Source organism: Comamonas sp. 14P8.1.4 (assembly GCF_057799285.1).
Window position 1 is genome coordinate 739951 of record NZ_JBYOKN010000001.1, and the last position, 113100, is coordinate 853050.

104 protein-coding genes and 5 tRNA genes (2 of these 109 cut by a window edge) are annotated in these 113100 nt (G+C 60.5%); 55 read left to right on the plus strand and 54 right to left on the minus strand.

Annotated features, from left to right (window positions below):
- From AC27VO_RS03430 to AC27VO_RS03475, 10 genes are all read left to right on the plus strand, one after another.
- A protein-coding gene (locus tag AC27VO_RS03430; protein WP_488665295.1) for a Gfo/Idh/MocA family oxidoreductase crosses the window boundary here: on the plus strand, positions 1-641 show its 3' portion. The gene continues 319 nt to the left of window position 1, outside the view; the window shows 641 of its 960 coding nt (coding positions 320-960); its start codon lies off the left edge, out of view; its stop codon occupies positions 639-641.
- 227 nt (positions 642-868) lie between these two features.
- Positions 869-1471 carry a TetR/AcrR family transcriptional regulator gene (locus AC27VO_RS03435; protein ID WP_488665531.1) on the plus strand — a complete coding sequence of 201 codons (603 nt, stop codon included), beginning with the start codon at positions 869-871 and terminating at the stop codon, positions 1469-1471.
- 99 nt (positions 1472-1570) lie between these two features.
- A complete protein-coding gene (locus tag AC27VO_RS03440; RefSeq protein ID WP_488665296.1) occupies positions 1571-2137 on the plus strand; it encodes a TRAP transporter small permease in 567 nt (188 codons plus the stop codon).
- A 9-nt stretch (positions 2138-2146) separates the two neighbouring features.
- Positions 2147-3427, plus strand: coding sequence for a TRAP transporter large permease subunit (locus AC27VO_RS03445; protein ID WP_488665297.1), 1281 nt, complete (start codon positions 2147-2149; stop codon positions 3425-3427).
- Positions 3428-3509: 82 nt separating this feature from the next.
- Positions 3510-4514 carry a TRAP transporter substrate-binding protein gene (locus tag AC27VO_RS03450; protein ID WP_488665298.1) on the plus strand — a complete coding sequence of 335 codons (1005 nt, stop codon included), beginning with the start codon at positions 3510-3512 and terminating at the stop codon, positions 4512-4514.
- A gap of 20 nt (positions 4515-4534) precedes the next feature.
- Positions 4535-5368, plus strand: coding sequence for a shikimate dehydrogenase family protein (locus AC27VO_RS03455; RefSeq protein ID WP_488665299.1), 834 nt, complete (start codon positions 4535-4537; stop codon positions 5366-5368).
- 53 nt (positions 5369-5421) lie between these two features.
- Positions 5422-6318 (plus strand): 4-hydroxyphenylpyruvate dioxygenase, encoded by an 897-nt coding sequence (locus AC27VO_RS03460; RefSeq protein WP_488665300.1) that lies wholly within the window; start codon positions 5422-5424, stop codon positions 6316-6318.
- Positions 6315-7199: a sugar phosphate isomerase/epimerase family protein gene (locus AC27VO_RS03465; protein WP_488665301.1), complete on the plus strand. Its 885-nt coding sequence runs from the start codon at positions 6315-6317 to the stop codon at positions 7197-7199. Before AC27VO_RS03460 ends, AC27VO_RS03465 begins: the two co-directional genes overlap by 4 nt.
- Positions 7200-7244: 45 nt before the next feature.
- Entirely contained in the window at positions 7245-8267 is a 1023-nt protein-coding gene (locus AC27VO_RS03470; RefSeq protein WP_488665532.1) for an aldo/keto reductase, read from the plus strand.
- 114 nt (positions 8268-8381) lie between these two features.
- On the plus strand, positions 8382-9368 hold the full coding sequence (locus tag AC27VO_RS03475; protein WP_488665302.1) for a Bug family tripartite tricarboxylate transporter substrate binding protein: 987 nt from the start codon (positions 8382-8384) through the stop codon (positions 9366-9368).
- A gap of 65 nt (positions 9369-9433) precedes the next feature.
- Here the strand turns inward: AC27VO_RS03475 and AC27VO_RS03480 are convergent, their stop codons facing one another.
- Positions 9434-10096 carry a Smr/MutS family protein gene (locus AC27VO_RS03480; RefSeq protein WP_488665303.1) on the minus strand — a complete coding sequence of 221 codons (663 nt, stop codon included), beginning with the start codon at positions 10094-10096 and terminating at the stop codon, positions 9434-9436.
- Positions 10093-10770, minus strand: coding sequence for a RadC family protein (gene radC / locus AC27VO_RS03485; RefSeq protein ID WP_488665304.1), 678 nt, complete (start codon positions 10768-10770; stop codon positions 10093-10095). Before radC ends, AC27VO_RS03480 begins: the two co-directional genes overlap by 4 nt.
- Before the next feature lie 90 nt (positions 10771-10860).
- On the opposite strand from radC, the gene AC27VO_RS03490 reads away from it, so the two are divergent.
- Both AC27VO_RS03490 and ispH read left to right on the plus strand, forming a co-directional pair.
- The gene (locus tag AC27VO_RS03490; protein ID WP_488665533.1) at positions 10861-11337 is read left to right on the plus strand and encodes an FKBP-type peptidyl-prolyl cis-trans isomerase; all 477 of its coding nucleotides are present in this window, start codon (positions 10861-10863) and stop codon (positions 11335-11337) included.
- A gap of 1 nt (position 11338) precedes the next feature.
- A complete protein-coding gene (gene ispH / locus AC27VO_RS03495) occupies positions 11339-12331 on the plus strand; it encodes a 4-hydroxy-3-methylbut-2-enyl diphosphate reductase (protein WP_488665534.1) in 993 nt (330 codons plus the stop codon).
- A gap of 134 nt (positions 12332-12465) precedes the next feature.
- Here the strand turns inward: ispH and AC27VO_RS03500 are convergent, their stop codons facing one another.
- Positions 12466-13128: a CBS domain-containing protein gene (locus AC27VO_RS03500; protein ID WP_488665305.1), complete on the minus strand. Its 663-nt coding sequence runs from the start codon at positions 13126-13128 to the stop codon at positions 12466-12468.
- Between the two features lie 170 nt (positions 13129-13298).
- On the opposite strand from AC27VO_RS03500, the gene serS reads away from it, so the two are divergent.
- The 6 genes from serS (at position 13299) to greB (ending at position 15924) form a co-directional block, all read left to right on the plus strand.
- Positions 13299-14615: a serine--tRNA ligase gene (gene serS, locus AC27VO_RS03505; RefSeq protein ID WP_488665306.1), complete on the plus strand. Its 1317-nt coding sequence runs from the start codon at positions 13299-13301 to the stop codon at positions 14613-14615.
- 61 nt (positions 14616-14676) lie between these two features.
- Positions 14677-14767 (plus strand) — tRNA-Ser (locus tag AC27VO_RS03510).
- A 2-nt stretch (positions 14768-14769) separates the two neighbouring features.
- Positions 14770-14846: transfer RNA gene (locus AC27VO_RS03515), tRNA-Arg, on the plus strand.
- Positions 14847-14980: 134 nt separating this feature from the next.
- A tRNA-Arg gene (locus AC27VO_RS03520) sits at positions 14981-15057 on the plus strand.
- 136 nt (positions 15058-15193) lie between these two features.
- A tRNA-Arg gene (locus tag AC27VO_RS03525) sits at positions 15194-15270 on the plus strand.
- Positions 15271-15360: 90 nt separating this feature from the next.
- The gene (gene greB / locus AC27VO_RS03530; RefSeq protein WP_488665307.1) at positions 15361-15924 is read left to right on the plus strand and encodes a transcription elongation factor GreB; all 564 of its coding nucleotides are present in this window, start codon (positions 15361-15363) and stop codon (positions 15922-15924) included.
- A gap of 161 nt (positions 15925-16085) precedes the next feature.
- On the opposite strand, the gene AC27VO_RS03535 is transcribed toward greB, so the two are convergent.
- The 4 genes from AC27VO_RS03535 to AC27VO_RS03550 all read right to left on the minus strand — a co-directional run bounded on the left by AC27VO_RS03535 (position 16086) and on the right by AC27VO_RS03550 (position 20265).
- Positions 16086-18347: a RelA/SpoT family protein gene (locus tag AC27VO_RS03535; protein WP_488665308.1), complete on the minus strand. Its 2262-nt coding sequence runs from the start codon at positions 18345-18347 to the stop codon at positions 16086-16088.
- Positions 18348-18458: 111 nt separating this feature from the next.
- A complete protein-coding gene (gene rpoZ / locus AC27VO_RS03540; RefSeq protein ID WP_219162602.1) occupies positions 18459-18662 on the minus strand; it encodes a DNA-directed RNA polymerase subunit omega in 204 nt (67 codons plus the stop codon).
- A gap of 18 nt (positions 18663-18680) precedes the next feature.
- Complete coding sequence (gene gmk, locus AC27VO_RS03545; RefSeq protein WP_488665309.1) at positions 18681-19301, minus strand: guanylate kinase; 621 nt, start codon at positions 19299-19301, stop codon at positions 18681-18683.
- Between the two features lie 70 nt (positions 19302-19371).
- Positions 19372-20265: a YicC/YloC family endoribonuclease gene (locus AC27VO_RS03550; RefSeq protein ID WP_488665535.1), complete on the minus strand. Its 894-nt coding sequence runs from the start codon at positions 20263-20265 to the stop codon at positions 19372-19374.
- Between the two features lie 90 nt (positions 20266-20355).
- Between AC27VO_RS03550 and AC27VO_RS03555 the strand changes: the two genes are divergently transcribed.
- The 4 genes from AC27VO_RS03555 (at position 20356) to hemW (ending at position 24303) form a co-directional block, all read left to right on the plus strand.
- Positions 20356-21369, plus strand: coding sequence for a serine/threonine protein kinase (locus AC27VO_RS03555; RefSeq protein ID WP_488665310.1), 1014 nt, complete (start codon positions 20356-20358; stop codon positions 21367-21369).
- Complete coding sequence (locus AC27VO_RS03560) at positions 21366-22289, plus strand: PP2C family protein-serine/threonine phosphatase (RefSeq protein ID WP_488665311.1); 924 nt, start codon at positions 21366-21368, stop codon at positions 22287-22289. Before AC27VO_RS03555 ends, AC27VO_RS03560 begins: the two co-directional genes overlap by 4 nt.
- A 155-nt stretch (positions 22290-22444) precedes the next feature.
- A complete protein-coding gene (gene rdgB, locus AC27VO_RS03565; RefSeq protein WP_488665312.1) occupies positions 22445-23047 on the plus strand; it encodes an RdgB/HAM1 family non-canonical purine NTP pyrophosphatase in 603 nt (200 codons plus the stop codon).
- A gap of 5 nt (positions 23048-23052) precedes the next feature.
- A complete protein-coding gene (gene hemW / locus AC27VO_RS03570; protein ID WP_488665313.1) occupies positions 23053-24303 on the plus strand; it encodes a radical SAM family heme chaperone HemW in 1251 nt (416 codons plus the stop codon).
- A gap of 115 nt (positions 24304-24418) precedes the next feature.
- Here the strand turns inward: hemW and AC27VO_RS03575 are convergent, their stop codons facing one another.
- Together AC27VO_RS03575 and AC27VO_RS03580 are read right to left on the minus strand one after the other, a co-directional pair.
- A complete protein-coding gene (locus AC27VO_RS03575) occupies positions 24419-24757 on the minus strand; it encodes an I78 family peptidase inhibitor (RefSeq protein WP_488665314.1) in 339 nt (112 codons plus the stop codon).
- A gap of 100 nt (positions 24758-24857) precedes the next feature.
- Entirely contained in the window at positions 24858-26213 is a 1356-nt protein-coding gene (locus AC27VO_RS03580) for an SPOR domain-containing protein (protein WP_488665315.1), read from the minus strand.
- A 178-nt stretch (positions 26214-26391) separates the two neighbouring features.
- Here AC27VO_RS03580 and AC27VO_RS03585 point away from each other — a divergent pair, with 178 nt between their 5' ends.
- Positions 26392-28560 carry a hypothetical protein gene (locus tag AC27VO_RS03585; RefSeq protein WP_488665316.1) on the plus strand — a complete coding sequence of 723 codons (2169 nt, stop codon included), beginning with the start codon at positions 26392-26394 and terminating at the stop codon, positions 28558-28560.
- A 181-nt stretch (positions 28561-28741) separates the two neighbouring features.
- On the opposite strand, the gene AC27VO_RS03590 is transcribed toward AC27VO_RS03585, so the two are convergent.
- The 6 genes from AC27VO_RS03590 to AC27VO_RS03615 all read right to left on the minus strand — a co-directional run bounded on the left by AC27VO_RS03590 (position 28742) and on the right by AC27VO_RS03615 (position 35887).
- Positions 28742-30664, minus strand: coding sequence for a B12-binding domain-containing radical SAM protein (locus AC27VO_RS03590; RefSeq protein WP_488665317.1), 1923 nt, complete (start codon positions 30662-30664; stop codon positions 28742-28744).
- 192 nt (positions 30665-30856) lie between these two features.
- Entirely contained in the window at positions 30857-32167 is a 1311-nt protein-coding gene (locus AC27VO_RS03595; protein WP_488665318.1) for an amidase, read from the minus strand.
- 12 nt (positions 32168-32179) lie between these two features.
- A complete protein-coding gene (locus AC27VO_RS03600; RefSeq protein WP_488665536.1) occupies positions 32180-32857 on the minus strand; it encodes a DUF2848 domain-containing protein in 678 nt (225 codons plus the stop codon).
- Between the two features lie 24 nt (positions 32858-32881).
- Positions 32882-34165: a TRAP transporter large permease gene (locus AC27VO_RS03605; RefSeq protein WP_488665319.1), complete on the minus strand. Its 1284-nt coding sequence runs from the start codon at positions 34163-34165 to the stop codon at positions 32882-32884.
- Positions 34162-34788, minus strand: coding sequence for a TRAP transporter small permease subunit (locus AC27VO_RS03610; protein ID WP_488665320.1), 627 nt, complete (start codon positions 34786-34788; stop codon positions 34162-34164). The genes AC27VO_RS03605 and AC27VO_RS03610 overlap by 4 nt, the downstream gene beginning before the upstream one ends.
- Before the next feature lie 55 nt (positions 34789-34843).
- Positions 34844-35887 carry a TRAP transporter substrate-binding protein gene (locus tag AC27VO_RS03615; protein WP_488665321.1) on the minus strand — a complete coding sequence of 348 codons (1044 nt, stop codon included), beginning with the start codon at positions 35885-35887 and terminating at the stop codon, positions 34844-34846.
- Between the two features lie 233 nt (positions 35888-36120).
- Between AC27VO_RS03615 and AC27VO_RS03620 the strand changes: the two genes are divergently transcribed.
- Positions 36121-36813, plus strand: a complete 693-nt coding sequence (locus AC27VO_RS03620) for a GntR family transcriptional regulator (protein WP_488665322.1) — start codon at positions 36121-36123, stop codon at positions 36811-36813.
- Between the two features lie 62 nt (positions 36814-36875).
- Here AC27VO_RS03620 and AC27VO_RS03625 read toward each other — a convergent pair whose 3' ends face one another.
- The 8 genes from AC27VO_RS03625 to AC27VO_RS03660 form a co-directional block, all read right to left on the minus strand.
- The gene (locus tag AC27VO_RS03625; RefSeq protein ID WP_488665323.1) at positions 36876-37385 is read right to left on the minus strand and encodes a hypothetical protein; all 510 of its coding nucleotides are present in this window, start codon (positions 37383-37385) and stop codon (positions 36876-36878) included.
- 80 nt (positions 37386-37465) lie between these two features.
- Positions 37466-39646, minus strand: a complete 2181-nt coding sequence (locus tag AC27VO_RS03630) for a TonB-dependent receptor (protein ID WP_488665324.1) — start codon at positions 39644-39646, stop codon at positions 37466-37468.
- Positions 39647-39678: 32 nt separating this feature from the next.
- Positions 39679-40329 (minus strand): hypothetical protein, encoded by a 651-nt coding sequence (locus AC27VO_RS03635; RefSeq protein WP_488665325.1) that lies wholly within the window; start codon positions 40327-40329, stop codon positions 39679-39681.
- Positions 40322-40951, minus strand: coding sequence for a hypothetical protein (locus AC27VO_RS03640; RefSeq protein ID WP_488665326.1), 630 nt, complete (start codon positions 40949-40951; stop codon positions 40322-40324). Before AC27VO_RS03640 ends, AC27VO_RS03635 begins: the two co-directional genes overlap by 8 nt.
- Positions 40948-41718, minus strand: a complete 771-nt coding sequence (locus tag AC27VO_RS03645; RefSeq protein WP_488665327.1) for an ABC transporter ATP-binding protein — start codon at positions 41716-41718, stop codon at positions 40948-40950. The genes AC27VO_RS03640 and AC27VO_RS03645 overlap by 4 nt, the downstream gene beginning before the upstream one ends.
- Entirely contained in the window at positions 41711-42754 is a 1044-nt protein-coding gene (locus tag AC27VO_RS03650; RefSeq protein WP_488665328.1) for a FecCD family ABC transporter permease, read from the minus strand. Before AC27VO_RS03650 ends, AC27VO_RS03645 begins: the two co-directional genes overlap by 8 nt.
- Positions 42755-42759: 5 nt before the next feature.
- Entirely contained in the window at positions 42760-43848 is a 1089-nt protein-coding gene (locus AC27VO_RS03655; RefSeq protein WP_488665329.1) for an ABC transporter substrate-binding protein, read from the minus strand.
- 125 nt (positions 43849-43973) lie between these two features.
- Positions 43974-44555 (minus strand): TetR/AcrR family transcriptional regulator, encoded by a 582-nt coding sequence (locus tag AC27VO_RS03660; RefSeq protein WP_488665330.1) that lies wholly within the window; start codon positions 44553-44555, stop codon positions 43974-43976.
- Between the two features lie 126 nt (positions 44556-44681).
- Here AC27VO_RS03660 and AC27VO_RS03665 point away from each other — a divergent pair, with 126 nt between their 5' ends.
- Entirely contained in the window at positions 44682-45413 is a 732-nt protein-coding gene (locus AC27VO_RS03665) for an SDR family NAD(P)-dependent oxidoreductase (protein ID WP_488665331.1), read from the plus strand.
- Positions 45414-45515: 102 nt separating this feature from the next.
- On the opposite strand, the gene AC27VO_RS03670 is transcribed toward AC27VO_RS03665, so the two are convergent.
- The 4 genes from AC27VO_RS03670 to AC27VO_RS03685 all read right to left on the minus strand — a co-directional run bounded on the left by AC27VO_RS03670 (position 45516) and on the right by AC27VO_RS03685 (position 48837).
- Positions 45516-45605 (minus strand) — tRNA-Ser (locus AC27VO_RS03670).
- 326 nt (positions 45606-45931) lie between these two features.
- Positions 45932-46906 (minus strand): Bug family tripartite tricarboxylate transporter substrate binding protein, encoded by a 975-nt coding sequence (locus AC27VO_RS03675; RefSeq protein ID WP_488665332.1) that lies wholly within the window; start codon positions 46904-46906, stop codon positions 45932-45934.
- A 313-nt stretch (positions 46907-47219) separates the two neighbouring features.
- Positions 47220-47585: a cupin domain-containing protein gene (locus AC27VO_RS03680; RefSeq protein WP_488665333.1), complete on the minus strand. Its 366-nt coding sequence runs from the start codon at positions 47583-47585 to the stop codon at positions 47220-47222.
- A gap of 223 nt (positions 47586-47808) precedes the next feature.
- Positions 47809-48837 carry an ABC transporter substrate-binding protein gene (locus AC27VO_RS03685; protein WP_488665334.1) on the minus strand — a complete coding sequence of 343 codons (1029 nt, stop codon included), beginning with the start codon at positions 48835-48837 and terminating at the stop codon, positions 47809-47811.
- Positions 48838-48957: 120 nt separating this feature from the next.
- Between AC27VO_RS03685 and AC27VO_RS03690 the strand changes: the two genes are divergently transcribed.
- Positions 48958-49611 (plus strand): flavin reductase family protein, encoded by a 654-nt coding sequence (locus AC27VO_RS03690; protein ID WP_488665335.1) that lies wholly within the window; start codon positions 48958-48960, stop codon positions 49609-49611.
- A 180-nt stretch (positions 49612-49791) separates the two neighbouring features.
- Here the strand turns inward: AC27VO_RS03690 and AC27VO_RS03695 are convergent, their stop codons facing one another.
- The 6 genes from AC27VO_RS03695 to AC27VO_RS03720 form a co-directional block, all read right to left on the minus strand.
- Positions 49792-52092 (minus strand): NADP-dependent malic enzyme, encoded by a 2301-nt coding sequence (locus tag AC27VO_RS03695; protein ID WP_488665336.1) that lies wholly within the window; start codon positions 52090-52092, stop codon positions 49792-49794.
- Between the two features lie 203 nt (positions 52093-52295).
- On the minus strand, positions 52296-53783 hold the full coding sequence (locus AC27VO_RS03700; RefSeq protein WP_488665337.1) for a nucleobase:cation symporter-2 family protein: 1488 nt from the start codon (positions 53781-53783) through the stop codon (positions 52296-52298).
- Positions 53784-54192: 409 nt separating this feature from the next.
- On the minus strand, positions 54193-55470 hold the full coding sequence (locus tag AC27VO_RS03705) for a M20 family metallopeptidase (protein WP_488665338.1): 1278 nt from the start codon (positions 55468-55470) through the stop codon (positions 54193-54195).
- A gap of 24 nt (positions 55471-55494) precedes the next feature.
- A complete protein-coding gene (gene uraD / locus AC27VO_RS03710) occupies positions 55495-57264 on the minus strand; it encodes a 2-oxo-4-hydroxy-4-carboxy-5-ureidoimidazoline decarboxylase (RefSeq protein ID WP_488665339.1) in 1770 nt (589 codons plus the stop codon).
- A gap of 77 nt (positions 57265-57341) precedes the next feature.
- Positions 57342-58301, minus strand: coding sequence for an allantoinase PuuE (gene puuE / locus AC27VO_RS03715; RefSeq protein WP_488665340.1), 960 nt, complete (start codon positions 58299-58301; stop codon positions 57342-57344).
- Between the two features lie 14 nt (positions 58302-58315).
- A complete protein-coding gene (locus tag AC27VO_RS03720; protein ID WP_488665341.1) occupies positions 58316-58993 on the minus strand; it encodes a GntR family transcriptional regulator in 678 nt (225 codons plus the stop codon).
- Positions 58994-59087: 94 nt separating this feature from the next.
- On the opposite strand from AC27VO_RS03720, the gene uraH reads away from it, so the two are divergent.
- Positions 59088-59438, plus strand: coding sequence for a hydroxyisourate hydrolase (gene uraH, locus AC27VO_RS03725; RefSeq protein ID WP_488665342.1), 351 nt, complete (start codon positions 59088-59090; stop codon positions 59436-59438).
- A 117-nt stretch (positions 59439-59555) separates the two neighbouring features.
- Here uraH and AC27VO_RS03730 read toward each other — a convergent pair whose 3' ends face one another.
- On the minus strand, positions 59556-60116 hold the full coding sequence (locus AC27VO_RS03730) for a GNAT family N-acetyltransferase (RefSeq protein WP_488665343.1): 561 nt from the start codon (positions 60114-60116) through the stop codon (positions 59556-59558).
- Positions 60103-60606 (minus strand): hypothetical protein, encoded by a 504-nt coding sequence (locus AC27VO_RS03735; RefSeq protein WP_488665344.1) that lies wholly within the window; start codon positions 60604-60606, stop codon positions 60103-60105. The genes AC27VO_RS03730 and AC27VO_RS03735 overlap by 14 nt, the downstream gene beginning before the upstream one ends.
- 89 nt (positions 60607-60695) lie before the next feature.
- Here AC27VO_RS03735 and xdhC point away from each other — a divergent pair, with 89 nt between their 5' ends.
- The 4 genes from xdhC (at position 60696) to AC27VO_RS03755 (ending at position 65940) form a co-directional block, all read left to right on the plus strand.
- The gene (xdhC, locus tag AC27VO_RS03740) at positions 60696-61520 is read left to right on the plus strand and encodes a xanthine dehydrogenase accessory protein XdhC (protein ID WP_488665537.1); all 825 of its coding nucleotides are present in this window, start codon (positions 60696-60698) and stop codon (positions 61518-61520) included.
- 205 nt (positions 61521-61725) lie between these two features.
- Positions 61726-63006 (plus strand): urate hydroxylase PuuD, encoded by a 1281-nt coding sequence (locus AC27VO_RS03745; RefSeq protein WP_488665345.1) that lies wholly within the window; start codon positions 61726-61728, stop codon positions 63004-63006.
- A 197-nt stretch (positions 63007-63203) separates the two neighbouring features.
- Entirely contained in the window at positions 63204-63830 is a 627-nt protein-coding gene (locus tag AC27VO_RS03750; RefSeq protein ID WP_488665538.1) for a Crp/Fnr family transcriptional regulator, read from the plus strand.
- 124 nt (positions 63831-63954) lie between these two features.
- A complete protein-coding gene (locus AC27VO_RS03755) occupies positions 63955-65940 on the plus strand; it encodes a sensor domain-containing diguanylate cyclase (RefSeq protein WP_488665346.1) in 1986 nt (661 codons plus the stop codon).
- Here the strand turns inward: AC27VO_RS03755 and xdhB are convergent.
- Together xdhB and xdhA are read right to left on the minus strand one after the other, a co-directional pair.
- Positions 65937-68264, minus strand: a complete 2328-nt coding sequence (gene xdhB / locus AC27VO_RS03760; RefSeq protein WP_488665347.1) for a xanthine dehydrogenase molybdopterin binding subunit — start codon at positions 68262-68264, stop codon at positions 65937-65939. The two genes, AC27VO_RS03755 and xdhB, sit on opposite strands and share 4 nt — an antisense overlap.
- Entirely contained in the window at positions 68261-69769 is a 1509-nt protein-coding gene (gene xdhA / locus AC27VO_RS03765; protein WP_488665348.1) for a xanthine dehydrogenase small subunit, read from the minus strand. Before xdhA ends, xdhB begins: the two co-directional genes overlap by 4 nt.
- A 241-nt stretch (positions 69770-70010) precedes the next feature.
- On the opposite strand from xdhA, the gene AC27VO_RS03770 reads away from it, so the two are divergent.
- The 9 genes from AC27VO_RS03770 to AC27VO_RS03810 all read left to right on the plus strand — a co-directional run bounded on the left by AC27VO_RS03770 (position 70011) and on the right by AC27VO_RS03810 (position 80382).
- Positions 70011-70805: a hypothetical protein gene (locus AC27VO_RS03770; protein ID WP_488665349.1), complete on the plus strand. Its 795-nt coding sequence runs from the start codon at positions 70011-70013 to the stop codon at positions 70803-70805.
- 76 nt (positions 70806-70881) lie between these two features.
- Positions 70882-71805, plus strand: coding sequence for a LysR family transcriptional regulator (locus tag AC27VO_RS03775; protein WP_488665350.1), 924 nt, complete (start codon positions 70882-70884; stop codon positions 71803-71805).
- A gap of 86 nt (positions 71806-71891) precedes the next feature.
- The gene (locus tag AC27VO_RS03780; protein WP_488665351.1) at positions 71892-73481 is read left to right on the plus strand and encodes an ABC transporter ATP-binding protein; all 1590 of its coding nucleotides are present in this window, start codon (positions 71892-71894) and stop codon (positions 73479-73481) included.
- Positions 73474-74556, plus strand: a complete 1083-nt coding sequence (locus AC27VO_RS03785; protein ID WP_488665352.1) for an ABC transporter permease — start codon at positions 73474-73476, stop codon at positions 74554-74556. The genes AC27VO_RS03780 and AC27VO_RS03785 overlap by 8 nt, the downstream gene beginning before the upstream one ends.
- Positions 74556-75476: an ABC transporter permease gene (locus AC27VO_RS03790; RefSeq protein ID WP_488665353.1), complete on the plus strand. Its 921-nt coding sequence runs from the start codon at positions 74556-74558 to the stop codon at positions 75474-75476. Before AC27VO_RS03785 ends, AC27VO_RS03790 begins: the two co-directional genes overlap by 1 nt.
- Positions 75477-75579: 103 nt before the next feature.
- Positions 75580-76731, plus strand: a complete 1152-nt coding sequence (locus AC27VO_RS03795) for a BMP family ABC transporter substrate-binding protein (protein ID WP_488665354.1) — start codon at positions 75580-75582, stop codon at positions 76729-76731.
- A gap of 351 nt (positions 76732-77082) precedes the next feature.
- A complete protein-coding gene (locus AC27VO_RS03800; protein WP_488665355.1) occupies positions 77083-78231 on the plus strand; it encodes a BMP family ABC transporter substrate-binding protein in 1149 nt (382 codons plus the stop codon).
- A 110-nt stretch (positions 78232-78341) separates the two neighbouring features.
- Positions 78342-79313, plus strand: a complete 972-nt coding sequence (locus AC27VO_RS03805; RefSeq protein WP_488665539.1) for an aromatic ring-hydroxylating dioxygenase subunit alpha — start codon at positions 78342-78344, stop codon at positions 79311-79313.
- Between the two features lie 4 nt (positions 79314-79317).
- Positions 79318-80382 carry an adenosine deaminase gene (locus AC27VO_RS03810; protein WP_488665540.1) on the plus strand — a complete coding sequence of 355 codons (1065 nt, stop codon included), beginning with the start codon at positions 79318-79320 and terminating at the stop codon, positions 80380-80382.
- A gap of 96 nt (positions 80383-80478) precedes the next feature.
- Here the strand turns inward: AC27VO_RS03810 and AC27VO_RS03815 are convergent, their stop codons facing one another.
- Complete coding sequence (locus AC27VO_RS03815) at positions 80479-80928, minus strand: HIT family protein (RefSeq protein WP_488665356.1); 450 nt, start codon at positions 80926-80928, stop codon at positions 80479-80481.
- A gap of 174 nt (positions 80929-81102) precedes the next feature.
- On the opposite strand from AC27VO_RS03815, the gene AC27VO_RS03820 reads away from it, so the two are divergent.
- The 3 genes from AC27VO_RS03820 to dcd all read left to right on the plus strand — a co-directional run bounded on the left by AC27VO_RS03820 (position 81103) and on the right by dcd (position 84315).
- A complete protein-coding gene (locus AC27VO_RS03820) occupies positions 81103-82224 on the plus strand; it encodes a BMP family ABC transporter substrate-binding protein (RefSeq protein WP_488665357.1) in 1122 nt (373 codons plus the stop codon).
- 168 nt (positions 82225-82392) lie between these two features.
- Positions 82393-83685 carry a guanine deaminase gene (gene guaD / locus AC27VO_RS03825; RefSeq protein ID WP_488665541.1) on the plus strand — a complete coding sequence of 431 codons (1293 nt, stop codon included), beginning with the start codon at positions 82393-82395 and terminating at the stop codon, positions 83683-83685.
- 63 nt (positions 83686-83748) lie between these two features.
- Positions 83749-84315, plus strand: coding sequence for a dCTP deaminase (gene dcd, locus AC27VO_RS03830; RefSeq protein ID WP_488665358.1), 567 nt, complete (start codon positions 83749-83751; stop codon positions 84313-84315).
- 61 nt (positions 84316-84376) lie between these two features.
- Here dcd and AC27VO_RS03835 read toward each other — a convergent pair whose 3' ends face one another.
- The gene (locus AC27VO_RS03835) at positions 84377-86071 is read right to left on the minus strand and encodes a sensor domain-containing diguanylate cyclase (RefSeq protein ID WP_488665359.1); all 1695 of its coding nucleotides are present in this window, start codon (positions 86069-86071) and stop codon (positions 84377-84379) included.
- Between the two features lie 493 nt (positions 86072-86564).
- Between AC27VO_RS03835 and ypfJ the strand changes: the two genes are divergently transcribed.
- Both ypfJ and AC27VO_RS03845 read left to right on the plus strand, forming a co-directional pair.
- A complete protein-coding gene (gene ypfJ, locus AC27VO_RS03840; protein ID WP_488665360.1) occupies positions 86565-87437 on the plus strand; it encodes a KPN_02809 family neutral zinc metallopeptidase in 873 nt (290 codons plus the stop codon).
- 110 nt (positions 87438-87547) lie between these two features.
- A complete protein-coding gene (locus tag AC27VO_RS03845; RefSeq protein ID WP_488665361.1) occupies positions 87548-88963 on the plus strand; it encodes a DEAD/DEAH box helicase in 1416 nt (471 codons plus the stop codon).
- A gap of 74 nt (positions 88964-89037) precedes the next feature.
- Here the strand turns inward: AC27VO_RS03845 and AC27VO_RS03850 are convergent, their stop codons facing one another.
- Positions 89038-89883: a symmetrical bis(5'-nucleosyl)-tetraphosphatase gene (locus tag AC27VO_RS03850; RefSeq protein ID WP_488665362.1), complete on the minus strand. Its 846-nt coding sequence runs from the start codon at positions 89881-89883 to the stop codon at positions 89038-89040.
- A gap of 229 nt (positions 89884-90112) precedes the next feature.
- On the opposite strand from AC27VO_RS03850, the gene AC27VO_RS03855 reads away from it, so the two are divergent.
- Positions 90113-90403, plus strand: a complete 291-nt coding sequence (locus AC27VO_RS03855; RefSeq protein WP_488665363.1) for an H-NS histone family protein — start codon at positions 90113-90115, stop codon at positions 90401-90403.
- 203 nt (positions 90404-90606) lie between these two features.
- Entirely contained in the window at positions 90607-91818 is a 1212-nt protein-coding gene (locus AC27VO_RS03860; RefSeq protein ID WP_488665364.1) for an FAD-dependent monooxygenase, read from the plus strand.
- Between the two features lie 4 nt (positions 91819-91822).
- Here the strand turns inward: AC27VO_RS03860 and AC27VO_RS03865 are convergent, their stop codons facing one another.
- A complete protein-coding gene (locus tag AC27VO_RS03865) occupies positions 91823-93019 on the minus strand; it encodes an MFS transporter (protein ID WP_488665542.1) in 1197 nt (398 codons plus the stop codon).
- A 166-nt stretch (positions 93020-93185) separates the two neighbouring features.
- Between AC27VO_RS03865 and AC27VO_RS03870 the strand changes: the two genes are divergently transcribed.
- A complete protein-coding gene (locus AC27VO_RS03870; protein ID WP_488665365.1) occupies positions 93186-93725 on the plus strand; it encodes a methylated-DNA--[protein]-cysteine S-methyltransferase in 540 nt (179 codons plus the stop codon).
- 123 nt (positions 93726-93848) lie between these two features.
- Here the strand turns inward: AC27VO_RS03870 and AC27VO_RS03875 are convergent, their stop codons facing one another.
- The 10 genes from AC27VO_RS03875 to AC27VO_RS03920 form a co-directional block, all read right to left on the minus strand.
- Positions 93849-94496 carry a 3'-5' exonuclease gene (locus AC27VO_RS03875; RefSeq protein ID WP_488665366.1) on the minus strand — a complete coding sequence of 216 codons (648 nt, stop codon included), beginning with the start codon at positions 94494-94496 and terminating at the stop codon, positions 93849-93851.
- A gap of 62 nt (positions 94497-94558) precedes the next feature.
- Positions 94559-95194, minus strand: coding sequence for an arylformamidase (kynB, locus tag AC27VO_RS03880; RefSeq protein ID WP_488665367.1), 636 nt, complete (start codon positions 95192-95194; stop codon positions 94559-94561).
- Positions 95195-95262: 68 nt separating this feature from the next.
- Positions 95263-96618: an esterase-like activity of phytase family protein gene (locus AC27VO_RS03885; protein WP_488665543.1), complete on the minus strand. Its 1356-nt coding sequence runs from the start codon at positions 96616-96618 to the stop codon at positions 95263-95265.
- A gap of 162 nt (positions 96619-96780) precedes the next feature.
- Entirely contained in the window at positions 96781-98151 is a 1371-nt protein-coding gene (locus tag AC27VO_RS03890) for an amino acid permease (RefSeq protein ID WP_488665368.1), read from the minus strand.
- Positions 98152-98469: 318 nt separating this feature from the next.
- A complete protein-coding gene (locus AC27VO_RS03895; protein ID WP_488665369.1) occupies positions 98470-99267 on the minus strand; it encodes a helix-turn-helix domain-containing protein in 798 nt (265 codons plus the stop codon).
- Positions 99268-99295: 28 nt separating this feature from the next.
- Positions 99296-99931 carry a LysE family translocator gene (locus tag AC27VO_RS03900; RefSeq protein ID WP_488665370.1) on the minus strand — a complete coding sequence of 212 codons (636 nt, stop codon included), beginning with the start codon at positions 99929-99931 and terminating at the stop codon, positions 99296-99298.
- Positions 99932-100032: 101 nt separating this feature from the next.
- Entirely contained in the window at positions 100033-100359 is a 327-nt protein-coding gene (locus AC27VO_RS03905; protein ID WP_488665371.1) for a YkgJ family cysteine cluster protein, read from the minus strand.
- A 15-nt stretch (positions 100360-100374) separates the two neighbouring features.
- Positions 100375-100740 carry a YkgJ family cysteine cluster protein gene (locus tag AC27VO_RS03910; protein ID WP_488665372.1) on the minus strand — a complete coding sequence of 122 codons (366 nt, stop codon included), beginning with the start codon at positions 100738-100740 and terminating at the stop codon, positions 100375-100377.
- 481 nt (positions 100741-101221) lie between these two features.
- Complete coding sequence (gene argF / locus AC27VO_RS03915) at positions 101222-102145, minus strand: ornithine carbamoyltransferase (protein ID WP_488665373.1); 924 nt, start codon at positions 102143-102145, stop codon at positions 101222-101224.
- 17 nt (positions 102146-102162) lie between these two features.
- Complete coding sequence (locus tag AC27VO_RS03920) at positions 102163-103359, minus strand: aspartate aminotransferase family protein (RefSeq protein ID WP_488665374.1); 1197 nt, start codon at positions 103357-103359, stop codon at positions 102163-102165.
- A 240-nt stretch (positions 103360-103599) separates the two neighbouring features.
- On the opposite strand from AC27VO_RS03920, the gene AC27VO_RS03925 reads away from it, so the two are divergent.
- The gene (locus AC27VO_RS03925) at positions 103600-103914 is read left to right on the plus strand and encodes a DUF3579 domain-containing protein (RefSeq protein ID WP_488665375.1); all 315 of its coding nucleotides are present in this window, start codon (positions 103600-103602) and stop codon (positions 103912-103914) included.
- A gap of 202 nt (positions 103915-104116) precedes the next feature.
- Here AC27VO_RS03925 and rpsT read toward each other — a convergent pair whose 3' ends face one another.
- Complete coding sequence (gene rpsT / locus AC27VO_RS03930; RefSeq protein ID WP_488665376.1) at positions 104117-104410, minus strand: 30S ribosomal protein S20; 294 nt, start codon at positions 104408-104410, stop codon at positions 104117-104119.
- 244 nt (positions 104411-104654) lie between these two features.
- On the opposite strand from rpsT, the gene murJ reads away from it, so the two are divergent.
- Together murJ and AC27VO_RS03940 are read left to right on the plus strand one after the other, a co-directional pair.
- Positions 104655-106217 (plus strand): murein biosynthesis integral membrane protein MurJ, encoded by a 1563-nt coding sequence (gene murJ / locus AC27VO_RS03935; protein ID WP_488665377.1) that lies wholly within the window; start codon positions 104655-104657, stop codon positions 106215-106217.
- 55 nt (positions 106218-106272) lie between these two features.
- Positions 106273-107121, plus strand: a complete 849-nt coding sequence (locus AC27VO_RS03940) for a SirB1 family protein (RefSeq protein WP_488665378.1) — start codon at positions 106273-106275, stop codon at positions 107119-107121.
- 125 nt (positions 107122-107246) lie between these two features.
- Here AC27VO_RS03940 and AC27VO_RS03945 read toward each other — a convergent pair whose 3' ends face one another.
- Both AC27VO_RS03945 and purM read right to left on the minus strand, forming a co-directional pair.
- Positions 107247-108308 (minus strand): AI-2E family transporter, encoded by a 1062-nt coding sequence (locus AC27VO_RS03945; RefSeq protein ID WP_488665379.1) that lies wholly within the window; start codon positions 108306-108308, stop codon positions 107247-107249.
- Positions 108309-108331: 23 nt separating this feature from the next.
- Positions 108332-109384: a phosphoribosylformylglycinamidine cyclo-ligase gene (gene purM, locus AC27VO_RS03950; RefSeq protein WP_488665380.1), complete on the minus strand. Its 1053-nt coding sequence runs from the start codon at positions 109382-109384 to the stop codon at positions 108332-108334.
- Positions 109385-109761: 377 nt separating this feature from the next.
- On the opposite strand from purM, the gene hda reads away from it, so the two are divergent.
- The 4 genes in view from hda to folK are tightly spaced (at most 57 nt apart) and all read left to right on the plus strand, a layout consistent with a single transcriptional unit that may run on beyond the window.
- The gene (gene hda / locus AC27VO_RS03955; protein ID WP_488665381.1) at positions 109762-110460 is read left to right on the plus strand and encodes a DnaA regulatory inactivator Hda; all 699 of its coding nucleotides are present in this window, start codon (positions 109762-109764) and stop codon (positions 110458-110460) included.
- Between the two features lie 57 nt (positions 110461-110517).
- Positions 110518-111219, plus strand: coding sequence for an HAD family hydrolase (locus AC27VO_RS03960; protein WP_488665382.1), 702 nt, complete (start codon positions 110518-110520; stop codon positions 111217-111219).
- A complete protein-coding gene (gene pcnB, locus AC27VO_RS03965; RefSeq protein ID WP_488665383.1) occupies positions 111216-112778 on the plus strand; it encodes a polynucleotide adenylyltransferase PcnB in 1563 nt (520 codons plus the stop codon). Before AC27VO_RS03960 ends, pcnB begins: the two co-directional genes overlap by 4 nt.
- 2 nt (positions 112779-112780) lie before the next feature.
- Positions 112781-113100: the 5' portion of a 2-amino-4-hydroxy-6-hydroxymethyldihydropteridine diphosphokinase gene (gene folK / locus AC27VO_RS03970; protein WP_488665384.1), read on the plus strand. 169 nt of this gene lie beyond the right edge of the window; only the first 320 of its 489 coding nucleotides appear in the window; the start codon lies at positions 112781-112783; the stop codon falls past the right edge of the window.

Sequence of the window (113100 nt, forward strand, 5' to 3'; positions counted from 1 at the left end):
AGGAAGTGTTGGACGTGCAAAAGCAGTCCGGACTGGTGGCCATGTGCGGCCACACACGGCGCTTTAACCCCAGCCACCAGTGGGTGCACAAGAAGGTCAAGGCCGGTGACTTCAACATCCAGCAAATGGATGTGCAGACCTACTTCTTCCGTCGCACCAATATGAATGCGCTGGGGCAGGCACGTAGCTGGACAGACCACCTGTTGTGGCACCACGCGGCCCACACGGTGGACCTGTTTGCCTACCAGGCAGGGAGCCCCATCGTGAAGGCCAATGCCGTGCAAGGCCCCATTCACAAGGAATTGGGCATTGCCATGGACATGAGCATTCAACTCAAAGCGGCCAACGGTGCCATCTGTACGCTGAGTCTGTCGTTCAACAACGATGGCCCATTGGGTACTTTCTTCCGCTACATCGGTGACAACGGCACCTACATTGCGCGCTATGACGATCTGTTCAACGGCAAGGAAGAAAAGATTGATGTCTCTAATGTTGATGTCTCGATGAACGGGATTGAACTGCAGGACCGCGAATTCTTTGCCGCTATCCGCGAAGGCCGTGAGCCCAACTCCAGCGTGCAGCAAGTGCTGCCTTGCTACAAGGTATTGCATGACCTGGAGCAGCAACTGAACGCAGGCTAAGTCCTGAGGCGTTGGCTGTACCCCGCTCGCGCCTTGCTGCGTGAGTGGGTTTTTTTATGGCTGGCTGTGGCGCAATGGGCACTGATGCCGTCCTTCCCGCGATTTACAGCGCGCAGGGATTGGCACAAGAATAGCTGCGTTGCTATTTTTTGATGAAAGCTGTTGGCGTGGCCCCCACTTCCGATTCCAAGCGTTTACCCAAGCGAACCCACGATCCTGAGCGCACCATGGCGGGGATTTTGGAAGTGGCGACCAAAGAGTTTGCCGATAAGGGGCTGGATGGTGCACGCATAGATGCGATTGCAGATGCCACGCACACCAGCAAGCGCATGATTTACTACTATTTCGGCAGTAAAGAAGGCTTGTATCTGGCGGTGCTGGAGGAGGCATACCGCAGCACCCGGATGACGGAAGCCAATTTGCACTTGCAAGATCTGCCTCCGAAGCAGGCGTTGGAAACACTGGTGGCATTTACGTTTGACCACCACCATGGCAACCAAGATTTCATCCGCCTGGTGATGAACGAAAACATCCAGCGTGGACAGTTTCTGGCACGCAGCGCGATGATCCAAACCTTGAATGTGCCCGCCATCGAAGCCATCGCTCAGTTGTATGAGCGTGGCCTGGCACAAGGGGTTTTTCGCCCTGGAATCGATGCCATCGATCTGCATGCATCGATTTCTGCCTTGAGTTTTTTCAATGTGTCGAACCAGTACACCTTCGACCTGATTTTCAAAAAGGACGGTCAGTCTGCGCAGCAGCTGGCATTGCGCCGCCAGAGCGTGGTGGACATGGTGCTGCGCTTCGTCTGCCATGCCGAACAGGTATAGCTGTTAGTGCGAGATTGGCTTTTTTGTTTCGGGAAATCACTGTTTTTTAAAAACTAACTAGTTCGTACATTTTCGACAACGCAATCTGGAGACCTGTGCATGCTGACGCGATTCATTGCGGCCTATTGCCGTGGCCTGAGTTACCTGCTGGCCGCAATGCTGGCGCTCATGGTGGTGCTGGTGTTTGGCAATGTAGTGCTGCGCTACACCCTGAATTCAGGCATCAGCTTGTCCGAAGAGCTGTCGCGCTGGCTGTTTGTATGGCTGGTCTTCCTGGGCGCCGTCGTCGCGCTGCATGAGCGTGCCCACTTGGGGACGGACATGGTGGTGGGGCGCTTGGGTGTGTTCGGGCGCAAATGTTGTCTGGCCGTCAGCTACATCGCCATGCTGGGCATGTGCTGGCTGGTGTTTCAGGGCGCTTGGGAGCAGATGCTGATCAACAAAGAGACCCTGAGTGCGGTGATGCAAGTGCCCATGGCGGTGTTCTATGCCAGCGGTGTGGTGTTTGCGGGGTTGGGGGCAATCATTCTGTTCAATGACTTGTGGTGCCTGCTCAGCGGGCGCATGCCTGATGATGCCTTGCTCATGATTCAGGACAGCGAAGAGGTCTTGCACGTTGGCGCGGACACGACAGATGACAACCCGCACAAAGCTAGCCACAGCTGAGGCAATCCCATGACGATCGCAATTTTTCTCGGATCCTTGCTTGGCGCCATGGCGCTGGGTATTCCCATCGCTTTTTCCTTGCTGCTGTGCGGAACGGCGCTGATGTGGCATCTGGATATGTTTGATGCACAAATCCTGGCGCAAAACATCATCCATGGTGCGGACAGCTTTCCCCTGCTGGCCGTCCCATTTTTCATGCTGGCTGGTGAAATCATGAATGCAGGTGGCTTGTCGCGCCGCATTGTGAATTTCGCGCTGGCTCTGGTGGGGCATATCAAGGGGGGCTTGGGTTATGTCGCCATTGTGGCGGCGGTCATCATGGCCGCGCTGTCGGGCTCAGCCGTGGCGGATGCCGCAGCACTGGGTGCCTTGCTGCTGCCCATGATGGTGGCGGCGGGCCATGACAAGGCGCGTGCGGGGGGCTTGATTGCAGCGGCGGGCATTATTGCCCCAGTGATTCCTCCCAGCATTGGTTTTGTGATCTTTGGGGTGGCCGCGAATGTGTCGATCTCCAAGCTCTTTTTGGCCGGCATTTTTCCCGGTGTGATGCTGGGTTTGGCTTTGTGGGTGACCTGGTGGTGGTTGGCCAAGAATGAAAAAGTCACTCCACCGGACCGCAAGAGTCGCAAGGAAGTGCTGCAGGCGCTGCGCCAGGCCACCTGGGCGTTGGTGTTGCCCGTGATCGTTGTGTTTGGTTTGAAGTTTGGCGTCTTTACGCCGACCGAGGCCGCTGTGGTCGCTGCGGTCTACGCGTTGCTGATCTCGACGCTGGTCTATCGCGAGCTGCAGCTGCGCACCTTGCTGCCGCTGTTTATCAATGCCTCCAAAACCAGTGCGGTGGTCATGTTTTTGGTGGCGGCGGCCATGGTCTCTGCCTGGCTGATTACGGTGGCGCAGCTGCCCGCGCAAATGGTGGAGTTGCTGCAACCGCTGCTGGACAACCCCCGTGTGTTGATGCTGGTCATCATGTTGCTGGTGATTGCGGTGGGCACGGCGCTGGACATGACACCCACCATTTTGCTGCTGACCCCTGTGCTGATGCCGGTGGTGAAGGCCGCAGGCATTGATCCTGTCTATTTCGGGGTGATGTTCATCATCAACAACGCGATTGGTTTGATTACCCCCCCAGTGGGCACGGTGCTCAATACCGTAGCGGGGGTGGGGAAGATGAGCATGGATGACGTGATACGGGGTGTCTGGCCCTTCATGCTGGCGCAGTTCGGCATCTTGTTCCTGCTCGTTGCTTTTCCGCAGCTGGTGATGGTGCCAGCGCGCTGGCTCTACGGTTGAAGTGAAGTGTGGTTCGTGGACTGCCCGATTGGCGGCAGTCCATTCGTTGGTGTGGATTTATTGCATAACAAGGAGACAGCACATGAAACGCATATTTCTCAAGTCGGTAATTGCAGCATTGGCAGTGGGTGCCGTGGGCGCATCTTGGGCACAAGATATTCGAGAGCGCACTTTCAAGCTTGCGCTGCAAAACCCCAAGGGCCATCCTCTGGCCACAGGTGCCGAAAAGTTTGCAGAGCTGGTAGCGGCCAAGTCTGCGGGCAAGCTCAAGGTCAATGTGTTTCCCGGCGGCGCTTTGGGTGGTGATGCTGCCAATGTGAGCGCGCTGCAGGGTGGCACGCTGGAAGTCGTGATCTTGAACTCCGGGATTCTGGCTTCGCAAGTCAAGGATTTCGTGATTTATGACTTCCCTTTCATTTTTGCCAATGGCAAGGAAGTGGATGCCGTGGTGGATGGGCCGCTCGGTCAAAAGCTGCACGCCAGCTTGGCGGACAAAGGCATCATTGGCATGTCGTACTGGGAGCTGGGTTTTCGCCAAATCAGCAACAGCAAGCGAGCGCTCAACAAAGTCGAGGACATGGCCGGCTTGAAGCTGCGAGTGATCCCCAATCCCATCAATATTGACTGGGTGAAAGCACTGGATGCTAACCCCACGCCGCTGGCTTTCCCTGAGTTGTATGCCGCCTTGGAGCAGCACGCCGTGGACGGTCAGGAAAACCCCGTCAGCGTGATCCTGGCCAACAAATTTGGTGAGGTGCAGAAGTACCTGACGATCACCAACCACCAGTACAACCCGCAATCCATGATCTTCAGCAAAAAGGTCTGGGACACGCTGAATGAGGCAGAGCGCAAAGTGCTGTCGGAGGCTTCGCAGGAGGCCGCGCGTTTCGAGCGCGAACTGGCACGTTCGCAGGCACAGAGCTCTTTGGATGAGCTGCGCAAGCAGGGCATGCAGGTCAATGAGCTGTCGGCGCCGGAAGTGGCCAAGATGCGCCAGCGTATGCAGCCCGTGATTGCCAAGCACAGTGAAGGCATTGCGGAGACGGTCAAAGCCTTGCAGGCGCAGTTGGCGCAGCTGCGCAAGTAACGCGCTGCTTCGGACACACCATGATTACGGGTACCACTTCCCTGATTGCACACATCGGTTATCCCACCTTTGCGTTCAAGTCGCCTTCTATTTACAACCCGTATTTCGATCAGGCAGGCATCGATGCGGTCGTGGTGCCCATGGGGTGTCAGGAAGCCAGCTACGCCCAGTTTCTGCCTGCCATTTTTCAGCTCACCAACATTGTGGGGGCACTCATCACCATGCCGCACAAGGTGCGCACAGTGGGGCTGCTCGATGAAGTCAGCACTGCAGTGCGCATTGCAGGGTCGTGCAACGCGGTACGCAAAGGCCCGAATGGCCAGCTGCAGGGTGATCTGTTTGATGGTGAAGGTTTTGTGCGGGGTGTCAGGCGCAAAGGCCTGCAATTGCAAGGTATTGCAGCGCTGGTGGTGGGCTGTGGGGGCGTAGGTTCCGCGATTGCGGCCGCGTTGGCTGCGCATGGTGTGGCCGAGCTGCATCTCTTCGACAGCCACCTGTCCTCTGCCTCGAGGCTGGCAGAGCGACTGCGCCAGCACTACCCCGCGCTGCGGGTGCATGTTGGGCCCCCGGATGCGCAGGGCATGCAGCTGGTGGTGAATGCGACCCCACTGGGCATGATGCCCAGCGATCCTTTGCCACTGGATGTGCAGCGCTTGTCTTCGCAGTGTTTTGTGGGAGAGGTGGTGATGCGCACCGAGATGACGCCTTTCTTGCAAGCCGCGCAGGACAGGGGGTGCCGAGTGCAGGTGGGCACCGATATGTTGTTCGAGCAGATCCCCGCCTACCTGGAGTACTTTGGACTGCCATCGACCGAGCCAGATGTGCTGCGGCAATTTGCTGAAATTCAGTATTGATAGCGACTAGCCCTTGTTGATAAAGGGCTACAAGGTAATTTGAAGGAGAAGATATGCCCTTGTCCAGCAAACCGCACCGCGAGTCCGTGCCCGATCAACCCAATCGACTGGGGATGGATGGCATTGAATTCATCGAATACGCAACCACCAGGCCGCAGGCCTTTGGCGATGTGCTGGAGCGCATGGGCTTTCAGCCCGTGGCCCGGCACCGATCGCGCGAAGTGACGCTGTTTCGCCAGGGCGGTATCAATCTGATCGTGAATGCCAACCCTGACGACGCTCGCGTCAGTGCCTTGGCCGATGGGCAGCCCGTGCTGTCTGCGGTAGCGTTTCGCGTGCAAGACGCGCAAAAAGCCCAGGCGCGTTGCGTGGAGCTGGGCGCCTGGAGCGTTCCCAGCCATGCCCAGGCGATGGAGCTGCACATTCCCGCAGTCCGAGGGCCTGCCGGCAGCAACTTCTATTTTGTGGATCGATGGAAAGAGTTTTCCATCTATGACATCGACTTCAAGCCCATCGTCGGTGCGCAGGCCCAGCCAGCAGCCATCGGTGACATGGAACTGTTTGGCGTGGTGCAGTACGTGGGGCAGGGCGGCACAGCCGCATGGGCCGCGTATTACCAGGAAATGTTTGATTTCACGCCTGTGCCAGATGAAGAGCGCTTTGGCATCTTGCCCAAAGGCAAAGTCATGCGCAGCCCCTGCCAGCGTTTTTGGTGGCAGCTGATTGAGCCGCGCGATGCGCAGGATGCGCAGGAGCCCGAGCGTTTGCAGCGCTTGGCCCTGGGTACCCCAGACGTACCGACGACCGTGCAGGCGCTGAAGCAGCGCGGCGTGGAGTTTGTGGATTCGGCGGCGTTACAACCGGGGGAACAGGGCGCGCTGACACGCAATTTGCTGGGGGACTGTGCATTTGAGCTGGTCTTGCATGCCGGTGTGCAGGGGGCGGTATGAACAGCGCCATTGCAGCCTATGGCATGGACACCATCACGCTGTCCGGGAGCTTGCAGGCCAAACTGGAGGCGATGGCCGGTGCAGGCTTTAGCCAAGTCATGCTCAGTGCCAAGGATTTGGCAGGACACCCCGGTGGTGTGCCTGAAGCTGCACGCGTGGTGCGCGACAGTGGATTGCGCCCCACGGGGTTTCAGGTGTTGCGTGATTTCGAAGGGCTCTCTGGCCACTTGCATGGCTACAAGGTGGATATCGCCAAGTCACTGCTGGAGATGTGTGCCGCCACACAAAGCAAGGTGCTGCTGGCGTGCTCTTCGGCATCCCGCCATGCCACGAATGACTTGGATGCCATTGTCCGCGACTTGCGGAAACTGGCCATGCTGGCAATTCCGCTGGGCATCAAGGTGGCTTATGAGGCACTGTCATGGGGGCGTGTCATCCATGATGTACGCACCAGCTGGGATGTGATCTGCCGGGCCGATTGCCCCAATCTGGGTATTGGACTGGATTCTTTCCATATCCTGGCAGCGCAGACGCCGCTGGATTTTGTCGAACAGCTGCAGCCGGAGAAAATCTTTCTGGTGCAGCTGTCTGATTTCATGTGGCGCGAAGCCCCCAGCTTTGAAGAGCGCATGACCACGGCGCGCACGTTCCGGGTGTTCCCAGGGGAAGGGGTGCACAGTGAACAGCTGGCGGCATTGGTCCTCAAGCTGGATCGCTTGGGCTACCGGGGTGACTACAGTTTTGAAGTGTTTAACGACGATTACCAGCAAATGCCGCTGGATACGGTGGCAGAGCGTGCCCGCCGCAGTGCACTGTGGTTGGACCAAGATGTGTTGCACCGCCCAGCACCGCTGCCACGCTGGACTAGGCTGGCACATTGATTGCAGTCGTATGACGGCATGACTGAAGAACAACAAGGAGTGGGTATGCAAGAGCGCCGTATTGGGCCGTTCACCGTGCGTTCAATGGGTTTGGGCTGCATGAATTTTTGCCATGCGTATGGCCGGCCGGTTTCTTCTGCGCAGTCGCATGCGGTGTTGCATGCGGCGCTCGATGCCGGGGTGAACATGTTTGATACCGCAGCGCTCTATGGCTTTGGCGCCAGTGAAATGCTGATAAGCCCGGTACTGAAGCCGCACCGTGAGCGCATTGTCCTGGCCAGCAAGGGCGGCATGGCTGGGGTGCGCGGGGATGATGGGGTGATGCGCCGCGTGATCGACGGCCGTCCCCAGACTTTGCGCCAGAATTGCGAAGACAGCCTGCAACGTCTGGGCACAGATGTGATTGACCTCTACTACCTGCACCGCTGGGACAAGCGTGTTCCGATTGAAGAGTCGGTGGGCGAGATGGCGCGGCTGAAGGAAGAAGGCAAGATTCGCGCACTCGGTCTGTCCGAAGTGGGGGCGGAGGCTTTACGCCGCGCCCACCAGGAACACCCGATTGCGGCGCTGCAAAGTGAGTATTCGCTGTGGTCGCGCAATGCCGAGTTGGGCACTTTGTCTGCGTGCAAGGAGCTGGGCATTGCCTACGTGGCGTTCAGCCCCATGGGGCGTGCATTCCTCAGTGGCAAGCTGCAGCAGGTGGACCACTTCGTTCAAGGCGATATCCGTGCCGCCATGCCGCGCTTTGCCAGTACGTCCTATGCCCAGAATCTGCGCCTGCTGGCACCGATGCAGGCCGTGGCCGATCAGGTCGGCTGCACGCTGGCTGAGCTGGCCATTGCCTGGGTGCTGCACCAGGGGGCGCATGTACTGGCTTTGCCGGGCACGACGGATATCGACCATCTGTATGAGGATGTGCGTGGTGCCAGTGTGCCGCTCAATGCCGATGCGCTGGCTGCGCTGGACGCCATTTTTCAGCCCACCGCTATTGCTGGGGAGCGCTATGCCCCCCAAGGGCAGCGGGAGGTCGATACCGAAAAGTTCACCTTTGAACAAACAGATACATAAGCTACACCTTCTTGCCGCTATGCCGTTTGGGGATAACTGCTAGCGCCTGCGCATGGGGCGTTTGCCGTGCGGACGGTGGCACACTGGCTTGCATAAGTATTCAAGGAGATGCCTATGCAAGGCCACAAGTTCTGGGGGGCATGCGTGGCACGCGCTGCCGGTTGTTTGGCTTTGGCCGTGTTGCCTTGGGCCGCACAGGCGCAACCGCTGTCGGACAAACCCATCCGCATCGTGGTGCCCTTTGGCGCGGGTGGCGTGGCCGACGTGACTTCGCGCGTGGTGGCGCAGCAGTTGTCGACCCAGATGGGGCAGGCGGTCATCATCGAAAACAAACCCAGTGCAGGTGGGATTGTGGCGGCCGACATGGTGGTCAAGGCCGCCCCGGATGGTCACACCATGTTCCTCATGTCCAACGGCAGCGCCGTGACGGTGAACATGTTCAAACAGCTGCCGTTCGATATGGTCAAGGACCTGACGCCGGTGTCGACCCTGGGCTACTTTGACATTGGTGTGCTCGCCGATGGCAAGGCGGGCTTCAAGAATCTGGGTGAGGTGGTCAGCTACGCCAAGGCCAATCCGGGCAAGCTCAATATAGGCTCCATCAATGTGGGCAGCACCCAGCACCTGGCGGCAGAGTTGTTCAAGTCCACTGCAGGGATTGACGCGCAAATCGTGCCATTCAATGGCACGCCAGCCGTCGTGACGGCCTTGCGGGGCCAACAAGTGGATGTGGCAGTGGAAATTTTGACGCCGATCATGGGACAGATCCAATCCAACACGATCAAGCTGCTGGCGGTGACGGGCGAGAAGCGCTCGGCCTTGTTGCCCCAGGTGGCGACCGCGCAGGAAGAGGGCGTCAAAGGCTTTGTGGCCGCCTCGTGGAACGCGTTGGCGGTGTCGTCCAAAACACCGCCCGCCTTGGTGGAGCGTTTGAACAAAGAGATCGTCGCAGCGGTCAGCCACCCCGACGTGGTCAAAAAACTGCGTGAGCTGAATGTGCAGGCCCAGCACAGCACCCCGCAGCAAACGGCAGAGCTGCTGCAGTCTGAAATTCAGCGCTGGGGTGCTGTGATTGATAAAGCCGGAATACCCAAGCAGTAAAAGCGCTGGGTGCTGTTAAAAACGCCACATCGTGTGGCGTTTTTTTATGTGGATACGGTGCGTAGTCAGTACAGCTTGCGCTTGCCCGGCTGCAGCAGCACCACCAGCGCACCTGCGCCGCCTTCGGCCGGACGGGCCTGTACAAAGGCCAGCACTTCTTTTTTTTGCACCAGCCAACGCTGCACCTTGGCTTTGAGGATGGGTGTGCGCCCGGGTGAACCCAGGCCTTTGCCATGCACCACACGCACGCACCGCAGGCCCGTGCGGTGCGCCAGGCGAATGAGCTGGCCCAGTGCTTCACGGGCTTCGTCAGAGCGCAAGCCGTGCAAATCCAGCTGGCGCTGAATGCTCCAGTGGCCGGCGCGCAGTTTCTTGGTGACGTCCAAGCCAATGCCGGGGCGGCGGAAGCTGAGCTGATCGTCCACATCCAGCAAGGTGCTGACGTCGAATTCATCGCTCATGGCCTCGTGCAGCACGCGGGCCTCATCCAGTTCATGCTGCAGTGGCCGAGGTGTGGGGGGCTGCTGCGCAAAGCTGAAGCGCCCCGCCTGGGGCAGCGGGGTGACGTTGCCGACAAAGTGGGTAAACAGGTGGCGCTCACGCTCCGCGGCGGCTTCGGCCTCTTTGCGGGCTTTGTCGAGTGCTTCTTTGCGCTCGCGCTGGGCTTTGAGCTCTTTGGAGATGCCGCCCAAGGCATGCAGTCCCTGGTGGCGAAAAGCTTGGCTCATGCCAGTTGCCCTTCTTCGGCCATGGAATGGCTGGCCCCTTGGGCAATGATGATGTGGTCGAGCACGCGCACGTCCAGCAGAGACAATGCGCTTTGCAGGTTACGCGTCAACGCGTGGTCGGCTGCGCTGGGTTGCACGCTGCCGCTGGGGTGGTTGTGCGTGAGGATGACCCCTGCCGCATGGTGGTGCAGGGCGCGCAGCGCGACTTCTCTGGGGTAGACCGAAGTCTGGCTCAAGCTTCCCCTGAACATTTCTTCCATGGCAATCAAACGGTTCTGGCTGTCCAGGAACAGCACTGCAAAAATCTCGTGCGGGCGGTGGCCCAGGTGCAATTGCAGATAGTGTTTCACAGCTTCGGGGCTGCTGAAGACTTCGCGCTCGCGCAACTGCTGCGCTGTGGCGCGTTTGGCCAATTCCATCACTGCCAGCATTTCCGCACGCTTGGCAGGGCCGAGTCCCTTGATTTTCCCCAGATCCTGTGCGCTGGCGTTGAGCAGGCCTGCCAGCCCGTCAAAGTGGGCCAGCATGGTATCTGCCAGCTGCAGCACGCTGCAGCCAGCCAGCCCTGTGCGCAGCAAGATGGCCAGCAATTCAGCGTCCGACAACGCGCTGGCGCCGCGCGCCAGCAGTTTTTCGCGGGGCAGGGTGTCCGCAGGTAAGTCTTTGAAAGACATGGTCTGGGTGCAGAAAGTGGAATAAACAGACGCCAAAGGCGCGGGGGCATGTCCGGTTTTCTACAATGGGGGCAGTTTATCGGGACTTCCATGACCAATACCGCGCCTTCGACCACGACTTCTGTGCCCACCGTACAAGCGGGCTCCTTCCTGACGCTGCACTACCGTTTGGCTGGCCCATCGGGTGATGTGATCAACACGTTCAATGAAAAACCCGGCACTTTGTCGCTGGGTACGGGTGAGTTGTCGCCCGCGATTGAAGAGCTGTTGATTGGCTTGCCAGAAGGCACGCGCACCACGGTGGAGCTGCCTGCCGGCGCTGCCTTTGGTGACCGCAACCCCGATATGCAGCAATGGGTGGCACGCAAGCTGATGAATGAGCTGGGCGATCCGCACGAGCAATACCAGCCCGGTGATGTGGTGCAGTTCCCCACCCCAGATGGCCTGGGCAGCTATGCCGGCTCGGTGGTGCAAGTGCGCGAAGATGGCGCCGTGCTGTTTGACTTCAGCCACCCGCTGGCAGGCCAGCCGGTGACGTTTGAAGTCGAAATCATCGGGGTGCTCTGAGGTGGTGGATTCCAAGGAAATCCTGCTGGCAGAGCCCCGCGGCTTTTGCGCGGGTGTCGACCGTGCGATCGAGATTGTCGACCGTGCGCTGGAAAAGTTTGGCCGCCCTATCTATGTGCGCCATGAGATCGTGCACAACACCTTTGTGGTCAATGACCTGAAGGAACGCGGCGCTATCTTTATTGAAGAGCTGGACGACGTACCCGCAGGCGCCACCTTGGTGTTCAGTGCACATGGCGTGAGCAAGGCCATCCAGGAAGAAGCCAAAGTGCGTGGCTTCACCATCTTTGATGCCACCTGCCCCCTGGTGACCAAGGTGCACGTGGAAGTGGCCAAGCTCGCCAAAGAGGGTTACGAATTCATCATGATTGGCCACAAGGGCCATCCAGAGGTGGAAGGCACCATGGGCCAGCTGTCCGAGGGCATTCACCTGGTGGAAGACGAAGCCGATGTGGCCAAGGTCCAGCCCAAGCAGACGGCGCTGCTGGCCGTGGTGACGCAAACCACGCTGAGCGTGGACGATGCCGCCGGTATCAAGGCGGCCATCAAGGCGCGCTTTCCGCTGGTGCGTGAGCCCAAGCAGCAAGACATTTGCTATGCCACGCAAAACCGCCAGGATGCGGTCAAGGTGTTGGCACCCCAGGTGGATGTGGTGATTGTGGTGGGCAGCCCCACCAGCTCCAACAGCAACCGCCTGCGCGAGCTGGCCGAGCGTTTGGGCACACCCGCTTACATGGTCGATGGCCCCGAAGAGCTCAAGCACGAGTGGTTTGACACCGCAGGTCGTGTGGGCCTGACGGCAGGCGCATCGGCCCCCGAAGTGCTGGTCAACGGTGTGATTGCACGCATCAAGGCGCTGGGCGCCGTGTCGGTGCGCAAGATGGATGGCGTGGAAGAGACCATGAAGTTCCCGCTGCCCAAGGGGTTGAAGATGATCGATCCTGCCACGGGCCTGGAGATTGAAGTGCGAAAGGCCCCGGAAACAGGCGCCTGAAGCCACTCTTCCAAATAAAGAGCGCCTAGCGCTGGTATTTCAACAACTTCAGCAACAAAACATGCTGAAGTGGAGTAATACCAAGCGCTAGGCGCTCTTTTTTTGTTCTGGTTGGGATGTGCCGGCCCTGCGCCTCAGCTCCACAAATCCAGCGGTGGGTCGCTGGCCACTGCACGCAAAATATCGGTGCGGCTGATGAAGCCGCTCAAGCTGCCCAGATCATCGGTCACCGGCAGGCCGGGCAGCCCCGTTTCCAGCAGCACATGGGTAACGCGGCGCAGGTCCGCGCTTTCATCGACCGCCGGCACAGGGGTGATCATCACATCGCGCACCGGGCGGCGGGCCATGGCAATCGCTTCGCGCACGGCGCCAGGCTCGGGCAGCAGTGCCAGTGGCGCCATGTCAGCGCGCAGCAGCAGGCCAATCACCCGGCCCTGGCTATCCAAGACCGGCGCCTGGGCAATTTTCTTGCTGGCCAAGGTCTGCCATGCCTCTTCCACGGTCAGATGGGGCTCCAGGGTGACAGCACCCCGTGTCATCACATCGCGCACCACATACAGCTGGCGGCGTTCGGTTTTGGGGCCTTGTGCCGTGCCTTGGTAGGCAGAAACCGCGCCTTGCGCCCGCGCATGTGCCGCTGTTTGCGGCTGGCGCGCCTGGGCTTCGCGCCCTTCAATGCCGGATGCGCTGGAGCGCAGGCCGCTGGGGCGCTGCACACCGCGTACCGAGGTGATGTGGCTCAGGCGATCAGCGCCACCCTGGTACATGGGGCCGTTGATGCTAAAAACGTAGAACATGCGCGGGTCTCCTGAATGGGGCGTGGCGTGTGTACCAACAAATCTTGGTTTTTGAGCGTGTTGTCTATCTATCGGCAGCAAAGCCTGCAACTGAACACCAACTGCCGCACAATGGTGGCTAGATTGCGGTGCCAACCGCTGTGCGGCCCGCCCCCATTAAAATTGCCACCATGCTAGACATTCTTCTTCTCCGTAAAGACCTCGATTCCGCCATTGCGCGCCTGGAAACCCGTAAAAAGCCCCAAGCGTTCTTGAACGTGGAGGCTTTCCAGTCCCTAGAAGCCGAGCGCAAAACGCTGCAGACCCGCACGGAGGAGCTGCAAGCCCAGCGCAACCAGCTGTCCAAGCAAATTGGCATGCTGATGGGCAAGGGCGACAAGGAAGGTGCCGAAGCCGCCAAGGCCCAGGTGGCGGCCTCCAAGACCGAGCTGGAGCAGTCTGACGCCCGCTTGGAGCAGATCAAGACCGAGCTGGAAACCATGCTGCAAGCCGTGCCCAACCTGCCGCACGAAAGCGTGCCCGTGGGCGCTGGTGAAGAAGATAACGTGGTGGTGCGCAGCTGGGGCACGCCCAAGCAGTTCGACTTTGAAGTCAAGGACCACGTGGACGTGGGTACACCTTTGGGTCTGGACTTTGACATGGGCGTCAAACTCTCGGGCTCGCGCTTTACCGTGATGAAGGGCGGCATTGCCCGCATGCACCGTGCACTGGCCCAGTTCATGCTGGACGTGCAAACCGGCGAGCATGGCTACACCGAGTGCTATGTGCCTTACGCTGTGAATGCCGATTCGCTCAAGGGCACCGGCCAGTTGCCCAAGTTTGAAGGCGATCTGTTTGCGGCGAAAAAGGGTGGCCAGGAAGGCGAGCCTGTGCCGGACAACCAAGCGCTGTACCTCATCCCCACATCGGAAGTGCCGTTGACCAACTTCATGCGCGACGTGGTCGTGCAAGAGACCGAGCTGCCTATCAAGCTGACGGCGCACACGCCATGCTTCCGTTCGGAAGCGGGCAGCTATGGCCGTGACACGCGCGGCATGATCCGTCAGCACCAGTTTGACAAGGTGGAAATGGTGCAGATCGTGCACCCTGAAAAGAGCTACGAAGTGCTGGAAGAGATGACCGGCCACGCTGAAGCCATCCTGCAAAAGCTGGGCTTGCCTTACCGCGTCATGAGCCTGTGCACCGGCGACATGGGCTTTGGTGCCACCAAGACCTATGACTTGGAGGTGTGGTTGCCCGGTCAGGCCAAGTACCGTGAAATCAGCTCGGTCTCCAACTGCGAAGCCTTCCAGGCACGTCGCATGCAGGCACGTTTCAAGAATGCCAAGGGCAAGAACGAGCTGGTGCACACCTTGAATGGCTCTGGCCTTGCGGTGGGCCGCTGCTTGGTGGCCGTGCTGGAAAACTACCAGCAGTCCGATGGTTCGGTGATCGTGCCTGAGGTGCTGCGCCCGTACATGGGTGGCCTGGAACGCTTGAGCGCGTAAAAAGCCGAGAGTTTTCCTGAAAGGGTTGAAAACGCTGCTACAATAGCAGCTTCGACACACAGGAGAGGTGGCAGAGTGGTCGAATGTACCTGACTCGAAATCAGGCGTACGTGAATAACGTACCGTGGGTTCGAATCCCACCCTCTCCGCCAATGCGGCTGTAGCTCAGCTGGATAGAGTACTTGGCTACGAACCAAGGGGTCGTGGGTTCGATTCCTGCCAGCCGCACCAGATTTAAGCCTCAGAAATGAAAATTTCTGAGGCTTTTGTCTTTTTATGAAAGCCTTGCTTTTTCGCGTCATGAAAAACTAGCTTTTCGCCCAAGTGATTGGGCAACCTCGATAGCTTTGTTTATCGATGGCTTAGCGGCTGTAGCTCAGCTGGATAGAGTACTTGGCTACGAACCAAGGGGTCGTGGGTTCGATTCCTGCCAGCCGCACCAGATTCAAGCCTCAGAGATGAAAATCTCTGAGGCTTTTGTCTTTTTGGATGCATTGAAAATTGATCTGGAAGATGAAAAGTTTTTTTCATCTTTTTGAGAATTAAGGGTAATTGCTTACTCTATAATCGATAGCTTAGCGGCTGTAGCTCAGCTGGATAGAGTACTTGGCTACGAACCAAGGGGTCGTGGGTTCGATTCCTGCCAGCCGCACCATTTTGAAGTCCTGATATCGCAAGGTATCAGGACTTTTTGGTTTGTGCGGCTTGGGTTGAGTCGCCTCGGTTTTGTGTGAAGATGGCTGCCATGAACAAGGCTTTCACCAAGGAAACCGATGGGCAAGACGATGATGACGACCTGCCCAGCTTGCCCGCCATTCCCAAGGGCAGCAAAAACTATATGACGCCCCAGGGTTACCAGACGCTCAAGACAGAGCTGCTGGAGCTCATCGACAACGAGCGCCCCAAGATTGTGGAAGTGGTGCACTGGGCGGCCAGCAATGGCGACCGTTCTGAAAACGGGGACTACCTCTACGGCAAAAAACGTCTGCGCGAGATTGATCGCCGCATTCGCTTTCTGACCAAGCGGCTGGAGATGGCCGAGGTGGTGAACCCTGCGGTGCACCATGGCAGCGAGCAGGTGTTTTTTGGCGCAACCGTGACCTATGCGGATGATGAGGGGGTTGAGCGCACCATCACCATCATGGGCATTGATGAGGCGGACAGCAGCAAGGCCCAGGTGAGCTGGATTGCGCCGGTGGCACGGGCACTGCTGAAATCCAAAATTGGCGATGAGGTGCCACTGCCAACGCCGGCGGGTGTGCGCAAGCTGGAGGTGCTGGAAGTGCAATATCCAGCCCCTCAGAACTGAAGTGCTATGGATTTATGAGCTGTTAGCGCTCATTAAATAAAGGATTCACGCCTGAAGTATTTGAAAGCAAAGGCTGTACAAGCGCTGGCAGCTATGCTTTTGTGGAAGTGCGTATAAAAAAAGCGGCCCTGGGGCCGCTTTTTCTAGATAGAGAGCGCTGTTTATTCCAGCGGCATGATGCGCGTGGCCCGCACCACGGTGGGCACACGGCGCAGGCTGCGCAGCGCGGCCTCTACCTGGTGCTGGTCGTGCACGGACACGACAAACCGCAGCTCGGTGGTTTGCATGGCGGCCTCATCGTCCATTTCCAGGCGGCGGATGTCAACGTTGGCATCGCTCAGCTCTGTGGCAACGCGTGCCAGCACACCTTTTTGGTTGTGGATGGTGACGCTCAGTCCGCTGTCATAGAGCTTGTGGTTGCTGTCCTCGGCCCATTCCACGGGCACGATGCGTTCGCTGTCCGTGGCTTGCAGGCGTTTGGCGTTGATGCATTGCGTGTTGTGCACGTGCAGGCCATCCCCGCGGCCCAGATAGGCCACCACGGCATCGCCCGGCACCGGGCGGCAGCAGGGGGCGTAGCGCACGGAGGCGTTGTTGTTGCCATCCAGTGCCACGGTACTGTGGCTGCGGCGCTGGCTGGTAAAGCGCTCCTGGCTCAGCAGTACGGCATCGGGGCGTTGGCCCTGGCTGGACAATTCGGCCATGAAATGGCGTGCCACCCAGCCAGCGGCCTGGCGGCCCATGCCGATGTCGGTGAGCAGGTCTTCGCGGCTCTTGCTGTTGGCTTTGACAAGCACCGCGTTCCACAGCGCCTGGTTGGCTGCGTCATCGGCAGGAATGCTGGCAATGCCTTCTTCGCGCAGCGCCTGGGTGAGCAAGGTCTCACCCAGCACCATCGATTCGCTGTGTGCTGCGGTTTTGAGGTAATTGCGGATTTTGGAGCGTGCGCGGCCTGTTTTGACAAAGCCCAGCCATACGGGATTGGGCTTGGCGTTGTCGTCCGTGACGATTTGGACCACATCACCGCTTTTGAGTTCGGTGCGCAGCGATGTGGGTTCGCCATTGATCAGCGCCGACACCGTGTGGTGACCGATGTTGCTGTGGATGGCATAGGCAAAATCCACCACCGTGGCGCCACGTGGCATGGCCATGATCTTGCTCTTGGGGGTGAACACATAGATGGAGTCTGGGAACAGATCCACTTTGACGTTGTCCCAGAACTCGGTGGCATCGTTGGTCTCGGTCTGGATGTCGAGCAGCGACTGCAGCCACTTGGTGTTCAGCGCTTCTTGCTTGTCCTGTGACTTGTACAGCCAGTGGGCGGCAATGCCGGCTTCGGCCACGATGTGCATGGGCTCGGTGCGGATCTGGAACTCGATATTCACGCCCGAAGGGCCCACCAGCATGGTGTGCAGCGACTGGTAGCCATTGGCCTTGGCAATCGCAATGTGGTCCTTGAACTTGCCAGGCACTGGCTTGTACATCTGGTGCAGGATGCCCAGGGCGGTGTAGCAATCAGTGACGGTGAGGACAATGATGCGAAAACCGTAGATGTCGGTGACCTGCGCAAAGGTCAGGTGGTTGCGCAGCATCTTCTGGTAGAGCGAGTACAGCGTGTTCTCGCGCCCAGCCAGACGGGCGGGCAGATTGACGCGATCAAACTCGGCTGCAATCTCGTTTTGTACGCGCAGCACCAAGTCGTGGCGGCGTGCACGCGATTTGCTGATGGCCTTTTCCAGCGTGGCATAGCGCCAGGGGCTTTGGTAGTGGAACGACAGGTCTTGCAGCTCGCGGTAGGTCTGGTTCAGACCCAGGCGGTGTGCAATCGGTGCGTAGATGTCCAGCGTCTCCGAGGCAATGCGTCCCCACTTGCTGCGGGGCATGTCGCCCATGGTGCGCATATTGTGGGTGCGGTCTGCCAGCTTGATCAGAATGACACGCACATCCTTGGCCATGGCCAGCAGCATTTTGCGAAAGGACTCGGCCTGGCTTTCTTCGCGGGTGTTGAAGTGCAGCTTATCGAGTTTGGTCAGCCCATCGACCAAGTCGGCAACGACGGGACCAAAACGCTCGACCAGATTGTCTTTGGTGATGCCGCAGTCTTCCATGGCATCGTGCAGCAAAGCGGCCATGAGTGCAGGGGCATCCAGCTTCCATTGCGCACAGATGGTGGTGACTGCAATGGGGTGGGTGATGTAGGGGTCGCCACTGCTGCGCCACTGGTTGGTGTGGGCCAGGTCGGCATAGCGCCAGGCTTGGCGTACCAGCTCAATATCAGCGAGGGACAGGTAGGACAGGTAATCCAGCATGCGCTCAAAGTGCGCAGCAGAAACGCGGGCGGCAGCTTCCAGACGTGCTTGGGTGTGCTCGTCTGGCGATGTTCGGGGGGTGTCGTCTGTTGGGGAATTAAAAGCCGCGTTCATACCCTAAATGTATCGCGGGAAAGGCGCTATGGACATAGTAAAAAAAAAGCACCGCGATACGGTGCTTCTATTGTCTGCGCAGTTCTGACAGACGCTGGCATTGCTCAGCGCTTAGCCGGGAACTTTTTTCAGCATTTCCAGGCCCACTTTGCCTTCTGCGATTTCGCGCAGGGCAGTCACGGCAGGCTTGTTTTGGCACTCCACCTTGGGGGTGTGGCCCTGGCTCAGCATGCGGGCGCGATAAGTGGCAGCCAGCACAAGCTGGAAGCGGTTAGGGATTTGCTCCAGGCAATCTTCAACAGTAATGCGTGCCATCTTGGTACTCCGGGGAATTCAGGAAAGGTTGAGCGATTCAAACACGTCGGCGCGCAGGCGGCGCTGTGACACGTACTTCAGACGCTGGGCATGGATGATGGCCTTCAGGTCAAACAGTGCGCTCTCAAATAACTCGTTGATTATAACGAAGTCGAACTTTCCGACTTGCGCCATCTCTTCTTCGGCGTTTTTCATGCGCAGCTCGATGACGTCTGGGGCATCTTCACCACGGTTTTCCAGGCGTGAACGCAGCTCTTCCCAGCTGGGAGGCAGGATGAAGATCAGGATGGCCTGAGGGAAAGCCTCACGCACCTGCAGGGCACCTTGGTAGTCAATTTCCAGCAGCACGTCTTCGCCATTGCTCAGGCGGTCGTGAATGCCTTTCTTGGATGTGCCATAGCGTTTGCCGTGCACATTCGCCCATTCGACAAAGGCGTTGTTTGCCACCATGGCGTCGAATTCCTGCTCGGAGGCAAAGAAATATTCACGGCCATGCTTTTCCTGCCCACGGGGCGCGCGCGTGGTGTGCGAGACCGAGGGGTATACGCGCGCGTCGAATGAGCGCAGCGCCTTGACCAGGCTAGATTTACCGGCTCCGCTGGGAGCGGCGACAACAAAAAGATTTCCAGGATGTTCCATAAGAAAAACTCAGGTGCTTGTGGCAACCTTACAAAAAGGGCGCTTTCGCGCCCTGTGGTTTTCACGGTGGTTATTCGATGTTCTGAACTTGCTCGCGCATTTGCTCAATCAGCACCTTCATGTCCACGCTGATGCGTGTCAGATCCAGAGCGGCTGATTTCGAGCCCAAGGTGTTGGCTTCACGGTGCATTTCCTGGATCAAGAAGTCCAGGCGCTTGCCGATTTCGCCACCTTTTTTGAGCAGACGCTCTACTTCGTCGAGGTGGGAGTTCAGGCGGGTAATCTCTTCGGCCACATCGATGCGAATGGCGAAAGCCGTGGCTTCCGACAGGGCGCGCTCGCGTGCAGCCTCTGGGGTGACCTGACCTTCGGTCAAGCCCATGGCTTCCTGCCAACGCTCCAGGAAGCGCTGGCGCTGCTGCTCGACCAGCTGGGGCACGAGGGGGCCCGCTTGCGTGGCCAGCTCGCGCAGCTGTTGCAGGCGGTCTTTGAGCATTTCGGCCAGGCGCTTGCCTTCGCGGGCGCGGGCATCGATCAACTCGGACACGGCAGCGTCGGCCAGCTGGGGCACGACTTCTTGCCAGTCCACTTGCACGGCATTGCCGTTGCCGGCCAGACGCAAGGCATCCGAGACGGACAGGCCCTTGGCATCCGGCAGCCAAGCTTGAATCAGGTCTTGCGTGGCTTGCATGCGCTGCAGCAGCGCCGGTGTGGGCTGGGGCAGCGAGGCCGATGCATCCACATCAATGGCGGCACGCACTTCGACCTTGCCGCGCTTGAGGCGGCTGGTCAGCAAAGTGCGCAGCGCGGGTTCCTGGCTGCGCAGTTCGTCGGGCAGTCGGAAGGTAAGGTCCAAAAAACGGCTGTTGACTGCGCGGATTTCAAGCCCCAAACGCACATTCTGTGCGGGGGCGTTGTCCTCAGTAGACGCTGGTGCGTGCTGCACGCTGGCGTATCCGGTCATGCTGTAAACTGGCATTGGACGTATCTTTGGTTACTTGCAATTCGGTGATTATCCAGTTTCCGCTTCGACCTTGAGGTTTACCTGAACAAAATGTCTTCCAGGATCAAGCCCGCCCCCTTGGCTCCGGACATCCGGATTGGTGACTACCGTATTGTGCGCAAGCTCGCATCGGGTGGTTTTGGCGTGGTTTACCTGGCCAAAGACGCCCAGGGCCAGGAAGTCGCCATCAAGGAATACCTGCCGGCCGCACTGGCCACACGCGCCGTGGGGGAGCTGGTGCCCAAAGTCGCTCCCGAGAAAGTCTCCCTCTACCGCCTGGGGCTGAAAAGCTTTTTTGAAGAAGGCCGGGCGCTGACGCAGATTTCACACGCATCCGTGGTGAGCGTGCTCAATTTCTTTCGTGAAAACGAGACCGTCTATATGGTCATGAATTTCCTGCGGGGTGCATCCTTGCAGGAATACATTGTGCTGGCACGGGGAAAAAAACATACCAAGGTGCTGCGCGAGTCGACGATTCGCGCCTTGTTTGATGAAGTGCTGCGTGGCCTGCGCATCGTGCACCAGCACAAGATGCTGCACCTGGACATCAAGCCCGCCAATATCTTCATCACCGATGAAGATCGCGCCGTCATGATCGATTTTGGCGCTGCCCGTGAGGTGCTCAACAAGGAAGGCAACTTCATTCGCCCCATGTATACGCCGGGCTTTGCGGCGCCAGAGATGTACAAGCGCAACGGCAGCATGGGGCCGTGGACCGATATTTACGCGGTGGGCGCCTGCATGTTTGCCTGCATGACGGGCCAGCCGCCGGCCGATGTGCCTGGCCGCAAGGACAAAGACCGCCTGGCCGTCGCCCTGGCACGTTTGCGCGGGGTGTATTCCGACAACTTGCTCGAGCTGGTGCAGTGGTCGATGGAGCTGGACCCCATGGCGCGCCCGCAGTCGGTGTTTGCGTTCCACAAGGCGCTCAGCCATGAGCCCGAGCGCCGCTACACGCCGCTGAGTGTGTCGGAGAAAGTCCGGCTGCAGCTGGATGCACTGATCGGTGAGGGGCGCAAGACCCAGTCACCGGGTGAAACCTCGGTGCGTGTGAAGACACCATGAAGTTTTCCATCTTTCAACTCAGCCGGCGTGGCAGCCGAGCGGTCAATGAAGACCGCATGGGCTACTGCTACACCCGGGAGGCCGCGCTGTTCCTGCTGGCAGACGGTATGGGCGGCCATGCGGAAGGTGAAGTGGCGGCACAGCTGGCGCTGCAGAGCATTGCGGCCCAGTTCCAGCGTGAGGCACAGCCCGCACTGGCGGATCCCGAGGAGTTTCTGGGCCGTGCGGTCATGACGGCGCACCAGCACATTCAGCGCTACGCCAAACTGCAGCGCATGCCCGATTCGCCCCGCACCACGGTGGTGGCAGCGGTGGTGCAGCACGGTGCGGCCACTTGGCTGCACTGCGGTGACTCGCGGCTGTACTGGGTGCGCGATGGGCAACTGCTGGCGCGTACCCGCGATCACTCCTATCTGGAGATGGAGCGCACCGCCACGGCCCCCTTGCGGCTGGCGCAGAAACTGCTCAACCGCAATGTGCTGTTTACCTGCCTGGGGGCTACGGGCAAGCCGATTGTGGATGTCAGCGGGCCGCATATCTTGCGCAGTGGTGACCGCCTGCTGCTGTGCTCTGACGGCTTGTGGGGCGCTTTGCAGGAGCCCGCGCTGCTGCACGGCTTGTCTGCGCAGCCTGTGAACGAGGCCGTGCCGGCCTTGGTGGATTCAGCCTTGCAAATTGCCGGAGACAAGAGCGACAACGTCACCGCGCTGGCGCTGGAGTGGGAAATGCCCGAGCATGCACCGCTCAGCGTGTATGACATCAGCACCCACTCGGCCTCGGTCAGTGAGCTGTTTGCCTCCACCATCCAGTCGTCGCACGACCTGGATACGCTGGATGACCCGCTCGATGAGGAAGAAATCGAGCGCAATATTGCCGAGATCAACGAAGCCATTCGCCGCTCTGCAGCCAGCAAAATCTGACCGCATGCTCACTGCAGCGCAGCACATGGGCTTGCGCTTTGGCGCACACTTAGCGCCTGTTTACACCATGTGTTGCGCTTTCTGCGCAGTGCGTAACCTTCAAAATAAATAGCTGCTAGTGCTTGATTCATAAGCGCTAGGCACTGATTTGACCCATGAAAATTGTTCTCGCCTCCAACAACCGCGGCAAGCTGGCCGAATTGCAATCCATGTTTGCGCCCCTGGGTGTGGAGCTGATCTGCCAGGGCGATTTGTTTGAAGGCGAAGCGCCTGAGCCCTTTGGCACCTTTGTGGAAAATGCCTTGAGCAAGGCCCGCTTTGCCGCCGAGAAAACCGGCCTGCCCGCCATTGCCGATGATGCCGGCCTGTGCGTGGATGCCTTTGGCGGCCAGCCCGGCGTGGACACCGCGTATTACTGCACCCACTATGGCTACGAGAAAAGCGACGCCAACAACGTGACCTGCCTGCTGGAAAATCTGGCGCCGCATGCCAACCGCAAGGCGGCCATGGTCAGCACCCTGGTGGGCGTGCGCAACCCCAAGGACCCCGAGCCTTTGATTGCCGTGGGCCGTGTGCATGTGGAGATTGCCAAGGAACGCCGCGGCAGCAACGGTTTTGGTTTTGACCCCGTGCTGATCATTCCGGAGATTGGCAAGACCTTTGCCGAGATGGCGCCTGAATTCAAGAACGACCACAGCCACCGTGGCCGCAGCACGCGCGCCATGATGGCGCTGCTCCAGCAAAGCTGGCTGGCTTGACGCCTATGAGCATTGCCATTGTTCCTGCCGGCACGGAGTCGGCCGTGGGCCAGCCCCCCCGCGATGTGCAGCATTACATGCGCGCGGGCACGCTGGGTTTGCCCGCGCTGCCGCCGCTGTCGCTGTATATCCACCTGCCGTGGTGCCTGAAAAAGTGCCCGTACTGCGATTTCAACTCGCACGAGCAGCGCGCCAGCGCCGACGGCGGGGTGCCGGAGCAGCGCTATATCGATGCGCTGATGGTCGATCTGGAGGCCAGCTTGCCGCTGATCTGGGGCCGCACGGTGCACAGCGTGTTCATCGGCGGCGGCACGCCCAGCCTGTTCAGCCCCGAGAGCATTGACCGCCTGATCGCCGGCCTGCGCGCGCGCCTGCGCATGGAGCCCGACTGTGAAATCACCATGGAGGCCAACCCCGGCACGTTTGAGAAAGACCGCTTCAAGGCCTTTCGCCAGGCGGGGGTGACACGGCTGTCCATCGGCGTACAAAGCTTTGACGACCGCTTTTTGAAGGCGCTGGGGCGGGTGCACGATGGGGCGCAGGCCAAGGCGGCGGTGGCAGAGGCCGCCGCATCGTTTGAGACCTTCAACCTCGACATCATGTATGCCTTGCCGGGGCAGACCGAAGCCGATCTGGTGCGCGATCTGGAGACGGCGCTGAGTTTTAACCCACCGCACATCTCGATCTACCACCTGACGATTGAGCCCAACACCTACTTTTCCAAGTTCCCGCCCGTGGTACCCGAGGAAGACACGGCCTACGACATGCTGGACCGCATCACGGCCATGACGGGCGCGGCGGGCATGCAGCGCTATGAAATCTCGGCCTATGCGCGCGAGGGCCATCAGTGTTTTCACAACACCAATTACTGGCAGTTTGGTGATTACCTGGGCATTGGCGCCGGGGCCCACGGCAAGCTCAGCTTTGCGCACCGTGTGGTGCGGCAGGTGAAGATCCGCGATCCGCAGCGCTATATGGAGGCGGCACTGGCCGGGAGGGCGTTGGCCAGCGATGACGATGTGCGCCGCAAAGACCTGCCGTTTGAGTACATGCTCAACGCGCTGCGCCTGCGTGGGGGCTTTGCCGTTCAGGACTATCTGGACCGCACGGGCTTGCCCATCAGCACCATTCGTGCAGCCCTGGATGAGGCGCAGCGCAAGGGCTTGATCGAGCAGACCGCAGGCCACGTGCAGCCCACGGAGCGTGGCTTTGACTTTTTGAGCGACCTGCAGGCCCTGTTCCTGGGCGACGCATAAGCGGCTTTCGCGCGGCATGCTGCAAAAAAGAAAGCACCCTGCGCGGGTGCTTTCTTGCTTTTGAAGAGATTTTTATCTCAAAGCCAGCAGGAGTCAGCGCTGGCTGCTCTCTTTATCAACCGCAGCGTGCCGAGATGATGCGTCCGGTGGCGTCCACTTCCAGGTTCAGCCGCTCGGCATTGAACTCGCGCGTAGTGGGTTGGCCGGGGCGCAGCACGCGGGCCATATAGGCCCCCGCGCGCTGGCGGGCTTCGTTGATGTTGTGTTCGGTATTGGTTTTACCCACGGCCCATTGCGCGCCATTGGCATCGCAGCGCTGCTGAGCGCGGGGTGCCGTGTTGGGGCCCGCGTTGGGCTGACCAGGGCCGGGGCCAGGGGGCGGCGGAGGCAGGGCGCAACCGGCCAGCACGGCCGTTGTTGCAACCAAGGTCAGCATCAGCAGGGAAGGGCGCATGCGAATCACTCCTTATTTGTAACAGGCATGCACCTTACCAGCAGCGCTGCTGCTTGTGATGGCCTGTGTGTGTCGGAATGTTTCGCGTCTTGCCGCTGGCCTATTTCTTGGGCTGCTGAAACAACGAGGTCTCTATGCGCAGCTTCTGGGCTTTGGCAGCGGCTTGTTCGGCTTGCTGGCGGCTGTCAAACGGACCAATGCGCAGCCGGGTGAGCTCGCCTTTGTTGCTGTTGACGGTCTGGCGCACGATGGGAAGCTGTGCGGCCTGCAGCTGCTTGACGGAGCGATCCACGTTCGCAGCTTGGGCATAGACGCCGGCATTGAGGTAGTACTTGCCGGCAACCAGACGCCCGGGGGCCGCAGCCGCAGCGGGCTTGGGCGCACTGGCCTGCACAGGTGGCTTGGGTTTGGCCGGTGTGGCGGGTTTGGTGGCAGGTTTGGCCGCCACGGTTTTGGTGGCAGGCTTGTGCGTGCCTGGTGCTGCAGCTGGGGTGGTCTTCTTGGCCGCTGCGGCAGGCGCAGGTGCTGCAGCGGGAACCACAGCCGGGGCCGGCGGTGGTGTGACCACGGCGGGCATGGCAGCAGGCGGAGCTTCTTCCGGTGCAGTGAGCGCCGCCACGGTGGTGCTGGGGGGAGCACTTTCACTTTCTATTGCCGTGGCGCTGCTGGGGGCTGAAGGCGCTTGCTCCGGTGTCGCCATGGGGAGTGCTTCAGGCGCAGCAGGCTCGGCGGCCATTGCGGTGGGCTGCGTCAGGGCTGCGGGCGTGGCGGGCAGCTCTGGCAATGCAGGTGCCATCATGGGCACGCTGACGGCACCATCTTGCAGGCTGGCCACTGTAGGAATGACCAGATCGGGCGGGCCTGAGGGGGCCGCCGCGGAAGCGGGCATGCTGCGGGCATGGTCGAGCTGGCTGAAGATCAGCGCGGCCAAAGCGGCGCCCACTACGGCCTGTACGGCCGCAATCGGGTACAGGCGCTGCAGCGATGCGCCGTGGTCCGCCAGCGTCGCGCGGGCCTGGCCGATGGAGCTGGCGCCGGTGAGGGTGTCTAGTGTTTGCTTGCGTACGCGGTGGTAGTACCAGCCATTGGCCAGAAACCCGGGCACGGCACACAGCAGCAAGAGGGTCAGCAGCACGGCGGTGGCTTCGATATGCAGCGGCACGTGCGCATGCAACGCAAAGGCCCAAATCAGCGCCAAAGCTACCCAGATGCCGCTGTAGATGGCGGCGGGGCGCCACAGTTTGCGCAGCACCAGCCACGCCAGGGTGAAGAAGGCAGCGGAAGTGTTCCAGCTGGGAATGGCTTTCCCCAGCGCCTCAAAACGGCTGAATTGCCGCTGGTAGTACACGGCGTTGAGGGGGCCGATACTGAGGCGGTACAGATCCGGCATGATGCCGGTCTCTCCAGAGCTGGGAGGGGGGGTGAAAGCGTTAGAGCGGGATGGCGTCGCAGGCATGCGAGGCATTTTGGCATGCCGCGAACATTGTCAACCAATGTGTGTAACTTCTTATACACACTGTGACGGCGGCGTTTTGAGCGGATTGTGTCCTACAGCGCTTTTACACTTCAGGGTTTACGTGCAAGCGGGCTGGGTGCCAGCGCGCCCACGGCATACCACCACAGAGTCGCGCTTCATGCAACAACAACACGAATGGCAGTTTTTCCGTGCCGGAGGGGTCGATCAGGTCTCCATCCGTACGGGGGCAGATATCGCAAACATTGGCCAGCTGGACCAGAAACTGTGGGTCGCACTGGCATGCCCCACGCGCGGCATTGAGTTTGACAGCGCCACCCTGGATTTGATTGATACCGACGCGGATGGCCGCATTCGCGCCCCCGAGCTGGTACAGGCCTGCGAGTGGGCGGTGTCCATGGTCAAGAACCCCGATGTACTGACCAGTGGCTCCGATGTGCTGGCGCTGGCCAGCATCAACGATGCCACGGAAGCGGGCCAGTCCTTGCTGGACGAAGCGCGCCGCATTTTGAACATGCAGGGCAAGGAAAGTGCAGACAGCGTCACCCTGGCCGACGTGCAGGAGCGCCTAGCGTCGCTCAATGCCATGCCTTTCAACGGTGATGGCATCCTGAACCCGATCACGCTGACCGCCTACCCGGAGCTGGCGGCGCTGGTGGCACGCATCATGGAAACGTATGGCAGTGCCATGGGCTGTGATGGGCAGCCCGGCCTGGGGCGTGCCCAGCTGGATAACTTCTTTACCGATGTGCAGAGCATGGCGGACTGGCACCAGCAAGCCAACAGCCACACCTGTGCCTTGTCAGACCAGGCACAGGCCATTGCAGCGGTGAATGCGCTCAATGCGGTGCAGTCCAAGGTGGAAGACTTTTTTGCCCGCACCCGACTGGCAGCGTTCGATGCCAGCGCCTTGCTGCCACTCAGCCCCTCGGTGGAGGGCTATACGGCTTTGGGCAAGCAGGTGCTCAGTCAGCAAGATGAGGCCATTGCGGCACTGCCGCTGGCAACCATCGTGGCCGGTGGGGACCTGCCGCTGCTGCACAGCATCAACCCTGCCTGGGCCGATGCCATGGAAACCCTGCGCACCTGCGCCGTGCTGCCTATTTTGAGTGAGCAAGAGAGCTTGAGCGCCGCACAGTGGGCGCAGTTGAAAGCACAGCTGGCCCCCTGCCAGACCTGGTTGGCGGCGCGCCCCACGTCGCCGGTGAAAGACATGTCGCTGGACGTGGCGCAGACGCTGCTGGCCAGCGACCAGCAAGCCCAGCTGCAGGCCTTGATTCAGCACGATGAAGACGAGCAGCAGCACAGCGCCCATGCCGTGTTGCTGGAGAAGTTGATTCGCTTTCAGCGCGATCTGCTGGCACTGCTCAACAACGTGGTCTCGTTCTCGCAGTTCTATGGCCGCCAGGGTGCGGCCTTCCAGGCGGGTACGCTGTATCTGGACGGGCGCAGCTGCGATCTGACGGTGGATGTGCTCAACCCCGCCGCCCACGCCACCCTGGCTGGCATGGCCAAGGTCTATCTGGCGTACTGCGATTGCAAGCGCGGCAGCGAAAAGCGCAGCATCGTGGCCGCTTTCACGGCGGGCGATGTGGATTTCCTGTTTGTGGGCCGCAATGGTATTTTTTATGACCGCCAGGGCAACGACTGGGATGCCACCATCACCAAGCTGATTGAAAACCCCACCAGCATTGGCCAGGCCTTCTTCTCGCCGTACAAGAAGTTTGTGCGCATGGTTGAAGAGCAGGTGGCCAAGCGGGCCGCTGCCAAAGATGCTTCCGTCACCGCCGGGCTGGATGCACAGGCGGCCAAGCTGGCCGATCTGAGCAAGCCTGCAGCACCTGCAGCGCCGGTTGCAGGCAAGAAAACCGATGTGGGCACCGTGGCCGCCATTGGTGTGGCGCTGGGTTCTTTGAGTGCCGTGGCGGTGGGTATCTTTGGCAAGTTCATTGAGCTGGGCCCCTGGATTCCGGTGGCGCTGCTGGGGATTATTCTGGCCATCTCCGGCCCCAGCATGCTGATTGCCTGGCTGAAGCTGCGTGAACGCAGCCTAGGCCCCATCCTGGACGCCAGCGGCTGGGCCATCAATGGCCGCATGAAGATCAATCTGCAGCTGGGCAACTCGCTGTCGCAGGCCGCCAAGGTGCCCATGTCGGCCAAACGCACCATGCACGATCCTTTTGCGGACGATCACTCCAACCGCTGGGTCTGGGCGGTGCTGGTGGCGTTGGTACTGGTTGCCGCTGCCTGGCGCATGGGGTGGATCAACAGCGTGCTGCCTGCGCAGCTGCATTACGGCGCAGCCGCAGCTGCCGTCAAGGCCCTGTAGCGTCTGCCTTCCTGCTGCCGCGGTGGGATCGCCGCAGGCAGTGGGGATGAACCCAAAACAAAGCCCGCTGCATGCGGGCTTTGTTTTTTATAGCGTATAGCGCTGGTGTTTCAATGGAATCAACGTCGATTGATGCTGAAGCCTAGAATTGAAAGGCGCAAGCTGCTCACTTTTTCAAGCATCAACCCTTGGCCGCCAGCGCCTTGGCAATCTTGTTGCGCGGCACGGTGGGCTTGGGTACCTTGAAGTCAAACCAGTTGCGCACATCTTCTTCCACGCCAATGCCGTGCATGAAGTTGTAGATGGCTTTCTTCAGTGCCACGCCCAGCTGGTCGTGGTCCACGCCGGTCGGGTCAATGAAGGGAATGTCATTGCGTGCAAACGTGGCCCTGGGTAGATTCGGCAGCGTCACGCCGTATTCGGCCGGGTTCTGGCCCACGGGGGAGTGCACGGTGCAGGCAAAGCGGTGGAAGAACCCGCTTTGGATGCAGCCGTTTTCAAACAGCTGGCGCACATACTCCAGCGCATCCACGGTGTCTTGCACCGTCTGCGTGGGGAAGCCATACATCAGGTAGGCGTGCACCAGAATGCCGGCGTCCGTCAGTGCCTTGGTCACGCGGGCTACTTGCTCCACGCTCACGCCTTTTTTCATCAAATCCAGCAGGCGGTCGGAAGCCACTTCCAACCCCCCTGAGACGGCGATACAGCCGCTGTCGGCCATCAACTCGGCGAGTTCGGTGGTAAACGTTTTTTCAAAGCGGATATTGCCCCACCAGCTGATTTCGGTGCCGCGCTCGATCAGCTCTTTGGACAGCGCTTTGAGTGCCTTGGGCGGCGCGGCTTCATCCACAAAGTGAAAGCCGGTTTGGCCGGTTTCTTGCACGATGGCATCGATGCGGTTGGCCAGCTCCTTGGCGCTGGCGCCTTCGTAGCGGCCGATGTAGTCCAGGCTCACATCGCAGAAGCTGCACTTTTTCCAGTAGCAGCCGTGGGCAATGGTCAGCTTGTTCCAGCGCCCGTCGCTCCACATGCGGTGCATGGGGTTGAGCATGTCCAGCAGCGACAGGTAGTTATGAATCGGCAGGCCATCCCAGGTGGGGGTGCCCACTTCAGCAAAGGCAATGTCAGCTTCCATCATGTTGATGTACTGCACCGCGCCTTCGTCGTTGCGCACAAAGGTGCGCACCAAGCGCGAGCGGCCACGGTCGCCTTGCAGGTGTTCCAGCAGCGCCAGCAGCGGGCGCTCGCCCGCATCCAGCGTGATGAAGTCAAAGTAGTCAAACACGCGTGGCTCGGCCAGCTCGCGCAGCTCGGTGTTCACAAAACCGCCGCCCAGCACGATCTTGATGTGCGGGAACTCGGCCTTGATGGTCTGCGCAATGCGGAAGGCTGCGTAGACGGAACCGGGAAACGGCGTGGACAGCAGAACGATGGTGGGGCGGTGGCGCCACATGGCCTTGCGCGTCAGCTCCATCAGCGCTTCATCGACCAGCGTGGGCGCTGCGGCCAGTGCTTGGGCCAGCGGGTCAAACGTGGGCTGGTTGCCCGACAGCGACTCCGCATAGCGCACAAACTCAAAGCGCGGATCGGCCGCATCGCGGATCACATCGGCCAAGTCGTTCAGGTACAGCGTGGCGTAGTGCTTGGCGCGGTCCAACTGGCCCAAGGCGCCAAAGGCCCAGCCCACGGGGTCGCCGGAGCCATCGTCCATGTAATGCTCTAGCGCATCAAAGCGCGGGCCTTCGGGCAGCCAAGTGCGGCTGACGATGCGGTGGCTCAGCGTGCTGTCCTTGCCTTGCAAAAAGGCGATGACGCGGTTAACGGTGGCCAGATAGCGGTCGCGCTGGCCCATAAAGCTTTGCACCGCAGGGCTGAACATGCGGTTGGGGTTTTCATCGAACTGGTCTTGCACCAAGTCCATGATTTGCTGCAAGCCGTCTTTGGACAGCAGCTGGAGCACCAGTGCCAGCGCCAAGTCTTCCTGCACCGCATCCACTCCGCGCGAACGCAAAAAGCCCGTCAGATAGGGCGCAGAGGGGTAGGGCGTGTTCAGCTGCGTCATCGGAGGGATGAGCGACAGCACGCGAGGGGCAGTAGAAGTCATGGAACAGTGCAGCAGCAAAGAAAACACGCAAGACAAGCGCCCCGCAGATGGCTTTAGGCTGGTGCGGGGCGATGGCCTCTATTGTCGCTGGCTTGGCAAGAGAGTGTGTGGTGCAGGTTTTGTGTGCTGCGCCAGGGGCGTACAGGCGCAAAAAAGGCACCCGAAGGTGCCTTGGCTGGAAGTCGCCACTGATCAGTGTTGGTGGGCCATGAAGTCCTGCAACGCGGCAGCCACGGCGAGCAGTGTCCGGTCACCGCCGCGCTGGCCGACCAGCATCAGCCCCACCGGTAATTCCCCGTGCTTGCGTGGCAGCGGCAGGGACGCCGCAGGCAGGTTGTAGAAATTGAACACCGAGGGGTTGCGCAGCACCAGCATGTTGGTGCGGTGGAAGGTGTCTTCATCTTCCAAGCTGGCAATGGTTGGCGCCACAACGGGCACGGTGGGCAGCGCAAGAACGTCAAAGTCTGCCAGTGCAGCATCCAGCTGTGCCTGCAATTGCGTACGTGCCTGCTGCACCCCCACATAGTGGGCAGCGGGAATGGTTTCGCCGCGGCGAATGCGCGAGAGCACCAGCGCATCTAGTGCATCGACTTTGCCTGCAGCCAGTAGGTCGGCATGGATGTGCGCCGCTTCTGCTGCAATCAAGGTGCCTTTTTCTTGCAGACGGAACGGTGCGCCCAGCAGCTCATCCAGATGCACATCGCTCACCCGTGCCTGGGTGGCTTGCAGCTGGGTCAGCAATTGCTCAAATGCCTCCAGCACAGGCGCTTGCGCCTGTGTGAACAGCAAGCCACGTGGCACGCCGATGCGCAGACCCGCCACCGTGCGTACAGGCAGCGCCTGCCAGGGCTGGTTGGCCAGCACCGCATCGGTTTGGGCGCAGTCCAGCACGTGGTTGGCCAGGGGGCCTACGGTATCGAGCGAAAAAGACAGCGGGAAAGCCCCCTCGCGTGTCACACGCTCTTGCGAGGGCTTGAAGCCGGTGATGCCATTGAGCGCCGATGGAATGCGGATGGAGCCGCCGGTGTCGGAGCCAATGGCAATCTCGCACATGCCACGGGCTACGGCCACCCCTGCGCCCGAAGACGAGCCACCAGGAATCCGCGTGGCGTCGTGGGCGTTGCCGGGGGTGCCATAGTGGGGATTGATGCCAATGCCGGAGAACGCGAACTCCGTCATATTGGTCTTGCCAATGATGACGGCGCCCGCTGCACGCAGTCGCTGCACGATGACCGCATCCGCCTGCGCAGGTGCCGCATCACGCAGCACCTTGGAGCCTGCGGTCGTGGCTTCGCCCGCGACATCAAACAAATCCTTGATGGAAACAATGCGCCCATCCAGTGGGCCCAGCGTAATGCCTGCAGCAGCACGCGCATCGGCCGCGCTGGCCTCGGCCAGGGCGGAGTCGGTATAGACCTTGGTGAAGATGCGTGCACCTTCTGCCCCAGCGTCGGCAATGGTCTGCAGTGCCTGGCGGGTACGGTCAAGAGAAGTCATGGTCATGTACGGACTCTATCAGGCAACTTCGGGGAGGATTTCCACCTCATAGCGATGGCGCAGCGAGCGCTGCAGTACGGGGTCATGCAACTCCATTTCGAACGTGGTGGATGGGCGAATGCCTCCAATGGCCGCCACGGTGCCGCAAGTCATCACGCAGCCTTCTGCAAAGGCGTGCTCATAGCCCTCAATCAGATGGTGCGGCGTGCGCAGGCTGGACATGGGGCCTTCTTGGTAGAGCGTGCGTTCGCCGTTTTCCACGATCCATGAGCGCAGAACGAGTTCGTCAATATGGTCTTTGACGTCGGCGTAGAGCCAGGCATCGCGGGCAGCAGGTTTGGCACAGACTTGCTTGGACAGCGCCACACTGTGCGCTTCCAGCTTGCGATCGGTGTGGTCCGAGGCAATGCTCAGGCACAGCTGGCCCTGTGCTTCAAACACCAGCGCTTCAATTTCGCCCGAAGAATGGGGGCCTACCACTTGGACGGTGCTTTCCTGGGTGAACTGATTGGCGCCAATGCGGTAGTACAGCGGAACGCTGGAGGGGCGGGGAACGCCCAGCTCAGCCAGCTCTTCGATATGGTGCTCAATCGCCGCCATGTCCCGGCCGGCCCAGCCCGCCACAATCAGTTGATGGAGTGCGATGTCGACCTGTTGAATGTGGCCTTTGGATTCAATATGGAATGTTGCTTGCATCATGTATCTCGACAGAAATTTCAATTAACCAAAGGTGGTGGGCATCCACATGGCAATGCCAGGGAACAGGGCCAACAGCAGCAACATGACGAACATGGCCAGAACGAAGGGCAGGGAGCCTACGATGACGTCATTCATGGAGCCGGATTTGCGAATGCTTTGAACCACGAACAGGTTCATGCCGACAGGAGGGGTGATCAGTGCAGCCTCGACCAAAATGATGATCAAGATGCCAAGCCATACGGGGTCGTGTCCCAAGCCGATCATGACTGGGGCCACGATAGGAATCGTGGTGATCATCATGGACAAGGTTTCCATGAAGCAGCCCAGTACCAAATAGAAGACCACCAGCACCAGCAGCATCCAGCCCGCAGACAGTCCCAGCCCTCCGATGAATTCGGTGATGGCATTGGTCAAACCAGTGGCGGACATGACAAAGTTCAAGAAGCCGGCCGCAATCACAATCAGCATGATCATGGCGGTGGACTTCATCGTCCCTTCAATGGCTTCGCGCAGCATGGCCCAATTCAGGCGGCGGTAGCAGGCCGCCAGAACCAGGGCGCCCAGCACGCCAAGTGCAGCTGCTTCGGTGGGGGTTGCCAGACCGGCGTAGATAGAGCCCACAACCAGAAAGAAGATGGCCATGGGAGGCAATAGATTCACCAGGCTGCGAAAACGCTCTGACCATGTGGCGTGGATTTTTTTGCCACCCCATTGCGGCTTGATCACGCATGCAATCAGAATGGTCAGGATGAACAGGCCCGCCAGCATCAAGCCCGGAATAATGCCCGCCAGATACAGCTTGGGCACGGAGGAGTTGGTCAGCACCCCATACAGCACCAAGTTGATGGATGGGGGAATCAAAATTCCCAAGGTGCCGCCGGCAGCCAGGCTGCCCAGGAACAGCGATTCTTTGTAGCCGTGCTTTTTGATTTGCGGAATGCCCACGGTGCCCACGGTGGCTGAGGTCGCCACACTAGAGCCAGAAGTGGCCGAGAACAGTGTGGATGCACCAATGTTGGCGTGCATCAGACCACCGGGGAGCCAGGACAGCCACAGGCTCATCGACTGGTACATCTTCTCGGCCAGCCCTGCGCGCAGCAAAATTTCGCCAAGCATGATGAACAAGGGAATGGCGACCAGCAGGAATTCGTTGTTCGAGTTCCAGGAGACTTCCCCCAGTGCACGGGACAACGGCAGCATGGAGAACATGGGGTCAAGCGTCAGGCCCAGTACGCCCAGTGCAGCACCGACGGGAATACTCAGCCCGACCAGTATCATCAGTAAAGTGAGTGCGGTTGCGATCATGCTTTCACCTGCGCTCTTTCAGATTGAATCAAACGTTCGCCGTTGGCGGCTTCTTCTTCGGCTTCTTCTTGTGCAGAGCGCACGCCACACAGCGCTTGCAGCGCATGGATATCGCCGCTCACCAGCAGATAAGACGAGCGTGCCAGCATCAAGGCCATCACGATGCACATCCACAGCAGCCCCATGAACCACAGGCCTTGCGGGATCCATAAAGGGGTGGCCATGGTGGAATTGGCTGTGGAGTTCTGCAGCCACGATGTGGTCACCACATCTTTGGCATACCACGTCAGAACCACCATGAATACGCCCAGTGCAACGACCGACAACCAGTCGAGAAATGCGGCCACCTTGATAGGCAGCTTCTGGTAGAGCACATCCACGCGCACATTGGCACGCTGCAAGGTGGCGAATGCGAGAGCCCAGCTGGTGCTGATGGCAAAGGCAAAGCTCGACAGTTCGTCGGCACCACCTGTATTGAAGTCCCAGAATTTGCGTGCCACCACATCAAAGCTGATCAGCAACACGCTGGCGATAGTGAGGAATCCAGCTGCCCATACGGCGTATTGGGACAGTACGCCAGCCCAGTGCAGCGGTGCCCATGTTTTAGAAGTTGTAGAGGTCATCACTCCCTTTCACAGATAGGCGGCGCAGGCCGCCTACCGGTTGAGTCCCAAAGGCTTATTTCTTGGCGGTCAGGCCAACCACCTGGCCCACGCTGGCATTGAAGTCATTGACGCATTGCGCGTTGCAGCGCTGTGCCCACTTGGCCAAGACTTTTTCTTCAAAGATTTGCTTGAGCTTGGCTTTGTCAGCCTCGGTGGGCTGCACCAAGGTCATCCTGCCCTTCACAGGCGCAGTACATGCAGGGCTTCCGGTGTTGCAGTCGTAGCCTTCCTGGGTTTGCTTTTCAGCACCGGCCCAGATGTCGTCCATCAACTTTTTGTAGTGCGTGGTGATTAACTGCTGCACGCCAGGGTTGAGCTTGTCCCACGATTTTTTGTTGACCGCGTGAATCTGCTGGTTCCAGTTCACAGGCAGGGCATACAGGTGGGTGGAAACTTCATACCACTTGGCGGAGTAGCCGGACAGCGACCCAGTGATGGCGCAGTCCACCACCTTGTTTTGCAGTGCTGGAACCACTTCACCGAAGGCCATCGTCACGCTGGAGCCGCCCAGTGCTTCAACAAACTCAGCTTGGGTGCGGCTGGATGTGCGCACTTTCTTGCCTTTGATAGATGACAGATCCTTTACCTCGGCATTGCAAAACAGCACTTGTGCAGGGTAGGTTGACATGCCGAGCACCTTGATGCCCTGTGTGCCGTAGAACTTGTCGTAAGCGGGCTGAAATGCTTCGGTCACAGCGCGTGCTGTCTTCACATCGGTGGCAAGCCCTGCCAAGTCAATCGCTTCGTTGATGGGGTTGTCTGCGGCAAAGTAAGCCAGTGTGGATGTCCCAAACTCAATCACGCCTGAGCCCATGAGTCGCATCACTTCGGGGCCCTTGAGACCCATGTCATTGAAGCCTTTGATGTCTGCGGTGACTTTGCCTCCCGAAGCGGCAGGGATGGTTTGGGTCCAGAAAGGTTTCTCAAAATCGTTATAGAGGCTGAGGTTGCTCAGTGCACCGACGACTTTGAGCTTTGTCGATGGCAGTTCTTGTGCGTGGGCAGTCGTTGTGAGTGCAGTGGCTGCAAGTGCCAGCAGAGACAAAGCATGTTTCATGGAGAGTCCTTTCAAGTACCTAAAACCCAGGAACCAGCTTGGTGCCTTATTGCACCAATCTGAAGATTTAGTGAAATTTCACAAAAACTTTAAAAGCAGAAATAAATATTCACCATAGGGTTTCCCCTTTAAAGCTAAATTTCTTGTGAAATTTCACTAAATCGTTAAGCACGGTTAAGCGAATTCCGTGCCAAAAAATTTTCGATATGATTCAGCGATAAGCAGCGGCAGCTGTGCACCAAGCAATGGAGACGTTTTTGATGGTTCGAGGGTTTAACAAGACAGAGGCGAATGCGTCGCCCTCCCAGAACGAGCTGGCCTATGCATTGCTGCACGAGCGCTTGACAACGCTGGTCTACAAGCCAGGGGAATACCTCAATATCGCGCTGCTGATGGATGACCTGGCGATGGGGCGCACGCCCATCAACCATGCATTGCACCGTTTGGAAAATGAAGGTTTGATCCAAATTCTTCCGCGCAAAGGTGTGATGGTGGCTCCCCTGTCTATTGACGATGCGTTGCACATGATTGATGTGCGCCTGGTCAATGAAGGGCTGTGCGCGCGTTTGGCAGCACAACACATTACCGCGGATGAGGTCACGCAGTTGCGCGACATTGCTTTTGCGTTCAATCAGGCGGTTGCTCAGCGCAAGATCACCGAAATGATGGCTTTAGACCGCAGCTTTCACGAGGTGATTGCTGCAGCATCACGCAATCCCGTGTTGATGGATGTGCTGCGCGTGCTGCATGGTCGGTCGCAACGGTTTTGGGCCATATCGCTCTCACGCAATGGGCATGTGGGCGAGGTGCAGGACGAGCATGCACAGATTGTGGAGGCGCTGGCCGCAGGCCATGCCGATGCGGCAGCGCAATGTATCGAGACGCACGTGCTCTCGTTCAGGGACTCTTTGCTTCGTCAGCGTTAAGACGTGGTGCCCCCATCTTCTTGCAGGGCAAGAAGGTGGGGGGGCGCCAGTGGCTGCGCTGTTCAGAGCAGCTCTGCGGTGTAGATATCGGATGGCACCGCAGCCAGGAGTCGATCCGCCATTTCCTGGCGCAGGTACACCACGCGCTCATTCTCCTCAGGCGTGCGGTCACGTTTTTGGCCCAGGGCCACAAACTCGGGCTTGACCCAGCCTTCGGTGATTTGCACGCGCACGGTCTGGCCGCGGTAGGTGAACAGCCACACGTACGAGCCGGGCAGCTCGACGAACAAATCGGGCGTTCCCAGTGCGCGGTGGTAGGTGGCGCGCTCGCCGGTGTAGGCGCGGGTCACGTATTCCACGGTGTCACGGCCGCCTGGGCCGGCAAAGGCGGTTTGCACAAAGATTTCGCGCCGCTGCAGGGGCTCGTTCGAGAGCTTGGCAAAGCCAGCGCGCATGGCTTGGAAGGCGTGCGCGCAGCCGCCGGGCAGCAGGCCGCCGTGGTATTTCAGGATGTCTGCCATGGTGATGGTCAGCACTTGGTGGTTGTCGATAACTTGGATGTGGGCGGACATGGTGTCTTTCAATGGGTGCGGTGAAAGGCCCCGCGCACTGGCAATGGCCCGGTGCACAAGGCTGAGTGTTTCCAGCGTGCTTAGAACTTGGTGCGCAGCGTCAGGTTGACGCTGCGGCCCGGAGCAATCAGCGGGTTGAGCATGGATTCGGCATAGCTCATGTTGGAGCTGGTGCTGGCAGAGCGGTACTGCTTGTCAAACAAGTTGGTAATGCCCAGCGACAGTTGCGTGTTTTTGCTGCCCAGGCCCAGCTTGTCGAGCTGCACTTGCGAGTACAGGTTGACCACGCCGTAACCGCCTGCGGGGTATTCGGTCTTGGCGTAGCGCGACTGGCCCTTGGCAAACTGCACTTCACCCGAGACGGACCAGACATCGCCGGCGCCCACATACTGCGCGCCCAGACTGCCGCTCCAAGGCGCCAGACCTTTGAGTGGCTCGCCCGTCAGGCGGTTGGTGCCGCGCACATAGGCCACGCTGCTGTGCAGGTTCACACGGTCGTTGAGCTGCCACTTGCCCGAGGCTTCAAAGCCTTCGGTGCGGGCCTTGCCCACGTTGTGGGTTTGCGATGCGGGCAGACCCAAGTAGGTGCTTTGTGCGGTTTCCATGTAGTTGCGGTACATGGAGCGGTAGGCCGAGACATCGACATAGGCCTTGTTCAGGTGCAAGCGCATGCCTAGCTCGGCCGTGGTGGAGTACTCGGGCTTCAGCTCTGGATTGGGGATGGTGTAGCTGGTGCCGTTCCAGCCCGAGTTGAACATTTCCGAATGCCAGGGCATGTGGAAGCCCGTGCCATAGCTGCCGGTCAGCTCGACCTTGTCAGTGGCGAAGTACGAAGTGCCAATGCTGCCGGTGAGCGCACCGGTCTTGGTGTTGCGCGCGGCTTCATACAGCGGGCGCAGGTTCTCGTTGGCGAGGAAGGCAATTTCTGTATCGGTGTTGTAGTAGTCGTAGCGCGCACCACCAGTGAGTTTCCACTGTGGGGTAACCGACCATTCGCTCAGTACAAAGGCACCCACGTTGGACTGCGTCATCTCACGGCCATTGCGGTAAAAGCCCGTATCGGTCTGGCTACCAGTCACCAAGTTTTGGGTTTGGGTGCGTGTTTTTCCGCCCAGCCAGTGATCGTGGGCAAACTCAAAACCAAAACTGGTGTCCACGCCAGACTGGGTGGTGGGCAACTCGAAAGCCACGCTGCCTCCTACGATGTTCGGGCCGCGCACATTGCTGGTAGTTTTTGTGAAATTGTTGCGATTGTTGGTGTAGCGGTTGGTGTCCAGCATGGACTCGAACGCGTTGCCATACAGGCTGGCGCTGACGCGCTTGAACAGACCGTCGGTAAACACGCCTTCATAGCCCAGTCGCAGCTGGTGGATGTTCAGCGGCGAGCGGCGGCCATAGTTGGTGGGCGTGGTGGTGGCGCTGGAGCCGCCATCGCGGATCTCGCCATAGCGGTAGCTCAGCTCATAGCGCTCATTGGCATTGGGCATATAGCCCAGCGCAAGGCCGCCGTTGGCGGTCTTATAGTCGCTGTTGAGCACATGGCCTGCAGGCGTGTCGTATTCGCCCGCATTGCGCCCGGAGGCATAGACCCGCAAATCGAACTGGTTGCCAGCGGCTTCCAGGCTCAGGTTGGATTGCAGGCCGTTGCCATTGCTGCGGTAGGTGAGGTCGGCCTCGCCGCCTTGAAATGTGAACTGCTCGCCCATCGTGCCTTTGGGCTTCTTGCTGACAAAGTTCACCAGACCCGAAAGACCATCGCTGCCATAGCGTACAGAGGCGGGGCCACGAATCAGTTCCACCTGTTCCAACTCGGATGGGCTGATCATCATGAATTGAAAACTGGGGCGGCCACGGAAGCGGTCACCGTCAATGAACATGGGTACGCGAAAGCCGCTGCTGTCTTGGCCGCGCACGACGATGGTGCCATCCAGGCCGCCCTGGCGGTTGGTGGTGACGCCGGGCATGCGCTCCAGCACATCCAGCGTGTTCATGGCGTTGATGCGGTTGAGCTCATCCGCATCCACCACCGAGGTGTGTTGGGCGGAGCTGGTGTCGAGCGTGGCGCTTTCTTGTTCGGCACCGATGGCGCGCACGCGGGATTCGCTGCTGCGCAGCTTTTGCCAGTTGGCTTCAACGGTAGCGCCGCGCACGTTCACGCTGGGCAAGGTGGCTTCTGTGGTACTGGCTGCGTCTTGCGCTGCAGCGGCGTGGCAGGCCAATGCAGCGGCCAGCCCCAAGGCTGAATAGCGGAGGGAGGTCATAAAAATCCTAGAAGAGAAGAGTGTGCGGCTGGCTACACCTGCGTTGCGGGCACGGTGCTCTGGCTGTGCAGCCAGGGCAGAAATCCGCGCAGAAAACGGGTGGTGGCGGGCATGAAATAACTGCCGTGGTGGTAGCAGGGGTCGAGTGAGGTGACGATCAACTTGCCGGGGGTGGAGGCGGTGTCTTCATAGAGGATGGAGCCGTGGTCCACTTTGTCGATCAACGAGCGCGCACCTGCAGGCACCTGGAAAGAGCCGTGCTGGTGCCAGGTGGCATCGGCCAAGGTGAGGTGCTCAAACAGCGGGTGCTCGGGCCACACCAGGCGCAGACCAGAGTCGGCACCGGGCTCGGTCCACCACCAGAAGTTGACCGGGCAATCAGTCCAGTCGATCTGGGGCAGCCAGCGTTCAGGGGCGGTGTTGCCCATGGCCACCACGGTTTTTCCATCTTCCAAAAACTGCGCAATCGCATCACGGTGGCGTGCAATTAGATCGGAGCGGGTGTTGCAGCAGAGCACCAGGGTGTCGGCATCGGTAAAGTCTTGCGCGCTCAGGTCGAGCACATGGCGCGTCATGCCGAAGTAGGGGGCAAATTCGGGCGTGTGGAAGGTGGCGTGGTGGAAGTAGGTCCCGTTTTCCACAAAGCACACACGCGAAGAGAGAGCAGGTGTGGTTTCAAGCATGAGTGCTCTCCTGCGCTGCGGATTGGGTGACGCCTGCTGCCCAGTTATAAAAAGCGCGGCGCATGTGCTGGCCGGATGCCACGTTGCTGAACGACAAAAAGTCATTGCCCGCATGCACCAGCAATTGGCCGCCAGAGGGGTAGGTGTAGAGCCAGTCCAGCGGCAGCTGCGCGGTGGTGCCCAGGGTGGTCAGCACAGTCGCGCCAGCGGGTGGTGGATTGCAGCCACGGCCATAGAAGCCGGCAACGCCTTTGCGGAAGGTGAGTTCGCGGCCCGCCACACCGTTAAAGATGGGGTGCGCGTGCAGGTTGTGCACGTGCAGGCCAGGCAAGCCTTTTTCGGGTGTGGGCTGGTAAGGCTGCACTTCATCCAGAAATGGGTAGACCACATGGCCGTTGAACACCAACTTGCCGCCTTGCTGCAGATAGCTTTGCAGCTGCGGCTTGCAGTGCATCAGCTCGCGCTGGTCGGCGTTGTTGGTGACCACGAGGCAGCAGTAGGCCGACAGGTCGGTGCGTGCCAGCGCATACATGGGGATGCCACGCGAAGCGCCGTGCGGGTAGTCCGCAAAGACACCGCTGCGCGGGTCTTCGCTGGGAATGACGAGGGCAATAGGCTTCATAGGGCGGAAGAGAGCGTGTTGGAGGTCAGTGCCGAGTACACCGGGGTTGCGCCCAGGCGCTGGCCGTGTTGGTACTCGAAGGCGCTCACATGAATGGGCAAGCCGTACAGGCGGGTGAGGTTGTCGCTGGTGCAGATGTCTGCAGTGGCACCAAAAGCGCAGTCGTCGGCGTACATCAGCATGGTTTTATCTGCGATGTGCAGCGCGTGCTGCGGCTGGTGCGTGGTGAACACAATGGCCAGCTGGCGCTGGCTGCGCAGGCGGTGCAGCACTTGCAGCACGACGTCTTGGTTGCGCAGGTCGAGTGCGGCAGTGGGCTCATCCAACACGATCAGCGGGCATTCGCTGGCCAGCGCGCGGGCCAAGGCCACCAGTTGCTGCTGGCCTCCGCTCAGCGTGGTGAAGCTGCGCTCAGCCAGATGGCCTAACTGGACTTCATCCAGGCAGGCGCGGGCGATGTCCACATCGGTGCGGTTAGGGCTTTGGTACCACTTCAGATGACGGGCACGGCCCATGGTGACCATGCCCAGCACGTCATACGCAAAGGGAATGGGCTGGTTCTGCGGCACATAGGCGTAGTTGCATTGGCGTTCGATGCTGCCGCCCTGTTTAGGCAGCAGGCCAAGCAAGGTGCGAATCAGCGTGGTTTTTCCACGGCCGTTGGGGCCGAGCACGCTGACGATTTCACCGGCGTAGACCGAAAAGTCCACATCGCTGGCGAGCGTGCGGCCTTCGTAGCCGATGGCAAGGTTGTGGGCTTCAAGCATGGGACCACCCTTTGGAATGCGCCTTGCGCAGCATCAGCGCGAAGATGGGGGCGCCGATCAGCGAAGTGATCACATCCAGTGGAATCTCGGCCGCTGTCAGGCTGCGCGCCACGGTGTCTACCCACAGCATGAAGATGGCGCCCAGCAAAGCGGAGGCCGGCAGCAGCACGCGGTGGTCTGGGCCCACCAGCATGCGGGCGAAATGCGGAACGACCAGGCCGACCCAGCCAATGGTGCCGGAGATGGCCACGCCAGACGACACGATCAGCGCGACGCAAGCCAGTAGGGCCCAACGCACTTTTTCCACCGCCACGCCCAGCGATGCAGCGTGCTCGTCACCCATGGACAGCACATTGATGCGAAAGCGCAGCAAATACAGCACCACCATCCCCAGCGCGATGGGCGCAATCACGCTAGCCAGCTTGATGTACGAGGCCGTGGCAAAACTGCCCATGAGCCAGAACACGATGGCGGGCAAGGTTTCGTTCGGATCGGCGAAATAGGTGAGCAGCGACAGCAGCGAGCCAAAGAAGGCGCCAGTGACCACGCCGGCCAGCACCAACACCAGCACCTGGCTTTTGCCTCCCACGCGGGACAAGGCATAGACCGCCGCAATGGCGACGATGCCGCCCACAAACGCGGTGCCCAAAATGGCAAACATCGAGCTGAAAAAGAAGATGGCCACGCAGCCACCCAGCGCTGCTCCGGAAGAGATGCCCAGGATTTGCGGTCCTACCAGCGGATTGCGGAACGCACCTTGCAGCGCCGCACCCGACATGGCCAGGCTGGCGCCAATGCAAATGGCCGTGAGCACACGCGGCATACGGATGTGCAGCACCAGCTTTTCTTGCAGGGCCACCACAGCATCGGGCTGGCTGAAAGCCGACTGGAACGAGACCAGGCGCAGCAGCTCTGCCAGTACGTTCTGGGGTGCCACCCAGTAGCGTCCAATGCCAAGGGCCAGCACGGTGCTGGCAATCAAGGCAAGCACGAGCAACACCCAGGGGTCTGGGTGCCGGATGAATGAAGGTGTCATGACGGTCAGCGCTTTGCAGTCTGTTGGCTAGCGGCAAAAGTGCTTAGATAGCGGAAGGAGTTTTGGTTGGTACCGACATGCAGCACCTGGTCGATTTGTGCTTCCGAGATGTCAAACTGATAGAGCATCTGGTAGGCATTGCGAATCTCTGCACGCAGGTCCAGCGTGACGCTCTCGGGGTACATCAGCTTGGCCAGCCAGATCCAGTACAACGGTGAATCTTGGCTGGGCGGGTCCCAGTAGTAGCCACCAGCCGGTACTTTGTAGATGCGCTTGTTTCGCACAGCGCTGATCTGCGACAGCATGGGGTTTTGGTAGAGCGTCTCGGGGCTCAGGTCGTGCTCGAAGTTGGTGAGCACAATCACATCCGGGTCCCAAATCAAGATCTGCTCCACATTGACGGTGGGAGACCCCGCCTTGGAGTTATTGACATTGACGCCTCCTGCAATGGCAAGGTCCGTGTCGAAATTACCGCTCTGGCCTGCTGCGGCCATCCCTGTTTTGTAGCGAGAGAGGTACATGACCTTCTGGCGCTGTCCGGAGGGTATGGTGCTGACTTGCTGCTGCAACGCATGGCGGATACGGTTGCGCCACGCGTTGATTGCCTTACCACGCTCAGGCTGCCCCAGGCTGGTGGAGAACAGCGTGATCCACTTTTGGGTTTGTTCTTCAGAGCCGTAGCGCAGGGCAGCAGCTTGCAGGCCTGCCGCCTCTAACGGTGCGAGGAGATCGTCGCCCATATGGCCCCACTGCCAGACAAGGTCGGGCTGGATTTCCAGCAGAGACTCCACGTTGGGCGTGAAGCTGCTCCCCCGTGTGATGTCATGGCGAACTCGTGCCATCTCCGGAAAGATGGAGGGCAGCAACATGGTCTTGAGATTGGTATGCGTCGCTGGGTGCATGCCTTCCAGTCCCTTCACGCCCTGGTTCACGGAGGCGAATACGGAGCTGGCAGGCATGGGTGTGGTGACGGTACGTGTTGCCACGTGGGGTAGCTGTACCTGTCGCCCATTCATGTCCTGGAATTGCACACCTTGCGCAGCTGCGTGCGTGGCGATGGCACCCCAGGCAAGCAGTGAAAAGTAGCGGAGCATCAGTAAAATTAAAGCAAATGAGAATGATTGCTAATAATTATACGGATAAAAATGATAGTACTGGCAGAGGTGATTTACAGCGGCAAAGTCTCTGTGCGCAGGCTGACGCGGCCCATGCATCGGTATCAGCCTATTGATGTGGTGGAAACAGATTGCAGATAGGCCTGCATCAGTTGGCAGAGGTGTGCACAGACGGTTTTCATCGCCAGGTCAGAGGTATCGCTTTCCAGCAATGCCTGCGCTGGGCCAATCATGGCGCTGGTGGCCAGCAGGCTCACGGTGTGCAAATCATCAAAGCGTGCATCTGTGGCGGTGTCCAGCATTGACGCAACTGCCCGGTGCATACGTGCTTTGGTGTGTGCGACCAGTGCCGCGCCACCATGTTCCTCTGCTACGGCGTACAGCGCTTTGGATGCTGCAGGTTGCTTGAGCTTTGCTGCAATAAATGCATCTACCAATGCATGTGCCATCACGGCAATCGGCCTGTTGCTTTGCGCCACACACGCTTGCTCCACGGCGGAGGCGACTTGGTCGAGATGCTGGCTCAGCACAGCGGCCAGCAGTGATCTCTGGTTGGGGTAGTACTGGTAGAGACTTCCCACGGACACCCCTGCGCGTTCTGCCACACGCGTGGTGGTGCAGCGGGCCAAGCCTTCGGCAGCTAAAACCTGAATGACGGCGGCATGGATCGCGTCAACGGTTGCCATCGATCGGGCTTGAACCGGTGATTTTCTTGGCTTGTGCGGTGCGCTGGATGGCGTCATCGAATGCGAATTCACAATGTGAATAATGCTTCATATTATCAATGCTCTTCAACGCAAAGAGCGATTTCCATGCATTCAGATGTTCGCCCCGTGGCACTGGTAACAGGTGCCAACAAGGGTATTGGCCTGGCCGTCACGCAGCAGTTGGCTGCATGCGGCTACATCGTCTATCTCGCCAGTCGCGATGTACTGCGCGGTGCCCAAGCCAAGCGCAATATCGAATGCCCAGGCATGGACATTCGGGTAATTGCCCTGGATGTCACGAATGCAGCATCCATCGCGCAGGCCACCAGCCGGCTGCAGGAGGAGGTGGGCGCTTTGGATGTACTGGTCAACAACGCCGGCATTGCTGGTCAGCCTCAGTCCCCCAGCCAATGCGATGCGCAGGCACTGCGCGACGTGTATGAGGTCAATGTCATCGGGCCTGTGTCGGTTACCCGAGCGTTGTTGCCGCTGATGCGCGCGGGCCAGCAGCGCGTCATCGTTAACGTATCCAGCGAGTTGGGCTCGCTGGGCCTGCATAGCGACCCAGATTTTCCCTTCGCTTCCGTCAATCTGTTGGCTTATTGCTCGTCGAAGACGGCGCTCAACGCATACACCGTGTTGCTTGCGAAAGAGCTGCAAAGTGAAGGCTTCAAGATCAATGCAGTGAATCCGGGCTTCACCGCGACGGACCTCAATGGCTTCATGGGAACGCAAACCGTGGAGCAGGCTGCAGGGGTCGTGCTCCAATACGCCACTTTGGGCGTTGGCGGCGCCACCGGAGGGTTCTTTACTGCTGGCGGAGTACTGCCGTGGTGACCGCCCAGCAAGCACGCGCAGATTCGGTGTGCGTGGCTAAGCATTGACCGAATCGGCAGGGCAAAAGAAAAGCGCCCGGAGGGCGCTTGTTTCTTAGTCATCTGGCGGAGGCTGTGAGATTCGAACTCACGGAAGGATCACTCCTTCGGCAGTTTTCAAGACTGCTGGTTTAAACCACTCACCCAAACCTCCGGAAGCTGCGTATTCTACACATGGATTGGTGTCCATTTGGCACATTCCTATGTGGGCCGAACAGGCCTGCGCAGGGATGAGGATGGTGATGTGCTGGGGGCATATAGCTAGTGGTGGCGGCAGATAGCCCAACCATGGCTCACGGGGGAAACCGGGCACATGCCCGCCTCAAAGTCTGAGTGGTGTGGCGGCCATGTCTGCACATGGCCATGCTTTTAGCGCATAAAAAAAACCGCCTTCACTCGGAAGGCGGTTGAGAGGGCGGGAACTAGCCAGCGGGCGCATGCCGTGCTGGCTATATGCCACGCCTGGTGGTGGCTCTGCGCTTAGTCAGAGGTCGCGCCAGAGGCCTTCACTGCGGCGCCCCACTTCTTGATGTCGGCATCAATCAAGGTGGTGAATTCGGCAGTGCTCAAGCCGTAGGCTTCTGCACCCAGATCCGAGATCTTTTTCTTGACGTTGTCTTGCGCCAGGATGTCAAGCACATAGGTGTTCATGCGCTCGGCCAGTTCCTTGGGCAGGTTCTTGGAGCCAATCATGCCGTACCAAGGCTCCACCTCAAAGTCGGTGTAGCCCAGTTCGTGCAGGCTCTTGATGCCAGGGAACTTGGGCGAAGCGTGCTTGCTGGTGATTGCCAGTGCTTTGAGCTTGCCGCCGTCCAGCTGGGGCTTCAGTGGCACGGGGTTGTCGATGCCGTACTGCACTTCATTGGCCATCAGTGCAATGATCAGCGGGGCAGAACCCTTGTAAGGCACGTGGGGGGCTTTGGCCTTGACTTCCATGTGGAACATCTCGGCAATCATGTGCTGGGGCGAGCCTGCACCGGCGGAGCCGAAGTTCACCTTGTCGGCCTTGATCTGGGCCACCAGCTGCTCGACGTTGTTGATGCCCGAAGTGGCACCTGTCACCAGCAGGAAGGGTGCCTTGGCGATGGGGGTGATCGGGGTCAGATCGGTCTTGGGGTTGTAGGGCACGCTTTTGTACAGCGATGGCGAGATCACCACGGGGCTGCTGGAGCCCACCAGGAAGGTGCCGCCATCGGGCTTGGCGCGGCTGACAAAGGCGGTGGCAATGTTGCCGTTAGCGCCTGGCTTGCTTTCGACGATCACAGCAGCATCAATGCGCTTTTCCAGCTCCAGTGCCACGATGCGCGCCAGCATGTCGCTGGTGCCGCCGGGTGCGTAGGGCTGAACCAGGGTGATGGTCTTGGTGGGCCAAGCATCTTTGGCCAGGGCCAAAGATGGCAGACCTGCGGTGACGGTCAGTGCAGCGGTTGCAGCCAATACGGTTCTTCTGAACATGTCCAATCCTTGTGCTCAGGGCCCGGTATGTGGGCCCAATTTCGATCGCGGCAAAGATCCAAAACAGTGCATTGCTGTTTGTGAATCGGCTATTACCCGTACATGCTAACCCTTGGGGTTTGGCGAAACTGGTGAAAAAGTTCGAACTAATGCCAATTGGTGATGTGGATATTACGTAGAAATAGTTCCAATTTTCAGAGAGCGATTTTTGTTTTCGCAATGTGATAAATGTTGCATTGCAATATGATTTTGAAAGACTTTTTTGGAGCGTAAAAAAAGCCCCATCCCGGGGCTTTGCACAAGGCCGCAAGTTTCAGGCGGTGGTCTGGGCGATGAAAAAGACTTTTTTCACCCGCTCATCCACTTCCCAGTGGCCGGCAAAACCTTCGGGCAGAACAAAGCTTTCGCCTGCACCAAAGTGGTGATTGGTGCCGTCCGGGTCGACCACGCGGCAGCTGCCTTCCAGGATGTGGCAGAACTCCACATAGCCCGCGCAGTGAGAGCGGAAGGCCCCTGCCGTAGCTTCCCAGACACCGCTGCTGAGCTGGCCATGCTGCGCGCTGAAGCTCTCCAGTGTGCGGTAGCTGGTGTCACCGCGGATGGGGCGGCTGGGTTTGCCGGGCTTGGCGTGGGTCAGGTCACGGGTTTCGATGCGAACCAGTTTGGGCAGCGTTGTCATGGGGTGGTTGGGTAAAAAGTGAGCGGTTTGCGCTGAATTTTCCTTGGATTTCGCATACTTTCATACGCAAGTGCAGTGTGAACCAGCGCTGAATGCTCTGGTTCAAAGAGCATTCAGCGCCAAACTTATAAGCACCCAAGCGCAGCCTATAGTCGGACTCGGTGAACCAAGCAAAAGGCCTGCACGCTGGCAGGCCTCGTCACACCGCACAAGGGCCAGGTGCTTAGCGCGGGGGCAGCACGTTCAATTCTGCCGCGCTGGGCAAAAAGCTGCCGTTCCACACCGCATGGGTCGGGATGGGGTGCTTGGTCGCATAGGCCTTGGCGACCTGCTCGGCCATCAATTGCAGGCGCGCGGGGTTGACTTGACCAAAGCCTTCTTTGCGTGCACCTTCGCTGTCAACGGCCGTCTCCAGCGTGAGCTTCAGGCGTTTGACTTCCAGTGGCACGTTCACCAGCCCGTCCTTGGCCTTGAGCGAGGCAATGGCTGCCTCGGGCTGTGCCACCACTTCCTTGGCGCCTTTGGCGAAGGCTTTGAGGAAGGCTCGCAGCGCCTCGGGCTTCTCGGCGATGAGCTTGGGGCTGGCAATGATGACGTTGCCGTACAGCTGCACGCCGTGTGTGGCGTAGGGCAGCACCACGATGTCTTCGCGCTTGATGCCACGGGCTTCCAGGTTCAGCAGGCTGGTGAAGGTGTAGCCGGTCACGGCATCCAGATCACCGCGTGCCAGCATGGTTTCGCGCAGCGGTGGGTCCATCGTGGTCCACTGCACCTCGCCCACGCCGTTGGCCTGGGCAAACAACGGGAAGGTGCGGCGGCCTGCATCAAAAATAGGAGCACCCAGCTTTTTGCCTGACAGGTCTGTGGCCTTGGTGATGCCGGATTTTTTGAGTGCCATGACCGAGGCGGGCGTGGTGTTGTAGATCATCATCACCGCCACGGGCTGGATGGGCGCATCGGGGTTGTTGGCGTGAAACTCCATCAGCGCTGCCATATCGGCAAAACCCAGGTCGTGCGTGCCGGAGGCCACGCGCTGGATGGCACCAGCGCCGCTGGCGGCTTCGACATTCACATCCAGGCCCACTTCTTTGAAGTAGCCTTTTTGCTCGGGGTGCACAAAAAAGGCCGCCGGGCCTTCAAAGCGCCAGTCGAGCTGGAATTTCAGGGGCGTTGCCTGTGCGTGGGCGCTGCCCCAGGCAGAACAGGCCAGCAAGGCGGCAGCAGCGGTGTGCAGAAATTGGCGTTTGCGCATAGGGCAGTGCAATCAAGGGGTTGGAGGTGTCCCACTTCAGCAAGATCAATGCCCGCGCTGCATACACAATTGGCATGCAAGTTGCGGCGCTATCCGCATTGTGTTGACCCTGATTGCCTCATGACCGAAATTGATTTCTCCACCTTGGGGGCGTATGAGCGCTACAAGCTCATGGCCAGCCTGATCGTGCCGCGCCCCATTGCACTGGTGACCACGCTGGGCGAAGACGGCACGGTGAATGCCGCGCCCTTTAGCATGTTCAACATGGTGGGTGAAGACCCGCCGGTGGTGATGCTGAGCGTGAACAAGCTGCAGGATGGCCAGCTCAAAGACACGGCCGCGCACATCTTGCGCACGCGGGAGTTTGTGGTGCACCTGGCCGATGAGCCCATCGCTGCAGCCATGCACCGCTGTGGGGACAAGCTGCCCGTGACCGAGAGCGAGCTGGCCTACACCGGCCTGAGCACCGTAGCTTCACAGACCGTGCAGGTGCCGCGCATTGCCGAAGCACCGGTGGCGTTTGAATGCGTGCTGCACGAGTTGATGGAAACCGAAAGCCGCTACGTCTTCATCGGCCGTGTGCAGTGGTTGGCTGTGCGCGATGGGCTGGTGGACACCGCAACGTGGCGTGTGAAGCTGCAGGACTACTTTCCGGTGGGCCGGTTTGGTGCCAGCTTTTACGTGACCTGCCGCGAGCGTTTTGCCATCGAAGCGCACGAAGGCACGGCGCAGCTGCAAGCGGGCAGTGCGAGCACAGCGGTGGATGAGATGTAAACCCAAAAACAGGAGCGGCCAGCGCATGTTTTGGCTTGATATCAGAAGTATTTACATCTGAATATCAGCATTGGTGTGCGCTACATGCTCTTTTTTGCGGAGCATAGGGCATAAAAAAAGCCCCGGGCGCAAGGCCAGGGGCTTGATGTGGCAAGCAGCTCGTCGGGGCTGCTGGGGCGCTTAGACCGCCTTGCGCGCCTGGGCTTGTGCAGCCGACAGGGCCGTCATATTCACCAGACGACGCACGGTGGACGAAGGCGTCAGCACATGTGCGCTGGCGTTGGCACCCATCAGGATCGGGCCAATCGTGGTGCCGTGGGCTGCGGTGGTCTTGAGGACGTTGAACAGAATGTTCGCCGCATCCAGGTTCGGGCAGATCAGCACATTGGCTTCACCGGTCAGGGTGGTGTCCAGCAAGGTGCGGTTGCGCACGGATTCGTCCAAAGCGGCATCACCGTGCATTTCGCCATCGCACTCAATGCTGGGGTTGGCGGCAGCAAACAGCTTGTGGGCTTCGCGCATCTTCAGTGCCGACTTGCGGGTGGACGAGCCGTAGTTGGAGTGCGACAGGAAGGCCACCTTGGGGGGCAGACCAAAGCGGGCCACTTCGTCAGCGGCCATCTTGGCAATCTGTGCCAGCTCTTGGGCGGTGGGGTCTTCGTTGATGTAGGTATCCGCGATGAACAGAGTGCGGCCTTCCAGGATCACGGCATTGACCGTGGCCAGCTGCTCCACACCTGCTTGCTTGCCCAGCACTTCTTCAATGTGCGCCAGATGGCGGTCAAAGCGACCGACCAGACCCGACAGCATGGCATCGGCATCGCCCAGGTGCACCATCAGCGCAGCGATGATGGTGTTGGAGCGGCGCACCGCAGCCTTGGCGTTTTCTGGCGTGATGCCGTCACGGCCCATGAGGCGGTGGTAGGCCTCCCAGTATTGGCGGAAGCGTGGGTCGTCTTCGGGGTTGCAGATTTCCACATCCACACCGGGCTGCAGGCGCAGGCCGGCTTTGTCGATGCGGGTCGCAATCACGGCAGGGCGGCCAATCAGGATGGGCTTGGCCAGTCCTTCTTCCACCACCACTTGCACGGCACGCAGCACGCGCTCGTCTTCACCTTCGGCGTAAGCCACGCGCTGCAGGTCGGCCTTGGCGGCAGCGAACACAGGGCGCATGAACATGCTGGTCTGATAGACAAAGCGCGACAGGCTTTCGCGGTACGCCTCGATGTCTTCTATGGGGCGGGTGGCCACACCCGATTCGGCGGCGGCCTTGGCCACAGCGGGTGCAATGCGCAGAATCAGGCGCGTGTCGAACGGTGTGGGGATCAGGTAGTCGGGGCCGAACTTCAGCTCCTTGCCTTGGTAGGCGGCGGCCACTTCGTCGGACACGTCTTGCTTGGCCAGCGCAGCGATTTCGCGCACGCAAGCGAGCTTCATGCTTTCCGTGATCTTGGTGGCGCCGCAATCGAGCGCGCCACGGAAGATGTAGGGGAAGCACAGCACGTTGTTCACCTGGTTCGGGTAGTCCGAACGGCCGGTGGCGATGATGCAGTCAGGACGCACGGCCTTGGCCAGCTCAGGGCGAATTTCAGGCTCAGGGTTGGCCAGCGCCAGGATGATGGGGTTGGCAGCCATGGTCTTGACCATGTCGGCAGTCAACGTACCGGCGGCCGAGCAGCCCAGGAACACGTCGGCGCCGTTCACGGCATCACCCAGGGTGCGCAGATCGGTGTCTTGGGCGTAGACGGCCTTGGAGGCATCAAAACCACCGGGGCGACCGTTGTAGATCACGCCCTTGGAGTCGCACATGAAGACGTTCTTGCGCTGCACGCCCAAGCCCACCATCACGTTCACGCAGGCAATCGCCGCAGCGCCCGCGCCGGAGACGGCCACCTTCACGTCTTCAATCTTCTTGTTGACCAGTTCCAGACCGTTCAACAGTGCAGCGCTGGAGATGATGGCAGTGCCGTGCTGGTCGTCGTGGAACACCGGAATGTTCATGCGCTTGGAGAGTTCTTGCTCAATATAGAAGCACTCAGGCGCCTTGATGTCTTCCAGATTGATGCCGCCCAGCGTGGGCTCCAGCGACGCGATGATGTCGATCAGCTTGTCGGGATCGCGCTCAGCCAGCTCGATGTCGAACACGTCCACACCGGCAAACTTCTTGAACAGGCAACCCTTGCCTTCCATGACAGGCTTGGAAGCCAGTGGACCAATGTCACCCAGACCCAGCACGGCGGTGCCGTTGGTGATCACGCCCACCAGGTTGCCGCGCGATGTGTACTCGGCAGCCTTGGAAGGATCGGCTTCGATATCCAGGCAGGGGTAAGCCACGCCGGGCGAATATGCCAGCGACAGATCACGCTGGTTGGACAGCGGCTTGGTCGGAGTGACCGAAATCTTGCCCTTGTTGGGGCTGGCATGGTATTCACGCGCAGCTTCGCGCAGGGCTTGTTCAGCGGTGGACAGAGTTTGTGTCATAACAACGGCGGTAGTCTTCTAAATTCGTCTAATCCGGCATCAGGATTGTCGGCCTAGAGCTTACCCTAGGTAGGGCCTGTTCCATAGATCAGCGGTTTGTGCGCTGCAATATAAGCGTAGCCAAAGGCGCAAAACCCCTGCGCATGTGGGCAGGGGCTTCTTGAGGCCCGCGGGTGTGCGGGCCACGGGCGGGCGGACGGGGCTTAGTGTGCGTCGGCCTGGCGTGCAGCATGGATCGCAGCTTGGGTATCAGCGCGGGCGCCATTGAAGAACATATTCAATAGCACCGCAGCGATCGAGGCCAAAAGGATACCGGATTCGATGAGCGGGTGAATGCTGTGGGGCATCCACTGGCGGAAGTTCGGTGCCACCAGCGGGATCATGCCCACGCCAATCGACACGGCCACAATCATGGCGTTGTTGCGGTTGTCCTTGAAGTCCACGGTCGACAGGATGCGAATACCTGTGGCGGCCACCATGCCAAACATGACCAGGCCCGCACCGCCGAGCACAACGGTGGGCAATGACTCAATCAGCATGGCCATCTTGGGCAGCAGGCCCAGCAAAATCAGAATGGCGCCCCCGGCGACACACACCCAGCGGCTCTTGACACCCGTCACGGCGACCAGGCCCACGTTTTGCGAGAAGCTGGTGTAGGGGAAGGTGTTGAACAGGCCGCCCAGCAGGGTGCCCAGGCCATCAGTGCGCAGGCCGCGGGTCAGCTCTGTCTGGCTGATGGGCTTGTTGGTCATGTCGGACAGTGCGAGGAACATGCCGGTGGACTCAATCATCACCACGACCATGACCAGGGTCATGGTCAGGATCAGGATGGGGTCAAACACGGGGTAGGCAATCTCAAACGGCAGCACCAAGTTGAACCACTGGGCCTGCGCCACTTTGTGAAAGTCCATCAGCCCCATGGCGGCGGTGATCAGGCCCCCCACCACAATGCCCAGCAGCACGGAGATGTTGGCCATAAAGCCTTTGCCAAAGCGCGCGACCAGCAAGATGGTCAGCAGCACGATGCCGGAGATGCCGACGCCCGTCAGATCTGCGTACTTGGGGTTGGGCAAGGTCGGCACAACAGCGAAGCCTTTGGGCACGGGAGGCAAGGAGGTGCCCGGAGCGCCAGCCATGGCCTGGGCTTCGGTCAGCCATTTCAGGTGTTCAGGGTTGGGCACGGAGGGGGCGGTGGGGCCTACCGGGTTGCCGAAAATCCAGTTGATGCCCACGCGCATCAGGCTGATGCCGATCACCGTGATGATGGTGCCCGTGACAACCGGCGGGAAAAAACGCAGCAAGCGGCTGACGATGGGCGCAATCAAGATAGAGATGATCCCCGAGCCAATCACTGCACCGAAAATCAGCCCCGCTCCTGCGTGACCGCCGGTGCTCTGCGCCATGGACACCATGGGGCCCACGGCTGCAAAGGTGACACCCATCATGACGGGCAGCTTGATGCCAAACCACTGCGTGCAGCCCATGGCCTGGATCAGTGTGACCAAGCCGCAGACAAACAAGTCCGCAGAGATCAGCATGGCGACTTGCTCGGGTGGCAGATTCAATGCACGACCCACGATCAGCGGCACGGCCACGGCGCCGGCATACATCACAAGTACGTGTTGTAAACCCAGCGCGGTGACACGACCCAAAGGCAGTTTTTCATCGACAGGATGCACAGGTGTTGGCATGGGTCTTCCTTGAAAGCTTGGTATGTGGGGCTAGGGCATTCAGTGCTTTGCGCACAGCTATCCATACAAAAAGTGTATACAAAATAATGTGCAAAACCACTCCTGAAATTCCCCTGAATGCAGGCAATTTCCTAGGTATTTGCCCCCTGATGGGGGCTATGGGGGAAAGTGCAGTGTTTTGCTTTTTGCCAAGCAAAAAAACTTTTTGCACTGTGAAATGGCAAAGCGGTTTTGCAGAAGCGGTCACCCATAGCACAAGCAAAAAATACGCCTATATGCGATTGGGTTGAGTGGGTGGATGCTGTGGTGTCAAAGCGGTCTGTGCCGTATCTGCGTGTTGTGGATCGGGCATGTAAAAAGCCGCACTCTGCGGTGTGCAGAGCGCGGCTTTTTACAGTTGAATTGGTGTTTAAGCCAGCCAGTCCACCAAGCTGCGCGCCACCACCTTGGTTGCTCGGCGCAGGTCTTCCAGCGCCAGGCGCTCGTCCGCGCGCTTGGCATGGCTTTCCAGCACGGTGCGGGGGCCGGCACCGTAGATCACACCGGGAATGCCGCGCTCCACGTACAGGCGTACATCGGTGTACAGAGGGGTGCCGACGGCAGGGGGTTTTTCGCCAAACACGGCTTCACCGTGGGTCTGGATGGCATCCACCAAAGGCTTGTTCCCGGCCAGTGGTGTCATGGCGTTGGCCAGCAGCAGGCGTTTGATGTCAACGCGCACGGCGTCCTCGCCCTGGTAGCCGCGCTGGGTGTTGAAGTCGGCAGTGGCTTGGGCAATCACGGCACGGATGCTAGCTTCCACTTCCACGGGGTTTTCTTCGGGGATCATGCGGCGGTCGAGCTTGAGCACCACTTTGCCGGGGATCACATTGGTGTTGGTGCCGCCTTCGATGCGGCCGATGTTCAGATACGGGTGCTTGATGCCGGTGACCTTGGAAGTCACTTGCTGGTACTTCACGTTCTCGGCATACAGGCTGTTCATGATGGCAACGGCAGCTTGCAGCGCATCCACACCGGTGTGGGGCACCGCCGCGTGGGCCATCTTGCCGTGCACGGTCACTTCCATTTGCAGGCAGCCGTTGTGTGCGGTCACCACTTCGTAGCTAAAGCCAGCGGCCACCATCAAGTCGGGTTGGGTCAAGCCTTTTTTGAGCAACCAGCCGGGGCCCAGTTCGCCACCAAACTCTTCGTCGTAGGTGAAGTGCAACTCCACTGCGCCCTTGGTGGGCTTGACCACGGCTTCCAGCGCGCGCACGGCGAAGGTGAAGGTGGAAAAGTCGCTCTTGCTTACGGCGGTGGCGCGGCCGTACATCTTGCCGTCTTCAATGGTGGCGCCGTACGGGTCTTTGCTCCAGCCTTCACCGGGCGGCACCACGTCGCCGTGGGCGTTCAGGGCAATGGTCTTGCCACCGTCACCCGGTGTGCCGTAAGGGCGGCGCACGATCAGGTTGGTGATTGACTCCATGCCGTAGTCTTTGACTTCTTGCGGTGGCACCACGTGCTTTTCGGCATCAAAGCCAAATTCGGCAATCAAATCGGCGGTGCGCTCGGCGTGCGGCGCGTTGTTGCCGGGCGGGGTGTCGGTGGGCACTTGCACCAGTGCTTGCAAAAACTGCACTTGCTCATCGAAGTGCGCGTCGATCCACGCATCCAGCGCGGCGTAGGTGGCTTGGCGGTTTAGGGTCATTGCGTTGTCTCTATCGGTGATTTTTTATTCGGCGGCCAGTTGCTGCAGCACATGGCTGAAAGCGTCCACGGCCAGTTGCATGTCGTCGCTGGTGGTGGACTCCAGCGGGTTGTGGCTGATGCCACTGTTCAAGCCGCGCGTAAACAGCATGGCTTGGGGCATGATTTCGTGCAGCTTCATGGCGTCGTGGCCAGCGCCGCTGGGCATGCGCAGCAGGGGTACACCCAGTGCTTGCACTGCGTTTTCCCACAGAGTTTGCAGGGCTGGTGCGCTGGGTGCCGCGGCGGCCTTCATGGCCAGCTCGGTCTTGTACTGCAGGCCACGGCGCTGGGCAATTTCATCGAGCTTGGCCAGCACATCGGCCACCATGGCATCGCGCTGCGGGTCGGTCGGGGCACGCATGTCCATGCTGAAGCTGCATTGGCCGGGCACCACGTTGATGGAGCCGTTGGGCACTTGCAGCATGCCAATGGTGGCCACGCTGTCGCCATCTTTCAGGGCGCGTGCTTCCATGTACAGCGCCAGTTCGGCCACGCCCAAGGCAGCGTCGCGGCGGCGGTTCATGGGGGTGGTGCCGGCATGGCTGGCCGTGCCCACCATGTTGCACACATAGCGCACACCACCGTTGATGGAGGTGACCACGCCCAGCGGAATGTCGAATTCATTGAGCACCGGGCCTTGCTCGATATGTACCTCGATAAAGCCCAGATACTGCGCGGCATCGCGCTGGATTTTGGGGATGTCGTCAATGCACAGACCGGCGTGCTGCATGGCCTCACGCATGGTGATGCCATCGGCGTCTTTTTGCTCCAGCCATTCGGGCTTGAAGTCGCCAATCAAAGCGCCGGAGCCAAGGAAGGTGGCCTTGTAGCGCTGGCCTTCTTCTTCGGCAAAGCCCACCACCTCAATGCCAAACGGTAGGCGTTTGCCTTGGCGGTGCAACTCGCGCACGCAGGCCATGGGCACAAAAATGCCCAGGCGGCCGTCGTACTTGCCACCGTTGCGCACGGTGTCGTAGTGGCTGCCGGTTAAAAGGTATTTGCCATCCGTATTGGCGGGTTTGTAGCGGCCCACCACATTGCCCACGGCGTCAATCTCTACCTCATCAAAGCCGCAGTCACGCATCCAGTGGCTGATGCGCTGGGCGCAGGCGCGGTGGGCATCGGTCAGGTAAGTGACGGTGAGCTGGCCTTTTTCGGCATAGCCCGGTTCGCTGTGCTGGGCCAGCTTTTCCTGCCAGTCCCACACCTCGTTGCCCAGCGTGGGCTCGTAGCCAAACTTGTCGTTGAGGCGAATTTCCGCAATGCGGTGGATGTTGCGCACGGCCTCTGCGCGCTCAAAGTTCGGGTGGTTGGACAGGCGCCGCGCAAAGGTGGTAATGATTTCCTGCTTGCCCAAACCGGTACCGCGCGGGCCGCGCACGGCGAGGATGAACGGAAAGCCAAAGCGTGCGTTGTAGTCTGCGTTGAGCTGATGGATCTGCGCAAACTCTGCGGGCGTGCAGGCGGTCAGCCCGGCCTTGTTTTGCTCGTTGGTCGATTCGGCCGTCAAGGTATTGGCCACCATGGCCTTGCCTGCCAGCTCCGGGTGGGCGCGGATTAAATCGAGCTGTGGCTGCACCCCGGCTTTTTCTAGCACCTGCACCATGGCGTGTTTCAGGTGCGCCAGCGACTTGAATGGGCGCTGTGCCATGGCGGCCTCGGCAATCCAGGGGGAATGCTCGTACAGGCCATCGAGCAGCTGCACGGCCGCGGCGGTGTCGGCAGCGTTGAGTTGTTCCAAGGTCAGGGCCATGGGGTGTCCTATCTAAAACAAGAGCTGCTTGCGCAGTCTGGATAAGCCTTAGAGGCTGATTTGGCTTAAATTTTTGATCACAGTGCTGGCGCGGGAAAGCGCTGTGCCCAGTGGCGTGCAATGTCAATGCGGCGTGCCACCCAGACCTTGTCGTGCTGCTGGATGTGGTCCAAAAAACGCTGCAATGCGGTGATGCGACCGGGGCGGCCCAGCAGGCGGCAGTGCATGCCAATGCTCATCATCTTGGGCGCGTTGTCGCCATCGGCAGCACCTTCGGCGTACAGCGCATCGAACGTGTCTTTCAGGTACTGGAAGAACGGGTCGGCGTGCGAGTAGCCCTGGGGCAGGGCAAAGCGCATGTCGTTGCAGTCCAGCGTGTAGGGCACGATCAGTTGCTGGTGCTGGCTGCCGTCGGTTTTGGCCACGGTCATCCAGAACGGCAGGTCGTCACCGTAGTAGTCGCAGTCATACGCAAAGCGGCCATCATCGGCCACGATGCGGTGGGTGTTGGGGCTGTCGCGCCCGGTGTACCAACCCAGGCCGTGGTCACCGTCGTGGCCATACAGCTCGCCAAAAATCTCCATGCACTGCGCCATGTGCGCGCGCTCGACTTCGGCGGGGATGCCCTGGTAGTGAATCCATTTGAGGCCGTGGCAGGCCACTTCGTGGCCCAGTTCGGCAAAGGCTTGGGCCACTTCGCGGTGCTTTTGCAGCGCGGTGGCCACGCCAAACACGGTCAGTGGCAGGCCGCGTTTTTCAAACTCGCGCAGGATGCGCCACACGCCTGCGCGGCTGCCGTATTCGTAAATGCCTTCCATGCTCATGTGGCGCTCAGGGTAGGCGGCCGGGTTGAACATTTCAGACAGAAACTGCTCGCTGGCGGCATCGCCATGCAGCACGCAGTTTTCGCCGCCTTCTTCGTAGTTCAGCACAAACTGCACCGCCACGCGGGCCTGGCCGGGCCACTGCGGGTGGGGTGTATGGCGGCCGTAGCCAATCAGGTCACGGGGGTAGGGGGCGCAGGCGTTGTAGGTCATGGTGCGGGCACTTTTCACAAGGCGACGCTGGACAGCGCCATCGACAGATCGTTGGTGGGCATGTCGCGGTCAAAGGTCAGACCTTCTTCCACGTGTTGCAGGTGGTCTTGCATCAGGCGCACGGCGGCGTCTTCGTCTTTGCTGGCCAGTGCGGCCACAATGGCTTCGTGTTCTTCGTGCGAGTGTTCGGCGGCGCTGGTGCTCTGGTACATCAGCGTGATGAGCGCGCAGCGCGAGATCAAATCGCCCAGCAGTTGGGCCAGCACGGTGTTGTCCATCAACTCGGCCATGACCACGTGAAAGTCACCCAGCAGCTCGGTGCGCTGGCCCACGTCGTTGCGGTCCATGGCCTTCTTTTCAGAGGCGATGTGGTTTTTCAGGCTTTTGATCTGCTTGGGTGTGATCTGGCGCACAAAGGCGCGGGTCATTTCGGTCTCCAGCATGCGGCGCACGGCAAAGACCTGCTTGGCCTCGTCCACCGAAGGGGTGGCGACGAAGGCACCGCGTGCGGGAGCCAGGGTGACCAGCCGGTTTTGCGAAAGCTGGAACAAAGCTTGCCTGACCAGGGTGCGCGAGACGCCAAAGTGGTCGGCCAGCTTTTGCTCCGCCAGTTTGGTGCCGGGCAGCAGCTTGTGCTCGACGATGGCGCGGGTCAGGGCGTCGGCAATGGCGCTGGTAGAGGATGTTTCCATAGGGATCATCATAGATGCGTTTGAGCAAAAATTGTATACACTTTTGGTGAACAAGCAGTTGCAAGGCAGCTGCAGCAAATTAAGGAGTTACCCCATGGGCTTGAGTACCCACGTTCTGGACACCATGCATGGCTGCCCTGCAGCCGGCATGAAGGTGAAATTGTTTGCGGTGAAGGGCGAGCAGGTCACCCTGGTCAAAGATCTGACCTTGAACCACGATGGCCGCACCGATGCCCCACTTTTTGACAACAACAGCCTCAAAGTGGGAACCTACCGCTTGTCGTTTGATGTTGCAGCGTACTTCCAAGCAAAAGGCGTGCAACTTCCCGAGCCTAACTTCCTGAATGTGGTGAGCCTGGACTTTGGCGTGGCCCATACCGACCAGCACTACCACGTGCCGCTGCTGGTCAGCCCGTGGAGTTATTCGACGTACCGTGGTTCCTGAGCGATTCAGCGCAATCTAAAAAAAGAGAGCGCATAGCGCGCGTGCTGGCTTGGGTTCGAAGGGTTTTTGCTTCAAAACCAAGCGCTATCAAGCGCTGCTAGCTCTCTTTTTTGGGGTTCAGGGCGTGGTGTGTGGCGCCGTCAGCGTCAGCAGCATCCAGTCTTCGTCGTAGCACACACCGTCGACGCACAGGCAGCGCGGCTCGACCGCAAAGCGCACAAATCCGGCGCGCTGGTACAGCGCAATCGCGGCGTGGTTGTGGCTGGCCACGCCCAGTTGCAGTTGCTGCAGCCCCAGCATGGTGCGTGCGTGCTGCACCGTGGTGGTCAGCAGGGCCTGGGCGATACCTAGGCCACGCTGGGCCGGGTGCACATACACGCCCCAGAGGTCGGCTTTGTGCGCCAGCTTGGTGGGGCTGCGGCGTTGCAGGCCGATGGTGCCCACCAGCTGTCCGTTGACCCAAGCACCCAACACCCATGCGGTGGCGCTGGGTTGCAGGCGCTGCGCCTGGGTTTCCAGGGGCAGCGCGGCTTGTTCTTCGGCCGAGGTAGCAAATGCTTGCGGGTGCGTCTGCAGCGCCTGCATGCGCAGCGTGTGAAAAGCGGCGGCATCGGTCGCCTGCAGCTTGCGCAGGGTGAAGGTGGGGGTGGTGTCTAGCCCCGCCTCAGCTGTGGTCACGCTGGCCTTCGGTCAGGGTGTCGAGCTGGAATTTGCCTGATTTGTCCCACAGCCAGGTGTCGGTATAGGTCACGTAGCCCAGCTGGCTGGCGAGCGGAAAGGGTGCTGCTGCGCGCACCGTGCGCTCAATTTCTCTGACCACTTCTGGTGCATGGCTGGGTTTGCGCAGCCAGTTGAAGCTGCGCACCTCGCCCTTGCGGCCCAGATTAACTTCCAGTGTGCCCACGGCATACAGCAAGGGGGGCAGCGTGCCTTGGTAGATGCGGTTGGCATTGCGCGCGTACAGATGCCGTGCGGCATCCTGGCGGTAAGCCCGGGCATTGTTGGCCCGTGAGGCGCCGCTGGGGCCATCGCCCGCCGTGCTGCCACTGGGGCGTGACGGGCTGATGCCACAGGCCGCCAGCAGGGCAGCCACCGCAGCGGCCGCCCCGCCCCAAAGCCAGTGGCGCTTGGAATCGGGGGAAGATCGGGATGCGGTCTTGTCAGTCATGGTTCAAGCTTATCCTGATCTCAGGGCTTGCGCCAAAGTGGCAAGGCTTGTGCTTGCAACAGTCTGTGTCCGCATTGAAAGGGTTTGGGGTGAGTGATTGGGAATGTTTGCAGGCTGCACAGGCGCATGGCTCTGTGTGCCTGGTGGAAGTGATGGCGGTGCAGGGCTCGGCCCCGCGGAGTGCGGGTGCGTGGATGGCGGTGCTGCCTGAGCGCCAAGTTGGCACCATTGGCGGTGGCCACTTGGAGTGGGAGGCCACCCGGCTGGCGCGCCAGTGGCTGCAGCAAGGCGGGGAGGGCGCGCCGCGCGCCGTGCGGTTGGCGCTGGGGCCATCGCTGGGGCAATGCTGCGGCGGCGCGGTGGACCTTCGGCTGTCCATGGTGACGCCTGCGCAGGGGGGCGAGGCCATCGCCCATTTGCGCCCCCAGCCCACCCCGGTGGCGCTGTTTGGTGCGGGCCACGTCGGTCACGCGCTGGTGCGCATGCTGCAGCCGCTGCCTTTTGCCGTGCACTGGGTGGACAGCCGCGATGCCGTGTTCCCTGTCGAAACGATGCCCGGTGTGCACTGCGAGCATTCCGAGCCGGTGCACGACGCGGTGCGCGACTTGCCCAGTCAGTCGCTGGTGCTGGTGATGAGCTTCAGCCACGCTGAGGATCTGGACATTGTCTGTGCCTGCCTGCGCCGCCAGCGTGAGTGCGGCGACCTGCCGTTTGTGGGGCTGATTGGCAGTGCCACCAAGTGGGCCGTATTTCAAAAGCGCCTGGCCGAGCGTGGCTTTAGTCCGCAGGAAGTGGCCCACATCACCTGCCCGATTGGCATTCCTGGCGTGCCTGGAAAAGAACCCGAAACCATTGCCGTGGCCGTCGCGGCACAGTTATTGCAGCAACGTGCCCATCGGCTTTCATCGGACTGACTGCTGTTGGTAGTTGTCCTAGGGTGGGGCAGTTTTTGCGTGTTTGGCGACAAAAATTGCATACACTTTGGTGAAAGACAGGTCGCAGCGGTGCCCAGGACGGTTTTGACAACCCAGGTGCGCGACCCCTTCTTCTGCTCAGAGCGCCCGCAGTGGTGAGCAGGTTTGATCCTTGGTAGCCCAAGCGCTACCGGAGTTGAGTGCTATGGAAAGCTATATCCTCGACTGGGCCAACCTGCTGTTGCGGTGGCTCCACGTCATTACCGCCATCGCCTGGGTGGGCTCGTCGTTTTACTTTGTGTTCCTCGACAGCAGCCTGACCGCGCCGGTCGATCAAGATCTGAAAAAACAAGGCGTCAGCGGTGAGCTGTGGGCCTTGCATGGCGGCGGGTTCTACCACCCGGTCAAGTTTGCCGGCGCGCCACCCAAGCTGCCGGAACACACGCACTGGTTCTATTGGGAAAGCTACACCACGTGGCTCTCAGGCTTTGCGCTGCTGACGGTGTCGTACCTGTGGAACGCCAAGATTTATCTGGTGGACCCTGCCAATCCGATCATGTCCAGCCATATGGCCATCGTGGCTGCGCTGGCGTTTTTGGTGGTGTTCTGGTTCCTGTATGACGGCATTTGCCGCATCTTTGGCCAGAAAGACGGCGTGGTTGGTGCATTGGTGCTGGTGTTGGTGTGCGTGGCGTCGTACTTGGCCTGCCACATCTTCCCCGGGCAAGCGGCTTTCCTACTGATGGGCGCCATGCTGGCCACATCGATGAGCGCGAATGTGTTCTTCTGGATCATCCCTGGCCAAAAGAAGATGGTGGCCTCCATCAAGGCCGGCGATCCCGTGGACCCCATCCACGGCAAGCGCGGCAAGCAGCGCAGTGTGCACAACACCTATTTCACGCTGCCCGTGCTGTTTGCCATGCTCTCCAACCACTACGGCTGGTTGCACAGCCACCCGCAAAACTGGTTGGTGCTGATCTTGATGATGTTCGCCGGTGCGGCCATTCGCCAGTTCTTTGTCATGCGCCACGGCTACAAGCTGGGTCGCAACCCCCATCCGTGGAAGTACGCAGCCGTGGGTGTGGTGGTGCTGCTGGGTGTGATGGCCTGGCTCAAGCCCGCGCCGCCTGCTGCGGTGGCGGTGGATCCGGCGGTGATCGCCCCGGTGGGCCAGTCGGTGCTGCAGGGGCAGGACGCAAAATCTGAAGAGAAAACTGCCGCTAGCCCAGCTGCAGCCAACGCAAGCAGCTATGAAAAAATGCATGCCATCATGCAGCAGCACTGCGTGGTTTGCCACAGCGCCAACACGATTGCGCAAAAGAACGTGAAGTTCGATACGCCCGAAGACGTCAAGAGCCATGCCCAGCAGATCTACCAGCAGGTGGTGCAGTTGCGCAAAATGCCGTTTGGCAATCCTGGTGCCTTGAGCGATGCGGAGCGCGCAGCGTTCAAGCAGTGGTTTGAGTCGGGCGCACCGCTGCAGTAAGTCATTGCCCCTGTGCGGGCGGCATGGCCCGCCATTACCTGCAACCCGCAGTCCGCCCGTGCGCACTGCGGGTTTCTTGATGGTGGTCATATGACGGACGGTGCAGACAGGCGGTATTGAACGGGCGCAAAGCTGTGACAGCACATGTTGACATGGCTCAAAACGGGCAGGCGGGTGCTACGGCACAGTGCTTCACCATGTTCCACATCCCTTCCTTTGATCCATTGGCCCAAGCAGAGGTGGTTTCCGCCGGTCAACTGCTGCGCCAACGTGGCTCACGCCCCGACTCCGTCCTGTACCTGGACAGCGGCTGCGTGGTGCTGGGTGTGCGCGATGATGGTCAGATGCGACATCAGCTGGGGGTGGTTGAAGGCCCCGCTTGGCTGGATGCCGCGTTTGCGCTGACAGGCAAGCCCTGCGGCGTCGACATGGTGACCGATTCGCGGGTACGTCTGCGCCGCATCTCGCTGGTGGCCTTTCAGCACAGCGTAGCGGGTCTGCCAGACACCGTGGCCACCCTGGTGCGCGACATGGCCCATGGTTACTGCCAGCAAACCGAAACGGCGGTCAGCCGCCTGGCACAAGACGCGGAAACACGCTGCGCGCAGTGGCTGCTGCGCCATGCCCAGCATGCCGACAATGGCACCATGCGGGTGACGCTGAACCAGCGCAAACGCACCATTGCGGCGCAGCTGGGGATTGCACCGGAAACCTTTTCACGCGTGCTGCGCCATTTGCGCGAGCACGGACTGATTGCCGGATCCGGCAATGTTTTGAACCTGCCTCAGCCCAGTGCGCTGCAAAGCGTGGCCGGCATCCCATAAAAAAAGAGGAGCTGGGGAGACACAAGGCGGCCATCTGGCCGCCTTGCCTTTTGGGGTTGTCGGTGCGTGTCTGGCAAGGGTTCTACCCGTGTTTCGGCGCGCTCAGGCATGCCTATAGTGGGGCGTGAACCTGCCCAACCACAGCACACCCGCGTTGGCACCTGCTGCTCCTGCGTCCAGCTGGAGTGGCTTGCGCATGGCTTTGTGTGTGCTGGTTGCCCTGGTGCTGGCCGCCATGCTGCTGTGTGCGTTCTGCCTGGTGCGGGTGTTCGATGCGCGCACGCAGGCGCACCTGGCGGCGCACCAGACCATTGAGGCGGATTTGTGGGCCCGCATGCTGACCGCCCGTCTGGAGGCGCACCAGCGTCTGCTGACCTCGGTGGCCCAGGGCATGCACACCAGTTTGCTCGACAAACCAGCGGTGCTGGATGCGCTGATGCAGCAAGACGGCTCCATGCTGCGTCTGTTTGACAGTCTGCATGTGGCGCTGCCATCGGGCGTCATCAGCCACCACGGTGCGGTGGGTGCCATCACCGACATTGATTCCCCGGGGCTGGATGCCCTGCGCCGCACCATTGCAGAGGGCAAGCCACTGATTACGCACGTCTCCAGTGGAGAGGACAACCTGCACCTGCGCGTGCTGCTGAGCGTGCCCATGCGGCAAGAGGATGGGCGTGTGTCTGGTGCGCTGGCGGCCATGGTCAAGCTGCCACTGGCTGCCTTGATGCCGGAGGTGCCTGTCTCCACACACCAGTTGCAATACATGCTGCTGGATGCCGACGGCTGGGTGCTGGCGCATTCGGATGAGACGCAGCGCGGCCAGCCGATTCAGCGCGTGGTGGGAGCGCATTGGGCGCAGTGGCAGGCGCTGTCCAACCCCTCGGCAGCGAATGCCGACACCCAGCAGTGGGGCGATGTGCTGGCCAGCCGGGTCGGCTTGCCTTTGCCGCAATGGCAGGTGCTGGTGCTGCGCGATACCTCGGCCGATTTCTGGATGAAGCAAGGCCTGCCACTGCAGACATGGGCTGTGCTGGTGGGGGGCGTGGTGCTGCTGACGCTGCTGGCTGCCTGGCTGTTGTGGGGCTGGCTGGCACCCTGGCCCACGCGCGCGCAGCTGGCGGCCCGGGAGAATGCACCACCGTTGGACGATGGTGTCGAAGCGGCGGGAGAGCTGGACTATGCCCAGCGCCTGTCGCTGCAAGCCGGGGCCATGGCCATGTTTGAAGCCGTGCCGTCAGCCATGTTGCTGGAGCACGAGGGGCGGGTGACGCTGGCCACGCCGCAGGTGGCGGTCATGCTGGGCTACTTTGGGGCCGATACCGAGCAGCCCACCATGGAGCAGCTGTTCGAAAGTGAGGCTGCTTTGGCGGAGGTGCGGCACACGCTGGTGGACCTGGGCAGCTTTGAGGGCGTGCTGCACCTGCGCAAAAAAGATGGGGATCTGGTGCAGGTAGAGGCGTTGGCGTGGACACCGTCGCAGTTGTCGTCTGCCACCGTCTGGCGTTTGCAGATGCCCTGGCGCCAGCGGCGTGCCATGCCCCTGCCGGATGAGGAATCCGTCTGGCGCGATGCCTTGACGGGCATGCCCAGCCGCGAAGCCTTTATGTGGGGCATGCAGTCCTGGGTGTCTGACAGCATGCAGCCCGACAAACCGCTGGCGGGGGCGCCGCAGCGTGTGCCCTCACAGGGCTGCTTGCTGTTCGCCGATTTGGACCATCTGGGCATGATGAATGAGACCACCTCGCGCGATATGGGCAACAAGATGCTGCGTCATGTGGGGCGCTTGATTGCCAGCTACACCCAGCCGCTGGGCAATGTGGCGCGGTTGGGGGGGGATGAGTTTGCCGTGCTGCTGCCGGGCATCAGCCTGGCGCATGCCCAGGGCGTGGGCCAGGCGCTGTGCGATGCCGTATGGCGCTGGCAGCCCAGCTGGGGCGGCGAGCGCCACTGGGTCAGCATCAGTGTGGGTGTGGTGGCGGTCGATGCGCAGCGACACACGCCCGAGCAGGCTTTGCGCGCGGCCGACATGGCCTGCTATGAGGCCAAGCGGCGCGGGCGCTGCCAGGTGGCGGTCGGGCAGATCTCGGCCCACCCGACCTTGGAAGCTTAGCGCTGCAGTGCCTGCAGCACGTGCTCGGCGGTGGCCGGGGCCTGCAGCTGCACCACACCGCTTTGGCCTTGCTGTGCCCGTGCGCTGGCAATGGCGTGTCGCAGGGCTTCGTACACGCTGATGGCCAGCATGAAAGGCGGCTCGCCCACGGCCTTGCTGCCGCCCACGTTGTCTTCCCGGTTGGGTTGCTCAAACAGCTGCACCTTGAAGTGCTCGGGAATGTCGCCCGTGGCCGGAATCTTGTAGGTGCTGGGGGCGTGGGTGGTGAGCACGCCCTTGTCGTTCCACACCAGTTGCTCGGTGGTCAGCCAACCCATGCCCTGTACAAAGCCGCCTTCGACCTGGCCGATGTCAATCGCCGGGTTGATGCTTTTGCCCGCGTCGTAGAGCACATCAATCGCCAGCACCTTGGACTCGCCCGTGAGCGTGTCGATCGCTACTTCGGTACAGGCCAGGCCGTAGGCGAAGTAGTAGAACGGGCGCCCGGAGAGCGTGGTCTTGTCGTAGTGGATTTTGGGCGTGCGGTAGAAGCCGTCGCTCCACAGCTGGATGCGGTTGGCGTAGGCTTCTTTGACCACGGTGTTGAAGTCGCGCGAGCCGTTGGGCGTGTGAATTTTCCCGCCCGAGAAAGTGACTGCACCAGCCCCGCAGTTGTCCAGGCCCGCCACAAAGGCGGCCAGGTTGCTGCGTACCTTTTGCGCGGCGTACTGGGCGGCGCGGCCATTCAGGTCGGTGCCGCTGCTGGCTGCTGTGGCGCTGGCGTTGGGCACTTTGCTGGTGTCGCTGGCTGTCACCTGCACCTGTGCCAGGGGCACGCCCAGTTCATCGGCCACGATCTGGGCCACCTTGGTGTTCAGGCCCTGGCCCATTTCGGTGCCGCCGTGGTTCACTTGCACGCTGCCGTCGGTGTAGACATGCACCAGCGCGCCCGCCTGGTTGAATAGGGTGGCGGTAAAGCTGATGCCGAATTTGACCGGGGTCATCGCCAGGCCGCGCTGCAGCACGGTGTTTTGGGAATTCCAAGCCGAAATGGCCGCTAGCCTTTGCTGGTAGTGCGCATCCTGCTCTAACTTTTGCGTCATGGGCAGCAGGATGTTGTCTTCCACTGTCATCTGGTAGTGGGTGACGGCGCGGCCCGACTGCAGATCGGCATCGTAGTAATTGCGGCGGCGCACGGTCAGTGGGTCCAGCCCCAGCGTGTGCGCAATATCGCCCATGATGGTTTCAATCACGATCACGCCCTGTGGCCCGCCAAAGCCGCGGAAGGCGGTGTGGCTCTGGGTGTTGAGCTTGCAGCGGTAGGAGGTGATGCTCACATCCGACAGAAAGTAAGCGTTGTCGGTGTGGAAGATGGCACGGTCGGCCACAGGGCCGGACAGGTCGGCGCTGAAGCCGCAGTGCGCCGCCATCTGCAGCTTCAGCCCGGTGATCAGGCCGCTGTCGTCAAAACCCACGTCCCACTGGTAGTCAAACGGGTGGCGCTTGCCGGTGACCATGAAGTCATCGTCGCGATCCAACCGCAGTTTGATGGGGCAGCCGAACTTGCGCGCGGCCAGGGCCGACCACACGGCCAGGTGCCCGGCCTGTGTTTCCTTGCCACCAAAGCCTCCGCCCATGCGGCGGCACTGCACGGTGACGGCATGCGCGCCAATGCCCAGGGCGTGGGCCACCCATTCCTGCACTTCACCGGGGTGCTGGGTGCTGGAGTGCACGATCCACTGGTTTTGCTCCGCCGGTATCACATAGGCAATCTGGCCTTCCAGGTAGAAGTGTTCTTGCCCGCCCACCTCCAGCGTACCTTGCAGGCGGTGCGCGGCACGGGCCAAGCCTGCATCGGCGTCGCCGCGCTGCACATGCACGGGCGGCAGCACAAAGCTTTGCTGGGCGATGGCGGTCTGGGTGTCCATCACCGCAGGGAGTGGGGTAATGTCGGCGGTTATTTTGCGCGCGGCGCGGCGTGCGGCCATCACGCTGTCGGCCACGACCAGGCCGATGACCTGGCCCACGTGCCAGACCTTGTCCAGCGCAAAAATTGGTTCGTCATGGCCGAAGGCGGCCAGGATCGGATCGCCCGGAATGTCGGCGGCCAGCACCACGCCGTGCACGCCGGGCATGGCCAGTGCCACAGTGCTGTCCACGCCATGCAGCGTGCCGTGGGCGACGGTCGAGAGGATGGGCGCCGCATACAGCGTGCCGCGCAGCTCGGGCAGGTCATCCAGATAAGGGGCGGCGCCGAGCACTTGCGCGTGGGCGCTTTCGTGGGTGTTGGACTGGCCGACCACGCCGCTGTGCAGGGTGGCGGTGATGGGGAGGGCCTTGTTCATGCGACCACCTCCATGCGGATGTCTTGCAGCGATGCGCCAGGCTGGCCCTGGCTTTCCATCCAAAAGCGCTGCATCAGGCTGCCCAGCACATGCTGGCGGTAGCTGCCACTGGCGCGCATGTCGGAGATGGGGGTGAATTCCGCCTGCAGGGCAGCGGCAGCGGCTTGCACGGTGCTGGCGTTCCAGGGTTGACCGATCAGCGCCGCCTCGGTGCGTACGGCACGGGCCGGTGTGGCGGCCACACCGCCAGCGCCAATGCGGGCCTGGGTGACCAGGCCGTTGTCCACGTGCAGCTGGATGACCAGGCAGACAGCGGAAATATCGTCATCCTGGCGTTTGCTGATCTTGTAGGCACGCAGATGGGGCGTGGCGCTGCCAGCGGCGGCGGGCAGGGGAATATCGATGCGAATGACCAGCTCGTCCTGGGCGATCACGTTCTGGCGGTAGCCGGTGTAGAGCTTTTCCAGCGGCAGGCTGCGTTCACCGCGCACGCTGGCCAGCACGACCTGGGCGTTCAGCGCGATCAGCAGCGGCATGGAATCGCCAATCGGCGAGCCGTTGGCCACATTGCCGCCCAGCGTGCCGCTGTTGCGCACGGGCAGGCCGGCAAAGCGGGCCGCAAAGGCATGCAGCTGGGGCCAATGGGCTTGCAAAGCGGCAAAGGCGTTTTCCAGCGTGGCTGCGGCGCCGATGCGCAGGTTGCCCGCTTGCACGTCAATGGTTTGCAGCTCCTGCGCGGCGGTGACGTCGATCACGTGCGCAAAACGCTTGTGCTGTTTGGTCACCCACAGGCCCACATCGGTGCAACCGGCCACGACTTGCGCTTGCGGGTGCGCTGCACGAAGTTGTAGCAGCGCGCGCAGGCTGTCTGGTCGTTCGTAGGTGTTTTTGTCTTCAGCGCTAGGTTTGGTAAGCGCTAGCTGCTCTAGTTTTTGCAAGACCTCTGGTGCGTCCACGGTAGCGGCAGGCAGGGTGGCCATGTGTTGCACGGCCTCCAGAATGGGGCGGTAGCCGGTACAGCGGCACAGATTGCCGGACAGCGCCTCTTGTGCGCCCTGGCGATCGAGCTGGCTGCCGCAGGCATGGTTTTGGTAGATGCCAAACATGCTCATCACAAAACCAGGGGTGCAAAAACCGCATTGCGTGCCGTGGCACTGCACCAGCGCTTCCTGTACGGGGTGCAGGGTTTGGCCCTGGGGCAGCTTGATATCAGGGTCTTGCGTCAGGTCTTCCACCGTCCACAGCGCCATGCCGTCGATCGAGTGGGCCAGCCGGATGCAGCTGTTGATAGCCTTGTAGTGCAGCTGCGGCTGGCCTTGCGTGTCCAGCACGCGCTCACCCAGCACCACGGTGCAGGCACCGCAGTCGCCTTCGCCACAACCTTCCTTGGTGCCGGTGCAATGCAAGTCTTCGCGCAGTACCTCCAGCAGGGTGCGATCGGGGGGGATATCGTGCAGCGTCACGGGCTGACCGCGGCGCAGGAAGTGAAGAGGTCGTGAGGACATAAGCTTGCGTTCTGGCGGTGTTTTGACGATTAAGCCACTCGGATTTCACGATGGCATATAGACTTCTGTATGCAGTTCATGCGTTTACAGCAATAAGGTCGACACCCATGTAGGTGCACACCGATGGCTGTCATCTGTATACAAGTTCTGTAAGCAAATTCCGTGCAAGCTGGATCGCTCTTTGATACAGCTTGTGATTGTTAAACTCGCAGCCCCGTCTTCCTGGATCTTTCGCCGCAACATGAGCTTTTCTAACTTCTTGCGACGTGCCACAAGTTCCCTCAAGTTCTGGTCTGTACCTGCTGCGCCTGTCGCCGAGCTTCCTGAGTTTCATATCGACGAAGTGTCCGAGCGCGTTGCCAAGCTCCAGGCCCCCAAGGTCAAAGAGCCCACGCAGTTCCACGCCTTGGTCAAACTGGCCCCTATCCCCGTGCCGCGTGAGGTGCGCTGGGAGAGCCAGTCGATATACATGGGCGCATGGGCGGGTACGGCAGCACTGGCTTGGGGGGGCTTTCACGTCCCGACAGACTGGTTGCTGTGGTATGGCGCGGCGGCCGTGCTGATCTTTGCGATGCTGTTTCGCATCGAAGGCCCGCGCACGCGCAGCGAGCGTCTGCAGCGTGAAGGTGAGGTGCAGCGCTGCCATGCCGCTTATTTGCAAGCCGAAGCTCAGCTCAAGCTGGTGCTGAGCGAAGGCTTCAATGAGCGGATGGAAGAGTTCAACAGTCTGCGTGCCGAGTACGACAGCGCATGCCGTGCCCTGGGGACCACCGACCCGAGCAAAAACAGCAAGTTGCTGGCTGTACTGGCCAACCCCTTGCGCACGGAGTCGACCGCGGAAGATGCCTTGATGGACAAAATGTCGCAGATGGAACGCAAGATGCTGAATCTGGTGGATGAGCTGGAAGACTATTCCGACACCCACAAAGTTGCGATCGATACGGCCATCATGGCCCGCCACAACGCCCGACTGGCGTACTGGCAGGCCAGGTTGGATGAAGCTGCGCTAACGGGTGAAGCCGTGCAACAGCATTGATCCCCGAATAATCCCTGCCCATTGGGGCAATGTTGCCTTGGCATACTGGGTCGCAATCGCGGCCCTTATTTCTTTCATGCGAGAAACCACGCCTTTCGAAAAAATCGATCTGCACCTGATTCGCGTGCTGCACACGGTGATTGCCGAACGCAGCGTCTCGCGTGCAGCGGTGCGCCTGGGCATGCACCAGCCGGCGGTTTCTACGGCGCTCAAGCGCCTGCGTGATTTGTCGGGGGACCCTATTTTGGTGCGCTCGGGCAGTGGCATGCAGCCCACCGATGCCGCGCTGCGCATGCTTGAGCCTTCCGCCGCCATCTTGCAGGCGGCTGAAAACCTGTTCACCGAGGCGCGCGCATTCGATCCACGCAGTGCGCAGCGCACCTTCCGCATTGCCGCCAGCGATTACCTGGACCCGCAGTTCCTGCCCAAGCTGGTTGCCTACCTGAAGAAGCACGCCCCCCTGTGCACGGTGGAAATCATGGCCCTGAGCCATGACGTGGACTACAGCGGCCAGCTGGCCCAGGGCGATGTCGATGTGGTGATTGGCAACTGGCCCCAGCCGCCGGCAGAGCTGCGCATGGCGCAGCTGTTTGCTGACGACACGGTGTGCCTGGTCAATAACAGCCACCCGGCCGTGCGCCGCGGCTGGACGGCCGAAGACTGGCTGAACACGGAGCACATTGCCCCTATGCCGACACACCCCGGAGCCAAGGGCGTGATCGATGATGCGCTGACCGCCCAGGGCCTGCGCCGCCACATTGCTGTGCGCTGTGCCCACTTTGGCCTGATGCCGCAGATGGTGGCATCGAGCTTGCTAGTGCTGACCACCGGCCGGCAGTTCTGCGAGCGTTATGCCGCGCAGCTGCCGCTGGCAATTTTGTCCCCGCCCGTGCCACTGCCACAGATGCGTTACTACCAGCTGTGGCATGACCGCACGCACCATTCCAGTGCTGGTATTTGGTTGCGTGAAGCCGTAAAGAATACCGCTATGCAGCTATGAAATATGTAGCTTGTAGCCCACGTCAAACCTGCAGATAAGCAGTTTTTATTCACAAGTTTTTCTTTGAAACTGAGAGAATCTCTCACATGAATTCCCCTCAATCCATCCCCATGCCCGGCGCTGCTGCGCCGCGCTTGCAGCTGGTGGGCATTACCAAGCGATACCCGGCCGTGGTGGCCAATGACGGGGTCTCGCTGACCGTGCAACCCGGTGAAGTGCACGCTGTGCTGGGTGAGAACGGCGCAGGCAAGTCCACGCTGATGAAGATCATCTACGGCACGGTCAAGCCTGATGAAGGCCAGGTGCTTTTTGATGGCCAGCCCGTCAACATCCGCAACCCCCAAGAAGCACGCCAGCTGGGTATTGCCATGGTGTTCCAGCACTTCAGCTTGTTTGACACGCTCACCGTGGCTGAAAACGTCTGGCTGGGTCTGGACAAAAGCATGTCGCTGGTCGAAGTGACGGCGCGCATTGCATCCAAGGGTGCTGAGTACGGCATGGACATTGATCCCTCGCGCCCGGTACATACCTTGTCTGTCGGCGAGATGCAGCGCGTGGAAATCATCCGTGCGCTGCTGACCGACCCGCGCGTGCTGATCTTGGACGAGCCCACTTCCGTGCTGACCCCTCAGGCGGTTGAGAAACTGTTTGTGGTGCTCAAGCAGCTGGCGTCGGAAGGATGCTCCATCTTGTACATCAGCCACAAGCTGCACGAAATCCGTGAGCTGTGCACCGCCTGTACCGTGCTGCGCGGCGGCAAGGTCACGGGGTATTGCAACCCGCAGGAGGAGACCAATGCGTCGCTGTCGCGCCTGATGATTGGTGCGGAGCCACCGGCGCTGCAATACCGCGCAGTGCAAACCGGTGCCACCGTGCTGCACGTCAACGGCCTGACGCTGAAAAAGCAAGACCAGTTTGGCGTTGACCTGATCGACATGCGTTTTGAGGTGCGTGCCGGTGAAGTGGTGGGTATTGCCGGTGTGTCGGGCAATGGCCAGCAGGAGCTGCTGTATGCGCTGTCGGGTGAAGATACCCGCGCCGAGCCCGCCATGATTGAGGTGGTCGGCCGAGCCGCTGGTCGCTTGAATCCCAAGCAGCGCCGCGCCCTGGGTCTGCACTTTGTGCCGGAAGAACGTCTGGGACGCGGTGCCGTGCCCACGATGGGTCTGGCGCACAACATGCTGCTCACACGCGATGACGCTGTGGGCAAGGGCGGCTGGCTGAGTGTCAAAAAGCTGGAGGCACATGCGGCCGACATCATTCGACGCTTTGGAGTGAAAGCCGGTGGCCCGAATGCTCCGGCCAAATCGCTGTCTGGCGGCAACCTGCAAAAGTTCATTGTGGGCCGCGAGATTGATGCCAAGCCCACGCTGCTGATCGTCTCTCAACCCACATGGGGTGTGGATGTGGGCGCTGCGGCGCAGATTCGCGGCGAGATTCTGGCCTTGCGTGACGCCGGTTGCGCAGTGCTGGTTCTCAGCGAAGAGCTGGACGAATTGTTTGAAATCAGTGACCGTCTGCACGTGGTGGCCAAGGGGCAACTGAGCCCGTCGCTGCCGCGAGCCGATGCAAGCTTGCAACTGGTGGGTGAGTGGATGAGTGGTTTGTGGAATGCCGATGTGCAGCAGCACCTGGCCCAGGTGGAAGCGGATCAGGGAGGTGCGCAGCATGTTTAAGCTTGAACCCCGTCCTCAGGTCTCCAAGTTCTGGACCTATGGCGCGCCGATTCTGGCCCTGCTGATTACGGTGGCCATTGGTGTGGTCCTGTTCATTGCACTGGGCAAAGACCCGGTCAAGGGTCTGCAGGCCTTCTTCTGGGAACCCATCAAGACCAGCTATGCCCTGGGTGAGCTGGTGATGAAAGCCACGCCTTTGCTGCTGATTGCGCTGGGCTTGTCGGTGTGTTTTCGCTCCAACATCTGGAATATCGGCGCCGAAGGTCAGTTTGTGATTGGTGCCGTAGCCGCTGGCGGCGTTGCTTTGCTGGCGGACCAGAATACGGGCCCCTGGATCATCCCCGCCATTTTGCTGGCGGGTGTGCTGGGCGGCATGTTTTGGGCGGGTATCGTGGCCTTCTTGCGGGACAGATTCAACGCCAACGAAATTCTGGTGAGCCTGATGCTGGTGTACGTCGGTACGCTGGTGCTGGGTTATCTGGTCTATGGCCCTTGGAAAGATCCCATGGGCTACAACTTCCCGCAGTCCAAGACGTTTGAGAGCGTCACGCAGATTCCCAAGCTGATTGCAGGTACCCGTGTGCATATCGGCACGCTGCTGGCGCTGGCAGGTGCTGCAGCGCTGTGGATTTTTCTGTTCCGCACCAAGGCGGGCTTTGCCCAGCAAGTGGGGGGCATGGCTCCTGCTGCTGCACGTTATGCGGGCTTCTCGTCGCGCCGTGCACTGTGGACAGCACTGCTGATTTCGGGCGGCGCAGCGGGTCTGGCCGGGGCGCTGGAAGTCGCAGGCCCCATTGGCCAGCTGACGCCTTATGTGCCTGCAGGCTATGGTTTCGCAGCCATCATCGTGGCTTTTGTGGGGCGTTTGCACCCCGTGGGCATGGTTTTCTCGGCAATTTTGATGAGCATGTTCTATATCGGTGGTGAGCTAGCGCAATCGCGTCTGGGTTTGCCGAAATCTTTGACCGGGGTGTTCCAGGGGCTGCTGCTGTTTACGCTGCTGGCCTGTGACACTTTGATTGCTTACCGCGTGCGCCGTGTGGCCACCAAATCTGCAGTGAAGGGAGCGCAGTAATGGATGCATACGCATTGCTGTTTGCCTCGACGCTGAGTGCGGGGACGGTGCTGGCATTGGCGGCTTTGGGCCTGCTGATCAACGAAAAAGCCGGTGTGATCAACCTTGGTGCTGAAGGCATGATGTTGTGCGCGGCGCTGGCAGGTTTTGTCACCGTGGTGCACACGGGCAGCACCTGGCTGGGCTTTCTGGCGGGTATGGGCGCCGGGGCTTTGTTGGCAGCCATTTTTGGCGTGCTGGTGATCTGGCTGAATACCAATCAGTCGGCGACGGGCCTGGCACTGAGCCTGTTTGGCGGTGGCTTCTCGGCGTTTGCCGGCTTGAACTACGTGCAGGCCAAGATGCCCGAGTCGCCCAAGTACGACATTCCTTTCCTGGCGGACCTTCCCGTGGTGGGGCCTGCGCTGTTCCGTCACCATCCCTTGGTGTACGGTGCCATCATCATTGCCGCGCTGCTGGTGTATTTCCTCTACCGTACCCGTGCTGGCTTGGTGCTGCGCTCGGTGGGTGAGTCGCCTGAGTCGGCGCACGCGCTGGGCTACAACGTCCGCATGATTCGCCTGGGTGCGGTGATGGCCGGTGGCGCGCTGTGCGGCTTAGCGGGTGCTTATGTGTCGACGGTCTACACGCCTTTGTGGGTGGAAGGCATGGTGGCCGGTCGCGGCTGGATTGCACTGGCGCTGACTACCTTTGCCACATGGCGCCCGACGCGCATTCTCCTGGGGGCTTATTTGTTCGGTGGCGTGACCATGCTGCAGTTCCACCTGCAAGCTTCGGGGGTGCACATTGCCAGCCAGTTGCTGAGCATGCTGCCGTACGTAGCGACGATCATCGTTTTGGTGCTGATTTCGCGCAATCCCGCCTGGATTCGTGCGAATATGCCGGCTTCGCTGGGAAAGCCCTTCTACCCAGGCTCGTAAAAGAGTCATACAACCAGACACCGTGCATTCGGTGCCGGATGCACACGTGCAAGGCGGGCTTTCCGGGCCCGCCTTTTTTTACATCCATGTCGAGGAAAAACTCATGTCTCAGCTGCACAAACGCACCGTGCTGAAGATGGTGGCCCTGTCGGCCATCACCGTTGCCACTCTCGCTGCTTGCGGTAAGAAGGAAGAAGCGGCACCCGCTGCACCAGCACCGGCAGCAGCGCCTGCCAAGGCTGACCCCCTTAAGGTCGGTTTTGTGTATGTCAGCCCCATTGGTGATGGTGGCTGGACTTACCAGCACGAGCTGGGCCGCAAGGCCGTGCAAGAGAAGTTCGGTGACAAGATCGAGACTTCTTTCGTTGAGAGCGTGGCCGAAGGCCCGGACTCTGAGCGCGTGATGCGTGATATGGCTGCACAGGGCAGCAAGCTGATTTTTGCGACCAGCTTTGGCTACCAAGAGTACGTGCAGAAGGTGGCGCCTGAGCTGCCGAACGTGAATTTCCAGCACGCCACGGGCTACAAGCAAGCCCCCAACAGCGCAACTTACGATGCCAAGACCTTTGAAGGTGCTTACATGGCCGGCATCGTGGCGGGCGCCATGACCAAGACCAAGACCGTGGGCGTTGTGGCTTCGGTGCCAATCCCTGAAGTGGTACGCAACATCAACTCCTTTGTGCTGGGTGCACAAAGCGTGGATCCTTCGATCAAGGCCAAGGTGGTGTGGGTGAACTCCTGGTTCAGCCCTCCGCAAGAAGCAGAAGCGGCCACCAGCCTGATCAATGGCGGTGTGGATGTGATGTACCAGAACACCAACTCGCCTGCCGTGTTGAAGACGGCCGAAGAGCGTGGTGCTTATGCCTTTGGTAAGGATGGCGACATGAGCGCCTATGCACCCAAGGCGCACCTGGGCTCGGCTGTGATCAACTGGGCGCCTTACTACACCAAGGTGGTGCAAGATGCGCTGGATGGCAAGGTCGAAAACGGCCAGAACTTCTGGTGGGGCGTCAAGGAAGGTGCAATGGATCTGGTGAAGATCTCGGATGAAGTGCCTCAAGCGATCAAGGACAAGGTCGAGCAAGTGCGCCAAGGCCTCAAGGACGGCACTTTCCAGATCTGGAAGGGCCCGCTCAAGGACAACACGGGCAAGCAGTTGCTGGCCGATGGTGAAGTGGCAGACATGCCGTTCATCACCAGCATCAAGTTCTACGTGGATGGCGTGGAAGGCACCGTGCCTGGCGCCAACAAGTAAGACTGCACACCAGTCTTGGCAGATGTGCTTGCCGCACCTGTCATTTGCTGCCAAAGGCCTCCTTTCAACGGAGGCCTTTTTTTGTCGGCGGCACAGGGCTGCTGTATACAAGCTGTGCGTGCGCAATGGCATACATCTTGCGATTGGGCAGGCATGCAACGCCGGGTGCCGCTGCGGGTGTGAATCGCCGTTTGTGAAAACTGCAACACCAGAATGGTGCTGTTTTGTAAAAAGACGCCGGTTTTGTGCAACCATCACGGCCTTGGCCGCGGTTGCTTGAACACTGGCGCAAAGCTGGTCGCAGGTGTTGCTGCAGTGGTTTGCCTATTCCCCGATCCATAAGGATGATCCATGACTGATCTGAACAAACGTTCCATGTTCAAACTGGCTGCCGTTTCGGCGCTGACCATCACCGCCTTGGCTGCGTGTGGCAAGAAGGATGAACCCGCAGCAGCCGCACCAGCGCCTGCTGTGGCCGAAGCGCCCGCCAAGGCAGAGCCTTTGAAGGTGGCTTTTGCCTATGTGGGCCCTGTGGGTGATGGCGGGTGGTCGTTTGCACACGACACCGCACGCAAGAAAATCCAGGAAGAGTTTGGCGACAAGATCGTCACCTCCTACGTAGAGAGCGTGCCAGAAGGCCCAGATGCAGAACGCGTGCTGCGCGACATGGCAGGTCAGGGCAACAAGCTGATTTTCGGCACGACCTTTGGCTACATGGATTCGCTGCAGAAAATTGCGCCTGATTTCAAGGACGTGAAGTTTGAACACGCCACCGGCTACAAGACAGCCGAGAACGTGCGCACTTACGACAGCCGTACCTACGAAGGTGCCTACATGGCTGGCGTGATTGCTGGCGGCATGACCAAGTCCAACACGCTGGGTATCGTGGCTTCGGTGCCAATCCCTGAAGTGATCCGCAACATCAACTCCTTCACACTGGGTGCCCAGTCCGTGAACCCCAACATCTCGACCAAGGTGGTCTGGGTGAACGAGTGGTTCAGCCCACCCAAGGAAACAGAAGCCGCTACCAGCTTGATCAACGGCGGCGCAGACGTGCTGTTCCAAAACACCGACTCTCCCGCCGTGCTCAAGACCGCTGAAGAAAAGGGCGCACGCGCCTTCGGTTGGGATTCGGACATGACCGCTTACGGCCCCAAGGCACACCTGGGCTCTTCCATCATCAACTGGCAGCCTTACTACTCCAAGGCGGTCAAGGACGTGCTGGAAGGCACATGGACCACTGGCAGCAGCTGGTGGGGTGTGAAGGAAGGTGCGATCGACCTGGTGTCGGTGGCTGACGATGTGCCTGCTGAGCTGAAAGCCAAGTTGGAAGAAGTCAAGTCTGGTCTGAAGGCCGGCACCTTCCAGATCTGGAAGGGCCCGATTGCTGGCAATGACGGCAAGGAAATTCTGGCGGCAGATGCTGTTGCGGACGATGCCTTCCTGTCGGGCGTTAACTTCTACGTCAAGGGCGTGGAAGGCAAGGTGCCAGGCAAGTAAGCCAGGCACGACGAGCCTGTGCATGGTTCGGTTATTGCAAGGGCTGCCCATGGGCAGCCCTTTTCTTTGGAAAGATACGGCCCATGAATACAACTGTGAGCCCCACGCCCATGATGGAAAAAAGCCAGTGGCACCCCGTCGCCCTGATCTCTGATGTGACAGACCGCCCCGTTGCCGTCCGCCTGCTGGGTGAAGATTTGGTGTTGTGGCGCGATGCCGAGGGAATGGCCAAAGCGTTTGTTGACCGCTGCCCGCACCGCGGCACCCGGTTTTCTCTGGGCCGTGTGCATGAAGGCCACCTCGAGTGCCCCTACCACGGCTGGCAATTTGCGGCCAGTGGCCAGTGCGTCAAAGTGCCTGCGGTGCCTGGTTTCACGCCGCCGCCACAGCACTGTGTGAAGTCGTTTGGCGTGCAGCAGGCTTATGGTCTGATCTGGGTGCAGCTGGAGGCCGCCGATGTGGCGCTGCCAGCCTTCGCCGCAGAGGCCGATGCGCATCTGCGCAAGGTCAATTGCGGCCCCTACGACGTGCAGGCCAGCGGCCCGCGCACGATCGAGAACTTTCTGGACATGTCGCACTTTGGCTTTGTGCACGAAGGCTGGCTGGGCAGCCGCGACACGGCAGAGATGTCCCCCTACACCGTGGAGAACACGCCAACCGGCGTTCGGGCGACCAATTGCCAGGCCGTGCAGCCGCAGTCCAATCTGCACTCCACCAAGCCTGCACAGGTGCACTACACCTACGAAGTCACGGCGCCGTACACGGCATTGCTGACCAAGATTCCCGAAGAAGGTAGCAAGCAAGGCTGGCACGAATCCATTGCGCTGTTCATCTGCCCGGTCACGCCCACCAGCTGCAGGGTGTGGTTCCGCCTGGCCGTGGCAGACTTTGAATCCACGGATGACACGCTGCAAGCCTTCCAGCACACTATCTTCACGCAGGATCAGCCGGTGCTGGAATCTCAGTGGCCCCAAGAGTTGCCGCTGGACCCGCGTGCCGAGCTGCATTCATCGGCCGACCGCATGTCGGCTGCTTACCGCCGTTACCTGAAAACCAGCGGCGTCACTTTCGGAGTTTGTTGACGTGATGACCTACGCCATTCCTTCCGCGGCCCAGCACATCTCTGCCGCACAGCTGCCCGAGTTGTTGCGCACCATGCCCAAGGCCGAGTTGCATATGCACATCGAAGGCTCTCTGGAGCCCGAGCTGATCTTCGCGCTGGCCCGGCGCAATGGCGTAGCGCTGAAATACGACAGCGTGGAGGCATTGCGCAGTGCCTACGCGTTCACCGATCTGCAGAGCTTTCTGGAAATCTACTACGCCGGTGCCAGTGTTTTGTTGCAGGAGCAGGACTTCTATGACATGGCCATGGCCTATCTGGCGCGTGCTGCGGCCGACCACGTGGTGCGTGCAGAAATCTTTTTTGACCCGCAGACCCACACCGAGCGCGGCGTACCCATGGCCACGGTGATCCACGGCCTGGCGCGTGCCTGCCAGGAGGCACAGCTGAAGTGGGGGATCAGCGCAGTACTGATCCTCAGTTTTTTGCGCCATTTAAGCGAAGAAGCCGCTTTTTCTGCGTTGGAAGCAGCGCTGCCTTACCGCGAGCATTTCATCGGCATTGGCCTAGACAGCTCGGAGCAGGGCAACCCGCCCGAGAAGTTCGAGCGCGTGTTTGCCCGGTGCAAGGCCTTGGGTTTGCACCTGGTGGCCCATGCCGGGGAAGAGGGGCCGCCGGCCTATGTCTGGGGCGCGTTGAACGCCTTGAAGGTAGAGCGCATCGATCATGGTGTGCAGTCCGAAAAAGACCTGGACCTGATGCTGCGCCTGGCGCGCACGCGCATGCCGTTGACGGTGTGCCCGCTGTCCAACCAGAAGCTGTGTGTCTTCCCTGATTTGCGCGAGCACAATCTGCCGCGCCTGCTGGCGGCGGGCCTGAATGTGACCGTCAACTCGGACGATCCGGCCTATTTTGGTGGCTACGTCAACGAGAACTATCTGCAAGTCTTTGCTGCGACGGGCATGGGCGCCAAAGAAGCGTACCAGCTGGCGCGCAACAGCCTGGAAGCGGCCTTTGCCACCGACGCGCAAAAAGCCGATTGGGTGCAGCAGCTGGATGAAAGCTTTGCAGGTTTTGCGCAGAAAGCTTAAAAAACAGAGCGGCTAGCGCTGATGTAGAAAAGGGTTGAGATAGATAACTATCTCAACCCTTTGTTTTTCAAGCGCTACAAGCTCTTATTTTTGAAGCTATACGGCGGGCTGCATCGCCGCTGTCAGCTGCTCGGCATAGCCTTGCAGCAGCTGCACGGGGGGCTCTTTGCGGGGCCATGTCAGTGCCATGCCGTCGTTCTCGTGGCGGGGCAGCACATGCAGGTGAAAGTGGAAAACGGTTTGCCCGCCTGCGGCCCCGTTGGCCTGAAAGAGGGTGATGCCATCGGGCGCAAAAGCCTGCTGCGCCGCGTGGGCGATCCGCTGCGCGGTCTGCATCACGGCGGCCGCTTCCTCGGGCGTGAGCTCCAGCAGCGTCACGGCATGGCGTTTGCTGGCCACCAGCACATGGCCGGGGTTGACCTGGCCAATGTCCATAAAGGCCACGGTCAGGGCATCTTCGTACACCTTGGCTGCGGGTATTTCACCCGCCGCGATCTTGCAAAAAATGCAGTAGCCGGGTGGGGATGTATCAACAAACAAGGGCATAGGGCAGTTCCAGGGTGGGGTCAGCCATCGTAGGCGCGCGCAGTGGCGACCCCAGTCTGGTTAATCCGAACGCCACCATGGTTGGCTTCTGGCGCTAGAATCCGCCGCTTCGCTTTGCCGCATTGCTCCAGCGCTTGGTGATGATTCAAATTTGGAGCCATGTAGAGGAACACCATGTACAAAAACCTCGCAGCCACGCTCGTGGCCGCTTGCGCCGTCGTACCTTTTTCAGCCCCCGCCTTCGCGCAGTCTGCGGCCAAGCAGACACCGTCTTCCCACTCCACCCCCACGCCGCTCAAAGCCGCTTTTGTGTATGTCACGCCGGTGCTGTATGCGGGCTGGACGCGCCAGCACGAAGAGGGCCGCCAGCAGCTGCAGCGTGACCTGGGCAGTTCGGTGCAGACCACGGCGGTGGAGAACGTGCCCGAGGGGCCGGACGCAGAGCGCGTGATTCGCGATCTGGCCCAGCAGGGCAACCAGCTGATCTTTACCACCAGCTTTGGTTATATGGAGCCCACGCTGCGTGTGGCCAAGGACTTCCCGGGCGTCAAGTTCGAGCACATCACGGGCTATAAGCAAGCCGCCAATGTAGCCACTGCGAATGCGCGCTACTACGAGGGGCGCTATCTGTCAGGCATTGCCGCCGGGCGCGTGAGCCGCAGCGGTGTAGCCGGCTTTGTGGCGGGCTTTCCCATTCCCGAAGTGGTGCAGGGCGTGAATGCCTTCACCTTGGGCATGCGCAGCGTTAACCTCCAGGCGCAGGTCAAAGTGGTGTGGCTCAACACCTGGTTTGACCCGGCCATGGAGCGCGAGGCCGCCATGAGTCTGATGGACCAGGGCGCCGATGTGCTGTCTTTCCAGGTCGCCAGCACGGCGGTGATGGCGGCGGCGCAAGAGCGCGGCAAGATGGCTGTGGCCTACCACTCGGACATGCGCAAGGACGGGTCTGATGCGCAGCTGATGGCCATCACCCACCACTGGGGCGATTACTACACTGCACGTGCCAAGGCGGTGCACAACGGTAGCTGGAAGCCGGGCGACACCTGGGGCGGCGTGAAAGAAGGCATGGTGCGTGTGGGCCAATTTGGCCCCCAGATGCCTGCTGCCGTGCGCGCGGAGGTGCTGGCGCGCCAGGCTGATATGGCCGCAGGGCGACTGCAGCCGTTTCGGGCGGTGCAGGGCGACATTCGTGATAACCGGGGGCAGTTGCGGATTGCCAAGGGTACACAGCCCAGCGATGCCCAGCTGCTGCGCATGGACTGGTTGGTGGATGGCGTGATTGGCAGTACAAAGTAAGCCTGCACAGGCGGTAAATACGTAGGCCGCATGCACCCCTGAGCCCGGAAAATCAGGAGCGCCTTGCACTGGTCATGGTTAGGTTTTGGCATGTTTTATGCGAGAAACAGCGTCCCATCCAGCGCAAGCTGCTACTGAAATGTTTGCCACCGTGGAGTGCCCATGCCCTTGAAGATCTACCGCAGCGCCTTGCTCCGCTTTGACCAGGACGGCAGCGCCCTGTATGACAGCGATGGCCTGCTGGCCGTCGCCCCGGATGCGCAGGGCCAGGAGCGTGTGCTGGCGGCGGGTAGCTGGCAGGCCTTGCAGGCGGAATACGCTGCACGGCCTGATGCGCAGGTGCAGCACCTGCCTGGCAAGCTGATTGCGCCGGGCTTTGTGGACATGCACATCCACTACCCCCAAACCGATGTGATTGGCGCACCGGCCGATGGGCTGCTGCCTTGGCTGGAGAACTACACCTTCCCGCACGAGGCGCGGTTTCATGACCGTGCCTACGCCGACAGCGTGGCGGAATTCTTTCTGGATGAGCTGCTGCGCAACGGCGTGACCACATCGCTGACGTTTGCCACCTCGCACCCCACATCGGTGGATGCCATCATGGCCGCCTCGCAAGCACGCGGCATGCGCATGATGGCGGGCAAGGTGCTGCAAGACCGCCACAGCCCCGACGGCGTGCGCGACGATACCGAGCAGGGCCTGATCGATACCGAAGCGCTGATTCAGCGCTGGCACGGTGTAGACCGCTTGGGCTACGCCATCACCCCACGTTTTGCACCGACCAGTTCACCCGAACAACTGAAGGGTGCCGGTGCGTTGGCCGCCAAGTACAGCGACGTATGGGTGCACTCGCATGTGTCTGAGAACCTTGATGAAATCCGCTGGGTGCGCGAGCTGTACCCCGAGGCGCGCAGCTACCTCGATGTGTACCAGCGCTTTGGCCTGATGCGTGAGCGTGCGGTATATGCGCACTGCATCTGGCTGGACGCCACCGACCGCGCTTTGCTGCGCGAGACCCACACCGCTGCTGCCATCAGCCCGACCAGCAACCTGTTCCTGTCCAGCGGCTACTTTGACTACATCCAGGCCGATGCCGTTGGCTTTATGTACGGGTTGGCCAGTGATGTGGGCGGTGGCATGAGTTTTTCGCCATTTCGCACCATGCAGGCTGCCTACGTGGTGGGGCGCGAGCAACACAGCAAACAGGGCCTGAGCTTGAAACCTGTCCATTTGTGGTGGCAGCACACCGCCGGTGCAGCCAAGGCGCTGGGGCTGGAGGGCGTGGTGGGCAATCTGCAACCGGGGTGCGAGGCCGATTTCGTGGTCATCAACCCCGCTGGCACCCCGTTGCTGGCACGCAAAACACAGCAGGCGCAGTCGCTCGATGAGCTGCTTTTTGCCATGATCGTGCTCGGAGATGACCGCTTGATTGAGCAAACCATTGTCTCTCAAGCAAAATAGGGCTATTGCGCTCATGCATGAAGCGCAGCCAGCTATAAAAAATTCACCGAACAGGATATCTCCATGAGCATCATGAGCGACAAATGGATCCGCACCATGGCGGAGCAGCACGGCATGATCGAGCCGTTTGAACCCGGCCAGATCCGCGAAGCCGATGGCAAGAAAATCATCAGCTACGGCACTTCCAGCTACGGCTACGACATCCGCTGCGCACGCGAGTTCAAGGTGTTTACCAACATCCACAGCACCGTGGTGGATCCCAAGAACTTCGACGAAAAGAGTTTTGTCGATTTCGAGGGTGACTCCTGCATCATTCCGCCCAACAGCTTTGCGCTGGCGCGCACGGTCGAGTACTTCCGTATCCCCCGCGATGTGCTGACCGTCTGCCTGGGCAAATCCACTTACGCGCGCTGCGGTATCATCGTGAACGTGACGCCATTCGAGCCTGAGTGGGAAGGCTATGTGACGCTGGAGTTCTCCAACACCACACCGCTGCCTGCCAAGATTTATGCCGGTGAAGGCTGCGCACAGGTGCTGTTCCTGCAGGGCAATGAACCTTGCGAGACCAGCTACAAAGACCGTGGTGGCAAGTACCAGGGCCAGCATGGCGTGACCTTGCCACGCACGTAAGCATGGTCACATACGCATAAAAAAACCGGCCTGGGGCCGGTTTTTTTATGCCCCGCAGTGCTTAGTCCATGCGGCGCACGCGGTTGCGCCCCCCCTGTTTGGCTTGGTAGAGTGCTGCATCGCTGCGCCCAATCATGGCGGCCAGACTGTCTTGCGCACCGGGGCGCAGGCTGCTGATGCCGATGCTGACGTGAATGTGGCCGACTGGCGGTATCTCCTGCGCAGCAATGCTGTGCAGCAGTGCTTCGGCCAGTTGGGTGGCGGACGGGGCGTCGGTGTCGGGCAGCAGCAGCACGAACTCCTCCCCACCAAAACGTGCCACCAGGTCGGTCTGGCGGGCGCGCTGCGTGAGCGTGAGTGCCAGACGTTGCAACACCGTATCGCCCACGCCATGGCCGAACTGGTCGTTGATGTGCTTGAAGAAATCAATGTCCAGCGACAGCACGCTCAAGGGGCGCCCGCTGCGGGTGGCCAGCGCCATGGCCAAGGCAGCTTGCAGCTCAAAACCACGGCGGTTGAGCAGTTTGGTCAGCGGATCGGTGCTGGCCTGGCGCTGCAGCTCGGCATTGGCGGCTTGCAGCTCCAGCGTGCGCTGGTGCACTTCGGCTTTCATGGCGTTGTTGGTATCCAGCAACTGCTGCGTCATGTGCGAGAGTGAGCGCGACAGCTGCAGCACTTCGCGGTTGTGCCCGGTCACGGGCAAGGGTGTGTGGTTGGCGCCGTTTTGCAGGCGCTGGGCTGCATGTGCCAGGGATTTCAGGTCATCGCTGAGGTGGCGGGCCAGGTGCCAGGCAATGAATGCTGCCACCACACCGACCACAAGACCGACGGCCAAAGCCAGCCACAGCATGCGGTTGGCACCGGCGTAAGCCGTTTCAATGGGCTGGCGCACCACGATCCACCAGCCCAGGTCGGTCGTGGCGCTGGGCAGCTGCACCGCAGCGGTGAGGTAGGGCGCGGGGCGGTCCTTCCATTGGGCTTGTACGGGTTGGCCTGTGCGGGCTTGGCGCAGGGCCGCTGCATCCAGTGGCAAAGTCTGACCGAGATCGCTGTAAGGCTGAAGCTTGCCACCCGGTGCGTAGATCAGGCCACCTTGCTGGTCGAAAATGAAAATCGATTGCTGCAGTGCACGATCGGTGCTGTGGAGCAGGCGTTCTACGGAGTCGCGGACCCAGTCCCAGCTGGCATGAATCCCCAGTACGCCTGCAATGCTGCCGTCCGGGCGGTAGATGGGGGCCGAGAAATCCACCAGCCTCAAGGGCTCTCCATGGGGTGTGGGGGGGAGTAAACCTGCCAGCAGTTTGGCGGGATGCACTTCGCTGATATAGGGGCTGGATAGCCCTTGCTGAAACCAAGGACGAGCGGATACATCAACGCCTTGCAGCATGCCTGCGGTCGCATTGCGCACAATGCCCTGCAAATCGGCCACCCCCATCCACACGTTGTAGGGGTTGATGTGCTGCACCCGATCCAACATGGTGCGCACGCTGTGGGCACTCAGCCCGCCTTCCCACAGCTCTTTGGAGCGGGCCAGAATTTGGGCACGGTGGCTTTGCTGGTTGATCTCTTCGTGCAGCACCGTGGTCGCGTTGTTGGCCACCATGCCCAAGGTAGCAGCTGCTTGCTGCTGCAGGCGCAGCTTCAGCAGCTCCCCGCTGAGCAGGCACAGGCAGATGGCCAAAAGCGCGGTGAAGCCACCAAACACCATGGCAATTTGTGTGCGCAGGCTGCGAGCGACAGGTAGCTGCTGGTTCATGGGTCGAAGGACATAACAGGTATGGCGCTGCACCAAAGTGCTATGGCACGTGGCAGGCAAACCCTGATTGGGGGGATGGAATGAACAGTGCAAGCATAGGCGATGAACGGTTTTCCTACACGCAATAGGCATGCCGCGAACTTCGCAGAGGTGTCTGCTAAATCTAGCATTTGCGCAAGTTATGGTGAGTTTTTCTATGAGCGCATATCCATTCAAGAGGTCAACACCGAGAAAGTGCACGTCTGTGTGTCTGATGGCCGTGGGGCTGGTTTTGCTGGTTTGGCAATTTTTCACACTGGTTGAGGTGGTAGAGGTGCACACTGCGCATGCCAAAACCGTTAGCGAATCTGCCAGTTGGGCTGGCAAACCTGTTGGCACCATGCAGCAACCGTCCGCGGAAGATGACCTCAGTTGGAAGGCGGTACAGCATGTCGAAACAAATAATGCAGGCATGATGCGTGCAGCGATACCGTAATGAGATGAGGAGAGCGCTATGAAGTGGGAAGGCAACCGCCAGTCCGATAACGTGGAAGACCAACGCAGCGGTGGCGGGGGGGCTCCCATTTTTGGTGGGCGCAATATTGGTATCGGCACCATCGTAATCGCCTTGGTGGGCGGCTGGGTGCTGGGGATCAATCCCTTGACGATTCTGGGTGTGCTGAGCGGCGGTGGTGGCAATGCTGTCGTGCAGCCGCATACCCCTGCGCCTGGCCCTGCGGCCAATGACACGATGGGGCGGTTTGTCTCGACCGTGTTGGCAGATACCGAAGATGTCTGGGGGCAAATCTTCAAACAGGGTGGCGCGAACTACCAGCAGCCCAAGCTGGTGCTGTTTCGCGGCGCTGTCGGTACGGCGTGTGGCACTGGTCAAGCCGCCATGGGACCGTTTTACTGTCCCGGAGATCACAAGGTCTATATTGACCTGTCGTTTTATGACCAGTTGAAGAACCAACTGGGCGCCCCCGGCGATTTTGCGCAGGCCTATGTGATTGCGCACGAGGTGGGGCACCACGTGCAGAACTTGCTGGGTATCTCCAGTCAGGTGGATCAAATGCGTGGCAGCGTGAGCAAGGTTGAATACAACAAGCTGTCGGTCAAGCTGGAGCTGCAGGCCGACTGTTTTGCCGGAGTGTGGGCACACCATGCGCACAATCAGCGCAAAATTCTGGAGCAAGGCGATGTGGAAGAGGCCATGAATGCTGCCGCCAAGATTGGCGACGATGCATTGCAACGTGCCCAGACAGGCCAGGTGGTGCCTGACAGCTTTACCCATGGCACCAGTGCACAGCGTCAACGCTGGTTTACTACGGGCCTGCAAACAGGCTCGATGAAGGCTTGCGACACCTTTTCTTCGGCCAGCTTGTAACAACTCTTGGCCGTGAGTGAGGTTTTATTTCCACGGAATCCGCGAAGACACGCTGGATTTAATGACCTCACACGGTGCTTTGCGCGCACAGTGCGACAATAGCAGGCTCAATGACAAGTTCTTTTTCCTCTTTACTCTTGGCGGAGCCTCTGGCACGCGCCGTGGCCGAAATGGGCTACGAGTCCATGACCCCCATCCAGGCCCAGGCGATTCCGGTGGTTTTAACCGGCAAGGATGTGATGGGAGCCGCGCAAACTGGCACGGGCAAGACCGCAGCCTTTTCGCTGCCGCTGCTGCAACGCCTGATGCGGCACGAGAACAGCTCGGCCTCTCCAGCACGCCACCCGGTACGTGCCTTGGTGCTCTTGCCCACGCGTGAGCTGGCCGACCAGGTCGCACAGCAGATTGCGCTGTATGCCAAGCACACCAAGCTGCGTAGCACGGTGGTGTTTGGTGGCATGGACATGAAGCCCCAGACCATCGAGCTGAAAAAAGGTGTGGAAGTGCTGGTGGCCACGCCCGGTCGCCTGCTGGACCACATCGAAGCCAAGAATGTGGTGCTCAACCAGGTGGAATATGTGGTGCTGGACGAGGCCGACCGTATGCTGGACATCGGGTTCTTGCCCGATTTGCAGCGCATCCTGAGTCACCTGCCCAAGTCGCGCACAACGCTGCTGTTCAGTGCCACGTTCTCGCCCGAGATCAAGCGCCTGGCCGGCAGCTATTTGCAAGATCCTGTCACCATCGAAGTCGCACGTCCCAATGAGACGGCGTCGACGGTGGAACAGCGCTTTATTGCAGCCAATGACGATGACAAGCGCCGTGCCATTCAAATGGTGCTACGCGAAAAGGGCATCCGCCAGGCCTTCATCTTCTCCAACAGCAAGCTGGGCTGTGGTCGCTTGACCCGTGCCTTGGAGCGTGATGGCTACCGCGCCACCGCCTTGCATGGTGACAAGAGCCAGGATGAGCGATTGAAGGCGCTGGAAGCCTTCAAGCAAGGCGAGATGGACCTGCTGGTGTGTACCGACGTTGCTGCGCGGGGCCTAGACATCAAGGACGTACCTGCAGTCTTTAACTATGACGTGCCCTTTAACGCCGAAGACTATGTGCACCGCATTGGCCGTACAGGCCGTGGCGGTGCCTCGGGTTTGGCTGTGACCATGGTGGGCAGCTCCGACACCAAGCTGATTGCTGACATCGAGAAGCTGATCAAGAAGAAGATTCAGGTGGAAACCATCCAGCTGCCCGATGCACGCCGCTTCCGTGAGCGTGACAGCCAGCGGGATGCGCCAGGGCGTGAAGAGGTGCAACGCAGTGCCTCGGCCCATGGCACACGCCCTGCACGTGGTGCCCGCCCGGTGCGTAGTGCCTCGGCGGATCCTTTCTTTGACAAGCCTTATGAAGCCAGCGAGTCGCATGTGCCCGCATGGGATGCTGCCAAGGGTGCGCCGAAGGCTGCAGTGCTGGGCAGCAAGCCCAAGCGCAAGGTCGCCGCGCTGTTCAAGCCTGCTGGCAGCTTCTAAGCCAAGGGCATGCGCCAGAAAAAAGCCACGTTTTAACGTGGCTTTTTTTATATCTGACAGAAGGGGGGGAGGGGTCAACCCGGTTTTTGGGCCTGTTCGCAGCCGATCTGGTGCAGCGTACGTTCTTGAAAGTCGCTGCCAATCTCCATAGCGCTGAGACAGCCGCCCCAGATACAGCCGGTGTCCAGTGCCATTAGGTTGGGGAGATTGACCAAGCCCAGTGTGGACCAGTGGCCGAATGCCAATATATCGTTGGCCGTTTTTCGGTCTGGGCATTCAAACCAGGGCATTAATCCCGCGGGGGCGGCATCGGCAGACTCTGAACTCTCAAAATCCATGATGCCGTCTGCGGAGCAAAATCGGATGCGCGTCAGCGCATTCACAATCACGCGCAGTCTGTCACTCCCCGTTAATTCGGCATCCCATTGCTTCGGTTCATTGCCGTACATATGCATCAAAAAATGCGGTAATGCATCCCCTTTGACTTGCTGGTGCACTTCATCGGCCAATTGCAGGGTTTCATGGAAACTCCACTGCGGTAATACCCCAGCGTGCACCATTAATAGGCGTTGCCCATTTTTATTTTCGAGCGAACGTGCCAAAGGCTGCTGCGCCACCCAGTTCAGCAAAGTGGCGCAATCGGGTGCGTTCAAAATGCTTTGCAAAGTATCGCATCTGCCTGGTTTGCGCACGCCATAAGCACTGGCGAGTAAATGCAGATCATGGTTACCCAGCAAAGGCTTGATGGCGGCGCCAAGCTGCATGCAGCGGCGCAGCACTTGCGCTGACTGTGGCCCGCGATTGACCAAGTCGCCCAGTAAATACACCGTGTCTCGGCTGGGTGAGAAACTGATGGTGCTCAAAAGTCGCTCCAGCGCCGCATCGCAACCTTGTATATCACCAATTAAGTAAGTGGGCACTTTGTTACTTCCTGTTTGTGCTTGGAGGGTTGGGCTGATGGTAGTAGCACGTAGCCTGAGAGTTTAAATCTGTTTGATGCGTGCAGGCCGGTGCTGCAGATGAAGCCAGCGGCAAGCCAATGGTGTTTTTTGCACTTGTATATTTGAAATATTTTTTAAATCCCTACAAAAGGTTTTATAAAAATAGGGAGATATCTATAATAAAAATTCTCAAGAAAGGAATCTGACCATGAGTTCTTATAAAGATCTTTTGAAGCAGCGCGACGACTTGGAAAAACAAATTCAGGATGCACGCCAGGGTGAATTGGCCGAGGCCGTCAGCAAGGTGCGTGCATTGGTGGAAGAGCACGGTTTGAGTGCGTCGGATGTATTTCCTCCCGCACGCTCTGCGCGTGCGGGCAGCGCAGGCTCGAAAGTTGCCCCCAAATATAAGAACCCCCAAACCGGTGAAACCTGGACGGGCCGCGGTAAAGCGCCCAAGTGGATTCAGGATCAAGACCGCAGCAAATTCGAGATTTGATGCCGATGGAGAACAAAGCCTGCGCAAGCAGGCTTTTTTTATGTCGGGTTTCCTGCGCGAAATGACTGGCTTTTGTTAAGGCATATCGGGGCGAATGCCTCTACGCGCGGCGCGCATGCATTGTGCGCAGTATTTGCGGCGTATCAGGCTTCGATGTGTTCGTGAGTGCCCCGTGCACGTATTTCAGCGCCACAATTTAGCCCATGAAAAAACAAGTACTGATTGCCGGTGGCGGTATTGCGGGCATGGCTGCGGCGCTGGGCGCATCGCATGCTGGCTGGGATGCGCGCTTGTTTGAACGCGCAGCCGCTTTCTCCGAAGTAGGGGCGGGGGTGCAACTGGGGCCGAACGTGGTGCGCCGCCTACAAGCCTGGGGGCTGCAAAAGCCTTTGCAGCAAGTGGTTGCTGTGCCGCAGCAGCTGGTGGCCCGCAGCGCGATGAGTGGGCAGGTCCTGGCCAGTGCGCCGCTGGGGCAGTCCATGGTCGAGCGCTATGGCGCGGCGTACGTCACCATTCACCGGGCAGATTTGCACAGCGTGCTGCAGCAAGCGGCCCAGGCGCGCACGGATATTTTTATCAATGCGGGCCAGGAAGTTGCCGAAGTTTTGGGGACAGAGCGGGTGACCACCATTCGCACGTCGGCCAACAAAGAAGTTGAGGGCGATGCCCTGATGCTGGCGGATGGCGTGTGGAGCAAGTTGCGTGGCCCGGTGCTGGGCGATAGCAGCCGCCCGCGCGTGTCTGGGCATCTGGCCTACCGGGCGTTGCTGCCCATGGCAGACATCCCTGTGGGCTGGCGCAGCAATGAGGTCACGGTGTGGTTGGGGCCGCGCATGCATGCGGTGCATTACCCCGTGCGCCGGGGCGAGATGATGAACATCATCGTCATCATCGAAGGCCCTGCACCGCAAGATTTAGAGCATTGGGACCATGCTGGCAATGCCGCCACGCTGGAGCAGGCCTTGCAGCATTGCTCCAGCAATTTGCAGGATCTGCTGCGCAGCGTGCCTGCCGCAGGTGCCCAGTGGCGCCTGTGGCCTCTGTCAGATCGTGAACCCATTCAGGGGCCGCAGGCCATGGCCAAGGGGCTGGTCGGTTTGATTGGGGATGCTGCCCATCCCATGCGGCCTTATCTGGCGCAGGGTGCGGGCATGGCGATTGAGGATGCTGCTGAGCTGCAGCGTGCCTTGTCCATGGATGACCTGGACATTGAACTGCGCCTGCGCCGCTATGCCCTGAATCGCTGGGAACGCAACGCCCGTGTGCAGGCGCGCTCCATCCGCAACGGCAACATCTTCCATGCCACCGGGCCGGTGCGCTGGGGGCGGGATATGGCCATGCGCATGCTGGGCAGCAAACTCATGGATGTGCCCTGGCTCTACAGCGGCGAAGGCTCCAGCGCCAGCATTCTGTAAGCGCTCAGGTGGCTGGGCGTTGCAGCAAGGGCGAGGCTGGCAGCAGCCGGTAAGCGGTCGATGCGGCGGCCAGCCACAGGGCAATGGTCAGGGCGACGGCGGTGTAAGCCTCCCAGCCATGGCCAGCGGCCCATGCCGCCACCACGCCGGTCAGCCACTGCATCAGCGCCACGCCCAGGAACATGGCCATGGTGAACAGCGAGAGCGCGCGCCCTGTCATGTGGTTGGGGTAGGAGGCGCGCACATCTGCATACTGCAGCAAGCCATAGCCAGACAGCATGGCCATGGCCACCACCGTCACCACATTGGCGCTGGCGTTGTTCCACAGGGCCAGCACCACAAACAGGCTGGCCATGCACAGCGACAAATTGGCCAGCCACTGGCGGCGCGCCAGAATGCCGGGGTCCATACGGCCAAAGATGGCGGGGGTGAACAGGGAAATCAGCGACACCACAAAGGCCACATGCCCGCTGTGCACCAGGCTGAAGCCGTGGCGCTCCATCAGCAAGGGGCCAATCCACAGACCACGCAGCGACAGAAAGGCCGCGTAGCAAGACATGCCCAGCACCAGCATGCCCCAGGTGTGCGGCAGCGTCAGCAACTCCGCCATGCGCAAGAAGGCGTGCCCCCAGGTTTCCTTGCGTGCATCGGCAGCCTGCGGCAATGCGGGTTCGTGGACTTTGTAGAAAATCAGCAGCCACGACAGTGCGCACATGCCGCTGAGCAGCCAGAAACCGCTGCGCCAGCCGCCCAGCTCCACCACCCAGGCCAGCGGTGTGCCGGTGAACAGCAGCCCCAGGCCGCCAACGCCCATGGACAGGCCTGAGAAAAACGCGAACCGCTCGGCCGGAAAGTGGCGCGCAATGAAAATGGTGCATGCCAGAAAAGCGGGGGAGCAGCCCACGCCAATCATCAGTTGCCCCAACATCAGCCAGCCGTAGCTGGGTGCCGCGGCCGACACCACCGAGCCCAGCGCCGCCAGCGGGAAGGCGCACAGCACGGTGCGGCGCAGGCCATACAAATCCATGCCAATGCCCATCAGCAGCTGGGCCACCCCAAAAGACAGACCAAACAGTCCGGCGAAGGCGCCGAGCGAGCTGGCGCTGATGCCAAAGTCTTGCTGCAGCCCCTGCGCCAGGATGGCGGTGATGGTGCGAAAGGCCTGGCTGAGGGCAAAGCCGCTGAGCAAGGCCAGCAACATGGCCCATAGCTGGCGCTGCCCCAAGCGGTGGTCGGTGGTGGTGGTGTGGTCGGGCACGATGGCAATCTCCTGTGGCAAGCGTAGCGCCCACGGCCATTTGTAACTGTCACCCGCGTGTAGGGATTTGCCCTTGGCGCGCCTGCGCCGCTGGCATAGAGTGGGGGGCATGAGCACACGCACCTCAACCCCCGCACCTTCGCTGGTTTTGCACTACACGGTGCGCCGTTGTCCCCTGGGGCAGGTGCTGGTGGCGGCCACGCCGGCTGGCATTGCCGCATTGCTGCTGGGCGACAGCAAGACAGCGCTGATTGAGGATTTGCAGCAGCGCTACCCCGACGCGCAGCTGGACACCGGCGGCCCGGTATTGCACCGCTGGAGCGATACGGTGCTGGAAATTCTGGAGCACCCCACGCTGCAGCATGTGGTGCCGCTGGATGCGGTGCACGGCACCGACTTTCAGCGCAAGGTCTGGAAAGCGCTGCGCGGCATTCCCGCCGGGCAGACGCGCACCTACACCGAGCTGGCGCAGGCCATTGGCCAGCCGCAGGCCGTGCGCGCGGTGGCCAGCGCTTGCGCGGCCAATCCGCTGGCGGTGCTGGTGCCTTGCCACCGGGTGCTGCGCAGCGACGGTGGCTGGGGCGGCTACCGCTGGGGGCTGGAGCGCAAGCAGCAATTGCTGCGCCAAGAGGGCGCTATCGCAAAATAAATAGCAGCCAGCGCTGGTACTGGCTAACTTTTGGCAGTTAATTACACTGAAATCATGGATGGGTGAGCGCTAGCTGCTTTCAAAGCAGTAGCAGTGGCAGTGGCGCAGCGGTGCGCCCAGGGCTCAGCACTCCATCGTGGGCAGGCTGGGCTGGGTTTGCTGCGCGCTGGTGCGCTGCAGCAATGCGGGCACGTGCTGGCGCTGGCTGGCTTGAATCAGGCGCAGTACGCTGTGCAGCGGCTGCGGGATGTGCCAGTGGGTTTGCAGATCGTGCTGCATGCGCAGCAGCAGATGGGCGGTCATTTCCGCATCAGCCAGCGCGCGGTGGGCTTTGTCAGCCGGCGGTAAATCGAGAAAACGTACGATGCGGCCCAGCGAATGGCTGGGCGCCTGTGGGTACAGGCGGCGCGACAGCAGCACGGTGCAGGCAAATGGCTGCGAGGGCTCGCACGCGGCGCGCTGCAGCTCATCCACCCAGAACTTGCTGTCAAACGATGCGTTGTGCGCCACCATGGGGGTGGTGCCCACAAAGGCAGCTGCTTCGCGCATCACCTGCTCGGCGGGTGGCGCAGCCTGCAACATGGCGCTGCTGATGCCGGTGAGCTGGGTGATATTCCACGGCATGCGCTGGCCCGCATTCATCAGGCTTTGGAAGCGGTCCACAATGCGCCCGCCTTCCACCACGACGATGCCCACCTCGGCAGCACGGGCGCCATGGGCGGGGCTCATGCCGGTGGTCTCAAAGTCGATGATGGCGATGCGTTCGGTCATGCGGTAGTGATAAATAAAATAGCGGCTTGCGTAGGTGCAATAAGCATTAGCGGCTGATTTTCTTATAAAGCGCGCAACACCGCACGCACGGGCGAGGCATCGGCCTCGGTCAGCTTCAGCGGCAGGGCAATCAGCTCATAGTCGCCCTCGGGCACGGCATCCAGCACCAGGTTTTCCAGAATTCGCAGGCCGCGCTGGCGCACCAGCATGTGGCTGTCCAGGCCCTGGCTGTCTGCGGGGTCGATGCTGGCGGTGTCAATGCCCACCAGCTGCACCCCCAGATCTGCCAGGCGGGCAATGGTGGCAGGGGCCAAGGCGGTGAGTTGCTCGTCCCAGTGCTGGGGGCTTTGTGCGTAGGTGCGCACCAGCACACGCGGCGGCAAATCGGCCGTGATGGCATGGGCCAGGTGCGTCCAGGTAATCAGCGGCCCGCAGCCGATGGCGTGGATGACGCGGCAGGGGCCGAGGTAGGGGGCCAGATCCACATCGCCCATGGCTTGGCCCTGTGCGTCGTAATGCAGCGGCGCATCGGCGTGGGTGCCGATGTGGGGCGACATCTCGATGGCGCTGACATTCACGGGGCATTGGGCGCTGATGCGCGACGTCCAGCGCTGGCGGTAGGGCGTGTCGCCGGGGTAGACCGGGCTGGCGGTGTGCACAGGGGCGGAAATATCCCAAAGCTGGCGGGTGGTGCTCATGGTGCGATGCAATAAAAAAGCCTGTGGCACGGGCTGCGACAGGCTGTTCAGTATGCCCTTGTGCGAAATTACTTGGTCTGCAACAGGCTGCGCACGTTCAGCAGCACCAACTCGTTGTCGTCTTGCATATTGGGTGAGCGGCTAGAGCTGTAGGGCAGGTTGTTGTCGTTGCCCACCACGATATGTTCTTTGTCCACCACGTCAACGTTTTCAATGGTGAAGAACGGAAACTGCAGCACACCGTTGGTCAGTGGTTTGCGCGACAGTTTGTTGGGGTCTTGGATGTTGAGTAGGTCGATATATCCAATCTTGCGCACCATGCCGCCTACGTTGGCATCGCTCATTTCAATCTTGTACACACGTTTGAACTTGGGCAGCTTGCCAAAACAGTCGGTGCGCTTTTCTCCTGCAGCGCATGCTTGGTCGGGCGTGCCTTCTCCGTCATCACGTTCAATGACCAGCGCTGTGGTGGCATCAATCATGTTGAAGTCGCCAATGGAGTGGCTGGCGTTTTCCAGCGGATACTTCCACTCACGGCCAGTCCACTTTTGGCCCTTGACGTCAAACTCCAGTGCGCGCAGGTAGGTAGACCCATTCTCGCTTTCAAGCGCATTGGTTTTGCTGTCCCACAGCGCACCTTCTAACAGAGGGTAAAGCTTGCTGCCATCAGGGCTGGCGGCCATGCCTTCAAATCCCTTGGAGCGGCGCACGGGGTAGAACTCTGCCTTGGCATTGGGTGCTCCGGCTGTACGTGCGCTGGGGTGGTCGGGCGAGCGAATCGGTTGGCCATCCACCAAGGTGTCGTAAACCGCGAGTACCTTGCCTTGCATATTGGCTTGAATCAGGAAGGGGCCAAACTCCTCGCCAATCCAAATGTGGCCGCCTGCAATTTGAATGCTCTCTGGGTCAAAGTCAGAGCCGGTCAGGTAGCGTTTGTCCGTGCCTTTTTGGACGATGCGGAAAGGTACTTTGCGGTCTGGGTCGTGCAGAAAAACGGTTTCTAGCAAATCAAATTTGCCACTTTGAAAGTCCACGTTGTAGCGACTCAGGTGCAGCATGAAGTCGGGCGAGTTGGCTTTGTTGCCCGCTCCGTTGTCTGTCAACAGCCAGAAGCTGCCATCGTCCATGCGCACGATGCCCGAGTGGCCTTGGCGGGGCTGCCCATCAAAAGGCAGCTTCACACCAGTAGGGCGGCCATCGGACTTACCTTCAACCGTAGCTAATGTATAGGTGGGAGGTGTGGTGGTGAATTTACCGCTGCTGCGCAAATCGGCGGGGGCATCGGCGGGTGCAGCTAGTACGCTGAGTGCAGGAAGCACAGCATGGCCGGCCAAGGTGGCAGTATGTGCTGTGGGCTGTGCCGAGGCAGACAGGGAGAATAAGCAAGCGAAAGAGGCGGCGGCAGCCGCGCGCAGTACAAACATGATGGTTAGAGACACAAGAGGTAAACAGGCTTGTCAGTTTGCGTAACGCTTATGTCAGTTCGATGGCATCGGCTATGTGCGTGCGGGCTTCAAAAAAGCGTCATTAAAAATGAATAAAGCCGCTTGGAAAGCGGCTTTATGTATGAGCGCAAGAAGGCTGGGTTAGCGGCTGATCTTGTTGCGGCGCAGCAGGTAAATCACGCACAGCACCAGCAGCCAAGGCAGGCCAAAGGCCAGCGTCAGACGGAACTCGGGGGTGAAGGCCGTGGTGATCAACACCGCACCCATCAGCACCGCGCCCAGCAGTGTGAGCCACGGGAAGCCCCACATGCGAAACGGCACGCGGGCTGCTCCTTCGCGGTCACGGCGGCGGCGGAAGGCCAGGTGTGTGACAAACACCATGAACCACGCAAACATGGCGCCAAACATGGCGATGGACATCATCCACATGAACGACTGCTCGGGCCAGAAGGCGTTGATCACCATGGCCACGGCAGCACCCAGGCTGGAGACCACAATGGCCGCCACGGGCACGCCCTGTGCATTGGTCTTGCCAAAGGCAGCAGGTGCTTGCCCGGCACGCGAGAGGCTGAACATCATGCGCGAGGTGGTGTAGAGCTGGCTGTTCATGGCCGACAGCGCTGCCACCAGCACGACGAAGTTCAGCACCCCGGCAGCGTAGGGAATGTTGATGATCTCCATCACACGCACAAAGGGGCTGGTTTGCGTGGCCGCTTCCGTCCACGGCACGATGGCCAGCATCAGCGCCAGCGTGAGCAAGTAAAACAGCACCAAGCGCAGTACGGTGGTCTTCATCGCGCTTTGTACGGCTTTTTGCGGGTGCTGGGCCTCACCGGCGGCCACGGCAATGGCTTCTACGCCCAGGTAGCTGAACATGGCCACAATCACGCCCAGCCACATGCCGGACAGCCCTTTGGCCCAGAAGCCTCCGCCGACTTCGTAGTTTTGCAGCCCAATGCCGGGAACATGAGCGCCGAAGACGACATAAGCGCCAATCAGCACAAAAGCCACAATGGCAGCCACCTTGATGGCAGAGAAAACGTATTCGGCCGCGCCATAGACCTTGACGCTGCGCAGATTGATGCCGATGAGCACGGCTGAGAACACCGCCACCCAGATCCACTGCGGCACGGCCTTGAACCAGTAGGCCATGTACATGCCCACGGCGGTGACCTCCATGCCCACGGCCAGCACCAGCGCGGCCCAGTAGGCGTAGCGCAGCACAAAGCCAGTCATGGGGCCGAGGTAGTACTCGGCATAGGCACCAAAGGAGCCGGAGGTGGGGTGGGCCACCGTCATCTCGCCCAGGCAGCCGATCAGCAGCAGGGCAATGAAAGCGCCAATGGCGTAGCTGATCAGCACGGCCGGGCCGGCAAAGCCGATGGCGAATGCGCTGCCCATGAACAGGCCGGTGCCTACGGCACCACCAATGGCAATCATCACCATTTGGGCGCTGGTCAGGTGCTGCTGCAGGCCGGTTTCGCGTTGTTGTATGTCGTGGAAGTCGGCCATCGCGGTGAGGGTCCTATCGAATCGGAAGCCCTCAAGTATCGTGTCCCGCGCGTTTTATTGCATGGCAGCGATGCAAGTGTTTACAGATCACTGGGGTTGTCGGACAAAGTCTGCTCCAGACACATCACCGCCACCAGCAGGCCACACACGATGAGAGTGGTGGCAATCACCATCAACACGGTAGACATGGCGACTCCTTGGCGGCAGTGGCAGGTGATGTCAGTATGCGCCGCAAGCTGCGTTGGCATTGCGCGCCAGTGGCTTGAAGCACTGCAGGCCCGAAGATGACAGTGTCTGACAGCAGGGCGTGGCTGCGCCTCAGGCAGGCACGCTGGCGTAGCAGCCCGGGGTGGCTGCATGGTGGGCTTTGAAGGCACGCTGCAAGTGCGACTGGTCGGCAAAGCCCATGGCCAGCGCTGCGTCGGCCAAGGCCGTGCCCTGTGCCAGAAGCTGGCGCGCACCATTGAGTTGCACATTGAGGCGATAAACGCACGGGGTGACGCCGGTGACCGCTTTGAAGTGCCGAATAAAGCGCGAAGCACTCATGCCTTGGGCCTGCGCCAGTGCCTGCACGCTCAGCAGGCAATCGGGGGACTGGTGCCACTGTGCCAAGGCTGCTTGCACCGCAGGGTCGGCTCCGATGAGCGGTTGGGTCTGTATTTGTATCAGTCCGGGCTGAAGCAGCAGGCGGCGCAACTGCTGGGCCCAGTCGTCAGCATGGGGGGGAGCGTCCATCAGCTGCTGGCACAGCTGGTGCAATTGCTGGCTGGCTTGCACATCGCGCAGTGCGAGCTGCGCAAAACGCAGGCTGGGCACGCCCAGCAGCGCATGCAGCCAGTCTGCCTGGATGTACAGCATGCGGTAAGACCAGTGCGTGATCTGCGCGGGGTTGCAGGCATGCCAGGCATGGGGCTCGATCAGCACCATGCTGCCTGTGTGCAAATGGTGCGGGCCGCTGGCATGGGTGAAGACAGCATGCCCTTGGTCGACCAGCCCCAGTGAATACTCCGCGTGCATGTGCAGCCGGTAGTGGTGCGGTGACTGGGTGCTCACACGCAGTTCCACCCCAGGCAGCTGTGGGTGGCGGTAGAACTGGTGGGGCACGGGTTGGGGCATGGTGCGCATCATGCCAGCATGGTCCGCATCATGCCAGCATGGTCCAGATGCTGGTGGCCAGCAGCAGGGCCAGTACACGGTGCAGCAGACGCTGGCGTTGTGGGGTGCGCAGCCAGTGCACCAGCGTGCGGCCCAACAGGGCCCAGCAACCCACGCCCAGCATGCAGGCCAGCAAGGACACCGCGCACAGCAGCACCAAGTGGGCGTGCATGTGTGTCCCTTGGGGAAGTGCAAAAACGCCCACGGCGGACAGTGCAAACAGCCAGGCTTTGGGGTTGAGGGTTTGCACCGCCAGCCCCTGCACAAAAGCCTGGCGGGCATGTAGGGCGGTGTGTGGTGCCTCCGGCCCAGAGGGCTGCACGGGGGCGGTGGCCAGCCGCCATGCCAGCCAGAGCAGATAGGCGGCGCACAGCCACTGCGCGGTGGGTGCCAGCTGGGGGATGACGTGCATCAGCTGTGTGCTGGCCAGCCCCATGCAGGCCACAACGGCCACATAGCTGAGGCTGGCGCCCAGCACATACCACGCCGCAGATGGGCGGCTGCTGTGGCTGCCGTGGCGCAGCGCCAGCACATTGACGGGGCCGGGGGTGATGGCCCCCACGAAGGCAAAGCTGCCCATGGACAGCAGTGCAGAGAGCCAGGAGGTGGTGTTGAGGTCGTTCACCAGTGGCACTGTGCGCTGTGCCCTGGGGTTTGTATTGAACGAAATTGCAGGCAAAGGGCTGTGCCCGTGTGGTTCCCTGCGGGTGCGGAAGTGGTCTGGGCTTAGAGCAGACCGCTTTCCAGTGCGGGCATGCCGTGGCGCAGGCGCACGCGGTTGCAGGCATCGGAGCCGGCGGCAAACTCGCGGCAGGGGGAAGGGCGCCATTCGTAGATGCCGCAGGCGGCTTTTTCGCCCACGGTGCCGGTCAGCGCAGCGCAGCGCGGGCGGGCGTAATCGGTGCCGCGCATGCGGCAGGTGAAATCGTTCACTTCTTCAATCAGTCCGCGCGGCACGCGGCCGCCGTTTTCTTCCGATTCGTAGACGGAAAAGTCCACGCGGAACGCGGCGCAGCAGGCGCCGCAGGAGAGGCAGGGGTGGGGTTCAGACATAGCGGTGCAAGGGCTTCAGGCCATTTCGGTCCAGCGCTCAACCTCTTCCTCGGTCAGCGCAGAGAGGCCGAATTTTGCGCGCGTGGCGTGGCAGCCGTAAGAGGCAAAAGGAAAGTCCCTGCAGGGGCGCGAGCGCTGTTCGTAAATGCCGCAGCCGATGCAGCCTTTGCCCAGGTGGGGCAGCTCAGTCAAGGCCACGCAGCGCACGGGGTGGCGCTCGGTGCCGTTCATGCGGGCGCGATTGCCTTTGCCGGGCACTTCGTGGGCCAGGTGATCGGGCACGGTGCCGCCCATGGATTGCAGTTCGTAGACCGAGAATTCGACGCGGTAGTTGGTGCAGCAAACGCCGCAGGTCAGGCAGGGGTGCAGGGCTTCAGACATGGTGGGGAAGCGGTGGTGTTGTTCTTCGATAGGCAAAAAATCCAAAGACACGGCATGCGCAGGCACGCACAGCGCAGCGGCCGGCGGCTTGCGTGAAGCAAGACACAGACCAGCGCACGGCAAGCGCTTGGCAAGCAGTGATCCGAAAAGGGGAGGACAGGCCCTAGGTGTGGCCCAGCAGGTAGCGCGGGGTTTTCAGCAGGTGGCTGCAGGCGATGGCGTGCATGGCACAGCGCCGGCGCGCAAAGCGGCGAAAGTCTAGGCTCCGCGTGCCGCTGGCGGAGCAGGAAAAGGGTTGGTGGCTGCGCAGCGTGGTGATGGCACTGCGTGGCTTAAATAAAAAAAGAGCTGCCAGCGCTGATCCTGCTTTGCTTTGCAAACGAACGACGTGTGAAAGCTTAAGCAGGCGCGCGTGAGCAGCTCCTGTTTTTGTGAGAGGCGGGCTAAAGGCTCGCATCACTGGGTGGGCGGTGCGTAAGGCTTAGTCCGCCTGCTTGCCCAGCAGCAGGTACTCCATGAGCGCCTTTTGCACGTGCATGCGGTTCTCGGCCTCGTCCCACACGACCGACTGTGGGCCGTCGATGACGTCCGCCTCCACTTCCTCGCCGCGGTGGGCGGGCAGGCAGTGCATGAACACAGCCTCTGGCTTGGCAGCCTGCATCATCTCCTGGTCCACGCACCAGTCGGCAAAGGCCTTCATGCGCACGGCGTTCTCAGCCTCGTAACCCATGCTGGTCCACACATCGGTGGTGACCAGATCGGCACCCTTGCAGGCTTCCAGCGGGTCTTTGAAGACCTTGTAGCAGCCGGGGCGTGGTGTTTTGCCACCAAAGGCCAGCTTCTCGTCCACTTCATAGCCGCCGGGGGTGCTGACGTGGACGGTAAAGCCCAGCAAGTCAGCCGCCTGCAGCCAAGTGTTGGCCATGTTGTTGCCGTCACCGACCCAGGTCACCACCTTGCCCTGGATGGGGCCGCGGTGCTCGATGAAGGTGAAGATGTCGGCCAGGATCTGGCAGGGGTGGAATTCGTTGGTCAGGCCGTTGATCACGGGCACGCGCGAGTGCGCGGCAAAGCTCTCGATCTTGTCCTGGCCGAATGTGCGGATCATGACCAGGTCGGTCATGCGGCTGATGACGCGCGCGCTGTCTTCGATGGGCTCGGAGCGGCCCAGCTGGCTGTCGCCGGTGGTCAGGTGGACCACAGAGCCGCCCAACTGGTACATGCCGGCTTCAAAGCTCACGCGGGTGCGGGTGCTGGCCTTTTCAAAAATCATGGCCAGCGTGCGGTCGCTGAGCGTGTGGTGCTTTTCGTAGCCCTTGAACTTTTTCTTGATCAGGGCGGCGCGGGCCAGCAGGTAGTCGTATTCGTCAGCGGTGAAGTCGCTAAATTGCAGGTAATGCTTCATGCAGAAAATCCTTGGGTTCAGGCAGCCAACAAGGCTTGTACCAGCGGCTTGAGCTTGGCGACGATTTCGTCAGCCTCTTCTTGGCTCAAGATCAGCGGTGGCACGATGCGGATCACGGTGTCCGAGGTCACGCTCAGCAGCAGGCCGGCTTCGGCAGCCTGGCCAATCAGTGCGCCGCAGGGCTTGGTCAGCTCCACGCCGATCATCAGACCCTGGCCGCGCACTTCCACAAAGCCTTCGATGGCGCTCAGCTGTGCGTGCAATTGGGCCTTCAGGTAGTTGCCCACTTCCGTGGTGTGGGCCAGCAGGCCATCTTCTTCCATGATGCGGATGGTTTCCACGCCGGCGCGCATGGCCAGCGGGTTGCCACCAAAGGTGGAGCCGTGGTTGCCCGCCGTCAGCACCTGGGCTGCGGCCTTGTGCGCCACGACGGCCCCCACGGGAACGCCCGAACCCAGGCCCTTGGCCAGGGTCATCACGTCTGGGGTGATGTCAGCCCACTGGTGGGCAAACCACTTGCCGGTGCGGCCCATGCCCGCTTGCACCTCGTCCATGATCAGTAGCCAGCCCTTGGCGTCGCACAGCGCGCGCACTTGCTTGAGGTAGTCGGCACGCATGGGGTGCAGGCCACCTTCGCCCTGGATGGGCTCCATCATCACGGCGACGATGTTGGGGTTGCCTTCGGTGGCTTCCACCAGCGCTTCATAGTCGTTGGGTGCTACGCGGGTGAAACCGTCGAGCAGCGCACCAAAGCCGTTGCGCACCTTGGGGTTGGCGGTGGCGCTCATGGTGGCGATCGAGCGGCCGTGGAAAGCGTGGTCATAGACCACGATTTCAGGCTTTTCAATGCCCTTGTCCACGCCGTACTTGCGCGCAATCTTGATGGCCGCTTCGTTCGCTTCCAGACCGGTGCTGCAGAAGAACACATTGGTCATGTGGCTGCGCTCGGTCAGCAGCTTGGCCAGGGTTTCCTGGCCGGGCACATGGTAGTAGTTGCTGGTGTGAATCAGTGTGGCGATCTGCTCTTGCAGTGCAGGCACCAGCTTGGGGTGGTTGTGGCCCAGGGTGTTGACGGCGATGCCGCCCAGTGCGTCCAGGTATTCCTTACCGTTCACATCCCATACGCGGCAGCCTCGGCCTCGCTCCAGCGCGATAGGTACGCGGCCGTAGGTGGGCATTACGTGGGGCGAGGCAGCCTCAATGTGAGCGGTCATGAATCAATCTCCTGACATGGCAGTCGTGGCACAACTTTTGCGAGTTTGGCAAAAGACAAGGGGATGATTTTAGGGCCCTGCAAGCACCGCAGCATGCTCTGCGCACATATTTGGCGTAAAGCGAAGGTCGCTTTTCAATTCCTAGTGAAGTGCTTGTGTCTTATATAAGAGTTAGAATTTGTGCATCGGTGCACAAGGCGGTGATCCCGCAGCGCACCTTGTCTTACCGGATTGATCTTGATGGTTTCCCCCAGCTCCAAAGAAATCTTCATCCAAGGTGTGACCTTGGAGGGAAAAACCTTTCGCCCCAGTGACTGGGCCGAACGCTTGGCGGGGGTGATGAGCCAGTTTCGTCCCGGTGGCGCCCAGCGTGGCAGCCATTTGGGCTATTCGCCCTGGTGCATTCCCACCACCATGAATGGCTTCAAATGCATTGTCGTGCACCGTGATTTGCAGGCCCATGAACCCATGGCCTGGGATTTCGTTCTGAACTTTGCGCGAGACAATAATCTGCAGGTGGCTGAGGCCTGTCTGATCCCCGACGAGAAGTCTTGAGCCATGCGGCAGAGCCGCAAAACCATGTGAACCAAGCCGCCGCAGGGCGGTTTTTTCATGCCTGTGCGTGATGTGAACAGGCGAAATCGTCATGCAACAGGCACAAAAAAACCGCCGTGAGGCGGTTCTTTTGTTTCGCTGGCAGCGCACCCGAAGCAAACGGCGAATGGCCGGAGCCATTCGTGCGATGCCTAAATGTGGATTAGGCGGCCAGTGCCAAGGCCTTGACCTTGGAGGACAGACGGCTCTTATCGCGAGCAGCCTTGTTCTTGTGGAAGATGCCCTTGTCAGCAACGGTATCCAGCACGGACTGAGCCTTAGCAAACAGTTCGGTAGCCTTCACCTTGTCGCCGGCCAGAACAGCCTTCTCGACGTTCTTAACAGCGGTACGGTACTTCGAACGCAGCGATGTGTTGGCAGCGTTCAGCTTAACGTTTTGACGAGCGCGCTTGCGGCCGGAGGCCAGGCGGGGGTTCTTTTTGGCTTTAGTTGCCATGATGTATTCCTTTGGTTGTCTGGGGATGATGCCAGCGAAGCCCGCCATTATAGCAACGCATTGTGAATGTGTGCAGGAGACTGCAGGGTGTGCACCAACAAGGTGTGCGTGCGTGTATTTGGTGCGTGAAAGCACCAAATTGGGTGATTGCTTGGGTGCGTGGCGCACGCGGTGTTGTTACAACTTGCCAAGGCGGGTGTAGCAGCAGTCCCTCAGCACGGCGTGGCATGGCTACACTGCGCGGGTGTCACTCCTTAAATCTGCTTCTACCGTTTCGTTGCTGACCCTGGCCTCGCGTGTCACGGGTCTGGTTCGTGATCTGATCATGGCCTCGATGTTCGGGGCCAATGCGCTCACGGATGCCTTCAACGTTGCCTTCCGTATTCCTAATTTGTTTCGCCGCTTGTTTGCGGAAGGGGCCTTCAGCCAGGCTTTTGTGCCGGTGCTGGCCACTACCAAAACGCAAGAGGGCGAGGCGCGCACGCGCGAGCTGGTGGCCAATGTGGCCACTGTGCTGTTCTGGGTGCTGCTGCTGACCTGTGCGCTGGGGGTTGCCGGTGCGCCCGTGCTGGTGTGGTTGCTGGCCAGTGGTTTTGAGAACGGCCACGCGCACGAAGCGGCGGTGCTGATGACGCGCTGGATGTTCCCGTACATCGGCTTCATGTCGATGGTGGCGCTGTGCGCCGGGGTGCTCAACACCTGGAAGCAGTTTGCAGTGCCCGCGGCCACGCCGGTGCTACTCAACGCCTGCATGATTGCCGCGGCCTTGCTGCTGGCGCCGTGGCTGGGGCGGCATGGGATCGAGCCCATCTATGCCATGGCCGGGGGGGTGATGTTGGGCGGCGTGCTGCAGCTGGCGGTGCAACTGCCAGCGCTGAAAAAGCTGGGGCTGCTGCCGCGCATTGGTATCTCCGTGGCGGAGGTGCAGGCAGCATGGCGTGATGGCGGCGTGCGCCGCATTCTGTCGCTGATGGCGCCTGCGCTGCTGGGTGTGGGCGTGGCGCAGGTCAGCCTGATGATCAATACGCAAATTGCCTCGTACCTCACGCCGGGCAGCGTGACGTGGCTGTTTTATGCCGACCGGCTGATGGAATTTCCCACTGCGCTGCTGGGGGTGGCGCTGGGGGTGGTGCTGACGCCGCAACTGGCATCAGCCAAGGCGGCTGGTGATGCGCAGCGTTACTCCAATATGCTGGATTGGGGGCTGCGCCTTGTGGTCTTGCTGGCCGTGCCTTGCGGCGTGGGCCTGCTGGCGTTTGCTGAGCCCTTGGTGGCGACCTTGTTCCACCGGGGTGCGTTGCACAACAACGATGTCTCGCAAATCGCGCTGGCGCTGGTGGGTTATGGCTCGGGCCTGGTGGGTTTGGTGGCCATCAAGGTGCTGGCGCCGGGCTACTTTGCCAGCCAGGACATGAAAACACCGGTCAAGATTGCCGTGGCGGTGCTGGTGCTGACACAAATTTTGAACGTGGTGCTGGTGCCATGGCTGGCCCACGCGGGGCTGGCGCTGTCGATTGGTTTGGCGGCGCTGGTCAATGCCCTGTGGCTGCTGATCGGTCTGCTGCGCCGTGGGGCCTACCAGCCTGCGCCGGGGTGGTTTCAGTATGTGCTGCAGGTGTTGTCGGCCGCTGCCTTGCTGGCCGTGTTTCTGCTGTGGGGGGCGCAGCACTGGGACTGGAAAGCCCTGCATGCGCATGAATGGCATCGTGTGGGCCTGATGGCGTTGATGCTGGCTGGCTCGGGGCTGATTTACTTTGGTGTGCTGCTGATCTCGGGGCTGAAACTGCGCAGTCTGCTGCGTCGTTAAGCACCTGATACATGTTGAGGTGCGTCAGGCGGCGAAATCACGGTAGAGTGCCGACATGCCGTTGAACCTTGAAGTGCCCTCTGCGCTCGACCACTTTGGCTGTTTGGTCGGACATGACGTGGCTTTCCCTGTGCTGGAGAGTGCCGCCAGCTTGGCGCTGGACGCCGTGCCTGAGCTGGATGTGCAAGGGGTGCTGTTTGAGGTGGATGGACTGGCCGAGCGCCTGCGCGCTTCCATCCCCTGGGGGGCAACGGCCATGCAGCGCACTTTCATGCTCAACGAGTTTTTCTACGAAAAACTGGGCTTTGCGGCCAATGCCAACCACTTTGCCGACCCGGCCAACAGCTATATGCACCACGTGCTGCAAACGCGGCGGGGCATTCCGATTTCGCTGGCCGTGCTGTGGATGGAGCTGGCCTTTGGCATCGGGCTGAAGGTGGATGGCATTTCCTTTCCCGGGCACTTTCTGGTCAAGGTGTATGTGGATGAGGGCATCATCATTCAGGACCCACTCACGGGGCGCGGGCTGACGCAGAACACGCTGTCTGAGCGGCTGGAGCCTTTTCGCGAAAGTTGGGGTCTGGCCGAAGATGAGATGGCGCCGCTACACCTGTTCTTGATGCCTGCCAGTGGGCGCGACATCATTGAGCGCATGTTGCGCAATCTGAAAAGCGTCTATGTGCAGGATGACCAGTTGCCGCTGCTGCTGGGGGTGCTCAGCCGTTTGATCATTCTGCGTCCGCACGATGCAGACAGCTACCGCGACCGTGGCCTGGTGCAGGCGCAGCTGGGGCAGCGCGATGCAGCACTGCAGGACTTGCAGGCCTATGTGCGCATGGCCCAGGCGCCGCAAGACTTACCGGTGATTGAAGCGCGCATTGAGTTGTTGCGCGCTGAAATCTAGCGCCTGGAGTGCTGTGGTATAAAAAAAGAGAGCGCATAGCGCTCTCTTTTGCTTTGTTTGCGGTGGTTTTGTTGGTGAAGTGCAGATCAAACAAGCGCTAGCAGCTCTTGTTTTTAAATCGCGCCTTAAACCAGGCGGGCCGCTTCCAGCTCTTTCTTGAGGTAGGCGTAAAACAGCGGCGCTGCCACCAGGCCTGCAGGGCCGAAGACCGATTCGGCGATGAACATCACGCTCAGCAGCTCCCACACCGCCATGTGGGTGCGCTGACCCACGACGCGGGCGTTGATGATGTATTCGGCCTTGTGAATCAGAATCAAAAAGCCCAGGCACACCGCAGCTGCCACGGGCGAGACGGACAGTCCGACCACCGTCAGCACCACGTTGCAAAACAGGTTGCCCACAATGGGAATCAAGCCCGCCACAAAGGTCAGCATGATCAGCGCTGGGGTATAGGGCAGCGCCATGTTGAACATGGGCAAGACCAGCAGCAAGAAGGCGGCGGTCAGGCAGGTGTTGAACAGCGCAATCCAGAACTGCGCGGCCACAATCTGGCGAAACGCCTCACCCAGCAGCATCACACGGCGTTGCAGGGCCTGGCTCAGCGGTGCGCGCGGCGGCACGCGGGGGCGCACGGCGGCCAGCGCACCAATCAGCAGCCCGACGTAGGCGTGCAGCAAGCCGCCCAGCCAGGCTTTGCCGGCCAGGGCCAGGGCGCCCGCTTTGGTGGCCAGGCTGGTGGCAATCGCCTGCTGAATTTCGGCCGCGCCCTGGGGCAGCAGGTTGCCCAGTTCAGGCGGCAGCTTTTGTTGCAGCTCCAGCACCGTATGCGCCAAATAGTTCAGCAGCTCTTTGTACTGGTGCGGAATATCAGACAGGTAGCCGCGGGAGTGGGTGAGGGCCAGGCCCAACCAGACCAGCGGGCCCAGGATGACCAGGGTGGCGGCCGCTGCCTGCGCCCAGCGATCAGGCGCGGGGCCGGGGGGGCGGCGGTCAATGCGCGCCAGCAAACTGGCAATGGCACGGGTCAATAAAAAGCCCAGGCATGCACACAGCAGCCCGGGCAGAAGTTTTTGCCACATGACCAGCAGCAGCGTGCAGGCCATGAGTAGGTAGCTGGCAATCATCACGCTGCGCGAGGGCAGCGTTGGGGAAGGGCAAACGGTTGGAAGTGGATGCTGGTTCCCCATGGGTGATCGCTTTAAAAGAAAAACTATTTAACTTGGACGGCAGCGCCTTCGCTGCGTTCCGTAATGTTACCGATCGTATAGACGGTTTCACCCAGTTGGCGCAAAGTTGCTGCGGTGGCTTCGGCATCAGCGGCGGCCACGACCACCACCATGCCAATGCCGTTGTTGAAGGTGCGGTTCATTTCCACATCATCAATACCGGCTGTTTTTTGCAGCCAGGCAAACAGCTCGGTCTGGGGCCAGCTGCCAGCCTTCAGGTCAGCGCCTGTGCCTTCGGGTAGCACGCGCGGGATGTTTTCCAGCAGGCCGCCACCGGTGATGTGGGCCAGGGCCTTGATGGGGTGTTGTGCCAGCGCAGTCAGCACGTTCTTGACGTACAGGCGGGTGGGTTCCATCACTGCGTTCTTGAACGGCTTGCCGTCCAGCGTGGCGGGCACGGTGCCCTGGCTTTCAGCGCGCTCGATGCACTTGCGCACCAGCGAGAAGCCGTTGGAGTGCACGCCAGCCGAGGCCAGGCCCAGCACCACGTCGCCGGGCTGCACGTTTTGGCCGGTCAAAATCTTGGACTTTTCCACGGCGCCCACGGCAAAACCAGCCAGGTCGTACTCACCGTCGGGGTACATGCCGGGCATTTCAGCGGTTTCGCCGCCAATCAGTGCGCAGCCGGATAGCTCACAGCCCTTGGCAATGCCGCCCACCACTGCGGCTGCAGTGTCCACATCCAGCTTGCCGCAGGCAAAGTAGTCGAGGAAGAACAGGGGTTCTGCGCCTTGCACCAGCACGTCATTGACGCTCATGGCCACCAGGTCAATACCCACGGTGTCATGCATATTCCATTCAAAAGCCAGGCGCAGCTTGGTGCCCACACCGTCGGTGCCGGAGACCAGTACCGGTTCCTTGTAGCGCTTGGGCACTTCAAACAAGGCGCCAAAACCGCCGATGCCGGCCATCACGCCTTCACGCATGGTTTTCTTGGCCAGCGGCTTGATGCGCTCAACCAGTGCGTCACCGGCATCGATGTCAACACCAGCGTCTTTATAGGAAATGGGGGTGGATGGGGAGGCAGAGGAGCTCATGAGATCAATCTGTGCAGTGAGGGGCCACGCGGGCGAGAGGATCCTGCGATTCTAAGGCGAGACCCTAGGGTATGTCCCGCATGTGGCCTCCGGAAGGCAGGGCATCGCAGGATGTGAGAGCTTGCTGCTAGCGACTTTGCTAGTGCCGGGATAGGGCCAGTGCCTGTGAGAATGGTGGAAGCAGACTAAAATGCAGTAATTCTTGAAGCAATTGCCACCAATTGCGACAAGCCACTTGCATCTCACCTGCCGCGTCGCCAGACCCTGCAGGAAGTTTTCGCTTTTCCCTTCATGCCTACGTTGTTGCCTTTGACTGCATTTTGGATGCATACACGCTTGCTCGCTGGCAGGCAGGACGTACTGACTGCACGCTCCCTATGAAGCAGCTGGCGCTGGACATCGGCTTGCCCACAGGGCCATCCCTTTCGCGCTTTTATGCTGGTCGCAACCAGCCGGTTGTCAGCCATCTGCACAATTGGGTGCATGACGGCTTCCGTGCCGCACCACGTGCCCCGGTTCCCACGTATTTGTGGGGCGCTTCGGGCTCGGGCAAAACCCATTTGCTCAAGGCCGTGCGGGAAATGCTGCGTGAGCAAGGCGCGCAAGTGGGCTGGATGGATGCCTCCACCGGTTTCCCCCCAGAGTTTGATGAGCGCTGGGCGGCGGTGGTCATGGACGATGTGCAGCTGTACACCCCCATGCAACAGGCCCGGGCCTTCAACTGGTTTGTGAATGCCATCAATCCACCCAGTGGCTCGCCCTGCTGGATTTTGTCTGCCGGTGATGCGCCGCCTGCCGCCATGGAAGTGCGTGATGATTTGCGCAGCCGTCTGGGGTGGGGGCACGTTTTTCAGCTGCATGTGCCCAATGAAGAAGAGCGCCGTGAGGTGCTCAAGACCGAAGCTGCCGCGCGTGGGGTGACCCTGAGCGCTGATGTGGTGGATTACATGCTCAAGCGTTTCTCGCGCGACCTGGCCAGCCTGATGCAATTGCTGGACATGCTCGACGAGTTTGCGCTGCGCAACAAGCGGGCGATCACCATTCCCCTGCTCAAAACCATGCTGGAGACGGAATGAGCCTGACGCTGCGCTGCAACGCCACGCCTGACCGCTCTGTTTTTTTGGAACGCATACATGCACTCTGACGCTCCCTCTCAGCGCCGCCGTCTGGCCCTGTTTGACCTTGACCACACGCTGATTCCCATGGACTCTGACCATGGTTGGGGAGAATTTGCGATTGCCATTGGCTGGTGTGATCGCACCGAATTTGGTCGCCGCAACGACGAGTTTTTTGCGCACTACCAGGCCGGTACCCTGAATGTGCCGGACTATGTGCGCTTTGCCACCGAGGCCATCGTGCAGCGTGGGGCTGAGGCAGCGAATGCCGCACACCAGCGTTTCATGGACGAGGTGATTCGCCCAGCGATGAAGCCTGCGGCCGTGGCGCTGGTACAAAATCACCTGCGCGCCGGGGACTTGGTGGTCATCACCTCGGCCACCAATGAGTTTGTGACCCGTCCGATTGCCGCTGCCTTTGAGGTGCCGACACTGATTGCCACCGAGCTGGAGCGCGATGCCAGCGGCTGGTTTACCGGTGCTGTCAAGGGCTTGCCGAACATGCGCGAAGGCAAGGTGACCCGCATGGATGCCTGGCTGGCACAGCAGGGTTTGAGCTGGGAGGCCGTGGATTCAACCTTCTACAGCGACTCCATGAACGACGTGCCTTTGCTCGAGAGGGTGAACCACCCCGTGGCAACCAATCCCGAGCCCCGTCTGCGTGCCCTGGCGCAAGAGCGCGGCTGGCGTGTGCTGGATCTGTTTACTGAGAACACATGATTAAAACCATCATCGATAAATTGCTGGGCAAAGAGCCCGCCACCCGTTCGCGCAAGCCGCGTTTTGGCAAGCGTGAAGAGGTGCCGGCCAGCGTGCACGGCATTGACCCGCAACTGGTGGACCCGCGTGCCATTGATGTGGTGCGCACCCTCAAAGACGAGGGCTATGAGGCCTACATCGTCGGTGGTGCTGTGCGTGACCTGCTGCTGGGCCTGCGCCCCAAGGACTTTGACGTGGCCACCAATGCCACGCCCGAGCAGGTGAAAAGCCTGTTCCGCCGCGCCTTCATCATTGGCAAGCGTTTTCGCATCGTGCACGTGGTGTACGGCCGTGGGCGTGAGCATGAGGTGATTGAAGTCTCCACTTTCCGTGCTTTCCTGGACAACAGCCAGGCCGAGCAGGTCAGCGGTAACGAGCGCACCAGCAAACTGGCGCTGGCGCACATGAAGCATGCCGTGGATGCCAGTGGCCGCGTGCTGCGCGACAACGTCTGGGGTCCGCAGGACCAGGATGCTACGCGCCGTGACTTCACGGTGAACGCCATGTATTACGACCCTGAGTCGCAGGTCGTGGTCGATTTCCACAAAGGCATTCAAGACGCCCAAAAACGCGTGCTGCGCATGATTGGTGATGCCACCACGCGCTATCGCGAAGACCCGGTGCGCATCATTCGCGCCGTGCGTTTTGCGGCCAAGCTCAGCCCTTTGGGTTTCAAGCTGGAGCCCAAGACCGCCAAGCCGTTGGTGGAGTCGGAGCATTTGCTCAAGGAAGTGCCGCAAAGCCGTTTGTTTGACGAAATGCTCAAGCTGCTGCAGACCGGGCACGCACTGGCGTCGATCGAGCAGCTCAAGAAGCTGGGCTTGGCCAAGGGCATCTACCCGCTGCTGGATGTGGTGGTCGAGCGTGCCGATCACCCCTTTGTACAGGCTGTGCTGGCCGATACCGACCGCCGGGTGGGTGAGGGCAAGCCCGTGGCGCCCAGCTTTATGCTGGCCTGCGTGCTGTGGCAGGACGTGAAGGCAGGTTGGGAACGTCGCTTGAAAAAGGGCTTCCACGCTTTCCCCGCGCTGAGCGAAGCCATCGACGAGGTGTTCGACCAGCGTATTGGCGATGTTTCGGGCCGCGGCAAGCTGGCGGCTGACATGCGCGAAATCTGGGTCATGCAGCCCCGCTTTGATAAGCGCACGGGCAGCACGCCATTTGGCATGGTGCAGCAGGCACGTTTCCGTGCGGGCTTTGACTTCTTGCGCCTGCGCGCCGATGTGGGCGAGGTGGAAGAGTCTTTGGCGCAATGGTGGCAAGACTTCCAGGCCGCCGATGATGCACGCCGCGAAGATCTGGTGGCCCAGGTGCGCGAAGAGCAGCGCCAAAAGCAAAAGGCTGCGCAGCCGCGTAAGGCCCCGCGCAAAACCGATGCCGAAGCCGTGCAGTCCCCGCTGGACACCGTGGCCCACGAGGGCGCACAGGCGCTGGGTGATGCACCGGCCAAAAAGCGCCGCCGTCGCCGCCGCAAGCCGGCTGCGGGTGATGCGTCTGCGGGCGGTAGCGCCGAGGCTTGAGCATGCAGGTGTTTGTGGGCCTGGGCGCCAATCTGGGGGATCGTGGTGAGGCCTTGCTGCAGGCCTTGCACGGCATGGCCGCATTGCCAGGCACGCGCTTGCGGGCTGTCTCATCGCTCTACAGCAGCGCGCCCGTCGATGCCACAGGCCCTGACTATCTGAATGCCGTGGCGCAGCTGGAGACCGAGCAAGCGCCCGAGGCCTTCCTGCAAGCCCTGCAAACGCTGGAGCTGGCGGCGGGGCGCGAGCGCCCGTACCGCAATGCACCGCGCACGCTGGATCTGGATGTGCTGCTGTGGGGCACGCAGCAGCTGAGCACGAC

Bases quoted from the DNA above. Each gene is read 5' to 3' on its own strand.
- ypfJ (WP_488665360.1), top strand. From the start codon at position 86,565: ATGAAGTGGGAAGGCAACCGCCAGTCCGATAACGTGGAAGACCAACGC.
- AC27VO_RS03640 (WP_488665326.1), bottom strand. From the start codon at position 40,951: ATGAAGCCTATTGCCCTCGTCATTCCCAGCGAAGACCCGCGCAGCGGT.
- AC27VO_RS03700 (WP_488665337.1), bottom strand. From the start codon at position 53,783: ATGCCAACACCTGTGCATCCTGTCGATGAAAAACTGCCTTTGGGTCGT.
- AC27VO_RS03720 (WP_488665341.1), bottom strand. From the start codon at position 58,993: ATGGAAACATCCTCTACCAGCGCCATTGCCGACGCCCTGACCCGCGCC.
- AC27VO_RS03800 (WP_488665355.1), top strand. From the start codon at position 77,083: ATGACTGATCTGAACAAACGTTCCATGTTCAAACTGGCTGCCGTTTCG.
- AC27VO_RS03925 (WP_488665375.1), top strand. From the start codon at position 103,600: ATGGTTTCCCCCAGCTCCAAAGAAATCTTCATCCAAGGTGTGACCTTG.
- radC (WP_488665304.1), bottom strand. From the start codon at position 10,770: ATGTCTTTCAAAGACTTACCTGCGGACACCCTGCCCCGCGAAAAACTG.
- AC27VO_RS03590 (WP_488665317.1), bottom strand. From the start codon at position 30,664: ATGACTTCTACTGCCCCTCGCGTGCTGTCGCTCATCCCTCCGATGACG.
- pcnB (WP_488665383.1), top strand. From the start codon at position 111,216: ATGATTAAAACCATCATCGATAAATTGCTGGGCAAAGAGCCCGCCACC.
- AC27VO_RS03790 (WP_488665353.1), top strand. From the start codon at position 74,556: ATGGATGCATACGCATTGCTGTTTGCCTCGACGCTGAGTGCGGGGACG.
- AC27VO_RS03920 (WP_488665374.1), bottom strand. From the start codon at position 103,359: ATGACCGCTCACATTGAGGCTGCCTCGCCCCACGTAATGCCCACCTAC.
- AC27VO_RS03940 (WP_488665378.1), top strand. From the start codon at position 106,273: ATGCCGTTGAACCTTGAAGTGCCCTCTGCGCTCGACCACTTTGGCTGT.
- hda (WP_488665381.1), top strand. From the start codon at position 109,762: ATGAAGCAGCTGGCGCTGGACATCGGCTTGCCCACAGGGCCATCCCTT.
- AC27VO_RS03580 (WP_488665315.1), bottom strand. From the start codon at position 26,213: ATGCCTGCGACGCCATCCCGCTCTAACGCTTTCACCCCCCCTCCCAGC.
- uraD (WP_488665339.1), bottom strand. From the start codon at position 57,264: ATGGCCCTGACCTTGGAACAACTCAACGCTGCCGACACCGCCGCGGCC.
- AC27VO_RS03680 (WP_488665333.1), bottom strand. From the start codon at position 47,585: ATGACAACGCTGCCCAAACTGGTTCGCATCGAAACCCGTGACCTGACC.
- AC27VO_RS03490 (WP_488665533.1), top strand. From the start codon at position 10,861: ATGACCAATACCGCGCCTTCGACCACGACTTCTGTGCCCACCGTACAA.
- AC27VO_RS03805 (WP_488665539.1), top strand. From the start codon at position 78,342: ATGATGGAAAAAAGCCAGTGGCACCCCGTCGCCCTGATCTCTGATGTG.
- AC27VO_RS03480 (WP_488665303.1), bottom strand. From the start codon at position 10,096: ATGAGCCAAGCTTTTCGCCACCAGGGACTGCATGCCTTGGGCGGCATC.
- AC27VO_RS03685 (WP_488665334.1), bottom strand. From the start codon at position 48,837: ATGCGCAAACGCCAATTTCTGCACACCGCTGCTGCCGCCTTGCTGGCC.
- AC27VO_RS03695 (WP_488665336.1), bottom strand. From the start codon at position 52,092: ATGACACAAACTCTGTCCACCGCTGAACAAGCCCTGCGCGAAGCTGCG.
- AC27VO_RS03655 (WP_488665329.1), bottom strand. From the start codon at position 43,848: ATGCTCCGCTACTTTTCACTGCTTGCCTGGGGTGCCATCGCCACGCAC.
- AC27VO_RS03705 (WP_488665338.1), bottom strand. From the start codon at position 55,470: ATGACCCTAAACCGCCAAGCCACCTACGCCGCGCTGGATGCGTGGATC.
- AC27VO_RS03865 (WP_488665542.1), bottom strand. From the start codon at position 93,019: ATGTTGCTGGCCTTGCTCAGCGGCTTTGCCCTCAGCCAGGCCTTTCGC.
- AC27VO_RS03600 (WP_488665536.1), bottom strand. From the start codon at position 32,857: ATGCAAGCAACATTCCATATTGAATCCAAAGGCCACATTCAACAGGTC.
- AC27VO_RS03650 (WP_488665328.1), bottom strand. From the start codon at position 42,754: ATGACACCTTCATTCATCCGGCACCCAGACCCCTGGGTGTTGCTCGTG.
- rdgB (WP_488665312.1), top strand. From the start codon at position 22,445: ATGAAAATTGTTCTCGCCTCCAACAACCGCGGCAAGCTGGCCGAATTG.
- AC27VO_RS03860 (WP_488665364.1), top strand. From the start codon at position 90,607: ATGAAAAAACAAGTACTGATTGCCGGTGGCGGTATTGCGGGCATGGCT.
- AC27VO_RS03605 (WP_488665319.1), bottom strand. From the start codon at position 34,165: ATGATCGCAACCGCACTCACTTTACTGATGATACTGGTCGGGCTGAGT.
- AC27VO_RS03875 (WP_488665366.1), bottom strand. From the start codon at position 94,496: ATGACCGAACGCATCGCCATCATCGACTTTGAGACCACCGGCATGAGC.
- rpsT (WP_488665376.1), bottom strand. From the start codon at position 104,410: ATGGCAACTAAAGCCAAAAAGAACCCCCGCCTGGCCTCCGGCCGCAAG.
- kynB (WP_488665367.1), bottom strand. From the start codon at position 95,194: ATGAGCACCACCCGCCAGCTTTGGGATATTTCCGCCCCTGTGCACACC.
- gmk (WP_488665309.1), bottom strand. From the start codon at position 19,301: ATGGAACATCCTGGAAATCTTTTTGTTGTCGCCGCTCCCAGCGGAGCC.
- AC27VO_RS03435 (WP_488665531.1), top strand. From the start codon at position 869: ATGGCGGGGATTTTGGAAGTGGCGACCAAAGAGTTTGCCGATAAGGGG.
- AC27VO_RS03855 (WP_488665363.1), top strand. From the start codon at position 90,113: ATGAGTTCTTATAAAGATCTTTTGAAGCAGCGCGACGACTTGGAAAAA.
- AC27VO_RS03750 (WP_488665538.1), top strand. From the start codon at position 63,204: ATGTTCCACATCCCTTCCTTTGATCCATTGGCCCAAGCAGAGGTGGTT.
- AC27VO_RS03635 (WP_488665325.1), bottom strand. From the start codon at position 40,329: ATGCTTGAAACCACACCTGCTCTCTCTTCGCGTGTGTGCTTTGTGGAA.
- argF (WP_488665373.1), bottom strand. From the start codon at position 102,145: ATGAAGCATTACCTGCAATTTAGCGACTTCACCGCTGACGAATACGAC.
- xdhB (WP_488665347.1), bottom strand. From the start codon at position 68,264: ATGAACAAGGCCCTCCCCATCACCGCCACCCTGCACAGCGGCGTGGTC.
- AC27VO_RS03845 (WP_488665361.1), top strand. From the start codon at position 87,548: ATGACAAGTTCTTTTTCCTCTTTACTCTTGGCGGAGCCTCTGGCACGC.
- AC27VO_RS03745 (WP_488665345.1), top strand. From the start codon at position 61,726: ATGGAAAGCTATATCCTCGACTGGGCCAACCTGCTGTTGCGGTGGCTC.
- AC27VO_RS03665 (WP_488665331.1), top strand. From the start codon at position 44,682: ATGCATTCAGATGTTCGCCCCGTGGCACTGGTAACAGGTGCCAACAAG.
- xdhA (WP_488665348.1), bottom strand. From the start codon at position 69,769: ATGTCCTCACGACCTCTTCACTTCCTGCGCCGCGGTCAGCCCGTGACG.
- AC27VO_RS03625 (WP_488665323.1), bottom strand. From the start codon at position 37,385: ATGTCCGCCCACATCCAAGTTATCGACAACCACCAAGTGCTGACCATC.
- AC27VO_RS03870 (WP_488665365.1), top strand. From the start codon at position 93,186: ATGAGCACACGCACCTCAACCCCCGCACCTTCGCTGGTTTTGCACTAC.
- AC27VO_RS03660 (WP_488665330.1), bottom strand. From the start codon at position 44,555: ATGGCAACCGTTGACGCGATCCATGCCGCCGTCATTCAGGTTTTAGCT.
- rpoZ (WP_219162602.1), bottom strand. From the start codon at position 18,662: ATGGCACGCATTACTGTTGAAGATTGCCTGGAGCAAATCCCTAACCGC.
- AC27VO_RS03675 (WP_488665332.1), bottom strand. From the start codon at position 46,906: ATGTTCAGAAGAACCGTATTGGCTGCAACCGCTGCACTGACCGTCACC.
- AC27VO_RS03615 (WP_488665321.1), bottom strand. From the start codon at position 35,887: ATGAAACATGCTTTGTCTCTGCTGGCACTTGCAGCCACTGCACTCACA.
- puuE (WP_488665340.1), bottom strand. From the start codon at position 58,301: ATGACCTACAACGCCTGCGCCCCCTACCCCCGTGACCTGATTGGCTAC.
- dcd (WP_488665358.1), top strand. From the start codon at position 83,749: ATGAGCATCATGAGCGACAAATGGATCCGCACCATGGCGGAGCAGCAC.
- AC27VO_RS03885 (WP_488665543.1), bottom strand. From the start codon at position 96,618: ATGTTTGTACTGCGCGCGGCTGCCGCCGCCTCTTTCGCTTGCTTATTC.
- AC27VO_RS03735 (WP_488665344.1), bottom strand. From the start codon at position 60,606: ATGACTGACAAGACCGCATCCCGATCTTCCCCCGATTCCAAGCGCCAC.
- AC27VO_RS03460 (WP_488665300.1), top strand. From the start codon at position 5,422: ATGCCCTTGTCCAGCAAACCGCACCGCGAGTCCGTGCCCGATCAACCC.
- greB (WP_488665307.1), top strand. From the start codon at position 15,361: ATGAACAAGGCTTTCACCAAGGAAACCGATGGGCAAGACGATGATGAC.
- hemW (WP_488665313.1), top strand. From the start codon at position 23,053: ATGAGCATTGCCATTGTTCCTGCCGGCACGGAGTCGGCCGTGGGCCAG.
- AC27VO_RS03945 (WP_488665379.1), bottom strand. From the start codon at position 108,308: ATGGGGAACCAGCATCCACTTCCAACCGTTTGCCCTTCCCCAACGCTG.
- AC27VO_RS03445 (WP_488665297.1), top strand. From the start codon at position 2,147: ATGACGATCGCAATTTTTCTCGGATCCTTGCTTGGCGCCATGGCGCTG.
- AC27VO_RS03905 (WP_488665371.1), bottom strand. From the start codon at position 100,359: ATGTCTGAACCCCACCCCTGCCTCTCCTGCGGCGCCTGCTGCGCCGCG.
- AC27VO_RS03575 (WP_488665314.1), bottom strand. From the start codon at position 24,757: ATGCGCCCTTCCCTGCTGATGCTGACCTTGGTTGCAACAACGGCCGTG.
- uraH (WP_488665342.1), top strand. From the start codon at position 59,088: ATGGGCTTGAGTACCCACGTTCTGGACACCATGCATGGCTGCCCTGCA.
- AC27VO_RS03780 (WP_488665351.1), top strand. From the start codon at position 71,892: ATGAATTCCCCTCAATCCATCCCCATGCCCGGCGCTGCTGCGCCGCGC.
- AC27VO_RS03585 (WP_488665316.1), top strand. From the start codon at position 26,392: ATGCAACAACAACACGAATGGCAGTTTTTCCGTGCCGGAGGGGTCGAT.
- AC27VO_RS03555 (WP_488665310.1), top strand. From the start codon at position 20,356: ATGTCTTCCAGGATCAAGCCCGCCCCCTTGGCTCCGGACATCCGGATT.
- AC27VO_RS03835 (WP_488665359.1), bottom strand. From the start codon at position 86,071: ATGAACCAGCAGCTACCTGTCGCTCGCAGCCTGCGCACACAAATTGCC.
- AC27VO_RS03440 (WP_488665296.1), top strand. From the start codon at position 1,571: ATGCTGACGCGATTCATTGCGGCCTATTGCCGTGGCCTGAGTTACCTG.
- AC27VO_RS03690 (WP_488665335.1), top strand. From the start codon at position 48,958: ATGACCGAAATTGATTTCTCCACCTTGGGGGCGTATGAGCGCTACAAG.
- AC27VO_RS03785 (WP_488665352.1), top strand. From the start codon at position 73,474: ATGTTTAAGCTTGAACCCCGTCCTCAGGTCTCCAAGTTCTGGACCTAT.
- AC27VO_RS03610 (WP_488665320.1), bottom strand. From the start codon at position 34,788: ATGACCTCTACAACTTCTAAAACATGGGCACCGCTGCACTGGGCTGGC.
- AC27VO_RS03895 (WP_488665369.1), bottom strand. From the start codon at position 99,267: ATGCCCCAACCCGTGCCCCACCAGTTCTACCGCCACCCACAGCTGCCT.
- AC27VO_RS03770 (WP_488665349.1), top strand. From the start codon at position 70,011: ATGAGCTTTTCTAACTTCTTGCGACGTGCCACAAGTTCCCTCAAGTTC.
- serS (WP_488665306.1), top strand. From the start codon at position 13,299: ATGCTAGACATTCTTCTTCTCCGTAAAGACCTCGATTCCGCCATTGCG.
- AC27VO_RS03470 (WP_488665532.1), top strand. From the start codon at position 7,245: ATGCAAGAGCGCCGTATTGGGCCGTTCACCGTGCGTTCAATGGGTTTG.
- AC27VO_RS03910 (WP_488665372.1), bottom strand. From the start codon at position 100,740: ATGTCTGAAGCCCTGCACCCCTGCCTGACCTGCGGCGTTTGCTGCACC.
- AC27VO_RS03890 (WP_488665368.1), bottom strand. From the start codon at position 98,151: ATGGCCGACTTCCACGACATACAACAACGCGAAACCGGCCTGCAGCAG.
- AC27VO_RS03775 (WP_488665350.1), top strand. From the start codon at position 70,882: ATGCGAGAAACCACGCCTTTCGAAAAAATCGATCTGCACCTGATTCGC.
- AC27VO_RS03560 (WP_488665311.1), top strand. From the start codon at position 21,366: ATGAAGTTTTCCATCTTTCAACTCAGCCGGCGTGGCAGCCGAGCGGTC.
- AC27VO_RS03455 (WP_488665299.1), top strand. From the start codon at position 4,535: ATGATTACGGGTACCACTTCCCTGATTGCACACATCGGTTATCCCACC.
- AC27VO_RS03815 (WP_488665356.1), bottom strand. From the start codon at position 80,928: ATGCCCTTGTTTGTTGATACATCCCCACCCGGCTACTGCATTTTTTGC.
- AC27VO_RS03795 (WP_488665354.1), top strand. From the start codon at position 75,580: ATGTCTCAGCTGCACAAACGCACCGTGCTGAAGATGGTGGCCCTGTCG.
- AC27VO_RS03465 (WP_488665301.1), top strand. From the start codon at position 6,315: ATGAACAGCGCCATTGCAGCCTATGGCATGGACACCATCACGCTGTCC.
- AC27VO_RS03500 (WP_488665305.1), bottom strand. From the start codon at position 13,128: ATGTTCTACGTTTTTAGCATCAACGGCCCCATGTACCAGGGTGGCGCT.
- AC27VO_RS03475 (WP_488665302.1), top strand. From the start codon at position 8,382: ATGCAAGGCCACAAGTTCTGGGGGGCATGCGTGGCACGCGCTGCCGGT.
- AC27VO_RS03550 (WP_488665535.1), bottom strand. From the start codon at position 20,265: ATGACCGGATACGCCAGCGTGCAGCACGCACCAGCGTCTACTGAGGAC.
- AC27VO_RS03450 (WP_488665298.1), top strand. From the start codon at position 3,510: ATGAAACGCATATTTCTCAAGTCGGTAATTGCAGCATTGGCAGTGGGT.
- purM (WP_488665380.1), bottom strand. From the start codon at position 109,384: ATGAGCTCCTCTGCCTCCCCATCCACCCCCATTTCCTATAAAGACGCT.
- AC27VO_RS03535 (WP_488665308.1), bottom strand. From the start codon at position 18,347: ATGAACGCGGCTTTTAATTCCCCAACAGACGACACCCCCCGAACATCG.
- AC27VO_RS03645 (WP_488665327.1), bottom strand. From the start codon at position 41,718: ATGCTTGAAGCCCACAACCTTGCCATCGGCTACGAAGGCCGCACGCTC.
- AC27VO_RS03630 (WP_488665324.1), bottom strand. From the start codon at position 39,646: ATGACCTCCCTCCGCTATTCAGCCTTGGGGCTGGCCGCTGCATTGGCC.
- AC27VO_RS03595 (WP_488665318.1), bottom strand. From the start codon at position 32,167: ATGACCATGACTTCTCTTGACCGTACCCGCCAGGCACTGCAGACCATT.
- AC27VO_RS03820 (WP_488665357.1), top strand. From the start codon at position 81,103: ATGTACAAAAACCTCGCAGCCACGCTCGTGGCCGCTTGCGCCGTCGTA.
- AC27VO_RS03960 (WP_488665382.1), top strand. From the start codon at position 110,518: ATGCACTCTGACGCTCCCTCTCAGCGCCGCCGTCTGGCCCTGTTTGAC.
- AC27VO_RS03810 (WP_488665540.1), top strand. From the start codon at position 79,318: ATGACCTACGCCATTCCTTCCGCGGCCCAGCACATCTCTGCCGCACAG.